The sequence below is a fragment of the Pseudomonas sp. IPO3774 genome, assembly GCF_013386835.1.
GTDB lineage: Bacteria > Pseudomonadota > Gammaproteobacteria > Pseudomonadales > Pseudomonadaceae > Aquipseudomonas.
Genome location: NZ_JACAQY010000002.1, coordinates 1 through 111,784 on the forward strand (window position 1 = coordinate 1; position 111,784 = coordinate 111,784).

Annotated in this window: 108 protein-coding genes and 1 pseudogene (1 of these 109 cut by a window edge); 59 read left to right on the plus strand and 50 right to left on the minus strand. The window is 61.9% G+C overall.

What is annotated here, in order from left to right; translation table 11 throughout:
* Positions 1–220 precede the first annotated feature (220 nt).
* The 4 genes from HYE77_RS00410 to HYE77_RS00425 form a co-directional block, all read right to left on the minus strand.
* Positions 221–1,288 (minus strand): ABC transporter ATP-binding protein, encoded by a 1,068-nt coding sequence (locus tag HYE77_RS00410; RefSeq protein ID WP_008430152.1) that lies wholly within the window; start codon positions 1,286–1,288, stop codon positions 221–223.
* Between the two features lie 5 nt (positions 1,289–1,293).
* Positions 1,294–2,085 (minus strand): ABC transporter permease, encoded by a 792-nt coding sequence (locus tag HYE77_RS00415; RefSeq protein WP_008430153.1) that lies wholly within the window; start codon positions 2,083–2,085, stop codon positions 1,294–1,296.
* A gap of 28 nt (positions 2,086–2,113) precedes the next feature.
* Positions 2,114–3,049, minus strand: coding sequence for an ABC transporter permease (locus HYE77_RS00420; protein ID WP_008430156.1), 936 nt, complete (start codon positions 3,047–3,049; stop codon positions 2,114–2,116).
* Between the two features lie 109 nt (positions 3,050–3,158).
* Positions 3,159–4,319: a PotD/PotF family extracellular solute-binding protein gene (locus HYE77_RS00425; protein WP_008430158.1), complete on the minus strand. Its 1,161-nt coding sequence runs from the start codon at positions 4,317–4,319 to the stop codon at positions 3,159–3,161.
* A 759-nt stretch (positions 4,320–5,078) separates the two neighbouring features.
* Between HYE77_RS00425 and HYE77_RS00430 the strand changes: the two genes are divergently transcribed.
* Positions 5,079–6,170, plus strand: a complete 1,092-nt coding sequence (locus HYE77_RS00430; RefSeq protein ID WP_177068237.1) for a thiamine pyrophosphate-dependent enzyme — start codon at positions 5,079–5,081, stop codon at positions 6,168–6,170.
* Here the strand turns inward: HYE77_RS00430 and HYE77_RS00435 are convergent.
* Complete coding sequence (locus tag HYE77_RS00435; RefSeq protein ID WP_032899479.1) at positions 6,161–7,027, minus strand: helix-turn-helix transcriptional regulator; 867 nt, start codon at positions 7,025–7,027, stop codon at positions 6,161–6,163. The two genes, HYE77_RS00430 and HYE77_RS00435, sit on opposite strands and share 10 nt — an antisense overlap.
* A gap of 439 nt (positions 7,028–7,466) precedes the next feature.
* Between HYE77_RS00435 and HYE77_RS00440 the strand changes: the two genes are divergently transcribed.
* The 5 genes from HYE77_RS00440 (at position 7,467) to HYE77_RS00460 (ending at position 13,257) form a co-directional block, all read left to right on the plus strand.
* Positions 7,467–8,633, plus strand: coding sequence for a Gfo/Idh/MocA family protein (locus HYE77_RS00440; protein WP_177040046.1), 1,167 nt, complete (start codon positions 7,467–7,469; stop codon positions 8,631–8,633).
* Positions 8,634–8,697: 64 nt separating this feature from the next.
* Positions 8,698–9,729: a glycoside hydrolase family 3 N-terminal domain-containing protein gene (locus HYE77_RS00445; RefSeq protein ID WP_177009789.1), complete on the plus strand. Its 1,032-nt coding sequence runs from the start codon at positions 8,698–8,700 to the stop codon at positions 9,727–9,729.
* Positions 9,716–10,756 (plus strand): glycoside hydrolase family 3 N-terminal domain-containing protein, encoded by a 1,041-nt coding sequence (locus HYE77_RS00450; RefSeq protein WP_008436030.1) that lies wholly within the window; start codon positions 9,716–9,718, stop codon positions 10,754–10,756. The genes HYE77_RS00445 and HYE77_RS00450 overlap by 14 nt, the downstream gene beginning before the upstream one ends.
* A complete protein-coding gene (locus tag HYE77_RS00455) occupies positions 10,740–11,621 on the plus strand; it encodes a sugar phosphate isomerase/epimerase (protein WP_177050026.1) in 882 nt (293 codons plus the stop codon). Before HYE77_RS00450 ends, HYE77_RS00455 begins: the two co-directional genes overlap by 17 nt.
* Before the next feature lie 49 nt (positions 11,622–11,670).
* A complete protein-coding gene (locus HYE77_RS00460) occupies positions 11,671–13,257 on the plus strand; it encodes a GMC family oxidoreductase (protein WP_134326920.1) in 1,587 nt (528 codons plus the stop codon).
* Between the two features lie 312 nt (positions 13,258–13,569).
* On the opposite strand, the gene HYE77_RS00465 is transcribed toward HYE77_RS00460, so the two are convergent.
* The 4 genes from HYE77_RS00465 to xylA form a co-directional block, all read right to left on the minus strand.
* Positions 13,570–14,706: a sugar ABC transporter permease gene (locus HYE77_RS00465; RefSeq protein ID WP_003219656.1), complete on the minus strand. Its 1,137-nt coding sequence runs from the start codon at positions 14,704–14,706 to the stop codon at positions 13,570–13,572.
* The gene (gene xylG, locus HYE77_RS00470) at positions 14,707–16,266 is read right to left on the minus strand and encodes a D-xylose ABC transporter ATP-binding protein (RefSeq protein WP_177068238.1); all 1,560 of its coding nucleotides are present in this window, start codon (positions 16,264–16,266) and stop codon (positions 14,707–14,709) included.
* A gap of 68 nt (positions 16,267–16,334) precedes the next feature.
* The gene (xylF, locus tag HYE77_RS00475; protein ID WP_177068239.1) at positions 16,335–17,336 is read right to left on the minus strand and encodes a D-xylose ABC transporter substrate-binding protein; all 1,002 of its coding nucleotides are present in this window, start codon (positions 17,334–17,336) and stop codon (positions 16,335–16,337) included.
* A 57-nt stretch (positions 17,337–17,393) separates the two neighbouring features.
* Positions 17,394–18,710 (minus strand): xylose isomerase, encoded by a 1,317-nt coding sequence (gene xylA, locus HYE77_RS00480; RefSeq protein ID WP_003219661.1) that lies wholly within the window; start codon positions 18,708–18,710, stop codon positions 17,394–17,396.
* Between the two features lie 153 nt (positions 18,711–18,863).
* Here xylA and HYE77_RS00485 point away from each other — a divergent pair, with 153 nt between their 5' ends.
* From HYE77_RS00485 to HYE77_RS00495, 3 genes are all read left to right on the plus strand, one after another.
* Entirely contained in the window at positions 18,864–20,075 is a 1,212-nt protein-coding gene (locus HYE77_RS00485; protein ID WP_003219663.1) for a DNA-binding transcriptional regulator, read from the plus strand.
* 54 nt (positions 20,076–20,129) lie between these two features.
* The gene (locus HYE77_RS00490) at positions 20,130–22,280 is read left to right on the plus strand and encodes a phosphocholine-specific phospholipase C (RefSeq protein WP_177068240.1); all 2,151 of its coding nucleotides are present in this window, start codon (positions 20,130–20,132) and stop codon (positions 22,278–22,280) included.
* A gap of 139 nt (positions 22,281–22,419) precedes the next feature.
* Positions 22,420–22,695 carry a hypothetical protein gene (locus HYE77_RS00495; RefSeq protein WP_008436022.1) on the plus strand — a complete coding sequence of 92 codons (276 nt, stop codon included), beginning with the start codon at positions 22,420–22,422 and terminating at the stop codon, positions 22,693–22,695.
* On the opposite strand, the gene HYE77_RS00500 is transcribed toward HYE77_RS00495, so the two are convergent.
* Entirely contained in the window at positions 22,686–24,401 is a 1,716-nt protein-coding gene (locus HYE77_RS00500; protein ID WP_177068241.1) for an amidase, read from the minus strand. The genes HYE77_RS00495 and HYE77_RS00500 overlap by 10 nt on opposite strands.
* A 152-nt stretch (positions 24,402–24,553) precedes the next feature.
* Between HYE77_RS00500 and HYE77_RS00505 the strand changes: the two genes are divergently transcribed.
* Both HYE77_RS00505 and HYE77_RS00510 read left to right on the plus strand, forming a co-directional pair.
* On the plus strand, positions 24,554–24,859 hold the full coding sequence (locus HYE77_RS00505) for a putative quinol monooxygenase (RefSeq protein WP_003219672.1): 306 nt from the start codon (positions 24,554–24,556) through the stop codon (positions 24,857–24,859).
* Positions 24,860–24,945: 86 nt separating this feature from the next.
* Positions 24,946–25,200 (plus strand): hypothetical protein, encoded by a 255-nt coding sequence (locus HYE77_RS00510; RefSeq protein WP_003219674.1) that lies wholly within the window; start codon positions 24,946–24,948, stop codon positions 25,198–25,200.
* A gap of 14 nt (positions 25,201–25,214) precedes the next feature.
* Here the strand turns inward: HYE77_RS00510 and HYE77_RS00515 are convergent, their stop codons facing one another.
* Positions 25,215–26,015, minus strand: coding sequence for an SDR family oxidoreductase (locus tag HYE77_RS00515; protein WP_003219675.1), 801 nt, complete (start codon positions 26,013–26,015; stop codon positions 25,215–25,217).
* A 120-nt stretch (positions 26,016–26,135) separates the two neighbouring features.
* Here HYE77_RS00515 and HYE77_RS00520 point away from each other — a divergent pair, with 120 nt between their 5' ends.
* Both HYE77_RS00520 and HYE77_RS00525 read left to right on the plus strand, forming a co-directional pair.
* A complete protein-coding gene (locus HYE77_RS00520; RefSeq protein WP_003219677.1) occupies positions 26,136–26,660 on the plus strand; it encodes a MarR family winged helix-turn-helix transcriptional regulator in 525 nt (174 codons plus the stop codon).
* A 74-nt stretch (positions 26,661–26,734) separates the two neighbouring features.
* Entirely contained in the window at positions 26,735–28,063 is a 1,329-nt protein-coding gene (locus tag HYE77_RS00525) for an LLM class flavin-dependent oxidoreductase (protein WP_003219678.1), read from the plus strand.
* A 262-nt stretch (positions 28,064–28,325) separates the two neighbouring features.
* On the opposite strand, the gene HYE77_RS32865 is transcribed toward HYE77_RS00525, so the two are convergent.
* Genes HYE77_RS32865 through HYE77_RS00540 form a run of 3 tightly spaced genes read right to left on the minus strand, consistent with a single transcriptional unit; the run spans position 28,326 to position 29,709 of the window.
* Positions 28,326–28,847: a hypothetical protein gene (locus HYE77_RS32865; protein ID WP_177068276.1), complete on the minus strand. Its 522-nt coding sequence runs from the start codon at positions 28,845–28,847 to the stop codon at positions 28,326–28,328.
* 60 nt (positions 28,848–28,907) lie between these two features.
* Entirely contained in the window at positions 28,908–29,546 is a 639-nt protein-coding gene (locus tag HYE77_RS00535; protein WP_008436005.1) for a helix-turn-helix domain-containing protein, read from the minus strand.
* Between the two features lie 4 nt (positions 29,547–29,550).
* Positions 29,551–29,709 carry a hypothetical protein gene (locus tag HYE77_RS00540; protein ID WP_003219684.1) on the minus strand — a complete coding sequence of 53 codons (159 nt, stop codon included), beginning with the start codon at positions 29,707–29,709 and terminating at the stop codon, positions 29,551–29,553.
* 216 nt (positions 29,710–29,925) lie between these two features.
* On the opposite strand from HYE77_RS00540, the gene HYE77_RS00545 reads away from it, so the two are divergent.
* Positions 29,926–32,073, plus strand: coding sequence for a TonB-dependent receptor domain-containing protein (locus tag HYE77_RS00545; RefSeq protein WP_177068242.1), 2,148 nt, complete (start codon positions 29,926–29,928; stop codon positions 32,071–32,073).
* Positions 32,074–32,124: 51 nt separating this feature from the next.
* On the opposite strand, the gene HYE77_RS00550 is transcribed toward HYE77_RS00545, so the two are convergent.
* A complete protein-coding gene (locus HYE77_RS00550; RefSeq protein WP_102605590.1) occupies positions 32,125–32,436 on the minus strand; it encodes a hypothetical protein in 312 nt (103 codons plus the stop codon).
* Between the two features lie 174 nt (positions 32,437–32,610).
* Here HYE77_RS00550 and HYE77_RS00555 point away from each other — a divergent pair, with 174 nt between their 5' ends.
* The 3 genes from HYE77_RS00555 (at position 32,611) to HYE77_RS00565 (ending at position 36,676) form a co-directional block, all read left to right on the plus strand.
* The gene (locus tag HYE77_RS00555) at positions 32,611–33,156 is read left to right on the plus strand and encodes a sigma-70 family RNA polymerase sigma factor (protein WP_003219688.1); all 546 of its coding nucleotides are present in this window, start codon (positions 32,611–32,613) and stop codon (positions 33,154–33,156) included.
* Positions 33,153–34,097: a FecR family protein gene (locus HYE77_RS00560; RefSeq protein WP_008435992.1), complete on the plus strand. Its 945-nt coding sequence runs from the start codon at positions 33,153–33,155 to the stop codon at positions 34,095–34,097. Before HYE77_RS00555 ends, HYE77_RS00560 begins: the two co-directional genes overlap by 4 nt.
* 89 nt (positions 34,098–34,186) lie before the next feature.
* A complete protein-coding gene (locus HYE77_RS00565; RefSeq protein ID WP_177068243.1) occupies positions 34,187–36,676 on the plus strand; it encodes a TonB-dependent siderophore receptor in 2,490 nt (829 codons plus the stop codon).
* Between the two features lie 55 nt (positions 36,677–36,731).
* Here HYE77_RS00565 and HYE77_RS00570 read toward each other — a convergent pair whose 3' ends face one another.
* The 3 genes from HYE77_RS00570 to HYE77_RS00580 all read right to left on the minus strand — a co-directional run bounded on the left by HYE77_RS00570 (position 36,732) and on the right by HYE77_RS00580 (position 39,441).
* Entirely contained in the window at positions 36,732–37,331 is a 600-nt protein-coding gene (locus tag HYE77_RS00570) for a TIGR00730 family Rossman fold protein (RefSeq protein WP_177068244.1), read from the minus strand.
* A 77-nt stretch (positions 37,332–37,408) separates the two neighbouring features.
* A complete protein-coding gene (locus HYE77_RS00575) occupies positions 37,409–38,821 on the minus strand; it encodes a PLP-dependent aminotransferase family protein (RefSeq protein WP_177068245.1) in 1,413 nt (470 codons plus the stop codon).
* Positions 38,822–38,838: 17 nt separating this feature from the next.
* Positions 38,839–39,441 carry an FMN-dependent NADH-azoreductase gene (locus tag HYE77_RS00580; RefSeq protein ID WP_102369408.1) on the minus strand — a complete coding sequence of 201 codons (603 nt, stop codon included), beginning with the start codon at positions 39,439–39,441 and terminating at the stop codon, positions 38,839–38,841.
* A gap of 195 nt (positions 39,442–39,636) precedes the next feature.
* Here HYE77_RS00580 and HYE77_RS00585 point away from each other — a divergent pair, with 195 nt between their 5' ends.
* The 3 genes from HYE77_RS00585 to HYE77_RS00595 all read left to right on the plus strand — a co-directional run bounded on the left by HYE77_RS00585 (position 39,637) and on the right by HYE77_RS00595 (position 41,227).
* Complete coding sequence (locus tag HYE77_RS00585) at positions 39,637–40,083, plus strand: carboxymuconolactone decarboxylase family protein (protein WP_029615984.1); 447 nt, start codon at positions 39,637–39,639, stop codon at positions 40,081–40,083.
* A 67-nt stretch (positions 40,084–40,150) separates the two neighbouring features.
* Positions 40,151–40,471: a multidrug efflux SMR transporter gene (locus HYE77_RS00590; RefSeq protein WP_087693029.1), complete on the plus strand. Its 321-nt coding sequence runs from the start codon at positions 40,151–40,153 to the stop codon at positions 40,469–40,471.
* Positions 40,472–40,588: 117 nt separating this feature from the next.
* Positions 40,589–41,227 carry a hypothetical protein gene (locus HYE77_RS00595; protein WP_003219694.1) on the plus strand — a complete coding sequence of 213 codons (639 nt, stop codon included), beginning with the start codon at positions 40,589–40,591 and terminating at the stop codon, positions 41,225–41,227.
* Between the two features lie 62 nt (positions 41,228–41,289).
* On the opposite strand, the gene HYE77_RS00600 is transcribed toward HYE77_RS00595, so the two are convergent.
* On the minus strand, positions 41,290–41,835 hold the full coding sequence (locus HYE77_RS00600) for a hypothetical protein (protein WP_003219695.1): 546 nt from the start codon (positions 41,833–41,835) through the stop codon (positions 41,290–41,292).
* A 213-nt stretch (positions 41,836–42,048) separates the two neighbouring features.
* On the opposite strand from HYE77_RS00600, the gene HYE77_RS00605 reads away from it, so the two are divergent.
* On the plus strand, positions 42,049–42,378 hold the full coding sequence (locus tag HYE77_RS00605) for a hypothetical protein (protein ID WP_023658946.1): 330 nt from the start codon (positions 42,049–42,051) through the stop codon (positions 42,376–42,378).
* A gap of 3 nt (positions 42,379–42,381) precedes the next feature.
* Here the strand turns inward: HYE77_RS00605 and HYE77_RS00610 are convergent, their stop codons facing one another.
* A complete protein-coding gene (locus HYE77_RS00610) occupies positions 42,382–42,933 on the minus strand; it encodes a DUF4262 domain-containing protein (RefSeq protein ID WP_003219697.1) in 552 nt (183 codons plus the stop codon).
* A gap of 172 nt (positions 42,934–43,105) precedes the next feature.
* Between HYE77_RS00610 and HYE77_RS00615 the strand changes: the two genes are divergently transcribed.
* The 4 genes and pseudogenes from HYE77_RS00615 to HYE77_RS00630 all read left to right on the plus strand — a co-directional run bounded on the left by HYE77_RS00615 (position 43,106) and on the right by HYE77_RS00630 (position 45,540).
* A complete protein-coding gene (locus HYE77_RS00615; RefSeq protein ID WP_177068246.1) occupies positions 43,106–43,801 on the plus strand; it encodes a fumarylacetoacetate hydrolase family protein in 696 nt (231 codons plus the stop codon).
* A gap of 36 nt (positions 43,802–43,837) precedes the next feature.
* Positions 43,838–44,737: pseudogene (locus HYE77_RS00620) on the plus strand (helix-turn-helix transcriptional regulator).
* A 91-nt stretch (positions 44,738–44,828) separates the two neighbouring features.
* A complete protein-coding gene (locus tag HYE77_RS00625) occupies positions 44,829–45,275 on the plus strand; it encodes a GNAT family N-acetyltransferase (protein ID WP_003219700.1) in 447 nt (148 codons plus the stop codon).
* A gap of 4 nt (positions 45,276–45,279) precedes the next feature.
* Positions 45,280–45,540, plus strand: coding sequence for a hypothetical protein (locus HYE77_RS00630; RefSeq protein ID WP_134326909.1), 261 nt, complete (start codon positions 45,280–45,282; stop codon positions 45,538–45,540).
* Between the two features lie 287 nt (positions 45,541–45,827).
* Here the strand turns inward: HYE77_RS00630 and HYE77_RS00635 are convergent, their stop codons facing one another.
* Positions 45,828–46,772 (minus strand): sensor domain-containing diguanylate cyclase, encoded by a 945-nt coding sequence (locus HYE77_RS00635; protein ID WP_177068247.1) that lies wholly within the window; start codon positions 46,770–46,772, stop codon positions 45,828–45,830.
* A 244-nt stretch (positions 46,773–47,016) separates the two neighbouring features.
* Here HYE77_RS00635 and HYE77_RS00640 point away from each other — a divergent pair, with 244 nt between their 5' ends.
* Positions 47,017–47,265, plus strand: a complete 249-nt coding sequence (locus tag HYE77_RS00640; protein ID WP_008435982.1) for a DUF1652 domain-containing protein — start codon at positions 47,017–47,019, stop codon at positions 47,263–47,265.
* Positions 47,266–47,269: 4 nt separating this feature from the next.
* Here the strand turns inward: HYE77_RS00640 and HYE77_RS00645 are convergent, their stop codons facing one another.
* Positions 47,270–47,413 carry a hypothetical protein gene (locus HYE77_RS00645; protein ID WP_166742173.1) on the minus strand — a complete coding sequence of 48 codons (144 nt, stop codon included), beginning with the start codon at positions 47,411–47,413 and terminating at the stop codon, positions 47,270–47,272.
* Positions 47,414–47,683: 270 nt separating this feature from the next.
* Here HYE77_RS00645 and HYE77_RS00650 point away from each other — a divergent pair, with 270 nt between their 5' ends.
* The 5 genes from HYE77_RS00650 (at position 47,684) to HYE77_RS00670 (ending at position 49,994) form a co-directional block, all read left to right on the plus strand.
* Positions 47,684–48,004 carry a YXWGXW repeat-containing protein gene (locus HYE77_RS00650; protein WP_003219711.1) on the plus strand — a complete coding sequence of 107 codons (321 nt, stop codon included), beginning with the start codon at positions 47,684–47,686 and terminating at the stop codon, positions 48,002–48,004.
* 47 nt (positions 48,005–48,051) lie between these two features.
* Positions 48,052–48,633 carry an RNA polymerase sigma factor gene (locus tag HYE77_RS00655; RefSeq protein ID WP_008435980.1) on the plus strand — a complete coding sequence of 194 codons (582 nt, stop codon included), beginning with the start codon at positions 48,052–48,054 and terminating at the stop codon, positions 48,631–48,633.
* Positions 48,630–49,061 (plus strand): hypothetical protein, encoded by a 432-nt coding sequence (locus HYE77_RS00660; protein ID WP_003219715.1) that lies wholly within the window; start codon positions 48,630–48,632, stop codon positions 49,059–49,061. Before HYE77_RS00655 ends, HYE77_RS00660 begins: the two co-directional genes overlap by 4 nt.
* Positions 49,058–49,534 (plus strand): periplasmic heavy metal sensor, encoded by a 477-nt coding sequence (locus HYE77_RS00665; RefSeq protein ID WP_008435977.1) that lies wholly within the window; start codon positions 49,058–49,060, stop codon positions 49,532–49,534. The genes HYE77_RS00660 and HYE77_RS00665 overlap by 4 nt, the downstream gene beginning before the upstream one ends.
* 250 nt (positions 49,535–49,784) lie before the next feature.
* Positions 49,785–49,994 carry a YXWGXW repeat-containing protein gene (locus HYE77_RS00670; protein WP_080673247.1) on the plus strand — a complete coding sequence of 70 codons (210 nt, stop codon included), beginning with the start codon at positions 49,785–49,787 and terminating at the stop codon, positions 49,992–49,994.
* Between the two features lie 72 nt (positions 49,995–50,066).
* On the opposite strand, the gene HYE77_RS00675 is transcribed toward HYE77_RS00670, so the two are convergent.
* Complete coding sequence (locus HYE77_RS00675) at positions 50,067–51,008, minus strand: LysR substrate-binding domain-containing protein (RefSeq protein ID WP_177068248.1); 942 nt, start codon at positions 51,006–51,008, stop codon at positions 50,067–50,069.
* 118 nt (positions 51,009–51,126) lie between these two features.
* Here HYE77_RS00675 and HYE77_RS00680 point away from each other — a divergent pair, with 118 nt between their 5' ends.
* The 3 genes from HYE77_RS00680 to HYE77_RS00690 are packed head-to-tail and all read left to right on the plus strand — an operon-like array spanning position 51,127 to position 53,391.
* Entirely contained in the window at positions 51,127–52,131 is a 1,005-nt protein-coding gene (locus HYE77_RS00680) for an aldo/keto reductase (protein WP_177068249.1), read from the plus strand.
* A 16-nt stretch (positions 52,132–52,147) separates the two neighbouring features.
* Positions 52,148–52,945 (plus strand): SDR family NAD(P)-dependent oxidoreductase, encoded by a 798-nt coding sequence (locus HYE77_RS00685; protein WP_003219722.1) that lies wholly within the window; start codon positions 52,148–52,150, stop codon positions 52,943–52,945.
* Positions 52,946–52,974: 29 nt separating this feature from the next.
* Positions 52,975–53,391, plus strand: a complete 417-nt coding sequence (locus HYE77_RS00690; protein WP_177068250.1) for an SRPBCC family protein — start codon at positions 52,975–52,977, stop codon at positions 53,389–53,391.
* Positions 53,392–53,517: 126 nt separating this feature from the next.
* Here HYE77_RS00690 and HYE77_RS00695 read toward each other — a convergent pair whose 3' ends face one another.
* Together HYE77_RS00695 and HYE77_RS00700 are read right to left on the minus strand one after the other, a co-directional pair.
* Positions 53,518–54,915 carry a cell wall metabolism sensor histidine kinase WalK gene (locus HYE77_RS00695; protein WP_008435962.1) on the minus strand — a complete coding sequence of 466 codons (1,398 nt, stop codon included), beginning with the start codon at positions 54,913–54,915 and terminating at the stop codon, positions 53,518–53,520.
* Positions 54,893–55,576 carry a response regulator transcription factor gene (locus tag HYE77_RS00700; RefSeq protein ID WP_003219726.1) on the minus strand — a complete coding sequence of 228 codons (684 nt, stop codon included), beginning with the start codon at positions 55,574–55,576 and terminating at the stop codon, positions 54,893–54,895. Before HYE77_RS00700 ends, HYE77_RS00695 begins: the two co-directional genes overlap by 23 nt.
* A gap of 368 nt (positions 55,577–55,944) precedes the next feature.
* On the opposite strand from HYE77_RS00700, the gene HYE77_RS00705 reads away from it, so the two are divergent.
* The 5 genes from HYE77_RS00705 (at position 55,945) to HYE77_RS00725 (ending at position 63,201) form a co-directional block, all read left to right on the plus strand.
* Complete coding sequence (locus HYE77_RS00705) at positions 55,945–56,850, plus strand: hypothetical protein (RefSeq protein ID WP_177068251.1); 906 nt, start codon at positions 55,945–55,947, stop codon at positions 56,848–56,850.
* A gap of 297 nt (positions 56,851–57,147) precedes the next feature.
* Positions 57,148–57,492, plus strand: coding sequence for a hypothetical protein (locus HYE77_RS00710; RefSeq protein ID WP_087694115.1), 345 nt, complete (start codon positions 57,148–57,150; stop codon positions 57,490–57,492).
* 96 nt (positions 57,493–57,588) lie between these two features.
* Positions 57,589–58,827: a TolC family protein gene (locus HYE77_RS00715; RefSeq protein ID WP_177019749.1), complete on the plus strand. Its 1,239-nt coding sequence runs from the start codon at positions 57,589–57,591 to the stop codon at positions 58,825–58,827.
* Positions 58,820–60,091, plus strand: a complete 1,272-nt coding sequence (locus HYE77_RS00720) for an efflux RND transporter periplasmic adaptor subunit (protein WP_008435954.1) — start codon at positions 58,820–58,822, stop codon at positions 60,089–60,091. The genes HYE77_RS00715 and HYE77_RS00720 overlap by 8 nt, the downstream gene beginning before the upstream one ends.
* On the plus strand, positions 60,088–63,201 hold the full coding sequence (locus tag HYE77_RS00725; RefSeq protein WP_177068252.1) for an efflux RND transporter permease subunit: 3,114 nt from the start codon (positions 60,088–60,090) through the stop codon (positions 63,199–63,201). Before HYE77_RS00720 ends, HYE77_RS00725 begins: the two co-directional genes overlap by 4 nt.
* 102 nt (positions 63,202–63,303) lie before the next feature.
* Here HYE77_RS00725 and HYE77_RS00730 read toward each other — a convergent pair whose 3' ends face one another.
* Positions 63,304–64,419 (minus strand): Gfo/Idh/MocA family protein, encoded by a 1,116-nt coding sequence (locus HYE77_RS00730; protein WP_177068253.1) that lies wholly within the window; start codon positions 64,417–64,419, stop codon positions 63,304–63,306.
* Positions 64,420–64,847: 428 nt separating this feature from the next.
* On the opposite strand from HYE77_RS00730, the gene HYE77_RS00735 reads away from it, so the two are divergent.
* From HYE77_RS00735 to HYE77_RS00755, 5 genes are all read left to right on the plus strand, one after another.
* Positions 64,848–65,888: a YCF48-related protein gene (locus tag HYE77_RS00735; protein WP_256347082.1), complete on the plus strand. Its 1,041-nt coding sequence runs from the start codon at positions 64,848–64,850 to the stop codon at positions 65,886–65,888.
* A 15-nt stretch (positions 65,889–65,903) separates the two neighbouring features.
* Positions 65,904–68,279, plus strand: coding sequence for an RND family transporter (locus HYE77_RS00740; RefSeq protein ID WP_003211205.1), 2,376 nt, complete (start codon positions 65,904–65,906; stop codon positions 68,277–68,279).
* 118 nt (positions 68,280–68,397) lie between these two features.
* Entirely contained in the window at positions 68,398–68,694 is a 297-nt protein-coding gene (locus tag HYE77_RS00745) for a DUF5629 family protein (RefSeq protein WP_003211207.1), read from the plus strand.
* Positions 68,681–69,856 (plus strand): lactonase family protein, encoded by a 1,176-nt coding sequence (locus HYE77_RS00750; RefSeq protein WP_177068255.1) that lies wholly within the window; start codon positions 68,681–68,683, stop codon positions 69,854–69,856. The genes HYE77_RS00745 and HYE77_RS00750 overlap by 14 nt, the downstream gene beginning before the upstream one ends.
* A gap of 156 nt (positions 69,857–70,012) precedes the next feature.
* Entirely contained in the window at positions 70,013–70,192 is a 180-nt protein-coding gene (locus tag HYE77_RS00755) for a hypothetical protein (protein ID WP_003211212.1), read from the plus strand.
* A 131-nt stretch (positions 70,193–70,323) separates the two neighbouring features.
* Here HYE77_RS00755 and HYE77_RS00760 read toward each other — a convergent pair whose 3' ends face one another.
* From HYE77_RS00760 to yegQ, 4 genes are all read right to left on the minus strand, one after another.
* Positions 70,324–70,917 carry a glutathione S-transferase gene (locus tag HYE77_RS00760; protein ID WP_177068256.1) on the minus strand — a complete coding sequence of 198 codons (594 nt, stop codon included), beginning with the start codon at positions 70,915–70,917 and terminating at the stop codon, positions 70,324–70,326.
* On the minus strand, positions 70,914–74,552 hold the full coding sequence (locus tag HYE77_RS00765) for an AAA family ATPase (RefSeq protein ID WP_177068257.1): 3,639 nt from the start codon (positions 74,550–74,552) through the stop codon (positions 70,914–70,916). Before HYE77_RS00765 ends, HYE77_RS00760 begins: the two co-directional genes overlap by 4 nt.
* On the minus strand, positions 74,549–75,790 hold the full coding sequence (locus HYE77_RS00770; protein WP_177068258.1) for an exonuclease SbcCD subunit D C-terminal domain-containing protein: 1,242 nt from the start codon (positions 75,788–75,790) through the stop codon (positions 74,549–74,551). Before HYE77_RS00770 ends, HYE77_RS00765 begins: the two co-directional genes overlap by 4 nt.
* A gap of 191 nt (positions 75,791–75,981) precedes the next feature.
* Positions 75,982–77,301 carry a tRNA 5-hydroxyuridine modification protein YegQ gene (gene yegQ, locus HYE77_RS00775; protein ID WP_023658943.1) on the minus strand — a complete coding sequence of 440 codons (1,320 nt, stop codon included), beginning with the start codon at positions 77,299–77,301 and terminating at the stop codon, positions 75,982–75,984.
* A 149-nt stretch (positions 77,302–77,450) separates the two neighbouring features.
* On the opposite strand from yegQ, the gene HYE77_RS00780 reads away from it, so the two are divergent.
* Positions 77,451–78,512 carry an AI-2E family transporter gene (locus HYE77_RS00780; protein WP_003211223.1) on the plus strand — a complete coding sequence of 354 codons (1,062 nt, stop codon included), beginning with the start codon at positions 77,451–77,453 and terminating at the stop codon, positions 78,510–78,512.
* Here HYE77_RS00780 and HYE77_RS00785 read toward each other — a convergent pair.
* From HYE77_RS00785 to HYE77_RS00795, 3 genes are all read right to left on the minus strand, one after another.
* Positions 78,509–78,688, minus strand: a complete 180-nt coding sequence (locus HYE77_RS00785) for a hypothetical protein (RefSeq protein WP_003211225.1) — start codon at positions 78,686–78,688, stop codon at positions 78,509–78,511. The genes HYE77_RS00780 and HYE77_RS00785 overlap by 4 nt on opposite strands.
* A gap of 103 nt (positions 78,689–78,791) precedes the next feature.
* Complete coding sequence (locus HYE77_RS00790) at positions 78,792–78,986, minus strand: hypothetical protein (protein ID WP_003211226.1); 195 nt, start codon at positions 78,984–78,986, stop codon at positions 78,792–78,794.
* Between the two features lie 232 nt (positions 78,987–79,218).
* On the minus strand, positions 79,219–79,572 hold the full coding sequence (locus tag HYE77_RS00795; RefSeq protein ID WP_008435927.1) for a hypothetical protein: 354 nt from the start codon (positions 79,570–79,572) through the stop codon (positions 79,219–79,221).
* Between the two features lie 241 nt (positions 79,573–79,813).
* On the opposite strand from HYE77_RS00795, the gene HYE77_RS00800 reads away from it, so the two are divergent.
* Positions 79,814–80,632: a shikimate 5-dehydrogenase gene (locus HYE77_RS00800; RefSeq protein ID WP_003211230.1), complete on the plus strand. Its 819-nt coding sequence runs from the start codon at positions 79,814–79,816 to the stop codon at positions 80,630–80,632.
* A 273-nt stretch (positions 80,633–80,905) separates the two neighbouring features.
* On the opposite strand, the gene HYE77_RS00805 is transcribed toward HYE77_RS00800, so the two are convergent.
* Positions 80,906–81,553, minus strand: coding sequence for a YceH family protein (locus HYE77_RS00805; protein ID WP_003211232.1), 648 nt, complete (start codon positions 81,551–81,553; stop codon positions 80,906–80,908).
* A gap of 126 nt (positions 81,554–81,679) precedes the next feature.
* On the opposite strand from HYE77_RS00805, the gene HYE77_RS00810 reads away from it, so the two are divergent.
* The gene (locus tag HYE77_RS00810) at positions 81,680–82,189 is read left to right on the plus strand and encodes a DUF1993 family protein (protein ID WP_003211233.1); all 510 of its coding nucleotides are present in this window, start codon (positions 81,680–81,682) and stop codon (positions 82,187–82,189) included.
* A gap of 68 nt (positions 82,190–82,257) precedes the next feature.
* Here the strand turns inward: HYE77_RS00810 and sstT are convergent, their stop codons facing one another.
* The gene (gene sstT / locus HYE77_RS00815; protein ID WP_003211235.1) at positions 82,258–83,478 is read right to left on the minus strand and encodes a serine/threonine transporter SstT; all 1,221 of its coding nucleotides are present in this window, start codon (positions 83,476–83,478) and stop codon (positions 82,258–82,260) included.
* 214 nt (positions 83,479–83,692) lie between these two features.
* Here sstT and HYE77_RS00820 point away from each other — a divergent pair, with 214 nt between their 5' ends.
* Positions 83,693–84,847: an MFS transporter gene (locus tag HYE77_RS00820; RefSeq protein WP_177068259.1), complete on the plus strand. Its 1,155-nt coding sequence runs from the start codon at positions 83,693–83,695 to the stop codon at positions 84,845–84,847.
* A gap of 4 nt (positions 84,848–84,851) precedes the next feature.
* Here the strand turns inward: HYE77_RS00820 and nhaR are convergent, their stop codons facing one another.
* Positions 84,852–85,754 (minus strand): transcriptional activator NhaR, encoded by a 903-nt coding sequence (nhaR, locus tag HYE77_RS00825; protein WP_003211241.1) that lies wholly within the window; start codon positions 85,752–85,754, stop codon positions 84,852–84,854.
* Between the two features lie 134 nt (positions 85,755–85,888).
* Here nhaR and HYE77_RS00830 point away from each other — a divergent pair, with 134 nt between their 5' ends.
* The 4 genes from HYE77_RS00830 (at position 85,889) to mnmH (ending at position 89,149) form a co-directional block, all read left to right on the plus strand.
* Positions 85,889–86,152: a hypothetical protein gene (locus HYE77_RS00830; RefSeq protein WP_023658942.1), complete on the plus strand. Its 264-nt coding sequence runs from the start codon at positions 85,889–85,891 to the stop codon at positions 86,150–86,152.
* A 28-nt stretch (positions 86,153–86,180) separates the two neighbouring features.
* Complete coding sequence (locus HYE77_RS00835) at positions 86,181–86,927, plus strand: TerC family protein (RefSeq protein WP_003211245.1); 747 nt, start codon at positions 86,181–86,183, stop codon at positions 86,925–86,927.
* 84 nt (positions 86,928–87,011) lie between these two features.
* The gene (selD, locus tag HYE77_RS00840) at positions 87,012–88,046 is read left to right on the plus strand and encodes a selenide, water dikinase SelD (RefSeq protein WP_177068260.1); all 1,035 of its coding nucleotides are present in this window, start codon (positions 87,012–87,014) and stop codon (positions 88,044–88,046) included.
* Positions 88,046–89,149 (plus strand): tRNA 2-selenouridine(34) synthase MnmH, encoded by a 1,104-nt coding sequence (gene mnmH / locus HYE77_RS00845; RefSeq protein WP_177067207.1) that lies wholly within the window; start codon positions 88,046–88,048, stop codon positions 89,147–89,149. The genes selD and mnmH overlap by 1 nt, the downstream gene beginning before the upstream one ends.
* A gap of 129 nt (positions 89,150–89,278) precedes the next feature.
* Here the strand turns inward: mnmH and HYE77_RS00850 are convergent, their stop codons facing one another.
* Positions 89,279–90,334 (minus strand): permease, encoded by a 1,056-nt coding sequence (locus HYE77_RS00850; RefSeq protein WP_003211251.1) that lies wholly within the window; start codon positions 90,332–90,334, stop codon positions 89,279–89,281.
* Between the two features lie 211 nt (positions 90,335–90,545).
* On the minus strand, positions 90,546–91,247 hold the full coding sequence (locus HYE77_RS00855) for a hypothetical protein (RefSeq protein WP_003211641.1): 702 nt from the start codon (positions 91,245–91,247) through the stop codon (positions 90,546–90,548).
* Positions 91,248–91,464: 217 nt separating this feature from the next.
* Between HYE77_RS00855 and HYE77_RS00860 the strand changes: the two genes are divergently transcribed.
* The 3 genes from HYE77_RS00860 (at position 91,465) to hemB (ending at position 94,112) form a co-directional block, all read left to right on the plus strand.
* A complete protein-coding gene (locus HYE77_RS00860) occupies positions 91,465–92,163 on the plus strand; it encodes a glutathione S-transferase N-terminal domain-containing protein (protein ID WP_008435902.1) in 699 nt (232 codons plus the stop codon).
* Positions 92,164–92,171: 8 nt separating this feature from the next.
* Positions 92,172–93,014, plus strand: coding sequence for a PhzF family phenazine biosynthesis protein (locus HYE77_RS00865; RefSeq protein WP_177068261.1), 843 nt, complete (start codon positions 92,172–92,174; stop codon positions 93,012–93,014).
* 123 nt (positions 93,015–93,137) lie between these two features.
* Positions 93,138–94,112 (plus strand): porphobilinogen synthase, encoded by a 975-nt coding sequence (gene hemB / locus HYE77_RS00870; protein WP_003211635.1) that lies wholly within the window; start codon positions 93,138–93,140, stop codon positions 94,110–94,112.
* A 125-nt stretch (positions 94,113–94,237) separates the two neighbouring features.
* On the opposite strand, the gene HYE77_RS00875 is transcribed toward hemB, so the two are convergent.
* On the minus strand, positions 94,238–94,852 hold the full coding sequence (locus HYE77_RS00875) for a LysE family translocator (protein WP_177068262.1): 615 nt from the start codon (positions 94,850–94,852) through the stop codon (positions 94,238–94,240).
* A gap of 146 nt (positions 94,853–94,998) precedes the next feature.
* On the opposite strand from HYE77_RS00875, the gene HYE77_RS00880 reads away from it, so the two are divergent.
* Entirely contained in the window at positions 94,999–96,084 is a 1,086-nt protein-coding gene (locus HYE77_RS00880) for a DUF1615 domain-containing protein (protein WP_177068263.1), read from the plus strand.
* A 93-nt stretch (positions 96,085–96,177) separates the two neighbouring features.
* Complete coding sequence (locus tag HYE77_RS00885) at positions 96,178–96,597, plus strand: PaaI family thioesterase (protein WP_003211628.1); 420 nt, start codon at positions 96,178–96,180, stop codon at positions 96,595–96,597.
* A 60-nt stretch (positions 96,598–96,657) separates the two neighbouring features.
* Here the strand turns inward: HYE77_RS00885 and HYE77_RS00890 are convergent, their stop codons facing one another.
* Genes HYE77_RS00890 through HYE77_RS00900 form a run of 3 tightly spaced genes read right to left on the minus strand, consistent with a single transcriptional unit; the run spans position 96,658 to position 99,240 of the window.
* On the minus strand, positions 96,658–97,839 hold the full coding sequence (locus tag HYE77_RS00890) for an acetyl-CoA C-acetyltransferase (RefSeq protein WP_003211627.1): 1,182 nt from the start codon (positions 97,837–97,839) through the stop codon (positions 96,658–96,660).
* Between the two features lie 11 nt (positions 97,840–97,850).
* Entirely contained in the window at positions 97,851–98,510 is a 660-nt protein-coding gene (locus tag HYE77_RS00895; protein WP_003211625.1) for a CoA transferase subunit B, read from the minus strand.
* 31 nt (positions 98,511–98,541) lie between these two features.
* Positions 98,542–99,240: a CoA transferase subunit A gene (locus tag HYE77_RS00900; RefSeq protein WP_008435892.1), complete on the minus strand. Its 699-nt coding sequence runs from the start codon at positions 99,238–99,240 to the stop codon at positions 98,542–98,544.
* Positions 99,241–99,373: 133 nt separating this feature from the next.
* On the opposite strand from HYE77_RS00900, the gene HYE77_RS00905 reads away from it, so the two are divergent.
* Positions 99,374–100,282 (plus strand): LysR family transcriptional regulator, encoded by a 909-nt coding sequence (locus HYE77_RS00905; RefSeq protein ID WP_177068264.1) that lies wholly within the window; start codon positions 99,374–99,376, stop codon positions 100,280–100,282.
* A 64-nt stretch (positions 100,283–100,346) separates the two neighbouring features.
* Here HYE77_RS00905 and HYE77_RS00910 read toward each other — a convergent pair whose 3' ends face one another.
* The 6 genes from HYE77_RS00910 to HYE77_RS00935 form a co-directional block, all read right to left on the minus strand.
* Positions 100,347–100,676 (minus strand): hypothetical protein, encoded by a 330-nt coding sequence (locus HYE77_RS00910; protein ID WP_102369380.1) that lies wholly within the window; start codon positions 100,674–100,676, stop codon positions 100,347–100,349.
* 626 nt (positions 100,677–101,302) lie between these two features.
* On the minus strand, positions 101,303–102,151 hold the full coding sequence (locus tag HYE77_RS00915; protein ID WP_177049973.1) for an NAD-dependent protein deacetylase: 849 nt from the start codon (positions 102,149–102,151) through the stop codon (positions 101,303–101,305).
* A 14-nt stretch (positions 102,152–102,165) separates the two neighbouring features.
* Positions 102,166–102,606, minus strand: coding sequence for a CBS domain-containing protein (locus HYE77_RS00920; protein ID WP_177009754.1), 441 nt, complete (start codon positions 102,604–102,606; stop codon positions 102,166–102,168).
* A 135-nt stretch (positions 102,607–102,741) separates the two neighbouring features.
* Positions 102,742–104,691 (minus strand): DNA topoisomerase III, encoded by a 1,950-nt coding sequence (locus HYE77_RS00925; RefSeq protein WP_087694093.1) that lies wholly within the window; start codon positions 104,689–104,691, stop codon positions 102,742–102,744.
* Positions 104,692–104,926: 235 nt separating this feature from the next.
* Positions 104,927–106,549, minus strand: a complete 1,623-nt coding sequence (locus HYE77_RS00930; RefSeq protein ID WP_003211608.1) for an MFS transporter — start codon at positions 106,547–106,549, stop codon at positions 104,927–104,929.
* A 158-nt stretch (positions 106,550–106,707) separates the two neighbouring features.
* Complete coding sequence (locus tag HYE77_RS00935; protein ID WP_177068265.1) at positions 106,708–108,351, minus strand: GMC family oxidoreductase; 1,644 nt, start codon at positions 108,349–108,351, stop codon at positions 106,708–106,710.
* A 129-nt stretch (positions 108,352–108,480) separates the two neighbouring features.
* Between HYE77_RS00935 and HYE77_RS00940 the strand changes: the two genes are divergently transcribed.
* Positions 108,481–109,371, plus strand: coding sequence for a LysR family transcriptional regulator (locus tag HYE77_RS00940; RefSeq protein WP_003211603.1), 891 nt, complete (start codon positions 108,481–108,483; stop codon positions 109,369–109,371).
* On the opposite strand, the gene HYE77_RS00945 is transcribed toward HYE77_RS00940, so the two are convergent.
* Together HYE77_RS00945 and HYE77_RS00950 are read right to left on the minus strand one after the other, a co-directional pair.
* On the minus strand, positions 109,368–111,227 hold the full coding sequence (locus HYE77_RS00945; protein WP_177068266.1) for a DUF3857 domain-containing transglutaminase family protein: 1,860 nt from the start codon (positions 111,225–111,227) through the stop codon (positions 109,368–109,370). The genes HYE77_RS00940 and HYE77_RS00945 overlap by 4 nt on opposite strands.
* Before the next feature lie 150 nt (positions 111,228–111,377).
* Positions 111,378–111,784: the end of a DNA alkylation repair protein gene (locus HYE77_RS00950; protein ID WP_177040013.1), read on the minus strand. The gene runs 691 nt beyond the window's last position; 407 of the gene's 1,098 nt are visible here — the last part of the coding sequence; its start codon lies beyond the right edge, outside the window; the stop codon is at positions 111,378–111,380.

The following is a 111,784-nucleotide window of genomic DNA, read 5'->3' on the forward strand; positions in this document are numbered from 1 at the left end:
GCCGACAGGCGGGGCAGAGCCCTAATGAGATGGTCAGCCCGGCACGGGCCCCCGGTAAATCTAGACTTACCGGAGGGCCCACTTCCCGCTCAATAAAACCGACCATTACTCTCTTCCCCCCGGGCAAAAAAAACGCCAGACCAGCCTCCCGTGAAAGAGCGCATGATCCAGCGTAAAAATGAACCTCGGCTGCTTCAGCCAGGCCCCATGTTCAACCCCTTCAGACCGGAATCACCACAAAGCTTTCCGGTTTGCAGGTCAACGCCACGTTCGTCCCCGGCGGCAGTGCGTGGCTGCCGGGAGTCGGTAGTTGCTGGCATTTGAGATCAAGCGTGCCACCGGCCACCTCCACGCGGTAGATCACCCGATTGCCGATAAACGAAGTGTCCTTGACCTTCCCGGCGAACGCACCGTCGGCCAGTGCGGCGCCCAGCGCCGGCTCAAGGCCGATGGTTTCAGGCCGGATCGACACATTCACCGGCCCTGCACCCACGCCGCTTTTAGCGGTGTGGGCATAACGCCCAAACGGCAACTCGACCACGCCACCGAGCCCATACGTGCCGTTGACGATATTGGTATCGCCGAAAAACCTGGCGGCAAACAACGTGCGCGGCGACCAATACATCTCCTGCGGCCCGCCGATCTGCTCGATGCCACCCTTGTTCAGCAATACCACACGGTCCGACAAGATCATCGCTTCGTCCTGGTCGTGAGTCACATACACAAACGTGGTGGAAGTCTCTTCGTGGATGCGCTTGATCTCGTTAAGCATGTGATGGCGAATCTTCAGGTCCAGGGCCGCCAGCGGCTCGTCCAGCAGCAACACCGCCGGGCGATTCACCAGCGCGCGGGCCAGGGCCACACGTTGCGCCTGCCCGCCACTGAGCTCGGAGATCCAACGGCTCTTGAAGCTTTCCAGTTGCACCAGTTCCAGCGCCTTGTTCACTTCACGCTTGATCTCATCCTTGGGCTTCTTCTTCAAACGCAACCCGAAGGCAACGTTGTCGAACACGTCCAGGTGCGGGAACAGCGCGTACTTCTGGAACACCATATTCACCGGGCGGTGTTCAGGCGCCAGGGCGGTGGAGTCCTTGCCGTCGATCACCACTTTGCCGGTGGTGGGCTCTTCGAAGCCGGCAATGATCCGCATCAGGGTGGTCTTGCCGCAGCCACTGGGGCCGAGCAGGGTCAGGATCTCGTTGCGTTTTACCGTGAGGTCGACTTTGCCCAGGGCAGTGAGGTTGCCGTAGCTCTTGGAAATCCCGGTCAGTTCAATACTGTTGGTCATGGTGATTACTCTGCAGTTTCAGCACGTTCAAGTTCGAGGCGGCGACGACGCAAGGTCATGACCAGGCCGGCAATGGCGATGATGGCGATGGTCACCACCAGCATGAATACCGAGGCGGCATTGATGGTGGGGCTGACGGCGCGGCGCATCATCGAAAGAATCATGAGGGGCAGCGTGGTGTCGCTGCCGGTGACGAACACGGTGATCAGGAATTCATCCATCGACAGCGCCACCGCGAGGATCGCGGCGCCGGCAATGGTTGGCCCGATGATCGGCAGCGTCACCAGCCAGAACGCTTTGAGGGGCGAGGCGCCGAGGTCACGGGCGGCCTCCTCGAACGACAGGTCGAAATACTCCAGCCGTGAGCGCACCGACTCCACGAAGAACGGAAAGGTGAACAGGGTGTGGCCGATGATCACCGTCAGCAGCGAGCGGGGCAGGCCGACCAGTGAGAAGAAAATCACCAGTGCAATCCCCAAAAACAAACCGGGCAAGGCGATGGGGGCAAAGTTCATGAACGCGAACACCGCTTTTACCCGGCCTTTCATGCGCATCAGCGCCAGGGCCGAGAACGTGCCCAGCAGCGTGGTGAGAATCGCCGAACCGGCGGCGACGATCGCACTGTTGGTCAGGGCTGTCATGAAGTCCGAACTGCTGAACAGCGCCTCGTACCAGCGCGTGGAAAAACCCTCGAACGGGAACGACAGCGAGGCGGACGAGTGAAAGCTGAACAGCGCGATAATCGCGATGGGCGCGTAGAGGAACAACATGTAGACGTAAGTGAATAACCGGATCATGGCGAGTTACCTTTTTTATGAGCGGCAGTCAGTCGTGGTAACGCTTGCCGGGTGCCAGGTTGGCTGCGCGCAACACCCCCAGCAGCAACGCGTACACCAGCATGAACACGATCAACAGCAGATAAGCCATCGCCGCACCGAGTGGCCAGTTACCTACCGAGCGGAACTGGTTGGCGATCACCAGCCCGGTGGTCATCGCATCCCGGCCGCCCAGCAGTTGCGGGGTGACGTAGTCGCTGGCGGCCAGCACGAAGGTGAACATGAACGAGCTGACGATGCTCTTGTGAGCCATCGGCATGATCACCCGCCACAGAATGGTGACACCGCCGGCGCCCAGGTCGGCAGCGGCCTCCAGGTAGTCCTTCTTGATGTCCCGCAGGCCCGACACCAGCAGCAACAGGGTGAAGGGCAGCATGATGTGCACCAGGGTCAGCACCACGGCGAACTTGCTGAACACCAGCCACTCCAGCGGCTGGTCGATCAGGCCGAAGTGCAGCAGGGTGGAGTTGATCACGCCGTTGGTGCCCAGGATCGAGCGCCATGCGTAGACCCGTACCAGGTAACTGGAAAACCACGACACCAACGCCAGGTACAACACGGCGTTGGAGCGTGTGCGGTACACGATGTAATAGGCCACCGGCGCACTGATCACGGTGGAGAGCAGGGCGGTCCAGAAGCCGTTTTGCAGGGCGATCCACAGCGAGTCATAAAACCCGCTGGCGCTCAGGGCCTTGGCATAGTTGGCCAGGGTGGCGGCGGGCTCCATGCTGAAGGTCTTGGCGGTCCAGAAACTGGCAATCAGCAACAGTGCCGACGGAACCAGAAAGAACACCACCAGAAACAGCAACGGCGGCGACGCCAGCCAATACCCGCTGAGGGTTCTCTTATCCATCTTCACGTGTTTACCGACCCTTGAATCGCCGTCGTCCAGGGGCATGGACTCGGTGTTGTTGACTACGGTCATGATGAGGTTGCCTTTGCGTTTTTATTCGAGAGTCAGGGCGCGTTGACCCGTGGGGCGCGTGTTGATGAACACCCACCCCACGGTTGCCAGCGCCGGCGTGCCAAGCGCTCTAGAACGAGCCTTTGAAGTTCGCCCACTGATCGATCCATTCCGCATAGGTCACATACTTTTCGGAGCTCAGGGGCGGTTGGCCATAGAGTTTGGATTTCTCGAAGAAGCTGTCGAGGTTCGCGTAGTCAAAGGTGTTTCTCAGGTCCTCCGGCAGCAGCGGCACGGCCTTGGGGTTGACCACGCCGGAGAACATCGTGGTTGCCATCTTGGCCTGGGTATCGGGCTCCAGGGTCTTGTTGATGAACTCCAGGGCCAGGGGAATATCCTTGGCGGTTTTCGGGATGAACAACGCATCGCACCACAGCGCTGCGCCTTCGCTGGGCACCGACAGGGCAGTGGTCACGCCGCGCTTGATGGTTTCGCTCGGGGTGTTGGCGGAGGCCGAGAACACCGCGTCCACTTCACCCGATACCAGCAGCGATACCGCGTCACCCGACGAAGCCGCGAACACGCGGCATTGATCACGGTACGGCTTGAGTTTTTCAAAGGCGTCGTTGAACTCGGCGCGGGTCAGGTTGGGGTACTTGTCGCCGTAGCCGGCGATGGTCGCGATCAGCGACCAGTTCGAGGTGCCGTCATCGACAAAGGTCAACTTGCCCTTGAGCTTGGGGTCCAGCAGGTCGGTGTATTGGGTGGGCTTTTTGACGTTCTTGGGGTTGTAGATGATGGTGTTCATCCCCCACAGCAACGGGATGCCCCATTGCTTGCCGTCCCAGTACCAACGGCTGCCCTTGTAGAACAGCGCGAGGGTATTGTCGGCGGAATAGTTGGGGATCTTCGTGGTGTCGATGGCCTTGAGCAGGCCCATTTCCTGATAGATCTTTTCGTAGCCCAGGGCGTACATGGTCAGGTCGAGCTGCACTGGATCGGAGCCGGCCAGCCGGGCGGTGATGTCGTCCTGGTTGCTGGCATAACTGGAGCGCACGGTAACGTTGCGTTGCTTGCGCCAGTCGGCAAGTTCGGCGTCGCCGGTTTCGCCTTCCCAGCCGAGGATTTCCAGGTGCCCGGTGGTGGCGGCAAATGCGCTGGGCACGAACGAGCCGAGGTACAAGCCTGCGGCAGAGGCGGCAGCGCCCAGCAGGAACGAGCGTCGTTTCAAGCTGAGGGAATTGAAGTCAATGCCGGTCAAACCATAACCCGTCTCTATTTCTTTTTTCATTTCGAGTTCCTGCCTGGGTGGTGGGTGCAAATGTTGAGCGACTTGCAAGGCATGGGCCTGGTGTCGATGCCAGGTGCGTCCTTTTGTATGCAGTCAGTTGGATCGGCAGTGTTATGGCCAGCATTGATTCCATGCTGCTGGGGAGGGTGGTAAGGCCTCCACTGTTCCGATTGACTCTTCCTTGGCGGGGCGACGCACGCTTATTCCGGGCTGCAGGGTGTTGCGGGCCTGAAGCGGTGCGCCCAGCGCTTGATAGGCTCGGCTTGTTGTTTTCATGGGTTGAGTATTGAGCGGGGAGGCGGGGGGCTCAATTTCGCAGGGGGGTTAAAAGCGACGCACTCTGACGCATTGGAGTGACCTAAGCGGCGCACGTGGGGGGCCAGGGGTTTCTGGGGGGATCCGTAGCAAGAGCACGGCGGCCTGAAAGCCGACCTGCAGGTTAGAAACCAGAGCAGAAGCAGAGCGGCTTTTCTGTAGGCGCTGGCTTGCCTGCGATGCAGACAACTCGGTACATCAGACACACCTAGGCGATGCCATCGCTGGCAAGCCAGCTCCCACATTTGACCGTGCCCGCTTTAGCTTTTGATTTGGCTTCTAACACTCAAGCCGGCCTGCAGGCCACTGTGCTGTAGTGAGCCCCAATATCTGCGTCAATCTGCGTCTCTTTTACCCAAGGTGCGAAATTGAGCCCACCCCGCACCAGGCGAATACTCCAAGCCTGATCCCGGCCCAGACGCCGCGCATTCGCTGGAGTATCGAGTGAAATTCACAGGTGGCCAAATCATCGCCAAGGCACTCAAGGCCAACAGTGTCGACTACGTAGCCGGGCCCCCGGGCGACGGCGCCCGGGCCCTGGTGGAAGCGCTGCTGACCCCGGGCACCGACATCCCCTTTATCCACGTCATCCAGGCCCACAGCGCCGTGCACCTCGCCGACGGCTACTACCGTGCGTGCGGTCGCCCCATGGCCGTCGTACTTACGGGCCCCCTGGGCATCCCCTCAGCCCTGGGAGCCCTGGCCACCGCGCACCAGGACGCCTGCGCGCTGCTGGTCATCAGCAACGCCCAGCCCGACGCGATAGCCGCCAACGTCATGAAAGATCACGCGACGGTTTCGACACTACAACAGCTACCCCAAGCCCTGCGCCAAGCCTTCGACACCATGCTGAGCGCCCATCCCGGCCCCGTCAGCCTGTCCATTGACGACGCCCTCCAAGGCGCCTCCACCAACGCCAGCCTGCCACCCGCCACCCTGCGTGCAGAACCCCAACCCACCCCGCGTAAAATCAGCGTACTGCGCGAAGGCCGCGCCTCATCCTCCGTGCTGGAAAACGATGCCATCCTCGTCTTCGGTAGCGGCCCCACCCAGCCCATGGCCCGCAAGATGTTCCCGGTGCATTACCCCGGCAGGCACTTGTGCGCCGGCAACCCCGCCACCCTCGGCTGGGCCGTCCCGGCGGCTATCGGCGCCAAGCTCGCCATGCCCGCCCGCCAGGTGGTCTGTGCCGTGGGCAGCCGGGATTTCCTGCAGTCGATGCAAGAGATGGCCGTGTGCGTGATGCACAGCATTCCGGTGGTGTTCCTGGTCTTCAACAGCAACGGTGACGAAGCCCTGGGCGACGTACAGACGTCGCCCATCGAGCAGCACCGGGCCGGTGAATTCAACCTGCCGGATGGCAAACCCTATGCCCCGGACTTCGCCGGCATCGCCCGAAACTTCGGCCTTGAAGCCTGGCGCGTGGAACACGCGTCACAACTCAACGCGACCCTCGTCAAAGCCCTCAACAGCAAGGGCCCGTCGCTGGTTGAAATGATGACGGCACGCCAGCCCCTGCAGGTCCCTCAGTCCTGACCGCCCCAGACAATGGTGGCGTTGTCGCCGGTCATGTATTCACGTACGTCCAGCGGGATCGACTGGTCGCTGGGCAACAGCACCGTTGCATTGCGCAAGTGGTGCTTGCGGATCTTGCCCTTGTCCACCAGTCCCAGCGCCATGCGCGTGGAGAAAGGCTGGCGGAACGAGGACGACGCCACACCCGTCACCAACCCATAGAGAAAACGGATCGGCCGACGATGCTGCGGCGTCAGGATCGAGAACGTCATTTCGTTACGTTGCTTGCCTTCGAAATCCACCATGAACAGGCGATCGCCCAGCAGCAGGCAGAACCCGTGGTAGGTGAATGAATACCCGATCTTGCCGCTGCCATCGCGCAGCGGAAAGCGCTCGACGGTGACGTACTGCACCATCGAGTCGGCGCGGTACAGGCAGGTGACCGAACGCAGGATCCGGCCCTTGTAGATCGATGAATTGTGGTAGCGGTAATACACCCCCAGATAGTCTTCGAGCACGTCAGCCGACTGCTTGGCCAGCGGCAGGAAATGATTGAACTGCTCCGAAGCCCGCAAGCCGGTCGGCAGTTCGTTTTCATAGCCTTCATAGAACTTCTTGAACTCGGCGGGCGGGCGGAAGAGGTCTTCGGCTTCCATCATGAAATAGCGGCCGATCTTTTGCAGAATCTTCTGCGACGGCACGTGCTGGCCCACCAGGTACTTGTTGAACTGCTGGCGGTTCACATCAACTTTGCGGCACATGTCGGCCACCGACCGGCAGGACTCCACCAGCGTGCTCAGGTTCTTTTGCACATTGGCCTGCAAGTCGCTGCGCGCCTGCTGTCGCTCGGGGTGGGAGGTGGCGGCGGCTAATGACAGGGGCGATGAGTCCGGGCGGCTGGGCATTATTATCTCGATGTACTTGGCTGGGTTAAGGCGCCAGTTATTAAAGTTATAGCGCGGTTATCGAATAACCTTGGGCATAACCGTAATAACCGTTTAAGCGTTTGAAACTTCCGATCATTACCAAAGCATCTTTCATGCCGTTTGTTTAAGTTCAAACATGAAGTTTGAGCATAACTGAATGCGTCAGATTGTAAGCGCTTTTACTGAAGGTTCGGCGCCAGTGCGTTGTGGTTTTCACGGGTCAATCGTGACGGTGGCGGTCCGCCCAGTAACACATTCGATAGCGACGGGTAACACCCCGTGCTGCGCAGGAGTGCTTCAGTCCGCGTCAGGTATCGCCAAGGGTGCGAAATGGTGGAAACACCGGTCACCCCTGATACTCGGGCCAATGCTTTTTGCGGAGGATTGGGCGATGGCAAGGTTGACCGGCGACATTCCCGGAAAGAGGCGACTCAAGGTCGGCATGGTCGGCGGCGGGCAGGGCGCTTACTTCGCCAGTTACCACCGCGCCGCGATGCGCCTGTGTAATCGCTTCGATATCGTCGCCGGCGCATTCTCTGCCGACGCGGATAAATGCCGCGAGGCGGGCGCAGCGCTCACTATTGAACCCGAACGTATCTACTTGTCGTTCGAGGACATGGCGGCCGCCGAGTCTCGCCGCCCCGACCCGATCGAGGCGGTGGTTATCGTGACGCCCAACCACTTGCACTTCGAACCGTGCCGGTTGTTCCTGGAGGCGGGCATCCCGGTGATCTGCGACAAGCCCCTGGTCAACCACCCTGACGAAGCCCGTGAGTTGGCGAGCCTTGCCGAGCGCCATGGGACATTTTTTGCGCTGACCTACACCTACCAGGGCTACCCGATGGTCAGGGACGCCCGCAGTCGAATCCAGGCCGGCGAGCTGGGTGAGCTGCGCTTCCTGTACGTCGAATACCTGCTGGAGTGGCTGGCCCCCGGCGTGTCCGGCTTGAGCAATAGCCTGGCGTGGCGCGGTGACCCGCAAAAGGCCGGCCCCACCGGCGCGCTGGGAGACGTCGGCACCCACGCCTTCAACCTGTTGGAGTTTCTTTCCGGGCAGCGCTGCACCCAGCTCAACGCCAAGTTGACCAGCGTGGTGCCGGGTTGGGGCCTGGACGATACCTGCGTGGTGCAACTGGAATTCGACGGCGGCGTGGATGGATTGTTGTGGGCCAGTTTCGCCGCGCCCGGGCATCGCAACGGCTTGCGCTTCAAGGTCGTCGGCAGCCTGGCTTCGCTCGAGTGGTGCCAGGAGTCACCGGAAACCCTGTTGTTCACGCCCACTGACGGTGCAGACCGCATCTATCGGCGAGGCCAGTCCGACAACAGGCCGCAGACGCTGACGTTCACCAGCTTGCCGGCGGGCAATACCGAAGGTTATCTGGAAGCGCTGGCCGTGCTGTACGCCGACTTCGCCGAGGCCCTGGACGCCGGGGCGCAATGGCGCACAGCGACCAGCGTCCCGTTGCCGGATATTCACGAAGGCGTGCGCGGGGTGTTGTTGTCCCAGGCCAGCCTCGAATCCCACCAGCAGCGGGCCTGGGTGCCTTTCCCGCGGTAATTGATTTCATGCGTGGCACCGCTGCGCATCCAACGACTCACCCAAACGCTGTTGAGGAAAAACAATGTCAAGCGAACTGCATCGCGCCGCGTATTCGGTACTGCTTCCCGCATTCGGGGATTTGCACCTGGACGACAATGTGCGCCGTTACCTGAGCCGTGGTGGTGTGTCCCTGTTGCTTGGGGAAACCCGGGATGAATACGTGGGCCGAGGCATGAGCCCGGCGCGCAAGGCGGCCGAGTCCAAAGCCGATTTCATCAGTATCGTCAAGGAAGCCACGGCGCTGGCGGGCTCTGCGGTGCTGATCGCGGTAGACCAGGAACTCGGCGGAATCGAGCGCCTGCACCAACTGGTCCCGGCGGTCGCCACCCGGGCGCAGCTCCAGGACCTCGGCGCCGAGGACCTCGAGCAACGTTGCTTCGAGATGGCCGCCGCGGCCCGCGGGCTGGGCGTGAATCTGTTCCTGGCGCCCATCGTGGACGTGGTCACCGGCGTCAATCCATGGCTGCACAACCGGCACCTGGGCGCGGATCCAGTGGAAGTCAGCCGAGTGTCCTGCGCGTTTATCCGCGGGGTGCAGCGCGCGGGAGTGATCGCCACTGCCAAGCACTTCCCCGGGCACTACGTCACCGAGCACGATCCGGCGATTGCCGAAGCCACCGTGCCGGGGCCGCTGGAATTGCTGCATGACAATCTTGAAGTGTTCAAGCAGGTCATCGCCACCGGCGTAAAAGCCGTCATGCCTGGCCCGGCGGTGTTTCCTGCGATTGATGCGCAGCAGTCGGCGTCCACCTCGTCGAAGGTCATCGGCGTACTGCGTGACACCCTCGGCTTCGAAGGCCTGATCATTTCCGATGACCTGGACGCGGTGTCGATACTGCGCGGCAACACCATCCCCGACACCGCCGTAGCCTCCCTGGTGGCCGGTGCGCACCTGTTGCTGGTGTCCAGCGAGTCAGGTCTGGACAGCATCGCCGAGGCGATTGTCGCCGCCGTCCACGAAGGCACCCTGGACCGCCAGGTTCTGTTGGACGCCGCTGCCAAGGTTCGTCAACTGGCAATCGCCACCCAGGAAACCAGCCATGAGCGCGAATGACCGCAAGGCCTACGGCGTACTGTTCCCGGTATTGCTGGACGTGCAGATGACGGATGACGTGCGTCGGTTCCTCGGCAATGGCGGGCGCAGCCTGTTGTTTGGCGAGACGGGAGAGGAATACGTCAGCGGAAAAATGAGCGCCAGCCGCCTGCAAACCGAAACCCTGGACATCTGGCAGCGTTTTACCGGCACGGCCACCGAACTGGGTGGGCCGCTGCTGCTGGCAGCCGATGCCGACATCTCCGCCGTGCACCGCTTGCAAGGGGTGACCCCGGCGCTGCCGGAGCCCGATGTGGCCCGGGCGATGGATTGTGCGGCGCTGGAGCAGGCGTGCTTCAAGGTCGCCACCGCCGCGCGGGCGACCGGGGTCAACCTGCTGCTGTCGCCGACGGCGGATGTGGTCGGCGGCCGTAATGTGTGGCTGGCGGGGCGCACGCTGTCGGGCGATGTCCACCAGACGGCGGCGATGGTCGGGGCGTATGTGCGCGGCGTGCGGCGGGCCGGGATGGCCAGCACCCTGAAGCACTTCCCCGGGCACCCGGTGCTGTTTCAGCAGCCGTCGACTGAAACGGCGGTGGTCAGCGAATCCATGCAGCAACTGCGGGCCTTCTGGCCCGGGTTCCAGGCCGGGATCGACGCTGGCGCCGATGCGGTGATGATGGGCCCGGCGATATTCGCCGCATGCACACCGCCCACGGCAGCCTCGGTGTCGCCTGAATTGATCGGCGTGTTGCGCCAGGAGTTGGGCTTCAAGGGGCTGGTGATGACCATCGACCTCGATCACCGCTCAACCATCGGCCAGATGTCCCTCGGCGAGGTCGCAGTGGCCGCGCTGAATGCCGGGGCCGACTTATTACTGATTTCCGCAAAGGCTATGCCCCACGTGCCGCAGATCGTTCGGGCGATTGTCGCCGCCGTCGCCGAGGGCCTCTTGCCCCAAGCACGGCTGGACGCCGCGGCGTTGGCCGTTGGTGCCTTGGCTGATCGCTACTCAACCGTAGGAGCGCCATATGGCAACCCAAAATAACGTCCTCGCCCTGCATTCCACCGTTGCGAAACACTCGACCCTGGCGATGGATATCGACATCGCCCGGACGCTGGGTTTTGACGCGCTGGAGATCAACAGCGGCAAGCTGGAGGCGTATCTGCAGGCCGGCTATACCGAGTCAGAGCTTCAAGCACTGCTCAACGACGTGCCTGTCACCGGCATCGGCTACCTGCGGGACATCGAACGCCAGGGCGCCGAGCGCGATGACCTGTTCAAGGAAGCCCGGCGGCTATTTGAGCTGGCCAATCTGGTGGGCGCCAAAGGCGTGCAGGTCCTCACCGGTCCGATCAATGTACAGGCGGTGATTGATTTTCAGGCGATCGGCAAGAGCCTGCATTACTCAGGCTTGCTGGGCATGGATCAGGCCGAACAATACGCCCGCACGGCAAGCAACCTGGCGGAGTTGGCCGATGTGGCCAGGCAATACGGTCTGCTGCTCTACCTCGAAGCCTTGTCCTGGACGCCACTCAACACCCTGGATCACCAACTGCAGCTGATTGAACGCACCGGGCGCAGCAACGTGAAGATGGTGATCGACTATTGGCATTGCTTTACCAGCGGCGTGACCCCTGCGGACGTCGCCCGGCTCGACAAGGACGTGATCTACGGCGTGCATGTCTGCGACTCACTGGCCTTCGAAGGCGGTATCCCGAATGAGGAAGTGCTGCGCGATGTGCCCACCGGCAGCGGCGTGCTCGACCTGGTCGAGTGGACCGCCGCGGTAAAGGCCACCGGTTACGCCGGGTGGTGGAGTTGTGAGTTGTTCTGCAAAAAACAGCAGCAGCAAAACAGCTACGCCGTCGCCCAACAATTGAAGACGCTGTTAACCGGCCTGGTCGGTTGATAACGCGCGTTTCGACACTGGCTGAATACTAAAAAGATCTGAGGTTGTCATGGTGGATTTCATCGTAATCGGGGGCGGCTCCACGGGCTGCACAGTCGCATCGCGCCTGAGTGAGGATGCGGGAGCGTCGGTGGTGCTGTTCGAGGAAGGCCCGCGGGATCGCAGCCCTTACATCCATATTCCCGGCGCCTACTACAAGACCGCCCAGGGCCCGCTGCTCAAGCGTTATGCGTGGGAGCCGACCGAGGACCAGCACCGCAGCGAAACGCCGACCATGGTCCAGGCCAGCGTGCTCGGGGGCGGCAGCTCGGTGAATGCGATGATCTATATCCGTGGCGTGCCCGCCGACTACGACGGTTGGGCCGAACAGGGCGCCGCCGGGTGGTCGTATAAAGACGTGTTGCCGTACTTCAAAAAGGCCGAGGACAACGAGCGGTTCTGCAACGAGGTGCACGGTGTCGGCGGGCCGTTGGGGGTGTCGGACCCGATCAATATCCACCCCTTGACCAAAGTCTGGCTGCGGGCCTGCCAGCAGTTTGGATTGCCCTATAACGAAGATTTCAACTCGGGCCAGCCCGAGGGCTGCGGGCTGTACCAGATCACCGCCAAAAACGGCTTTCGCAGCAGTGCCGCCGTGGCCTACCTGGCGCCGGCCAAGTCGCGCAAGAACCTGACGGTGAAGACCGGCTGCCGGGTGCTGCGTATCCTGATGCAGGGCAACAAGGCCGTCGGCATCGAATACCTGGAGAAGGGCGTGCGCCAGGTGATGCACGCCGACAAGGAAATCATCCTGTCCTGCGGCGCCATCAACTCACCCCGGTTGCTGATGTTGTCGGGGATCGGGCCCGCTGAGCAGCTGGAAAAACACGGGATCAAAGTGGTTCAGGATTTGCCCGGTGTGGGGCAGAACCTGCAGGACCATATCGAAATTTCACTGGTGTATGAGCTGACCGGCCCCCACAGCTACGACAAGTACAAAAAACCGTGGTGGAAGCTTATGGCGGGGTTGCAGTACGCGTTGTTCCGGCAAGGCCCGGCGGCGTCCAACCTGATTGAAGGCGGGGCGTTCTGGTGGGGCGACAAGACGGCGGTGCACCCGGATATCCAGTATTTCATGGTGGTGGGCGCGGGCATCGAAGAGGGTGTGGATTCGGTGCCCGGCGGCAATGGCTGCACGTTGAACCTGGGGCAGATACGGCCAAGGTCCAGGGGCTATGTGGAGCTTTACTCCGCCGACCCGATGTCCCCGCCGCGCATCGTGCCCAACTACTTTTCCGATCCGTACGACATTGAAAGCCTGGTGGACGGTTGCCTGGTGGGCGAACAGATCATGGCCCAGGCGGCCTTCAAACCCTACGTGGCTCGTCGGCATGTACCGGAACCCACCGTGCGCTCGCGCGAAGCGATGAAGCAGTTCTGTCACGAGGAAGCCCACGCCGCACTGCATCCATCCGGCACCTGTCGCATGGGTGTGGATGAGCGGGCGGTGGTGGGGCCGGACCTCAAGGTGCATGGCATCGAAGGGCTGCGGGTGGCCGATGCGTCGATCATGCCGACCCTGATTTCAGGCAACCCCAACTCGGTGTGCATCATGATCGGCGAAAAAGCTGCCGACATGATCCGGACCGCCCGATAGGGTTGCCCGGGCGGTAACACCGGCCTCTTTTTGAAGCAGGCTCAGGCGCCGATCAACCACAGCGCGAAACAGCTGCCGAGGGCCAGCAGCCCAAGGGCGATGCCAAGCTTTGCCTGCAGTTCAAGGGGCATTGCCCTTGGGTCCTGATGTTTGTCCATGGAATCAACGGACTGTACGCGGCCGTTGATCATCTGAGCGGTTGCAAAGAACAAACTGTGCATGGCATGTGCCTCGTGGGTCGTTTCTGCTCAAGTCGAGGCCGATATCGGCCGCCTGCTGATCAAGAGCAAGCTCCATGCCATTGCCCCAACCTCAACGACGCCCCGTCCGCGTACTCACATCCACCCACACCGCCAGCACCAGGATGCTGCCCTTGACGATCATCTGCCAGTAGCTGTCCACGTCGAGCATCGACATGCCGTTGTCCAGGCTGCTGATCACCAGTGCGCCGAGCAGGGCGCCGTACACCGTGCCCGAACCGCCGCGCATCGATGTACCGCCGATAAAGCACGCCGCGATAGCATCCAGTTCGCCCATGTTGCCCGCCGAAGGTGAACCCGCCGCCAGGCGCGCGGTGTTGACCAGCCCGGCAAGGGCGCACATCACGCCCATGATCCCGAAGATCCACAGTTTGACCGCCTGCACGTTGATCCCCGACAGGCGTGTGGCTTCCATGTTGCTGCCCACCGAGTAGATGCGCCGGCCAAAGACGGTCTGGCTGGTGACGTAACTGAACACCCCCAGCAGCACCAGCAGAAGCAGCACCGGCACGGGAATGCCGTCGTAGCTGTTGAGGGTGTAGACGAAGCCGGCCAGCACGAAACCGATCAACACCACGCGCACGCTGTCGCGCAGCATCGACGGCAGCGCCAAGCCGTGCAGGGCGCGGTTGTGGCGTTGGCGCCAGGTCAGGAATATCGCCAGCCCGAACAGCAACACGCCGAGAATCACCCCGACCACCGTCGGCAGGTAACCCTGGCCGATGTACACCAGTTGTGGCGAAACCGGTGCAATCGTGGTGCCGCCGGTAATGCCCAGCAGCACCCCGCGAAACGCGAGCATGCCGCCCAGGCCGACGATGAAGGAGGGGATGCGCAGGTACGCGGTCATGTAGCCGTTGCCCAGGCCAATCAGCAAGCCACAGAGGGCGACGATGGCCAGGTTCAGCGGCAGGGGAATGTGATAAACCACATCCAGGATCGCCGCGACGCCGCCGAGCAAGCCGAGCATCGAGCCCACCGACAGGTCGATCTCGCCGCTGATGATCACCAGCACCATGCCGCAGGCCAGGATGCCGGTAATGGACATCTGCCGCAGCAGGTTCGACAGGTTGCGCGGGGTCAGGAAACCGCCTTCGGTCTGCCAGCTGAAAAACACCCAGATCAGCACCACGGCGATCAACAGGGCGAGCATTTTGTAGCGGGTGAAGAGCTGTTTGACCTGGTTCATTTACGCGGACTTCCGATCATTATTATTGTCATGCCCGTTCGGTTGGCTGAGGGCGGCGGCGAGCACCTGTTCCTGGGTCAGGCCCTGGTTGATAAAGTCGCCGCGCAACTGGCCCTCGCCGATCACCAGCACCCGGTCGGAGACCCCCAGCACCTCGGCCAGCTCCGAGGACACCATGATGATCGACACGCCTTCGGCCGCCAGCGCGCCCATCAATTTGTAGATCTCATATTTGGCGCCCACGTCCACGCCACGGGTCGGTTCGTCGAGGATCAGCACCCGGGGTTTGGTCAGGAGCATCTTGGCCAGTACGGCCTTCTGCTGGTTGCCGCCGGAGAGGCTGGTGATCGGCAGGAACGGGTTCGCCGTCTTCAGGTGCATGCGCTTGATTTCCTGCTCGATGCTGCCCAGTTCCGCCTCGGCATCGATGCGCGTCAGGTGCGAGAAACGGTCCAGCACCGCCAGGGTGATGTTTTGCCCAACGCCCAGGTCCGGGACGATGCCCTGGCGCTTGCGGTCTTCCGGGACCATGCACAGCCCGGCGCGAATCGACTTCAGCGGCGTGCGTGTATCAATCGGTTTGCCATCCAGCCATACCTCGCCTTGGTAGCGCCCGGGGTAGCTGCCGAACAGCGCCGACACCAGTTCCGTGCGGCCGGCGCCCACCAGCCCGGCGATGCCGAGGATTTCGCCACGGCGCACGCTGAACGAGACATTGTCCACCCGCTTGCGGCCCGGGTTGTCGACGTCGTAGCAGGTGACGTTGCGCGCCTCGAACAGCACCTCGCCTACCGCATGGGGTTCGGTGGGGTAGAGGTTGCTCATCTCACGGCCGACCATCTGCGTGATGATGCGCGACACGTCCATCTCGGCCATGGCCGTGGTCGCGATGTGTTTGCCGTCGCGGATCACCGCGATGGTGTCGCAGATGGCCGAGACCTCATCGAGCTTGTGGGAGATGTACACGCAGGCGACGCCCTTGGCCTTGAGCCCACGGATGATGTCCAGCAGCACCTCGATTTCCGAGCGGGTCAGCGCCGAGGAGGGTTCGTCGAGGATCAGCAGGCGCGCCTGCTTGTTCAGGGCCTTGGCGATTTCCACCAGTTGCTGGTAGCCGCCGCCGTATTGCGAAACGGGCAGGGCGACGTTCATGTCCGGCACTTTCAGCTCGCGCATCAGGGCTTCGGCACGGTGCATCATGGCGGGGTAGTTCATGCGCCCGCCGGGCAGTGTCAGCTCGTGGCCCATGAAGATGTTTTCGGCCACCGAGAGGTCGGGTACCAGGGTCAATTCCTGATGGATGATCACGATGCCGCAGGCTTCGGTTTCGGCGATGGAGTGGGCGCGCAACGGCTGGCCGTCCCAAAGGATTTCGCCGTCCCAGGTGCCATGGGGATACACCGCCGACAGCACTTTCATCAGGGTCGATTTGCCGGCGCCGTTCTCGCCGCACAACCCTACGCATTCCCCGGGTTTTACCTTGATGTCGATGCCATTCAGGGCTTTGACGCCGCCGAAGGTCTTGACGATGTTGTTCATTTCCAGCAGGTAGTCGGACATGGCGGGCACTCATTCCACAGCGAAAAGGCAGGAGCGGCCTCAAACCGCCCCTGCAGTGAGCCGTACGCTTACTGCCCGGCGATTTGCGCTTTGGTGTAGAACCCGTCTTCTTCCAGCACGTTGACGTTGTCCTTGGTCAACGCGGTCGGCTTGAGCAGGATGCTCGACACCTGTTTGCTGCCGTTGTCGTACTGCGAGTTGTAGTCCGGTTTCTCGTCACGCACCAGTTGTACCGAGAGCTTGGCCGCCTCGGACGCCAGCAGCTTCAGGGGCTTGTAGACGGTCATGGTCTGGGTGCCGGCGATCACGCGCTTGATCGCGGCCAGGTCGGCATCCTGGCCCGAGACCGGCACCTTGCCCGCGAGTTTTTGTGCCGCCAGGGCCTGGATCGCGCCGCCGGCGGTGGCGTCGTTGGAGGCGACGATGCCGTCGATCTTGTTGCTGTTGGCGGTCAGGGCGTTTTCGACAATGCTCAGGGCTTCGGTGGGGTTCCATTCCTTGACCCATTGCTGGCCGACAATCTTGATGTCGCCCTTGTCGATCGAAGGCTGCAGCACCTTCATCTGGCCCTGGCGCAGGATCTTCGCGTTGTTGTCGGTAGGTGCGCCGCCCAGCAGGAAGTAATTGCCTTTAGGCTGCGCGTTCAACACGCCCTGGGCCTGCATCTCGCCGACCTTTTCGTTATCGAAGGAGATGTAGGCGTCGATATCGGCATTCAAAATCAGCCGGTCGTAGGACAGCACTTTCACCCCGGCTTTCTTGGCCTCGGCCACCACGTTGTTCAGCACCGTGGCATTGAACGGCACGATCACAATCACGTCGACGCCCCGGGAGATCAGGTTTTCGATCTGCGAGATCTGCCGTTGCTCGTTGGCGTCCGCCGACTGCACGTAGACCTTGGCCCCCAGTTGCTCGGCGGCGGCGGTGAAATAATCGCGGTCGCGGGCCCAGCGTTCAAGGCGCAGGTCGTCGATGGAAAAGCCGATTTTCGGATGGGCCGCGTCGGCCATGACCGAATTGGAAAGCAGTGCCAGAACGCTGGTGAGCAAGACGGTTTTCAGGTGTTTCATGATGGTGAGTCCCTTTTATTGTTGTTTAGACGCACTGCTGGACCTGGAGCGTAGCGGTCATGGGTAGATAAAGCGATTCACTACGCCTTCGAGCATCTCCTGGCGGCCACTCACGGCTTGTGGGTTCAGTTGGTGGCTGAAGGCATGCTCGGCCAGCGACGCCAGGCTGAAGTCGCCGCCAAGCACGGCACGCCCGAAGGATTGGTCCCAGCCGGCATAACGCTGGGCCTTGAACTGTTCGAGGGCGTCGTTCTGCACCATGGCGGCGGCACGTTCCAGGGACAGCGCCAGCACGTCCATTGCGGCCACGTGGCCATGGAACAGGTCCACTTCGTCGAGGCTTTGGCGGCGTACCTTGGAGTCGAAGTTGTAGCCACCTCCCTTGAAGCCACCGGCCTTGAGTACCTCGTAGGTGACCAGGGTCAGCTCCTCGACGCTGTTGGGGAACTGGTCGGTGTCCCAGCCGTTCTGCGGGTCGCCACGGTTGGCGTCGATGCTGCCGAAAATGCCCAGGGACGCGGCGGTGGCGATCTCATGGTGAAAGCTGTGGCCGGCGAGGGTGGCATGGTTGGCCTCGATGTTGACCTTGATCTCTTTCTCCAGGCCGAACTGATGCAGGAAGCCAAACACGGTGGCGCTGTCGTAGTCGTATTGGTGCTTGGTGGGCTCCTGTGGCTTGGGCTCGATAAACAGCTCGCCGGTGAAGCCGATCTTGTATTTGTGCTCGACCACCATGCGCATGAACCGCCCGAGTTGCTCGCGCTCGCGCTTGAGGTCGGTATTGAGCAGGGTCTCGTAGCCTTCGCGGCCGCCCCACAACACATAGCTGGAGCCCTTGAGACGGTGGGTGGCATTCATCGCGCTGAACACCTGGGCCGCCGCATAGGCAAACACTTCCGGGTTCGGGTTACTGGCGGCGCCGGCGGCAAAGCGCGGGTTGCTGAAGCAGTTGGCAGTGCCCCACAGCAGCCGGATACCGGTCTGTTCCTGATGGCCTTCGAGCTGGTCGACCATTCGCGCAAAGTTGTCGCGGTACTCCGCCAGGCTTGCGCCTTCGGGAGCCACGTCGGTGTCGTGGAAGCTGTAGTAGTCGATGCCCAGCTTGGAGAAAAACTCGAACGCCGCTTCGGCCTTGCCGCGTGCCACTTGCAGGGCTTCCCCCGGTTGCTGCCAGGGCCGCTGGAAGGTGCCGGAGCCGAACATGTCACTGCCGGGCCAGACGAAGTTGTGCCAGTAACACGCGGCCATCCGCAGGTGCTCGCGCATCGGTTTGCCGAGGATCAGCTTGTTTGCATCGTAGTGCCGGAAGGCCAGGGGAGAGTCGCTATCGGGGCCTTCATAGAGGATTTTTTCGACCGCAGGAAAGTAGGGCATCGCCAGATCCTTGTTGTTATGAGTGCACGTTAACCTTGCCTCGATACTAGCAACGGCCCCCGGCCAACCGATTATGAAAATCACCAGAGCGGGGTTCGATTTTGAGTGGTTTTACGCGCATAGTGGCTCGACATATCGCATGGAGCCGCCCCTGTGAAAACTGTCCCGCCTGTGCACCGGATTGCCCTGCTGTTCAATGGCAACAAGATCTACGATCGCGGCATCATCACCGGGATCGGCAACTACCTGAGCAGTACGCGGGTGTCGTGGGATCTGTTCCTGGAAGAGGACTTCGTCTGCCGGCTCAAGGGTATCGAGCGCTGGCATGGCGACGGGATCATTGCCGACTTCGACGACCCGGCGATGGGCCCCGCGTTGGCGGGTGTGCATGTGCCGGTGGTGGCGGTGGGCGGGTCTTATGAGGATGAGCGGGCTTACCCACGGCATACTCCGTATGTGGCCACTGACAATTTTGCTTTGATCAAGCTGGCCTATGAACACCTGATCGAAGCCGGGCTGACGCGCTTTGCCTGTTTCAGCCTGCCTGAAGCCGATATCAACCGTTGGGCCCAGGAGCGCGAAAAAGCCTTCCGCCGCCTGCTGGAGCGCGATGGCTTGCCGGTGGAGGTGTATCGCGGGCTCGGCACCAGCGCGCCGCTGTGGGACTCGGCGGTGGAGCAACAAATTGCCTGGTTGCACAGCCTGCCCAAACCCATCGGCATCATCGCGGTCAGCGACGCCCGAGCCCGCCAGTTGCTGCAGGCCTGCCTCACCGCCGGCATCCCGGTGCCGGAGCAAGTGGCACTGATCGGCATCGACAACGACCCCTTGACCCGCACCCTGACCCGCGTGCCGCTGAGCTCGGTGATCCAGGGCACTGAAAAAATGGGCCGCACCGCCGCGCGCCTGCTGCACCAGATGCTGCACGGCATGCCTTCGGCAGGCAGCCAGATCCTGGTGCCGCCGGAAGCGGTCAATGTGCAGACCTCAAGCCTGCACCAACCCCTCGGCCATCCCTACGTGATGCAAGCGCTGCATTTCATTCGCCAGTACGCCTGCCAGGGCATCAAGACCGCCCAGGTCGCCAACTACGTCGGCGTGTCGCGGTCGTCCCTGGAAGCGCATTTTCGCAGTGAACTGAACCGCAGCGTCCACGATGAAATCCTGCGCTTCAAACTCGCGGCTGCGGTTTCCAGCCTGGAAAATACCAGGGCCGCGATTGCGGATATTGCCTATGACTGCGGGTTCAAATCCGCCCAGTACCTGCACACGGTGTTCAAGCGCGAGTTCGGGTGTACGCCGAGGGAGTACCAGGTGGGGCAGGTCGAGCGCGATTCGAGCGATGTCATTTCTTTGTCGCCTTGAGTCCCTATTTTGTCCTGAGCTTCGCTCCAGAACTTCAAGGGATTGAATCGTCTTATGCCGACTCTTACACGCAGAACGTTGTTGCAAGCAGCTGCCATCGGATCCGCCTACACCCTGTTGCCCGACTCCATTCGCCAGGCCCTGGCGATCCCCGCCAACAACCGCACCGGCACCCTCATGGACGTCGAACATGTGGTGATCCTGATGCAGGAAAACCGCTCCTTCGATCACTACTTCGGCACCTTGCCGGGTGTGCGCGGGTTCAGTGACCGCTTCACCATTCCACTGCCGGGCGGGCACCGGGTGTGGGAGCAGCAGGGCGTTGGACGGCGGATCCTGCCCTATCACCTGGACAGCTCCCGTGGCAACGCGCAGCGGGTCAGCGGCACGCCGCATTCCTGGGTCGATGAGCACGCCGCCTGGAGCAGCGGCCGGATGAACGCCTGGCCAACGTTCAAGACACCCACCTCGATGGGTTACTACCGTGAGCAGGAAGTGCCGTTCCAGTTCGCCCTGGCCAACACCTTTACCCTGTGCGACGCCTACCACTGTTCGGTACACGCAGGTACCAATCCCAATCGGCTGTTCCACTGGACCGGCACCAACGGCCCGACCGGTGCGAATGTGGCGGCGGTGGTCAACGAATGGGACGGCCCCGGCGCGGTGGGCGTGGGCTACACCTGGAAAACCTATCCCGAGCGCCTGGAAGAAGCGGGTGTGAGCTGGAAGGTTTACCAGTACCTGCCGGATAACTTTGGCGACAACCCCTTGGCCGGGTTTCGCCAGTTTCGTGCGGCCAGCGTCGCGGCCGGCAACCCCGCCGTGCCACCGAAAGACTTCAAGGATTTTGTGCCCTACAGCGATCAACTGAACGCCCGCGTGCCGTTGTACAAAGGCAACGGCAACACCCTGCCGGCGGTCAGCGGCAGCGACCTGGAATCGATCATCCAGGGCTTTCGCAAGGACGTGAACGACGGGCGCCTGCCACAGGTGAGCTGGCTGGTGGCGCCGGCCGATTACTCCGAACACCCCGGGCCTTCGAGCCCGGTGCAGGGTGGCTGGTTCACCCAGGAAATCCTCAAGGCACTGACCGCCAACCCGGACGTGTGGAGCAAGACCGTGCTGCTGGTCAACTACGATGAAAACGACGGTTTCTTCGACCACGTGCCGTCGCCGTCAGCCCCGTCCAAGCGCCTGGATGGCAGCTTTGCCGGAAAGTCCACGGTGAAGTTCGACAGCGAGATCTTCACCCACCCGGCACCGCCCGGCTCTAGCCAGCAACCCGCGCCGGACGGCGGGGTGTACGGGCCCGGGCCGCGAGTGCCGATGCTGGTGCTGTCGCCGTGGAGCCGTGGTGGCTGGGTCAATTCCCAGGCGTTTGATCACACCTCCGTGCTGCAATTTCTGGAGAAGCGTTTCCACGTGCGCGAACCCAATATCAGCGCCTGGCGCCGGGCGGTGTGCGGCGACCTCACCTCGGCCTTCAACTTCGTCAACCCCAACACCGAGACCCTGCCGCCGCTGCACACTATCAGCCGCCAGGCCGCCGACTCCCTGCGTCAACGCCAGGAGCAACTGCCCCAGGTCGCCCTGCCGACGGTGGGCCAGCAACAGGCGCCGTTCCAGGCGCGAATGGCGCGGCCATCCCGGGCGCTGCCGTACCAGTTGAACGTTGAAGGCTCGGTTGACCGTCGCGCCAGTTCGGTGAGCCTGGACTTCTTCAACAATGGCGAACAGGGCGTGGTCTTCCACGTCTACGACCGCCTGCACCTGGACGAGGTACCGCGCCGCTACACGGTGGAAGCCGGCAAACACCTCAGTGACACCTGGCAAGTCGCGGGCGCCTACAAGCTCTGGCTGTTGGGGCCGAATGGGTTCCACCGTTCGTTCAAGGGGCACCTGCAGCGTCGCGAGCCGGAGTTATCCCTGGCGTATCACGGCGACACCTTGCTGCTGACCCTGGTCAACCCCGGCAAGCGTGCGGCCTCAATCACCATCGAGCGTTGCCCTTACACCAAGCAGGGGCCGTGGCTGCTCGAGATTGCGGGCGGCGGTCGTGTGCAGCGCACGTTCTCCTGCCAGCCCAATGGAGGCTGGTATGACTTCAAGCTACGCGACGAGCATGGTTGGGTGCGGCGGGTGGCGGGGCGAATCGAGACGGGGGCGCATAGCATCAGTGATCCGTTGATGGGCAAGCGTGTGTGAAAGGCTGTTGATCTGCGGGGTGATTTCGTGAGCTTTTTCCCTGTTTTGTGTAGGAGCAGGGCTTTCTCCCCATGCAGCGCTTGAAACGCCACCCCTCTGGGCCATAGCCTCACGCTTTTCCTGACACTGAGGCCCGGCATTGGGTAAGCGAAAAACGGTTTGGCCCACGGAGCGGGAAGTTCGACTGCGCTTTATCCTGCTGGCAATCATTGAAACGGCCTGTATTCGAGGCGTTCCCATCGAACGCCTGCTGCTTTCATACATACTGTTGCGCAACAAGCCGACCCAGGAGCAACTTTGGGAGGCCATCAGCGATTGCCTGCTCCTCGATGAGATGCGTGGCTTTCGATTTGAACCCGGGTCGGAAGCCGATCGGTTGATGCGCAAGATCAGCAGCGAAATCAATCAGTCCTGACGAGCCACCAGCGCCGGCGTGCGCGGCGGCACCAGGCGCTTGCTGCCCGTCGACTCATAGGCCGATGCCAATCGCAGCAGCGCCGAATCGTCATACGCCCGGCCGGCAAATGTCAGCCCCACCGGCATGCCGATGTCGGCCATGACGCCCATGGGCACCGTCACTGTCGGCACGCCCAAATGGCGGATGGCGAGGTTGCCGTTGGCGACCCACACTCCGTTGCTCCAGGCGATATCCGCCGACGCGGGATTCACATCCGCATCCGCCGGACCTACGTCGGCAACTGTCGGAAAAATCACCGCATCCAGCCCCAGGTTATCCATCCAGTCTTCAAGGTCGATGCGTCGTGTCTGTTCCAGGCCGCGCAGGCCGTCGGGCACGGTGCTGATCCTGTCCCACGGCGTGATGCCGCGCTCGGCCATGCGCACGTATTCGTCCATGCCGGCGGCCAGGTCGTCTTCGCGGTTGGGCAGGGTGCCGGGGTCGTGGGGGAAGATCTTCGGGCCGTCGACATCCGCCAGGCGGTTCAGCGCAGGGTCGCCGTTGGCCCGCAGGAAATCATCGAACGCCCAGGCCGACAGTTCCCACAATTCATCGTGGAGGAATTCCTTGGACACCAGGCCTCGGGTAAACACTTTCGGTGCGCCCGGGCGATCGCCTTCGCAATTGGAGACCAGCGGGAAATCCACCTCGACCACTTCTGCGCCGGCGGCTTCAAGTGCCTTGCGCGCAGCTTCCCAGAGCTCGATCACCGAGGCCCGGGTTTTGATTTGCTGGCCAGTAGGGCCGCCGATTCCCGGGGCGTCGCTGGTGCCTGCCTCGGGGTCGGCGTTGATGTACATGCGCGGCACGCCGAAGCGTTTGCCGGCGAGTGCATCGCCGGTCGCGGCCAGGTCTGCGTAGGACTGCGGGCGTACCGAGGCGACGCCGGGGATTGGCACCCAGGGTTGCATCCGCCACAGGTCGCCGCGTGTGTCGGGGTCTTCTGCGACCACGACGTCGAGCACTTCAAGCAGGTCGGCCATGGTCCGGGCGTAAGGCACGACCACGTCCATGGTCGGGGTCAGCGGCCAGTTGCCGCGCACCGAGATCACGCCACGGGACGGGGTGTAGGCACACAGGCCATTGTTGGACGCCGGGCCGCGCCCGCTGGACCAGGTTTCTTCCGCCAGGCCAAACGCCGCGAAGCTCGCCGCAGTCGCCGTGCCGGCGCCGTTGGAGGAGCCCGAGGCGAACGGTGCGGTGAGGTAGTCGGCGTTGTACGGGCTCTCGGCCCGGCCATATACGCCGCGCTGCATGCCGCCGTTGGCCATCGGCGGCATGTTGGTCTTGCCCAGGCAAATGGCGCCTGTTGCCCGCAGTCGCTCGATGGTGAACGCATCGCGGTAGGCAACCAGGTTCGCGAAAGCCGGGCTGCCGGAAGCGGCGGTGAGGCCCTTGACCAGGTAGCTGTCTTTGGCCGTGTAGGGAATGCCGTCGAGCGGGCCCAGGGTTGTGCCGCTGGTCCGGCGTGCGTCGGATGCCCGGGCTTCCTCCAGCGCTTGCGGGTTGCGCACCACCACCGCGTTGAGCGCGGTGGCAGTCGTGGGGGCGTCGTAGGCGTCGATCCTGGCGAGGTAAGCCTCGACCAGTTCAACCGCCGTGGTCTGGCCGGATTCGAGCGCAGTGCGCAGCTGGGCAATGGAAACTTCGGTTACTTCGATCACGTGGTTATCGCCGGGTGCAGAAAAGGGGGAGGGCTTGAGTGCTGACTCAATCCAATCAGTGAAAGTAGCTTACTGATAGATTTTTCATAGCGCCAGAGAATGGCATCCCTTACTGTGGCGCCTCAATTTCCTTATCGATAACGGTGCTGTTTATGTCCGATGAAGTGCGGCTTGTCGTCATCATCAATACCCAGCCTGGCCGGGGTGCGGACCAGTTGGCGGCCTTTGCCGGGCTCGCTCCGCTGGTCCGGGCCGAAGCCGGTTGCATCCAGTACGACCTGCATCCGGTCGAGGGCAACAGCGACAGTTTTGTGTTGATCGAGACGTGGGCTTCAAAGGCGGCGCTCAAGGATCACCACGCAGCGCCGCACATGCTGGAAGCCGCGAAGCACAACCCGACATTCCGTGCGGGCCCCTCCAACGTATTGGTGCTGGAACCTGCCGTCCAGGCACGTTGACTTCAACCCGGCAGCTCAAGGGGTTATCATTGCCCCTTCATTTTTTGCTGCCCGGAAAGATTTCGATGTTGTTTACAAGGACTGTCATGGCGAGCGCACTGCTCGCCGTTCTGGCCACCCAGGCCCACGCGTCCAGCCTGGACCTGACCTACGAGGCACCTGTCCTCAGCGCTGTACCGCTCACGCCGCAGGCTGAGCCCAAGCCGCGCTTTCCGGTCAAAAGCCTTGCGCCGGTGACCGTGGAAAACAGCTGCACCGGCCGCGAGTGCACCTACGAAGGCGACATCAGCCTGCCCCGTGAGGAGCAGACTGTGCGGCGCATTTCCATCGGTATTCAATAAAACCGGCTGGCGCCTCAGACAATCCCATACCGGGGCGCCGGCTTGCCTGTTTGCGTGGCCGCAAACAACGCACCACGCGCCGCATCATAGGTCTCCCACAACGAACCATCGGCCACCGACGGCCAGGTGATCGTCTCACCCTGATCCAGCCCGGCCAGTGCCGCGTCCACCAGGTTTTCGGTGGTCATGACCGACTCCTGTTCCAGGGCGGAAAGCGGAATGCCCGACGCGTCCCAGATCTCGGTAGCGGTGGCTGCCGGCAACACGATCTGCACCTTCACCCCGGTTTCCGCCAGTTCCGATTGCAAGCCACGGCTGAATGCCAGGACATAGCTCTTGGTGCCGCTGTACACCGAGCTGACCGGCAGCGAGTGCACGCCCAACACCGATGCCACGTTGATGATCAAGCCTTCATTGCGCACCAGCATGCCCGGCAGCGCCGCGTGGGTCAGGCGGGTGAGGGCGGTGATGTTCAGGGCGATCTGGGTCGTGGAATCCTCGACCGAGGATTGAGCCAGCGGATGCAGGCGGGCCAGGCCGGCGTTATTCACCAGCACCTGGATCGCCGGGTTGCCGGCGAGCAGGCTTTCAACACGGGCCAGGTCCGCGGGGTTTACCAAGTCGGCGCCGATGGTCTGGACCTGGCGCCCGTAGGCTTGAGTGATCTTCGCCGCCAGGGCTTCGAGGCGGTCTTCACGACGGGCGACCAGGATCAAGTCGTAGCCACGGGCTGCCAATCGGTCGGCATACACAGCGCCAATACCTGAAGAAGCACCCGTGATCAGGGCAATTTTTGTGGAAGCAGGGGTCGACATGAACGGCTCCAATAGATGAGTACTCAACCAATATTGTTGAGGGCTCAAGTTATAGGCTTGGCGTTTGTCCTTGTCAATGGTTTAGTACTCAATCATTCTACCGGCATGGAGGATCTGAAAATGCCAACACACAAGACTGACAAGCCTGATGCCCGCGCCGACCTTTTGAGCCTGCTGGGTGACGTGGCATGCACCAACAACGCACTGCGCCGTGCCGCCCGACGGCTGGGCCAACTGTATGACGAAGCGCTGGCGCCGATTGGCCTGAAGGCTACGCAGGTCGGCTTGCTGGGTGAAATCGCCCGGTGGGCGGCGGTGGATGAGCAGGCAGGGCCGACGTTGCAGGAGCTGGCCGGACGCCTGGCGATCCTGATGTCGGCGCTGACCCATGCGATGAAGCCGCTGGTGCGCGACGGGATTGTCGAGCTGCGCCCGGATGCCCTGGACAAGCGCACCAAACGCTGCGTGCTCACGCCCAAGGGCGAAGCGCTGTTCAGTGAGGCGCTGGTGTATTGGGCGGCGGCCAATAACCGGGTAGAGGAGGTGCTGGGGCATGATTCGGCCGCGCAGCTGCGGGGCATGGCAGACCATGTCGCCTCGGAAGAATTTCTGGCGGACTACAACAGCCGATCCGCGCAGGCATAAGTCAGATCCTTTGGTTATTAGACAGACGCCGTTCGCCCATCCGATGCTGGGCCCCTCTCGATCAGGGGCTTTCCATGACCACTCAACGCCAACTGAAGCTGGGCGCGTTCATGCGTCCGGTCAGCATCCACACCGGCGCCTGGCGCTATCCCGGCGCTTACCGTGACGCCAACTTCAACTTCACGCACCTCAAGCAGTTTGCCCAGACCCTGGAGAAAGCGCGTTTCGATGCGTTCTTCATGGCCGACCACCTGGCCCTGCTCAACATGCCCATCGACGCGTTGAAGCGCAGCCACACCGCCACCTCCTTCGAACCGTTCACCTTATTGTCGGCCCTGAGCCAGGCCACCGAGCACATCGGCCTGGTAGCCACGGCCTCGACCACCTACGACGAGCCGTTCCACATTGCCCGGCGCTTTGCGTCCCTGGATCATTTGAGCAACGGCCGCGCCGGCTGGAATATCGTCACCACTGCCAACCCGGATGCGGCGCAGAATTTCGGCCTGGAGCAGGCCTATGCCCACGACGAGCGCTACGCCCGTGCGCGTGAGTTCTACGATGTGGTCACCGGGCTCTGGGACAGTTGGGCCGATGATGCCTTCATCCGCGATGCCGACAGCGGTGTGTACTTCGACCCCGACAAGCTGCACACCCTCAATCACCAGGGCCGCTACCTCAATGTGCGCGGCCCGCTGCACATTGCCCGCCCGGTGCAGGGCTGGCCGGTGATCGTGCAGGCCGGCGCCTCGGAGCCCGGCCGGCAATTGGCGGCAGAAACCGCCGAGGTGATCTTCGTGGCGCCCGGCACGCTCGAGGAAGGGCGTAAATTCTATGCCGATATCAAGCGCCGGATGCTGGCGGTGGGGCGGCATCCCGACCATCTGAAGATCTTGCCCGGGGCGTTTGTGGTGGTCGGCGATACGCTGGAAGATGCGCGGCGGATTCGTGCGCATCTCGACAGCCTGGTGCATTACGAAAGTGCGATTGCCTCGCTGTCGATCGCGCTGGGTACCGACGCGACGAAGTTTGATCCCGACCAATACCTCCCGGCGATTCCCCAAACCAACGCCAGCCAGAGCTCCCGCGAACGGGTACTGGCGCTGGCTGATCGCGAACAGTTGACGGTGCGCCAATTGGCCCAGCGTCTTGGCGGTTATGCAGGTCTCTCGTTTGTCGGCACCGCCCATAGTATTGCCGATGAGATGCAGCAGTGGCTGGAAGAAGAGGGCAGCGATGGCTTCAACATCATGTTCCCGTGGCTGCCGGGCGGGCTCGATGACTTTGTGGCCAGGGTGGTGCCCGAGTTGCAGGGGCGCGGGATCTTCCGGCGCGAGTACGAAGGCTCTACCCTGCGGGAAAACCTCGGGCTGCCGCGTCCGGCGAACCGCTTCTTCGCCGAATGAGCGGGTATTTCTACCGTGGTTAGATCGTTTATTTCCTTCTGATTGGGGGCCATTCCCCAATCGCATATCCTTCGCGCCGGTTTGGCCCGGATAGCGGAGCCGGCCGGCGTGATCACGCCAAAGCATCTGTCATCGCGGAATTATCCGCTGCCGCGCCCCGGGAAATCCCCATGCAGCGTCTATTCCTGCTGCTGGGCCAGCGTCTTGCGCCGTTGTGCGGCCTCTCTAGAATCGGCCCCAGAACTTACTCATTTCCTGTCGATTACGGAGTTTCGAAGATGATGAACGCCATGCAGATGCCAATGAACAACGCGATGCCGATGATGCCGATGATGGGCATGCCGATGATGATGGCAACCATGACCTGCAAGATGACCGACGAGGCCATGATGTGCACCATGAAGCCGGCCGCTGGCATGGACATGGCGATGTTCAAGAACAACGCCGAAATGATGGCGATGATGATGAACTGCGGCATGCCGATGATGATGCAGTGCGCCAACATGTCGATGATGTGCATGTCTGAAGACGGCATGGCGATGATGAACAGCATGTCGACCATGAACATGCCGATGATGATGCCGATGGGCATGCCTATGCCGATGATGAAGTGCGTCATGGAATGCAAGATGGAAGCCGACTGCATGATCTGCAAGATGATGCCGATGCCTGGCATGAGCATGGACATGATGAACAACTGCTGCATGCTGATGATGAAGATGATGAACGACTGCGCCATGCCGATGATGATGAGCTGCAACGGCATGCCGATGATGTGCTGCACCTGCTGATTGGTTTGGCGTGAAATCAAAAAGCCCCGGCGTGTGCCGGGGCTTTTTGCGTTTCAGTCCAGGCGTTCCGGGTAGGTGATCACCAGGAACGCCACCGCCTCACTGTCTGCGGGGTTGCGGTAGCGGTGGGGCTGGTCGGCGTAGAACAGGATCGAATCACCGGTGGACAGCAGGTAGCGTTCCTCGTTGACGCTGACTTCCAGCACGCCCTGGGCCACCACCAGGTTTTCCTGGATCCCGGGCCCGTGACCTTCTGAAATCTCCTCGCCGAGGGCCTTCAGGCGTATCTCGTAGAACTCCGACTGGCGCGCCATATCGTAGGGAAACAGCGCCCGGCTGATGAAGCTGCCATCGGCGCTCACCAGGCGTTTGCTCTGTTGCGCCGGCAGCAGCTCAACCCCTTCGAACGCTCGATTTTCCAGGAACGCCGCCACCGACACTTTCAAGCCTTTGGCGATCTTGCACAGCACCTTGATCGACGGCACGCTGCGCCCGGACTCGATCTGCGCGAGCATCGCCCGGCTTACGCCGCAGTTGCGCGCCAGGGCATCCAGCGACAGGTAGCGTTTACTGCGCAGGCGCTGCAAGTTCTGCGCGACGCACTGGCCGATGGCGTCATCGTCGCCGCTGTTGCAGTCCTTGGGTTTGGTGGGGAGGTCGGGCACTTCGGGTATCGCGTGCAGGAAATTCATCGCCTCACGCCCGGCGGGTATCGCTGGACGTGGTGACGTGTGCGGTAAACAGCGCGACCCCGGCCCGTGCCGCATACATCGCCCACATCAGTTCAGCCGCTGCGCGAGCCTGGCGGCGTTTGCGGTGGAGGGTGAAATCGATGACGGTGGCGGATGTTTGCATGACGTAAATCTCTGGGGACTCAATGGCTCTACAGTAATCGGTGCCGCTTATTTCCATAAATACTGAGTTTGCATTTGGTAATTCTATTTTGGACTTAACGCCGATGGGGGCCTGTGCGTTCATCAATGGTGACCCGCCGCGCTTCACGGGCTTCCCACCACAGACCTTGTGCCGGACCGAGCCCGTCGCAAAAACGAATTCCAAGGATTTACCCCCATGCCCCCCGCGTTTCCGTTCACCTCCCGAAAAGCCTGGCCCTTGCTGGGCTTTGGCGCCGCCCTGAGCTTCAGCCCGGTTTCCCAGGCTGACGACACATTGCAACTGGCACCCGTCGAAGTCAGCAGCGCCGAACTCAGCGCCGACGAACTGGCCGAGGTCCAGCTCAAGAGCGTGCCCGGCGCTACCAACTACATCGACATGGGCAGCGTCGATCAGGGGCGGGTGAGCACCAACGAGGACGTATTCAAGTACCAGGCCGGTGTTTATGCCAAGGCGGCAAACAACGAAGGGGTGAAGCTTTCGATCCGTGGCTCGGGTATCAACCGGGGCCCAGGCGCCCACGCTTCCGGCCTGTATGAAACCTTCGACGGCCTGCCACTGACCGGCCCGGGTGGCACGCCCTACGAACTCAAGGACCCGTTGTGGCTCAGCCGCGTTGAAGTGCTGCGTGGCGCCAACGGTTTTGACCAGGGCGCATTGGCCCTGGGTGGGGCAGTCAATTACGTGACCCACACCGGCTACGACGCGCCCAGGCTGCAAGTACGCTACGAAGCCGGCAGCCATGGCTACGGCCAGCGGGAGATCAGCTCGGGCCAGGTGCTGGGGGATGCCGACTACTACATCAGCCTCACCGACTCGCAATACGACGGTTTCCAGGACCACAGCGCCGGCAGCGGCAAGGGCATCGCGGCCAACTTCGGCTACCGCTTCAACCCCGACCTGGAAACCCGCTTCTACTTTCGCTACCGCGAAACCGACAACGATTCCCCCGGCAAACTGACCCGCGACCAGATCAGCCACGACCCGCGCGCCGCCGCCAGCCTCAACGTGGCGCGAGACTCGAAACGCACGCAACCGGGCTCGACCTGGATCGCCAACAAAACCACCCTGCACCTGGACGACAACGCCCGGGTCGAGGTCGGGCTGGCGTATCACGATTACCCGATGGACCTGCGCGAGGGCACCAACCGTCTCAAGGTTGCCTACACCGACGTCAGCGGCACCCTGAATTACATCCGCCAGGACACATTGTTCGGGCGTGACAGCAAGACCACCCTCGGCCTGCGCACCACCCAGGCGATGCCGAACAACGGTGGCTCGGAATTCGTGCGGATCCCCACCGGCAATACGGCGGGCTACACACCCGGCACCAAGACCCGCGACTACAGCTACCTGGGTTCGGACACCGTGCTGCATATCGGCAACGACCTGGAACTGCTGCCGGACCTTTGGCTGACCACCGGGCTGGCGGCGATCTATACCCGTCGTGAAACCGAAGTCAGCTACCCGCAGACCCACACACCCGTCAGCCAGCACGATTGGGATTACGCGCCCAGGGTTGGCCTGCGCTACGACTTCAGCCCCCAATTGCAGGTGTACGGCAACCTGAGTCGCTCGGTGGAACCGCCCCATGCGTGGTCGATGATCTGGGGTTCCAACAAGTACTTCCCCGTGGGCAGCGGCCCGGCCAGCGGTTTGCAACGTGAAGGGGTGAAGCTGAAAAACCAGACCGCCACCACCCTGGAAGTCGGCGGTCGCGGTGAAGCGTGGTTCGGTCAGTGGGACCTGGCGCTGTACCGCTCCGAGGTGCGCCACGAACTGCTCAGCGTCGAAACCCAGGCCGCGACGTCCACCACGTCCGCAATAATCGCCGAATCCAACGCCAGCCCAACCGTGCACCAAGGCCTGGAGCTGAGCCTGATCAGCCCGCTGTGGGACGGTGGCCGCACGGGCCAGCTCGCCCTGCGCCAGGCCTACACCTACAGCGACTTCCACTACCGCAACGACGACCGCTTCAGCGACAACACCTTGCCCGGCATCCCCAGGCACTACTACCAGGCGCAATTGCGCTACAGCCACCCTAGCGGTTTCTACACCAGCCTCAATGGCGAACATTCATCGCGGGTCGCGGTGGACTACGCCAACTCCTACTACGCGGCGGCCTACACACTGCTCGGCGCGACGCTCGGGTACGACGCGCCGAAGCACGACTGGCAAGCCTGGGTCGACCTGCGCAACCTGACCAACCGGCGTTACGCGAACACGGTCACGCCGGGTTATGACGACAAGGGGCTGGATGTGGCGCGGTCGACGCCGGGGGATGGCATGGGGGTTTACACCGGGGTTTCCTGGAGCTGGCGTTAATCCGTAAAGTGTTTGATGTTCGCAGTGGGTGATTGCGGGCAAAGGGCACGTTCAGCGAACGAAGGCTGCATGCACCAGGCGCTGCAGCTGCGTTCGCTCCCACAGGCTCATCAGATCGAGCGGATTGGTGCCGTAACGTTGCCAGGTGTCCAGTGAACCTTGCCTGTTATCCGGTGCAATACAGCGCAGGCAGCACTCCAGAGCCGTCCCGCAGGTTGACAGCGTGACCTGCCAGCCGTCGATGTCGACAACCATTTGCTCGTCGCTGGAGCTGACGGGTTTCAGCGTTCGAACCTCTAATGCCACGTCCTTGAGCAGTTGATAGGCCTCGCGGGTAGAGACCGTGTTGGCGAAGGTTGTCATGGGTGATGTCCTTGTATGAGTCGCAGAAGTGTCGCGTGCGCACTGGTCGCTTTCAAGGTGGGCACAGCAAGTCGCAGATTCATTGCAACCCATCACTCCATCCTTGCTCCCCCTTCGTTTTACTGTCATCGTTCGCGCAATTGGTAATCTTTCTTGTTTGAGAAATTTTTGCGCATGCATGACTTTCCTGTAGCTGATGGTGATATAGCCCGTCGCCAGCAGACCATCACCACCCTCTACAGCGACCATCATTCCTGGTTGCACGGTTGGCTGCGCAAGAAACTCGGCTGCTCGCAACATGCCGCCGACCTGGCCCACGACGCGTTTATCCGCATCCTGCTGCTGGCCGACCCCCATACCATCAAGGAACCCCGCGCCTTCCTGGCCACCACGGCGGGGCGCTTGATGATCGATGGCGCGCGTCGGCGGCGCATCGAAAAGGCCTACATGGAAGCCCTGGCGATCCAGAGCGAAGATGCCGGCATGCCGGACCCGGCGGCGATTCATGTGGCACTGCAGGCCCTGGAACGCATTGCCGAAATGCTCATCGGCCTGCCCGCCAAGGCCCGTGAGGCATTCCTGCTCAGTCGCCTCGACGGGCTGACCTACAGCGAAATCGCCGAACAACTGCAGGTGTCTTCCAGCACCGTGAAGAACTACATCTCCAGTGCGTTGGTGCATTGCTATCACACCCTGCACGGGGCGGACCCGCTGTCGTGAGTTCCGAGCAGATCATCAGTGAAGCCGCCCGCTGGCTGACGTTGTTGCACGACGACCACGTGACCGAGGCCGACCGCGCAGCCTTCGAGAAATGGTGCCAGGCCGATCCACGGCATGCCGTCGCCATCGAGCGCATGCGCAGCCTGTGGGGCAGCCTCGACGAGTTGCCCGCCGCCCCGGCGCGCATGGCCCTGAACCGTGCATTTGCCCCACAGAAAACAAGGTTTGCCGCCCGCAGCACCCAGGCCGTCGCGCTGTTGGGTGTGTTGCTGTGCGGCTGGGCCGGGATTGAGCGCCTGCCGGTGTGGATGGCCGACCAACGCACCAGCGTGGGCGAACGGCGCCAGGTGGCACTGACCGACGGCAGCCAGGTGCAGCTCAACAGCAACTCGGCACTGGACGTGAAGTTTGACGGCCACCAACGGGTGATCGAACTGTTGCAGGGCGAGATGTGGGTCGAGGTGGCCAAGGACGCGCAACGGCCGTTCGTGGTGCACACCGACCAGGGCACGGCCACGGCGCTGGGCACGCGGTTCCTGGTGCGCAAGGCCGAGGATGGCGCGACGGTGGTCACCGTGATCGAGTCCACCGTGGCCGTCAAAGGCACCGTTGCGGGCGACGTGAAAGTGCCGGCGGGGCAGAAGTCCACGCTCCAGGACGGCCGTGCCGGCACCCCACAACCCATCGGCAACGCCGACCCGGACGCCTGGACCCGTGGTTTGCTCAAGGTCGACGACCAACCCCTGAGCGAGGTCCTGCAAACCCTCGCCGGTTACCGCCATGGGCTGGTGCGCTTTGATCCGCAGGCGCTGCAAGGGATGCGCGTGTCCGGGGTATTCAAGCTCGACGACACCGGCGCGGCATTGGCGTCACTGGCCGATAACCTGCCGATCAAGGTGGAGTACTTCACGGATTTGGTGGTGGTGATCAAGCCGCTGTAAAAAGTCTGAATAAAAACTGCTCTCATTCATACCCGATTTTCCGACATGGCCGTCATGACTAATAGAACCCCCATTTCCCAGGACTTCTCATGTCGCGCCTTGCTCGTCCTTTACAGCCATTGACCCTTTCAGTGGCGATGGCGTTTGCCGCCGTACCCCTGCTGACCGTTCAAGCGTCCTACGCGGCTGAAAGCGCTGCGTTCTCCATTCCCGCCGGTGACCTGAGCCAGGCCCTCAACAGCCTCGCCGAACAGGCGGGCCTGGTATTGGCCTTTGATTCGAGCCTGACCCGCGGCAAACGCAGCAATGGCCTGAACGGGCAATACAATACCGACGCCGCCCTGGCCCAAGTGTTGGCCGGCAGCGGCCTGCAAGCCCTGAAGATCGCCGACGACCGCTACCGTCTCGAAGCCATCCCGCACACCGATGGCGCCATGGAGTTGCAGGCCACCACCATCAGCGGCGCGTACCCGTCGGAAAGCCCCACCGGCCCGGTGTCTGGCTACGTGGCCACCCGCAGCCTGTCGGGCACCAAGACCGACACCGCACTGATCGAAACCCCGCAGTCGATCTCCGTGGTCACCAAGGACCAGATGCGCGCGCAGAACGCCGAGAGCCTCAACCAGATCCTGCGCTACAGCGCTGCCGTGATCCCGGAAACCCGTGGCTCCACCGCCTCGCGTCTCGACCAGTTGACCATCCGTGGCTTCACCCCGGCGACCTACCTCGACGGCCTGCGCATGCCGTCGAGCCGGGATGCCCTGCCGCAAAAAGACGCCTTCGACCTGGAGCGCGTCGAAGTGCTGCGCGGGCCGGCGTCGGTGCTGTACGGGCAGGGCACCCCCAGCGGCGTGATCAACATGGTCAGCAAACGCCCGCTCGACACGCCGTTCCATGAAGTCGGCGTCGAGTACGGGACCTTCAACAAGAAGCGCACGACCTTTGACTTGAGTGGCCCGCTGGACGACCAAGGCGTGTATTCCTACCGCGTTGCCGGCCTGTTCGACGATGCCGACGGGCAGATCGAGCACACCGAAACCCGGCGTCAATCCCTGTCCAGCGCCTTCACCTGGCGCCCGGACGAGAATACCTCGCTGACCTTGCTCGGGCACTTCCAGAAGGACCCCAAGGGCGCGTCCTACGGCTCGATGCCAGCCTGGGGCTCGGTGCTGCACAGCCCGACGGGGCGCAAGATCGACGTGGATTTCTACGACGGCGAGAAAAACTTCGAGAAGAGCGACCGCGAGTATTACTCCATCGGCTACGCCTTCGAACATCACTTCAACGATGTCTGGACCGTGCGCCAGAATGCGCGCTACCTGCGCAGCGAAGGGCAATACCGCAGCCTCTACAGCAACTACCTGGAGAGCGATTACCGCACCATCCGCCGCTCGACCATCGCCAGCGACGTGAACATCGACGCCTATGCCCTCGACAACCAGTTGCAGGCCAAATTCGACACCGGGCCGTTGCAGCACACCGTGCTGATGGGCGCCGACTACCAGAACACCAGCACCGACACCAAGTCGGGCAGCGGCGTGTACACGGCAGGGCCTACGCTGGATATTTTCGACCCGGTCTACGGCGCGGCCGTGCCGGTGCCGGCGTACACCAGCGACGCCACCTCGCGCAGCGAGCAAACGGGGGTGTACCTGCAAGAGCAGATGAAGTGGGACAAATGGGTGCTGTTGATGGGCGGGCGTTATGACTGGGCCAGCACCGACAACAGTACCCTGGCGATGACCACCCAGAAAAAGACCAAGTCGTCCCAGGACAGCAAGGCCTTCACCGGCCGCCTGGGCCTGGTCTACCTGTTCGATAACGGCCTGGCGCCGTATGTCAGCTACTCGGAATCCTTCCAGCCGCAATCCGGCACGGGCTACGGCGGTTCGACGTTCCAGCCGACCGAGGGCAAGCAGACGGAAATCGGCATCAAGTACCAGCCGCCGGGCAGCAACAGCTTCATCACGGCTGCCATTTTCGACCTGCGCCAGACCAACGTACCGACGCTGGACCCGGACGCTTCCCACCTGTGCAACGGCTCCCGCTGCCAGATTCAGGACGGTGAAGTGCAATCCCGCGGGTTTGAACTGGAAGGCAAGGCCAGCCTGAACGACAACCTGGATATCACTGCGGCCTATGCCTACCTGGATAACCGCATCAGCAAATCCAACAACACCGTGCGTTATGCGCCCATCAGCGACATCGGTGTCGGCCCGGCGGTGGCTGCCGAAGGCACTACTACCTACGCCGTACCACGTCATACCGCGTCGGCCTGGGCGGATTACACCCTGCACGACGGCACGCTGAAGGGCTTCGGCGTAGGCGCCGGTGCGCGCTATGTCGGTTCTTCCTGGGGCGATACCGCCAACACCCTGAAGGTGCCGGGCTACACCTTGTTCGATGCAGCGGTGCACTACGACATCCCGCACATCAATCGTCAGGGTGACAACCTGCGCCTGGCAGTGAACGCCACCAACCTGGCGAATAAAGAGTACGTCGCGTCCTGCTATTCCTACTCGTGGTGCTGGTATGGCTCACAGCGTACCGTGCAGGCCAGCGCGACCTATCAGTGGTAAATAAAAAGGCCTTGGCGAAAGGATTCGGGAGCAGCATCGCCAAGGCCGAAAAACGTTAGTTCGCCATCGGTTCAATCAGCTTGGAAACCACCGGCGCCTGCCACTGCTCCAGGGCATCAATCAGGGCGCCGGGGTCTTCGTTGAACATCAGCATCCGGCTGTGTTCGACCTTCATGAAGCCTTCCTGCACAGCGTGATCGAGCAGGGCGCGCAGCGGGTTGAAGAACCCCGCCGTATTCAGGCACGCCACGCCCTTGTGGTGTTCGCCGACCTGGGTCAGCGTGGCCGCCTCGAACAACTCCTCCAGGGTTCCCAGCCCGCCGGGCAAGGCAATGAAACCGTCGGCGCAGTCGCTCATGCGTGTCTTGCGGCTGCGCATGTCTTGAGTCACTTCATGGTGGGTAAGCCCGGCGTGGGAATGGCCGCGTTCATGCAGTAACTGGGTGATCACGCCGATGACTTCGCCACCTTCAGCCAGCGCAGCATCCGCCACCACGCCCATCAAGCCCTTGTGGGTGCCGCCGTAGACCAGGCGTATGCCGCGCCGGGCGATTTCCCGGCCGAGGGCCTGGGCGCCATCCGCATAGCGCGGGTTGAAGCCGAAATTGGTACCGCAGAAAACTGCAAGGCTGCGCAGGGGAGTGGGCATGGGCATTCCAGGCGGGTGAGGACAGGCTGTCCAGCATGGCGCCACTCGCCGGTGGGCAAAAGAGCCAAGAACCGGCTGGCGGATCAGGCCATGAGTGCGTCCAGGATGCGTTTTCCAAGGGCTTCGGCGATGGCCTCGGACTCGATATTGGCAAAGCCCAGCAGCAGGCCGGGGCCGGTCTGGCCTTGAATGTTCCAGTCGCTCAAGGCTTCGGCATAAATGCCGGCCTGCGTCAGTCGTTCCACGCACAGGCGGTCTGACTGTTGTGCATTGAGGCGCAGGATCAAGTGCATCCCGCCCGGCTGGGCGTCAATCGAAATATGCTCGCCCAAGGCCTTGCGCAAGCCCCTGGCGGTGGCCTCCCGACGCTCACCGTAGAGCTTGCGCATGCGCTGGATATGCCGCGCAAAATGCCCCTCGGTCATAAACGTTGCGACGATCGCCTGGGTCAACTCCGGGCAGCCCCCGAGGAAGGTCTGGCTGACATGTTCGAAGCGTTCCACTTGAGCTGCCGGCACCACCAGATAGGCCAGGCGGATGCCGGGGAACAACACCTTGCTGAAGGTTCCGGCGTACAGCACTCGGCCGTCGCGGTCCAGGCTCTTGAGGGCCGGCAGCGGGCGGCTCACGTAGCGGTATTCGCCGTCGTAGTCGTCCTCGATGATCCAGGCCTGCTGGCGACTCGCCCAATCCAGCAGTTCCAGGCGCCTGGGCAAGGACAGCGAGACACACAGCGGGCTTTGATGGGCCGGCGTGACCACTACGGCGCGGGCGCCTTTGCCCTGTTGCACGGCCCGGGATACCTGCATGCCATCCGGGTCCACCGGCACCGGTATGGCCTTGATATTCAGGTAATCCAGCAACGGCCGGGTGAACAGGTAGCCCGGGTCTTCCACCAGCACCCGATCGCCCGGTTCCAGCAGTGCATGGGCGATCAGCCCCAGCGTATTGCGATAGCCCGAGGTGACGAAGACCTGCGCCGGCGAACAGTGGATGCCCCGGGCGACCTGCAAGTAGCTGGCAATCGCCGTGCGCAGCGAGTGCAGGCCGAACACGCACGGGTTGGCCATGTCGGCGACCTGGGTGGCCCGCACGCAGCGGGCGGCGATTTTCGACCAGATCTTGCGAGGGAACGCATCCAGTGCGGGCAGCCCCATTTGAAACGGCAACACGGCGGCCTTGTGCCGCACGGCATTGTGGTCGCTGGCCGTCATGGGGCGCTCCGGCAGGCTGGCCTTGATCCCTTCAGCCACCACCGTGCCGGCCTGGCCTCGGGCCTGGATATAGCCCTCGGCTGCCAGCAGCGAATACGCCGTGTCGATGGTGCCCCTGGCCAACCCCAACTCCTTGGCCAGGGCCCGGGCTGCGGGTATGCGTTCGCCCGGTTTGAGCAAACCGTCGGCAATCGCGCTGCGGAACCGCCAGTAAAGTTGCCGGTAAATCGGCTCCGCGGCGCCGGCGTCCAGCGGTGAAAAGGCCTTGATCGAAGTGCTCATCCGGCGGCGGGTCCTGTTCAGGTGGCGAAATAATCGTGCAGCGCCTGGTCGGTCTGGCGGCGCGTCTGGGCCAGAGTTTCCGGGCGGGAAGCGGTGCCTTCGACGGTGAAGAAGGTCACGTCATGCAGGCCGATCATGCCCAGTATGGTTTTCAGGTACGGCGTCAGGAAGTCCGGCTGGTGCGCGCGCTCCCCGGAAAACCGCCCGCCTGAGGCGATGGCGACGAACACTGGCCGGTCCTGCAACAGGCCGATCTTGCCCTGGGCCGAGATATCGAAGGTGCGGCGCACCCGTGCGATGTGATCGAGCCATAGCTTGAGGGCCGCGGGCACCGAGTAGTTATGCATAGGGGTGGCGATCACCACAATGTCGGCCAGCTCCAGTTCCTGAACAAGCCGCTCGGACTGGGCCATCGACCCCTCGGACGAGACGTCCACGAGGGACTGCTGGGACGTTGCATAAGGCTCGTCCACCGGTGCCAGGGCATTTGCGGCAATGCCGCGCTGGATCACCTCGGCGTCTGGATGCCGCTGGCGCAGGCATTCAATGATCTTGAGGGAGAGGGCGTTGCTTTCTGACGCTGGCCCGCGAGGGCTGGCACTGACATGGAGGATATTCATGGTGCGCTGCTTCCTGGATGGATGGCCTTCAGTCTACGAACCTCATGACCCAGGCCAAAGAGCCAAGAATCAAGATTCAGAGTAGGCCATGTCCGCGCATTCATGGTCTGGTGTTCAAGCCAGATCATGGATCTTTTGGGGTAGGCCATGGCGCCGCAAGATGGCGGCTTCATCCAACCGCTACAGGATTTCACCATGACAACGCGTCTCGACTACTCCAAAGCTTCCCCTGAAGGTTACAAGGCGTTCGGCGGGGTTTACGTCTACCTGCAAAACAGCGGCCTGTCCAAGGAGCTGATCGACCTGGTCTACCTGCGGGTTTCGCAAGTCAACGGCTGCGCCTTTTGCATCGACATGCACTCGCGGGACCTGCTCAAGCAAGGCCTGGCCGTGGACAAGCTGGTGCTGGTGCCAGTGTGGCACGACGCTGGCGCAGTCTTCACCCAGCGTGAGCGCGTGGCGCTGGCCTTTGCCGAAGCCGTGACCGCCAGTGATGTTTCGGACGCCGACTATGCGGCAGCGGCCGCCGAGTTCAGCGACAAGGAACTGGCTGACCTGACCTACGGCATCGCCTTGATGAATGCCTTCAACCGACTGGGCATCACCTTCCGTACCACGCCAGCGGCGGCTGCCAAGGCATAGCCAACGCTGATTCGGTGTGGCGGGGCTGCTCGCCACACACTCACTGTATTTCCTGAGGGCTCATCCCATGGCATGGCTACTGCTCGGCTTGGCCGGCATCCTTGAAATCGCCTTCGCGTTCGCGATGAAGGCCTCGGACGGTTTCACCCGATTCACCCCCGGATTGCTCACCGTCGTGACCGGCGTTTCCAGCGTGATCCTGCTGTCGATGGCACTGCGCACCCTGCCGGTGGGCAGCGCCTACGCGGTCTGGACTGGAATCGGCGCAGCGGGCACCGCGATCCTCGGCATGGCATTGCTGGGCGATTCCACCGCGCCATTGCGGGTTTTGTGCATCGTGCTGATCCTGGCCGGCGTGATCGGCCTGAAACTGGTCTCCGCCAACTAGTGCTGCCTGCGAGCGGGTATTTCTCGGAGATGGCCTTTTAACATTCCCACCCACTCTTTATCATCCGCCCCCAGCAACTCCGGCCATGGAGACGCTCCATTCACTAAGGAAGTCGTAATGCACATTGGAAAAATGCTGGGGTTGGCCCTGATCACGTTGTCGATGGGCGGCTGCGCCAGCTTCACGAAGGACGAAGTCGCACCTGTCACGCTGCCGTCGAAGGCCAGCTACGCCAACAAACCGAACGTCTACGTAGACTTCAAGTTCTACCAGGGCGAGCCGACAAATGCCGCCGCGGCCGAAGTCCCACAAGCGCGTGAGATGCTCAAGCCACAGCTGCAGAAAGTCCTGACTGACTCCGGCCTGTTTGGTCGCGTGACCCTGGATGAATTCCAGAAGCAGCCAGGCGATTACAGCCTGCGCCTGAAGGTCTACAACCATCCACCGGGTGGCGGCCAACTGGTACTGGCCTTTATCAGCGGCTTTACCTTCACCATCATTCCGGCGCTGGGGACTGATCAGTACACCATGAAGCTGGAATCGGTGGACGCACAAGGCCAGGCACTGAGCACCGGCTCCAACCACGACTCGATCAATACCTGGATGGGCATCTGGTTCATCCCGTTGATGGCCAACACGCCGAAAGACGCGGTGACCGATACCTTCACCCGCCAGGTCAATGCCCTGCTCAAGCAAATGGTCGACGGTAATAACCTGAAGTATTCGGCGCTGGATGCCGGCGTGCCACGGGCGTGACACGTAACTGAACGTTTGAAACAGCTGCGAGGGCAGGGTGGCCGATCCTCGCAGCCCAGGCCTTACTTAAGCGCCTTGATGAACAACGGGTCGCTGTACAGCGACTTGAGCAAATCCCGCACCATCGGGTTGTAGGCGTTGGCGGCATTCGGGATCGCAATGAACCCGAAGAACGAACTGGGCCAGGTGTGATTCACTTCCTTGGTCGCGTCGTACACCACGTCATTGCCCTTGAGCAGGGTAAACCGCGCGGCCAGGGTGCCGTTGCCGGAGCCCATGCCTGCCGACAGCGAATTCTTCACCACCAGCACTTGCAGATGACGTTCTGCTTGCGGGTTCAGCAGGCCTGCCAGTTGCAGTTCCTGGGTGATCGCAGCCTGGATATGCGCCGGGATGCTGCCACTGGGCGAGCGGATCGGGTTGGCACGTACAGACAACGAGCCTTCGCCCGACGCGGCCGTCACCTGGGCATTGCTGACGGGTTGCAGCGGCGCTGCCTGCTTGAGGACCTGGACGTTATCGAAGTTCGGCTCGTATTGCGTCATGGTGACGCCGCAGCCTTGCAACAGCAGCGCGAGCAATGGGGTCAACAGTAGAAGCTTTTTCACGGCGTTTCCTTGCGTGAGTGTGGGAGAGCGCCGCGATTATCGTCAGGCAATGGGCCATCGGCAACCAATAGTGGCAAAATGCCTGAATGGCAACGCTGTTACTCGGTTCGGTTTCAGGTCGGAAAATTCACCGATAAGGCAATTTGCTGGCCCCTTTGTAACAAAATTCTCGCCAAAATCACTTTTATTTTCAGGTGGTTAGGCGGGATGCAAATGCGCAATGTTGGAATCATGCTGATCGCCTGTTCCCTGGCGGGTGGGGCGGTTTCGGTTGAGGCACGGGAGCTGCGGGACAACGACAAGTACATGTGCAGCTGGGGTGCAGGCACCGCCGCCCGGGCCCAGGAATTGAAGCTGTCGGGCGTCTCGCTGTACGCCGCGCGGCAGAAGCTGAAGACCTACCAGTTCAAGAAACCCTGGATGCACATGATGGCCATGGGCATCACCGAGCAGACCTACGACAGCCGTTCGCGGGTCAAGCCCGAAGTGATTCGCCAGAGTTTTTATCAGGACTGTTTGCGCTACAAGCTGGCGCGTAAATAACCCTTATTTATCCAGCAGCAATTGGAGCCTTGAGAACGACTGGTCGTAGTTGGGCTCCCACGGAAAGCGCCCTTGTTTGTCCGGCCAGACCATTTGCAACGCAGGGAAATCAGCTTTGATCGAGGCGTAGAACCAGCCGGCATAACCGAGGTACTCGCGGTAGTGCCTGCGGTCTACAGGAATGAAGGCGATGCGCATGCCTTCGGCAATATCGTCATAGGGCTTGTAGGTTTCATAGGCGGCTTTTGCACCGGCAAAGCGGATCGCGGCGATGTTCAGCAACTGCTGGGCAATCTGCGGGGGCAGCCCGAATACGATGATTTCCGGTTGGCCGAAGTTGGCGTAGAACCCCAGGGAGTAGGCGAACGAAGGCTCACCGTCTTCAGCCCGCACATGCACATGGTGCCAGCCGATCTTCTTGATATCCGCCAACACCTTCTCGTCATATTCCGAATCTGCCTTGGGCAACTGGAATCCCGGAAGCGGGGCCTTGGCTGAAGTGTTCATCGAGAACAATGAGGCGGCGAAGAGGGCGACGGCGCGAATGATGTTCATCAGAGTCCTTTCTGCGGGATCAGGGGTTGAAAGCGCGATGAGGCTAGCAGTGTTGGGTTCGCTCGGCAAAGTGACCGATGCACCGCCCAGTACAAAATCTGCGTAAGCCTGTCCAACTTCGCCCCGGAGCCAGTCCTCATACTGGCCCCAGGTAACCGAAGAGGCACATGCCATGACCCGCTACGTCATCACTCCCAACGAAACCCCGTCCCTCGCCATCCACGGCGACGACGCCCGCTTCCCGCTGCGCCGGGTGTTCTGTGTCGGGCGCAACTACAGCGAACATGCCCGCGAAATGGGCCACGACCCCGACCGCGAGCCGCCGTTCTTTTTCATGAAGCCGGCTGATGCCGTGGTGCCCGCCGAGGGCGTGATCGCCTATCCGCCGCTGACCGCCGATCTGCACCATGAAGTCGAGTTGGTGGTGGCCATCGGCAAGGGCGGGGTGGACATTGCCCCGGAAGATGCCCTCGCGCATATCTGGGGTTACGGCCTGGGCATCGACCTGACCCGCCGCGACCTCCAGGCCCAGGCGAAAAAGCTGTCGCGGCCGTGGGAATGGGCCAAGGCCTTCGATGAGTCGGCACCCTGCACGGCGTTGCAGCCGGTGAGTGCCGTCGGCCACCCGGGCACTGGGCGAATCTGGCTCAAGGTGAATGGCGAGCAACGTCAAGTGGGCGATCTGGCAGACCAGATCTGGTCGGTCAGTGAGGTGATCAGCCACGCGTCCAAATCCGTGGCGCTGAAAGCCGGCGACTTGATCTTTACCGGCACCCCGGCGGGCGTCGGCGCCTTGCAACCGGGCGATGTGGTGACCGCCGGGATCGACGGCCTGGCCGAACTGAGCTTCACCCTCGGCCAGGGTTGACGCTACAGTGGTGCCCAGGCCCCCCGAGAAACGTGTATGCCCGGCACCCGCATCACCACCTATGGCATGGAACAACGCAGCGACCGCTCCGACTTCTACATCCGCGACAAGCGGGGCAGGGCGGCGCTGACCAGTCCCCATCGCCACGAATACTTCCAGATTCAGATCAACCTGGGCGGCGACACCGTGCAGCACATCGGCGGTGCGGTGCGCCCGTTCCCGAAAAAGGCCCTGGCCTTTATCCTGCCCCATCGCCTGCATGTGATTCCCCATCCCGAAGACGGCGACTTCATGCTGATCAATTTCAGCCAGGGCTTTTTCCTGCCGCAACTGACCTGCGACCCGCTGGATCTGGAAGACATCCCCATCGGCCAGGCGCCGGAGCTGTCGCCGTTCCGCTTCCAGGAGCAGTTGGACTTCATCCTCGACGACGCGGCCTTCGAAGAAGTCAAAACCTGGCTGGAACACATGCGTAGCCTGGACGCCCACCGCAGCTTCGGCGCCCGGGAGCGGCTCAAGGGTTACCTGTTCCAGTTGATCGGGCTGGTGTGCCAACAGTACGCCGAACCGCTCTAGGCGTTCGCCGCCAACAACGCCACCCGGCGTGGGCGCAAGGATGCCCTGGCCCGGGTGCAAGGCTACATCCGCGAGCATTTGCACGAGCCGTCGCTGAACCTGACGGATGCCGCGGCGGCGGCGTTCCTGTCGCCCAACTACCTGACCCACCTGTTGCGCAAGGAAACCGGCAAACCCTTCTCCCAGTTGGTGCTCGACCGGCGCATGCAACTGGCGCGCACGCTGCTGCTCAACAGCCCGCAGATGATCGGCGCGATTGCGCACCGTTGCGGGTTTACCGACGAGGCGTATTTTTCCCGGTGTTTCCGCAAGGCCCACGGGCTGGCGCCGGGGCAGTTCAGGCGGCGTGAGCAGGATTAACGCGCAATCCGGCTGACTGTTTTACAAATCCACCACAACCGATGTGTTTCAATTTACATACAATTGAGCGTCTCATCGGGAGGCGGTGCACATGGGTTCGGTTATACGGTTGGCAACTCCGGGCGATATCAATGCCATTTTCGACATTCGCACCGCCGTGGTGCAGAACCACTTAAGCCGCGAGCAGATGGCTGAGCTGGGTATTACCCCGCAAGTCGTCGCCGACAGCATGCGCGAGGCGCCTTGCGTATGGCTTGCCGAACTGGACGGCAGGCCTGTCGCGTTTGCAATGGTTGATCTTGCCGAAGGCGAGGTGTTCGCCCTGTTTGTATTGCCGTCTCACGAGAACCTTGGGTTGGGCCGCCAATTGATGGCAGTGGCCGAGGCCGCGCTGTTCGAGCACCACGACACGCTCTTCCTGATCACGGATGGGCGGGATCAGATCCGTGCCAACGGTTTTTACCAGCGGCTTGGCTGGGCAGTGGTCGACACGGCCGAGGGCGACGATGTTCGCTATCAGAAACACAAGGTGCAATGAGTGTATGAGTGAGCTGGAACCCCCTCAATCCAACGCCTTGCGCTATTTTGGCGTCGGCGTTCTATGTGTCGCGGTGTTGTTGGGGACTTATTTCGTTCGGCTCAATGCCCAGGTCGACCGGCAGCGGGAAGAGGCGGCGGAGCGCCTGGCGTTATGCCGCCAGGCGGCGAGTGTTTCGCGCGCCACGCCCCAGGACGAACTTGTATTGGTGGATCCGTGCAAACACCTGTATCAGCACGACTTGAAGAAGCCCACGCACTTTTAATCAATAACCTTATTTTTATCACGGAATTAAACAGCGAAGTTTGTTTAACGATGCGCTGTTATTGCACCAAAAAGTGGCATTTCCAATAATCGGATCCATTAAAAAAGTGTGGTTATTGAATGACTTAGCGCTGTTTTAATCCGACGAAAGGTTGAAAATTATCTTGTTACAAGTTTTCCCGCTGGGTAATATAGCCGGGCGTTCACCTCCCACGGTTTATGCATTTTTAAATCCCAAGTTTCCATCAGCTACTTGGGATTTTTTTTGCCCGCGATTTGAGCGTTGTATCAATCCTCTACGTCGGCAAACTCTGCACGCATCCGGCCATTGCGCTTGGCCTGGTACAGCAACTTGTCGACGGCTTCGACAAAGGCCAGCGCCGCGCTGCCCGGCGTTACCGTGCAAGTGCCTACGCCCAGGCTCAGTGTCAGCAGGTCCGACACCGCCGAGTGCTCATGCGCGATCTGCTGCTGGCGGATCAAGTGCAGGCAGCGTTCGGCCACGCGCCGTGCCGACTCGGCATCGGTTTCCGGCAGCAACCACACAAATTCCTCACCGCCGATGCGCGCAATGAAGTCCCGTGGCCGGTTGGCCGCCTGCGACAGCGTGCGTGCCACCTGGCGCAGGCATTCGTCGCCCTTGATATGCCCGTAGAGGTCGTTGTACTGCTTGAAATAGTCGATATCCAACAGGATCAACGACAGCGGCAATTGGCTGCGCTGGGCGCTGGTCCATTCCCGCGCCAGCACATTGTCGAACATGCGCCGGTTGGCGATGCCGGTGAGGCCGTCCTGGAACGAATACTCCTCCAGCTGTTTTTGCAGGCGAATCAGGTGTTCTTCGGTCTTCTTGCGCTCGCTGATGTCGAACATGAAGCCGATCAGCGCCTGCACCTCGCCGTCCTTGCGCTCCACGTGCACCACGTCGCGAATCCACACGTACTCGCCGCTGGCGGTCAGCGCCCGGTAATCGGCTTCGTGGTCGACCCCGGCCCGGGACTGGGAGACGCAGAAGTTGACCACATACTCGCGGTCGTCCGGGTGCATGCGTTCCACCCAGTCATCGACGGTGGCCCAGCTCTGCGGCGTCCAGCCCAGCAGCGCCTCGATCTGCGGGCCGATGTAGCTGAAAGTCATGGTTGCCCAGTCGATACGCCAGGGGATGGCCTTGGTCGATTCCAGCAACGTCTTGTACACAGCACTGTCGGGTTCGATCAAAGGTTCGATGCTCATGCGGAGTGCTCTCGGTGTCGGAAAAAAACCAGAGCATCTGGCCATCATCGCCAGGAAGCAAGCCCTTCGCGCGGCATCGGATAAGAGGGTGTCGGTGTGGTTTTTTTGGCGTCAGCCGGCCAGCGGTTTTGGCCGAAATGCGCACCAAGTATCACTTTTGCATTAATTCCCGGGCAGTTTGAAAAAGCTCATCTACCCTAGACGGATCACGTCCTCCGAGCCCCGTACAGGGAAGGGTGCCCGCATGATTTCGATCGCCGAGTTTCGCCACATCATGGAGTCGGGCTTCCTGCCCCTCGCCTGTGACTGCTCATTGAACAGCGACGGTTCGCTGCGCATCAACATCTTCGACCCGGCCTCCGGGCGCGTCGACCTGCTGCTGCCCCGTGTGTCGCCCCAGGGTCTGGACAGCATCCGTTCCATCTCAAACCTGATTGGCGAACTGCGCACCGAGATCAAGGCCGGGCGCAGGGGGTTTGCAGCGGTCAGTTAGCGGATCAGGAGATCGCTTGTGCCGTCGGGGTAGTCACTACCCCGTAACCGCGCCAGCAGCAATGCTCGCGGTGCCCCGGCAGGAACACGCAGCCGCCAAGGTTCATGAGCAGGACGGCGGCAACCAGCAGTGAAATTCGACGAGACATGGTGATTTCCTCAAGGTGATGGGCGTCGCCAACCAACAGAACGCGCCTGTCGATTACCAACGGTTAACCCTTGAACGCGGCCATATGGATAAATCCGTCGCGACCTTTCAACAATTTCATCAACTCCCCGCAAACCCTGGGCAATACTGGCCCTGCCTGCCGTCCTGAGCGGTCGCGATAAAAAGTTCTTTTTGTTGCGACGGATTTTCGGACACCTGCCGTTCAACCCTACAACTGCGATCACTGGCGATCGCCGATGAAGGAGTTGTCATGAGACTTGCACGACCGCTGGCCAAATTACGTTATGCCCTGTTGATCCCGCTGGCACTGGCCGCCCTGGTCAGCACGCCGACCTTTGCCCAGACCGAAGTGATCATCCGCGAAGCGCCACCGCCGATGCGCGTCGAGGCCGTTCCCGTCGAACGCCCTGGCTATGTGTGGGATCGCGGGCACTGGCGCTACGAAGGGCGCGGTTATGCCTGGGTACCGGGCCACTGGCAGCCGGTGATGCGCAACGCCCGTTGGGAACCTGGCCACTGGGAATCGCGCGGCCCCAACTGGTACTGGAGAGAAGGGCACTGGATCCGCTGAGCATTCCGTCAACCTGACCCTTAGCCACCGGACCGAGACTTGCCCTATTGAAAGACACTGATCCGGACGTTGAGCTGTTGGCCCGCATCGGTAACAACGAACCGGCGGCCATCAACGAAATGGTGACGCGCAAACTGCCGCGTTTGCTCGCGCTCGCCAGTCGGATCCTCGGGGATGCCGACGAGGCCAGGGACGTGGCCCAGGAAAGCTTCCTGCGTATCTGGCGCCAGGCTGCAAGCTGGCGCAGTGGCGAAGCGCGTTTCGACACCTGGCTGCACCGCGTGGCACTCAACCTGTGCCACGACCATTTGCGTCGGCGCAAGGAGCGCCCGTTGCGCGATGAGGAGGCGATGAGCGAGGTGGTCGACACAGCGCCTGCGCCCGATGAACAGCTGGAAGCGGCCGCCCGCAGTGAGCGCATGGCGGCGGCGTTAGCGTCGCTGCCTGATCGCCAGCGTGAGGCGATTGTGTTGCAGTATTACCAAGAGCTGTCGAATATCGACGCCGCGGCGCTGATGAACATCAGCGTCGAGGCACTGGAGAGCTTGCTGTCACGGGCCCGGCGCAACCTGCGCAGTTACCTTGACGACACACCCGGGCCCGCCCGCCCAGGAAGGGGAAAACCATGACGCCTGAACGATTTGCCCAATTGGCCGAGGCTTACGGCGGCCACTTGCACCGTTGGCCGCGCGCCGAACAGGCCGAGGCCCAGGCCCTGCTGGATGCAGGCGATGCCAGCCTCCTTGAGGTGCTGCATCAGGCGCGATGGCTCGACGGCCAGCTGGACGGCTATCAACTGGCACCCGTCGACCCGGCGCTGGCGCGGCAGATTCGCCAATCGTTTCCCCAGCGCCAGTCCTTCTGGGCGCGCTACGCCGGCTGGCTGTCGCCGGCCGGTTTTGTTGGCGTGGGCATCGCCGGGGTCGCCGCCGGAATCCTGGTGGCGTCGTTGAGCGTGCCGTTGCCCATGCTTGGCCCTGAAGTACTGCCGAGTGTCTTCGACCAGGGCGACGCCGAAGTCGTCTTCACCGTCAACGCCGAGGAAAGCGAGCAATGACCCCGTCACCCAAGTACCTGAAGCCGCTGCTGGTTGTGTCGGTGTTGTTCAACGTGTTTTTGATCGGCGGTGTCGGCGGTGGCTTGTACCATTGGTTGGCGAACACCAAGCCCGCCGAGGCGGTGGTTAACCAGCATGGCCTGCGCCAGGCGATGGTCAAGCTGCCGCCGGAACGGCGCAAGGAACTGCGCCAGTTGTTGCGCCAGAACCGCGCCGACAGCCAGCCGCTGGTACTTGCCGGGCGCGAGGCGCGGCTGGACGTGATCAAGCAACTGGAGGCGCCGACTCTCGACCGTGAGGCGTTGGTGACGGATTTGGGCAAGGCCCGGGAGGCGGACATGGCGCTCAGGGCGCTGGTGGACAACACCCTGGCGCAGTTCGCCAGCACCTTGCCCCGGGATGAGCGCCAGCGGTTGGTGGAGGCGTTGTATATGAAGGGGCAGGCGAAGGGCAAGGTCGCCAGAAGTAACTGAGACGAGCGACGGATGATCGTTCCCACGCTCTGCGTGGGAATGCCGCCCCGGACGCTCTGCGTCCAGTTGGCGATGCAAGGTTCAAGTCTTGCGCAGTGGTGACGCGGAGCGTCACGGGATGCGTTCCCACGCAGAGCGTGGGAACGAGCATTAATCACCGAGACGGGCGACGGATTTTCCCGGTTGGCGGCGTTTAACCCGGGTAGGCCCGCCACTCAGGCGAAGGCCAGTCTCATTGGGGAACCGTGCCATGTCCCGCCTATTCAAAGCTACGCTGGCCGCCACGTTGATGGCGGCTGCGTTGTCCGGTTGTATTGTCGAACCTGTTCATCCGCGGCGTCCGCCGCCTTTGGTCGAGGTGGTGCCGGTGGCGCCGGCGCCAGGCTATCAGTGGGTGCGGGGGCACTATCGCTGGGGGAACGGGCAGTGGTTATGGGTGCCGGGGCATTGGCGGTACTGATCCACCACACGTTCAACTGCGACACCGAAACCCTGTGGGCGCTGGCTTGCCTGCGATGGCGTCACCGCGGTCTTACTGACAGACCGAGGTGCCTGCATCGCGGGCAAGCCCGGCTCCCACAGGTGATAGGGGCTCTGTCAGGACTTTCCTGAATGTCTCCACCAGCGGCCGCAAGTTGATCCGATGCCACGCCGCCCACAGCGGCGTGGTGTAGGTCAGCCACGGCAGTTCTCGCAGCACAACGCCCGGCGGTGCATTGCGGCTCAAGCCCTTTTGCACCATCGCGACACCTAGCCCCGACGCCACCAACCCCAACGCGGTAAACGGCTCGCTGGCTTCCATCGGAATCTGCGGGGTAAACCCTGCCCGAATGCACGCCGCAACAAAGTCATCCGCCGGGTTTGCACCCGCTTTGCGCTGCACGCCAATCCATTGCTGCTCGGCCAGATGCTCAGGCAGCAACTCGCTGACGCTGGCCAGCGGATGCTGCTCGGGCAGCGCCAGCAGCATCGGATCGTCCAGCACTTGCAATGCCATCAGGTCCGTGTCATCCGCCGCCGGTGGTTCACCCACCAGAGCGATATCCAGGCTGCGTTGGCGCAGGCCTTCCAGTTGCTCGATGGAGGGCAGGTTGTACAGGGCGATATGCACGCTGGGCCGCGCGTCACGCAGTACCTTCAGGGCGTTGGGCAGCACCCCCGCGTGCATGGCGTTTTCGATGTAGCCGATGCACAGTCCGCCTTCTTCGCCTTTACCCAATCGCCGGCCCAATGACTCCAGGCGGTTGGCGTGGGTCAGCAGCGCCTTGGTTTCGGCGAGGAACGTCTGGCCGTCGCGGGTCAGGCGGATGCGCTGTTGGCTGCGCTCGAACAGGGTCAGGCCCAGGCGCTCTTCCAATTGGGCAATCTGCCGGCTCAGGGGCGATTGGGAGATGTGCAACCGTTCGGCAGCACGCCCCACGTGTTCTTCTTCAGCGACTACAACGAAGTAGCGCAATTGGCGGAAGTCGATCATGTCAGACCTTAAAGGACTCAAGTTTGTCGCAGTATGTCTTGGACGGTCCGATCTCTGCAATCTACGATCTGCTCAACGGTCAACACAGCGACCTTGAACAATATTGAGGATTTACCCCATGAGCTTGAAAGACAAACTGCCCGGCGTGCTGGGTTTTGGCACCGCCCCCTTGGGCAACATGTTCCGTGCGATTCCTGAAGAGGAGGCGCAAGCCACCGTTGAAGCAGCCTGGAACCAGGGCGTGCGTTACTTCGACACCGCACCGTTCTACGGCTCGGGCCTCTCGGAAATCCGCCTGGGCCAGGCCCTGTCCAAGTACAACCGTGACGACTATGTGCTCAGCACCAAGGTCGGCCGGGTGATCCTGGATGAAGTGGAAGAAAGCGCCCGCGACCTTGGCGAGAAAAGCGGCGTGTTTGAACATGGCCGGCCGAATAAGATGGTCAACGACTACAGCGCCGATGCCACCCTGCGCTCCATCGAAGACAGCCTCAACCGCCTCCAAACCGACCGCCTCGACATCGTGTGGATTCACGACATCGCCCAGGACTTCTACGGTGATCAATGGCTGGACTACTTCAATCAGGCGCGCACCGGTGCTTTCAAAGTACTGACCCGCCTGCGTGAAGAAGGCGTGATCAAGGCCTGGGGCCTGGGCGTCAATCGGGTCGAGCCTTGCGAGTTGACCCTGGACCTGACCGAAGCCCAGCCCGACGGTTTCCTGCTTGCCGGTCGCTACACCTTGCTCGACCATGAACGCGCCTTGCAGCGCTTGATGGATGCAGCCCAGGCGCAGAACGTCGAGATCGTGGTCGGTGGCCCTTACAGCTCCGGGATCCTGGCGGGCGGCGCACATTTTGAGTACCAGAAAGCCAGCCCGGCGATCATCAGCAAGGTCGAGCAGGTCAAGGCGATTGCCGCGGCCCATGGCGTGAGTGTGAAAGCCGCTGCACTGCAATTCTCCCTGGCCCACCCGGCAGTGGCGGCAGTGATTCCGGGTGCCAGTCGTCCGGGGCGCATTGCTGAAGACGTCGCGGCGTTGTCAGAGAAGATTCCCGCAGCCTTTTGGCAGGCCCTGCGCGAGGCACGATTGATTTCGGCCCGTGCACCGCTGCCGCTCTAACCACAGGAACGCGAACATGAAAATTGATATCAGTGGCAAAGTCGCAATCGTCAGTGGCAGCACCGCCGGCATAGGCCTGGGCATCAGCCAGGCGCTGGCGCAATCCGGCGCTACGGTGGTGGTGATCGGGCGTGAATCGGGCAAGGTCGACGAGGCGCTGGCGACCATTCGCCAGGCCGTGCCCGGCGCGGATCTGCGTGGGCTGGTGGCGGACCTCGGTACGGCCGAGGGCGCTGAAAAGCTGTTCGCCGCCGAGCCGCGGGCCGACATCCTGGTGAACAACCTCGGGATCTTCAACGACGTCGATTTCTTTGACGCTCCCGACAGCGAGTGGACGCGTTTCTACGAGGTCAACGTGATCTCCGGTGTGCGTTTGTCGCGGCATTACACGCCGGGCATGGTCGAGCAGGGCTGGGGCCGTGTGATCTTTGTGTCGTCGGAATCCGGGGTGGCAACGCCGGCTGACATGATCAATTACGGCGTGACCAAAAGCGCCAACCTGGCGGTGTCCCATGGCTTGGCCAAACGCCTGGCGGGCACCGGGGTGACGGTCAATGCGATCCTGCCGGGGCCGACCTTTACCGATGGCCTGGAGCACATGCTCAAGGACGCCGTGGCCAAGTCCGGGCGCAGTGCGCGGGACGAGGCGGATGTGTTTGTGCGCAATGCGCGGCCGACGTCGATCATCCAGCGCGCAGCGAATGTGGATGAAGTGGCGAATCTGGTGGCGTACATTGCTTCACCGTTGTCCTCTGCCACCACCGGTGCCGCGTTGCGGGTCGACGGCGGTGTTGTCGACAGCATGGCGATCTGATTTTTCTTGAATGGTTTGGAGTGTTAATCGTGGCAAAAGCATCTGCTGTTATTGAAATCCCGGTTTCGGCCGAACAGGTTTGGCAATTGGTCGGCGGCTTCAATTCGCTGCCGGACTGGCTGCCCTTTATCGTCAAGAGCGAGCCGAGTGAAGGCGGGCGCGTGCGCCACCTGCAAACGGCGGATGGCGGGGTGGTGGTGGAACGGTTGCAACGCTTTGATGATGCGGCGCGTACTTACAGTTATTCGATCAGCGAGTCGCCGTTTCCGGTGAGTGAGTATCTGGCGACGTTGAAGGTTGAGGCGCTGGGTGACACCTCTGCGAAGGTGACCTGGTCGGGCGTGTTTACTCCGGTGGCCGGTGTGACGGATGCGGCGGTGGAGGAGTTGTTCAGCGGTGTCTACAGCGGCGGGCTGGATGCGTTGCGGGGTAATTTTCCGGGCTGAATGAAGATCAAATGTGGGAGCGGGCTTGCTCGCGAATGCGGTGGATCAGTGCCAGATGGGTTGACTGACACTCCGCATTCGCGAGCAAGCCCGCTCCCACATTGGTTTTGTGGTGTTCTTCAGGCTTCAGGCTTCGGGCATCAGTTGTTGGCGGCATTCGAGGATCAGCTTTGCGCCGCCTCGTTCGCTGCTGCCGACTTCCAGTTTGAAACCGTGCAGGTTGATGATCGCGGCCACAATCGACAGCCCCAACCCAAACCCGCCTTGTTGCTGATTGCCTTCGTCCACCCGGTAAAACCGCTGGAACACCGCGGCACGTTCAGCTGCGGGAATCCCGGGGCCGGAGTCGAGGACTTCAATGCGGGTGCTGCCGGCATCGTTCACGCCGCGCAAAATCACTTCGCCGCCCGGCGGGGTGAACTTGATCGAGTTGCTCAGCAGGTTGGCCAGGGCTTCGAACAGCAGCGCGCGGTCACCGGTGATCCAGGGCAATGAGTCCGGCACTTGCAGCAGCAATTCCATCTCGCCTTCTTCTGCCAGGGGCAGGTAGAAGTCGTGGAGTTCCTGCAGCAAGGGCAGGGGATCAAGCACCAGGAAGCCCGAGCGGCGCTGGTGGTCTTCCAGTTCGGAAATCCGCAGCAGGCCGCGAAAACGCGCCATCAAGGTGTCGGTCTCGGCGATGGCCGCGTCCAGTTGCAGGGCGTGGGGCGCGTCTTCATCAGCCTGTTGCTGGATTCGGTACAGCTGCGCCCGCAGGCGTGTGAGCGGGGTGCGCAAGTCGTGGGCGATGTTGTCGCACACGCCCTTGACCTCGTTCATCAGCTTCTCGATGCGGTCGAGCATCGCGTTGACGATGGCCGCCAGCATGTCCAGTTCGTCGCGTCGGTCGGACAATGGCAAACGGTGGGTCAGGTCGCCGGCCACGATGGCTTCGGCACTCGCCTGGATCCCGCGAATCCGCCGCAACGGGCGCCGCCTGAGCAGGTGCCAGCCGGCCGCGCCGGGAATGATCGTCAGGGTGATTCCCCACAGCAAGGCGTGCAGGATGATCCGCGTCACGCCGAACAGCGAGCCGTTGGCGCGCACCAGGATCAGCCAGCGGCCGTCTTCGGTGTGGGTGGCCACGGCGTCGCAGCTGTCGCGCGGCAGTTTCGGGTCGTCGGAGTCGATGCAGTTGGCCAGGGCGTGGATGTGCCCGTCCATTGGCAGGTCGGGCGGTATCACGCGGATCGGGCCGCTGATGGGGTTGAACTGATTGTCGAACAGGCCGTAGGCGTCAACGCCCTTCATGTCGAAGGTCATGCTGGTGGTCAGGGCTTCCACCAGCTCTTCGCCGTCAAACCGCTGGAACAGGTGCTGGCGCTGCATCAGGGAGTGGCGCGAGAGGTCGCCCAGGTAACCGGACACCTCGTAGTACAGCACGCCCATGAGGATGCAGCTCCAGGCCACGAACAACGAACTGTAGAGCGCCAGCAGCCGGCTGCTGGAAGAGCGCCAGCCTTTAGAGGGGTTCAGCAATGACATACCCGGAACCTCGTACCGTGCGGATCAGCGGCGTGAGGCCCGGCGGGTCGATTTTTTTGCGCAGGCGACCGATGTGCACGTCGATCAGGTTGGTGCCCGGGTCGAAGTGATAACCCCAGACTTCCTCGAAGATCATCATCCGCGAGAGAATTTGCCCGGTGTTGCGCATCAGGAATTCCAGCAGTTTGTATTCGGTCGGCAACAGGCTCAGGGGCTGTTCTGCACGGCTGGCTTCACGGCTGATCAGATTCAGTTCCAGATCCGCCACGCGCAAGGCAGTTTCAAACTCCTTGACCGTGCTTTTGCGCCGCAGCAGCACTTCGACGCGGGCGGCCATTTCGTCGGAGGCGAACGGTTTGGTCAGGTAGTCATCACCACCGGCCCGCAGGCCACGTACCCGTTCATCCACATCGGAGAGGGCGCTGATCATCAGGATCGGCGTGGATACGCCGATGGTGCGCAGGGTGGTGACGATGGCCAGGCCATCCAGTTCCGGGAGCATGCGGTCGAGGGTGATCAGGTCGTAATCACCGCTGACGGCACGGACCAGGCCTTCGCGGCCATTGTCTACCCAGTCTACGTCCAGTCCATGGCTACTCAGCTCGGCAACGATCTCGCGGGCCGTTACGGCGTCGTCCTCGATGGTCAAAATGCGGGTCATAAGGATTACCTGGTGAGCGATTCACACTGAAGTGCGGGCATTTTGCCAAGAAATGATAGCCCGCTTCCTAAATAAAAATTTATGTAGGCACAAACGACACAATTCACCATAACCCGCTGAATCTGAACGAACGCTGTGTGTGTAGGATTTTTTGCATGCCATGGGGGGCGTACGGGTTATTTCCTACGAGGAATGCAATACGCCCGCCGCTCCGGGCCATTTCTTGCAAGTTGCATGGTTCAAATTAGTTCAACTTAATTAAGTTGTTGAAATATATGAAGTTTTAATTTTCGAGCTTCTGGCACGTCGCCTGCACTGTCCCTTTTGAGACTTGTAACACTATTTTTCATGCCTGGAGCAAAACAACAATGATTACATCCTCATCCACGCTGCAAGAGTCGAGCACGCTCTCCGGGGTTTCCTGGGGCGCGATCTTTGCCGGGGCCGCTGCCGCGGCTGCGCTGTCCTTGATTCTGGTACTGCTGGGCTTCGGCCTGGGCTTTTCGGCGGTGTCGCCGTGGGCCGACAGTGGCATCAGCGCCAAAGGGCTTGGCATTTCTACCATTGTCTGGCTGGCGGTTACGCAAATCATCGCGTCGGGGATGGGCGGTTACATCGCCGGTCGCCTGCGGGTGAAATGGGCCAATATGCACGGCGATGAGGTGTACTTTCGCGACACCGCCCATGGCTTCCTGGCCTGGGCCGTGGCGACACTGGTGACGGCGGTGCTGATCGTCGGTTCGGTCAGCAGTGTGGTCAGCGGTGGTGTGAAGGCCGGTGCCAGTGTGGCCTCGGGTGCCGTCAGTGGCATGAGCCAGGTGGCTGGCGCTGCCTCCAAGGGCGAAGACTTTGGCTACTACGTCGACAGCCTGTTCCGTGATGATCGCCCGGCCGCCGTCAGTGATGACGCGGTGCATGGTGTGGTCGCTCGCATCTTCGCTCGTACCGTGAGCAACAATGGTCAGCTGGCACCTGAAGACCGTGCGTACCTTGCACAGTTGATCAGCCAGCGGACCAACCTCAGCCAGCCCGATGCCGAGGCGCGTGTTGACCAGGTCTATGGCCAGGCTCAAAAAGCCCTGGATGACGCCAAGTTGAAAGCCAAGCAGGCTGCCGACACGGCTGCAAAAGTGGCTGCCTACACGTCGCTGTGGACCTTCGTGGCGCTGTTGATCGGTGCGTTTTTTGCCAGCCTCGCTGCAACCTTTGGTGGTCGTCGCCGGGATGCCGTGGTGTATCTGGAAACCACTCCCCACACCACTTCCGTTCGTTAATTCAAGGAGAACGTCATGCGCTCATTACTGCTGTTTTTCCTCGGTGTGCCTATCCCGGTCATTATCCTGATCGCGATCTTCATGCACTGATCCTCAGGCTTGCTCGGTCCCCATGTGGGAGCGGGCTTGCTCGCGAAAGCGGTGTATCAGTCACATATGGATTGGCTGATACACCGCTTTCGCGAGCAAGCCCGCTCCCACATTTTGTTTTGTGTCGTTGCTGCATTCCGGGCGAAGGCGAAATCTCCGGATTTTGTTAATTGTTGCTTAACCGCCTTTTGGCTAAGCTCCCGTCCCATGAGCCGCTATCTGCGTTTTTTCCTGGTCCTGCTGTTGAGTCTTGCGCTTCCCCTGACCGGGATGGCGGGTGTGCCGTCGAGCACCGAGCCGTGCCCGATGCAGATGTCCGACATGCAGATGATGAGCGACATGGCCCCTGACTGTTGCCAGGACGGCGCAGCCGCCGATCACAGCAAAAGCTGCAAGCCCGGCCAGGAGTGCAAGACCGGCGGCATGCTGCAATTGTCGATGCCGGTGCTCAAGGCCCCGGTAACTGCCTCCAATGCGCTGGTCGTCAGCGTCTCTTCCGACTTCATTCCCGACCGCACGCCGTCCGGCGTCTGGCGCCCGCCCCGTCGCTGAATCCTGTTGCACCTGAAGACTCGTCCCTGAACCGGGACGGCCTTGCTGTGGGCCGCGTAAAGCGGTGCACAGCGCAACAGAACAGGACACTTCAAGATGAATTTCCTATGCGTGCGTGCCCTGGTGATGGGCGTGCTGGCGTGGCCGACGCTGGCGTCTGCGCTGACCCTGGATGAGGCCTTGCGCCTGGCGCAAAACAACGCGCCGTCGCTGACGGCTGAATCCTCCAAATTGCAGGCCGCGACCCAGGCGGCGATTCCGGCCGGCGAACTGCCGGACCCGAAACTGGTAGTAGGCCTGCAAAATTTCCCCGTCGGCGGGCCCAATCGCGGCACGTTGTATGGCGATGACATGACCGAGCAAATGATCGGCATCCAGCAACAAGTGCCCAGCCGCGACAAGCGCAAGGCACGGGTTGAGTTGGCGTCGGCCAGCGTGGACACGGCTGCCGCCGAAGGCCGGATCGAGCGCTTGAATGTGCGTCAGGCCACCGCCCAGGCGTGGATTCGCGCCTATGCGGTGGAGCGTAAAGAGGCGCTGTTCAAGGACTTCTATCAGCAAAATCGCCTGCTGCAAGACACCGTGCGTGCGCAACTGGCCGGCGGTCGCGGGCAGCCTTCCGACGTCGTGATCCCGAAGCAGGAAGCGGCTGACCTGGCCGAGCGCGAGGATGAGCTGATCCAGCAACGCGCCCAGGCCCGGGCGGCCCTCAAGCGCTGGATCGGCTCGGCCGCCAGTGAAGCCCCCAGCGGGCAATTGCCGAACTGGAAAATCGACACCACCGGCTTCACCCACAACCTGCACCAGCACCCGGTTCTGCAAGCCTTTGCACCGCGCACCCGCGAGGCCGAAGCCCGGCTGAACGAGGCCAAGGCGCAAAAGACCTCGGACTGGAGTTGGGAAGTGGACTACCAGCACCGAGGCCGTGAGTACGGCGACATGGTCAGCCTGCAATTCACCTTCGATTTGCCGATCTTCCCCGGTCGCCGACAAAACCCCGGTATCGCCGCCAAGCAGGCCGAACTCGACCAACTGGACGCCGAACGCGAAGCCAAGACCCGTGAGCATACCCAGGAACTCGAAGACGACCTGGCCAACTACCAGCGCCTGGACCGCGCCGTGCAGCGCAGCCAGGACAGCCTGGTGCCGCTGGCCGAGGAGAAATTGTCGCTGAGCCTGGCGGGGTATCGCGCGGGCAAGGGCGACCTGATGAGCGTGGTCAGCGCCCGCCGCGAGTGGGTCGAGGCGCGCTTCAAACAGATTGATGCCATTGAACAGCGCGCCCTGACCGGCGCCCAGCTGTATTTTGCTTACGGGGAACCCGCCAATGAATAACCGAATCGTGAATATGGCCCTGTTGGGCGGCGTCCTGCTGCTGGGTCTGGGTGGCGGCTATTGGCTGGCGCAGACACGCGAGGCACAGCCGGCCATGGTCGGGACGATGCGGGCGCCGGACGAGAAAAAGGCGCTGTACTGGTACGACCCGATGTACCCGCAGCAAAAATTCGACAAGCCGGGCAAGTCGCCCTTCATGGACATGCAACTGGTGCCGCGCTACGCCGGTGGCGCCGAGGAGAGTGCGGCGATTCATATCGATTCGAGCCTGACCCAGAACATCGGTGTGCGTCTTGCGAGCGTCAGCCGTGGGGTGCTGGCGTCGAGTCTTGAGCTGTCGGGAATCCTTGCGTTCAACGACCGCGATGTGGCGGTGGTGCAGGCGCGGGCTGCGGGATTTGTCGAGCGGGTTTACGCCCGCGCGCCGGGGGATATGCTCAAGGCCCAGGCGCCCCTGGCGGACATTCTGGTGCCCGAATGGGCCGCCGCTCAGGAAGAGTTCCTTGCTCTGCGACACAGCGATCCAGGTTTGTTGGCTGCCGCCCGCCAGCGTCTGCGCTTGAGCGGAATGCCTGCCGGGTTGATCACGCAGATGGAGCGCAGCGGCCGGGTGCAATCGGTGATGACCATCACCACCCCGCTGGGCGGCGCGTTGCAAACCCTCGACGTACGCGAAGGCATGACCGTCGCGGCGGGTCAAACCCTGGCGCGGGTCAATGGCCTGGGCACCGTGTGGCTGCAGGTCGCCGTGCCTGAAGCCCAGGGCGCCGCGCTGGCCGTTGGGCAAACGGTCGAGAGCCGTTTTGTCGGGTTGCCGGGACAGGTCGTCAAAGGCACCGTCGCCGCGATTCTGCCGGCAACTGCCATGGACAGCCGCACCGTGCAGGTTCGGGTCGAACTGCCCAACCCTGACGGTATGTTGCGCCCCGGTATGACCGCCCAGGTGCGCCTGGCCCAATCCAGCGGCCAATCGGTGCTGTTGCTGCCGAGCGAGGCGTTGATTCGCACCGGCAAACGCGTGCTGGTGATGGTGGCCGAGGAGGGCGGGCGATATCGCCCGGTAGAAGTCCAGGTAGGTGCAGAAAACCAGGACAACACCGTCATCCTCGCCGGCCTGCAGGAAGGCCAGCAGGTGGTGGCCTCCGGTCAATTTCTGCTGGACTCCGAAGCAAGTTTGAAGGGAATTACCACTCAATCGTCCGGCGGTTTTTCAGATGAGGGGGCCATGGACGGCATGAGCATGCAACCGGGAGCCCGGCCATGATCGCCCTGTTGATTCGCTGGTCGGTGGCCAACCGCTTTTTGGTGTTGTTGGCGACTTTATTCGTGACGGCCTGGGGTTTGTGGGCGATCCAGAACACCCCGGTGGACGCCTTGCCGGACCTGTCGGATGTGCAGGTGATCATCCGCACGCCGTACCCGGGCCAGGCCCCGCAGATTGTCGAGAACCAGGTCACTTACCCGATGACCACCACCATGCTCTCGGTGCCGGGGGCGAAGACCGTGCGTGGCTTTTCGTTCTTCGGCGACAGCTACGTCTACGTGCTGTTCGACGAGGGCACCGACCTGTATTGGGCGCGCTCGCGGGTGCTGGAATACCTGAGCCAGTTGCAGGCGCGTTTGCCGGCGTCGGCCAAGCCGGCGCTGGGCCCGGATGCCACCGGTGTCGGCTGGATCTACCAGTACGCGCTGGTGGACCGCACCGGCAAACACGACCTGGCGCAACTGCGCTCGTTGCAGGACTGGTTCCTCAAGTTCGAGCTCAAGACCCTGACCAATGTCGCCGAAGTGGCGACCATCGGCGGCCAGGTCAAGCAGTACCAGGTGCAGATCGACCCGCTGGCCCTGGCCAGTCGCGGCATCACCCAGGCCCAGGTGGTGGAAGCCATCGGCAAGGCCAACCAGGAAACCGGCGGTTCGGTGCTGAACATGGGTGAGTCGGAATACATGGTGCGTGCGTCCGGCTACCTGAAAACCCTGGAGGACTTTCGCGGCATTCCCCTGCGGCTCGACACCCACAACGTGCCGGTGACCCTTGGGGATGTGGCGACGATCCAGCTGGGCCCGGACATGCGCCGGGGCATCAGTGAACTGGATGGCGAAGGCGAGGCGGTGGGCGGCGTGGTGATCCTGCGCAGCGGCAAGAACGCCCGCGAGGCCATCGCGGCGGTCAAGACCAAGCTGGAGCAACTGCAAACCAGCCTGCCGCCCGGGGTGGAAATCGTCACCACCTACGATCGCAGCAAACTCATCGATCGCGCCGTGGACAACCTCAGCCACAAGCTGCTCGAAGAGTTCCTGGTGGTGGCGCTGGTGTGCGGGATCTTCCTGTGGCACCTGCGCTCCTCGCTGGTGGCGATCATTTCGTTGCCGGTGGGGGTGTTGATTGCCTTTATCGTCATGCGCTTCCAGGGCATCAACGCGAACATCATGTCCCTGGGCGGGATTGCGATTGCCATCGGCGCGATGGTCGATGGCGCGGTGGTGATGATCGAGAATGCCCACAAGAAAATCGAAGCCTGGCACCACGCGCATCCGAACCAGGAATTGAAGGGGGAGGCGCATTGGAAGGTCATCACCGATGCGGCAGTGGAGGTGGGGCCGGCGTTGTTTTTCTGCCTGCTGATCATCACTTTGTCGTTTATCCCGGTGTTCACCCTGCAAGCCCAGGAAGGCCGCTTGTTCGGGCCGCTGGCCTACACCAAGACCTATGCCATGGCCGCTGCAGCGGGGTTGTCGGTGACCCTGATCCCGGTGCTGATGGGCTACTGGATTCGCGGGCGTATTCCCGATGAGCAACGCAACCCGCTGAATCGCGGCCTGATCAAACTCTACCAACCGGCCCTCGACGCGGTGTTGCGCTGGCCGCGCATGACCTTGCTGGTCGCGCTGCTGATGGTCGCCAGTGCGCTATGGCCAGTGTCGCACCTGGGCGGTGAATTCCTGCCGCCGCTGGATGAGGGTGACCTGTTGTATATGCCGTCGGCGTTGCCTGGTTTGTCGACGCAAACTGCCGGCGCATTGCTGCAACGTACCGACCGCTTGATCAAGAGCGTGCCGGAAGTCGCCCACGTGTTCGGCAAGGCCGGCCGCGCCGAAACCGCCACCGACCCGGCGCCGCTGGAAATGTTCGAAACCACCATCGAGTTCAAGCCGCGAGACCAATGGCGGCCGGGCATGACCCCGGAAAAACTGGTGAAGGAACTCGACCGGGTGGTGCAGGTGCCGGGGCTGACCAACATCTGGATTCCGCCGATCCGCAACCGCATCGACATGCTCGCCACCGGGGTCAAAAGCCCGATCGGCGTGAAGGTCGCGGGTTCCAGCCTGATGGACATCGACGCCGTGACCCAGGCCGTGGAAAAGGTCGCCAAGACGGTGCCCGGCGTCAGCTCGGCGCTGGCGGAACGCCTGACGGGCGGGCGCTACATCGACGTGGATATCGACCGCCCGGCCGCCGCGCGTTATGGCCTGAACATCACCGATGTGCAGTCCATTGTCTCCGGGGCGATTGGCGGGGAAAACATCGGCGAGACCGTCGAAGGCTTGGCGCGGTTTCCCATCAACCTGCGCTACCCGAAAGAATGGCGCGACTCGGTGAGCGCGATGAGCAACCTGCCGATCTATACGCCGTCAGGCAGCCAGATCACCCTGGGCACCGTGGCCAGGATCAAGGTCAGCGAAGGCCCGCCGATGCTCAAGAGCGAAAACGCCCGGCCTTCAGGCTGGGTGTACATTGACGTGCGTGATCGCGACCTGGCGTCGGTGGTGAAGGACTTGCGCGAGGCGATCAACCAGAAGGTGCAACTGCAACCGGGCATGAGCCTCAGCTACTCGGGGCAGTTCGAGTTCCTGGAGCGGGCCAATGCGCGCCTGAAACTGGTGGTGCCGGCGACCTTGCTGATCATCTTCGTGCTGCTGTACCTGACGTTCCGGCGGGTGGATGAGGCGCTGCTGATCCTCGCCACGTTGCCGTTCGCGCTGACGGGAGGGGTGTGGTTGCTGTACTGGCTGGGCTTCAACCTGTCGGTGGCGACGGGTGTTGGATTTATCGCGTTGGCGGGGGTGTCGGCGGAGTTTGGCGTGATCATGCTGCTGTATTTGAAAAACGCCTGGGCCGAACGCCAGGGAGGAGGGGACCAGGCCCTGCTGGAAGCCATCACCGAAGGTGCCGTATTACGCGTGCGGCCCAAGGCGATGACCGTGGCCGTAATCATCGCCGGCTTGCTGCCGATCCTTTTAGGCGGCGGCACCGGCAGCGAAGTCATGAGCCGGATTGCCGCCCCCATGATTGGCGGCATGCTCACAGCGCCCTTGCTCTCCCTCTTCGTCATCCCGGCGGCATATAGGCTAATGCGCAAATCCAAAAGCTAACGACAATCAAATGTGGGAGCGGGCTTGCTCGCGAAAGCGGTGTGTCAGTCGCCAGATGCCGTGGCTGACCCACCGCGTTCGCGAGCAAGCCCGCTCCCACATTTAGACCTCATTCAGCCTGACCCACCGCTCCTCCTTGGCCGCCACCCGAATCGCCGCCGCCAACCGCTCAACCTCCCAAGCCGCCGCAAAATCCGTCCCGTCACTGCCCTTGCCGGCCAACGCCATCACCAACTCATGCACCTCCAGCGTCTTCAACTCGTTGTACCCCAACTGATGCCCCGGCGCCGGACTGAACGCCGCATACCCTGGCAACGAAGGCCCCGCCAACACCCGCTGAAACCCCTCCTGCCCAACCCGAAACAGCTGCAATTCATTCAGCCGTTCCTGATCAAACAACAACGTGCCTCGGGTGCCACTGATCTCAAAGCTCAGGTGATTCTTATACCCATGCTTCAGCCAGCTACTGCTCACCGTCCCCCGTGCCCCATTGGCAAACCGCAACAACGCATGCACCTGGTCATCCACCGCAATCTCCCGCAGCGTCTCACTCCCGGCGGTGGCAGGCCGCTGCCCGTGCACCGTTTGCGTATCGGCACACACACTCACCACATCCCCCACCAAATACCGCGCCATGGACAGTAAATGGCTGCCCAGATCCGCCAACGCACCGCCGGCATGTCCCATCTCACAGCGCCACGACCACGGCGACGCCGAATCCGCCATGAAATCCTCGCTGAACTCCCCCTGAAAACTGATGATCTCCCCCAACTCACCGCGGGCGATCAACTGCCGGGCCAAGCCAATCATCGGGTTGTGCTGATAGTTGTAACCCACCCGCGTCACCACCCCGGCCTTGCTCGCCGCATCACGCATCGCGGCCGCTTGCTCCAGGCTCACCGCCAGCGGCTTCTCGCAATACACCGCCTTGCCTGCCGCCAGTGCAGCCATGGCCATGGGGTAGTGCAAATGGTTGGGAGTAGTGATGGCGACAACATCCACCTTGGGATCGTCAATCAACTGCTGCCAGTCGCCATGGGCCTGGGCAAACCCCCAGTCATTGGCGCAGCGTATTGCGCGCTCGGTATCGGCATCGGCCAGGGCGGCCAGCGTGAGCTTCACCGGCAGTTCAAACACCGCCCGCGCATTATTGAACGCCAAGGCGTGGGCACGCCCCATAAAGCCTGTACCAATCAGGCCGATTCCGAGTTCGCGCATAGCCGGGTTCCTTCGAATTATTGTATTGAGAAGCCTATTTATGGAATAAATATTCCCAAAACTCAACACGTAGAATAAAAATTCATTCCAAGACCCACACCTCACCCCGTGGCGAGGGAGCTTGCTCCCGCTGGGCTGCGCAGCGGCCCCAAAAAGCGTAGGAGCGCTGCGCACTCCAGCGGAAGCAAGCCCCCTCACCCCAACAGCCCCCCTCCACGGATCACCGCCGCTGATAGCACTACATTCAGCACCGACCCAAACCCCTCCAGTTAACAAAACATAACGTAGCGCCGATTGTCAGACGATTCCAAAGCCCGCTAGGATGGCCCAGCTTGCCCAAGGCGCTCTAGATTGCAGGTTTCAGGGCTCCCCACGGCAAGACGACCTAACAATAATAAATGGGAGAAAGGTCTATGAGTGAGCCTGTCATGGGTGTGGTGTTTTTCCGCCCGAAGGCCACGCGCAGGGTCGCATTGCTGGCCACAGCGCTCTCGTTGCTGGGGGTTGTCGCGTTGTCGGCACCGGCCCATGCCGCCACAGAAACCACCGCCGCCGCGGTGTTCGCCATTGACTCCCCCAAGGCCGCCAAAAGCCTGATGATCGACGTGGTCCACGCAGGCAAGCGCCTGGTCGCGGTCGGTGATCGCGGGCACATCCTCTATTCCGACGACCAGGGTGTCACCTGGACCCAAGCCAAAGTCCCCACCCGGCAACTGCTGACCGCCGTGTTTTTCGCCGACGACCAACACGGCTGGGCGGTGGGCCATGACGCACAGATCCTCGCCACCACCGACGGCGGCGTGACCTGGACCCAACAATTCCAGGACCTCAAGCGCGAAGCACCGCTGCTCGACGTCTGGTTCAAGGACGCCAGCAACGGCTTTGCCGTGGGTGCCTACGGTGCGCTGATCGAAACCACCGACGGGGGCAAGACCTGGGACGACGTCAGCGACCGCCTCGACAACGAAGACCAATACCACCTCAACGCCATCGCCCAGGTGAAAGATGCCGGGCTGTTTATCGTCGGTGAGCAGGGCAGCATGTTCCGCTCCCATGACGAGGGGCAAACCTGGGAAAAACTCGAAGGCCCCTACGAGGGCTCGCTGTTCGGCGTGATCGGCACCGCCCAGGCGCAGACGCTGTTGGCCTACGGCCTGCGTGGCAACCTGTTCCGCTCCACGGATTTTGGCAGCACCTGGGAGCCGGTGGAGCTGAACGCCACTCGTGGCGCGCTGGAATTCGGTTTGTCGGGGGCGACCCTGCTGGACGACGGTTCCATCGTGGTGGTGGGCAACGGTGGCAGCGTGGTGGTCAGCCACGACGACGGCCTGACCTTCAGCGTATTCAATCGCCCGGACCGCATTTCGCTGTCGGCGGTCACCGCGGCGGGCAACGGCAACTTGATTCTGGCGGGGCAGGGCGGCGTTCGCGTGGCCAGTCCAACCGGCGCCGAGCCGACAAAACAATAAGAAGGCGGGGACACAATGAGCAGTCATCACAACGACAAGGCCACGTTTCTCGAGCGCCTGATTTTCAATAACCGCCCGGCAGTCATCACGATCTGCCTGCTGGTGAGTATTTTCCTGTTCTGGCAGGCGACGTTGATTCGCCCGTCCACCAGCTTCGAAAAAATGATCCCCCTCCAGCACCCCTTCATCGAGAGGATGATGGAGCACCGCAATGACCTGGCGAACCTGGGCAACACGGTGCGCATTTCGGTGGAGGCCAAGGACGGTGACATCTTCACGAAGGAGTACATGGAGACCCTGCGCCAGATCAACGACGAGGTGTTCTACATCTCCGGCGTCGACCGCTCCGGCCTCAAGTCCCTGTGGAGCCCCAGCGTGCGCTGGACCGAAGTTACCGAAGAAGGCTTTGCCGGCGGTGAAGTGATCCCGCAGAGCTACAACGGCTCGCCGGAAAGCCTCGACCAGTTGCGCAACAACGTGCTGAAGTCCGGGCAGGTCGGGCGGTTGGTGGCCAACGATTTCAAGTCGAGCATCGTCGACATTCCGCTGCTGGAGTCCTATCCGGACCCACAGGACCAGGGCAAGCTGCTGGCCCTGGACTACCGTAAGTTCTCCCATGAGCTCGAAGACAAGATCCGCGACAAGTTCGAAGCGCAGAACCCCAACGTCAAGATCCACATTGTCGGTTTTGCCAAGAAGGTCGGCGACCTGATCGACGGCCTGGTGATGGTGGTGATGTTCTTCGGTATCGCCTTCGTCATCACCCTGGTGCTGCTGCTGTGGTTTACCAACTGCCTGCGCAGTACCGTCGCGGTGTTGAGCACCACGCTGGTGGCGGTGATCTGGCAGCTCGGGCTGATGCATGCGCTGGGTTTCGGGCTGGATCCCTACTCGATGCTCGTGCCGTTCCTGATCTTCGCCATCGGTATTTCCCACGGCGTACAGAAGATCAACGGCATCGCCCTGCAATCCAGTGATGCCGACAACGCCCTGACCGCGGCCCGGCGTACCTTCCGCCAGCTGTTCCTGCCGGGCATGATCGCGATCCTCGCCGATGCGGTCGGTTTTATCACCCTGCTGATCATCGACATCGGTGTGATCCGCGAGCTGGCAATCGGTGCTTCGGTGGGGGTGGCGGTCATCGTGTTCACCAACCTGATCCTGCTGCCGGTGGCGATCTCCTATGTCGGCATCAGCAAGCGCGCCATCGCCAAGAGCAAGAAGGATGCGCACCGCGAACACCCGTTCTGGCGCCTGCTGTCGAAGTTCGCCAGCCCCAAGGTCGCGCCGGTGTCGATAGCCCTGGCGCTGATCGCCTTCGGTGGCGGCCTCTGGTACAGCCAGAACCTGAAGATCGGTGACCTCGACCAGGGTGCACCGGAACTGCGCCCGGACTCGCGATACAACAAGGACAACAATTTCATCATCAACAACTACTCCACCAGCTCCGACGTGCTGGTGGTGATGGTCAAGACTCCGCCCGAAGGCTGCTCGCGGTATGAAGCCATGGCGCCCATCGACCAGTTGATGTGGAAGATGCAGAACACCGAAGGCGTGCAGTCGGCCATCTCGCTGGTGACCGTGTCCAAGCAGATGATCAAGGGCATGAACGAGGGCAACCTGAAATGGGAAACCCTGTCGCGCAACCCGGACGTGCTGAACAACTCCATTGCCCGTGCCGATGGCCTGTATAACAACAACTGTTCGCTGGCGCCGGTGCTGGTGTTCCTCAACGACCACAAGGCCGAAACCCTCGACCGCGCGGTGCATGCAGTGCAGGACTTCGCGAAAGAGAACAACAAGGACGGCCTGGAATTCATCCTCGCCGCCGGTAACGCCGGGATCGAGGCGGCCACCAACGAGGTGATCAAGGAGTCCGAGCTGACCATCCTGATCCTGGTGTACCTGTGCGTGGCCACCATGTGCATGATCACCTTCCGCTCGTGGGCGGCGACCCTGTGCATCGTGCTGCCGCTGGTGCTGACCTCGGTGCTGGGCAACGCGCTGATGGCGTTCATGGGCATCGGTGTCAAGGTCGCGACCTTGCCGGTGGTGGCGCTGGGGGTGGGGATCGGCGTGGACTACGGCATCTACATCTACAGCCGCCTGGAGAGTTTCCTGCGGGCCGGCCTGCCGTTGCAGGAAGCCTATTACCAGACGCTCAAGTCCACCGGTAAAGCCGTGCTGTTCACCGGCCTGTGCCTGGCAATCGGCGTATGCACCTGGATCTTCTCGGCCATCAAGTTCCAGGCCGACATGGGTCTGATGCTGACCTTCATGCTGCTGTGGAACATGTTCGGCGCGCTGTGGCTGCTGCCGGCGCTGGCACGCTTCCTGATCAAGCCCGAGAAGCTGGCGGGGCAGAAGGGCAATTCGCTGTTCGCCCACTGATCCAACGCTGTTTGCCAAAACGCCGTGGCCTGTGCCACGGCGTTTTGCATTGCGCGGGCTTAGGCCGATGCAACGATTTGACCTATCATGAGGTCTTTCCTCTTGATGATTGATGGTTATGACTGCCGACACCGCTACCTTGCCCGACGCTTTTGAAGACTGCCAGATGGTCGAAATCGATGGCCTGCACAGCTTCGATTTCAGCCTGGATGACCAGACGTTATCGATCATCTGCATGGACGGTCGCGTCGAGAAGCGCTGGAGTTTCACCCTGGAGCAAGTCAAGGCGGCGACCTTTGATCAAACCCTGCAAAGCTGGACACTTACCGATGACAAGGGCGAACACCGCCTGGTCTGCATGAGCGGCGTCACCGGCAACAATAATGACGAGGATGAAGCGGATGATGATGCGTAAATTCTGGCCCCTGCTGATGGCCGGCAGCGTAGGCGCAATGTCGGTCCAGGCCGCGCCGGTGGACACCTATGAATTGCTCGTTGGCAGCTACACCGCCGGCACCAGCGAAGGTATCTACCGTTTGCAGTTCGACAGCCGTACCGGGCAGTTCAGCGGCCAGCCGGTGCTCGCCGCCAAGGCGGCCAACCCGTCTTGGCTGACCCTGTCCAAAGACCAGAAGCACCTGTTTGTGGTCAACGAAAACGGCCCGGGCCAAAAAGACCCGGTGGGGCGCGTCAGCAGCTACAGCATCGACCCGAAGAACCATCAACTGACCCTGATCAACCAGGTGCAGAGCCTGGGCAACGAGCCGACCCATTCCAGCCTGGCCAGTGACGGGCGCTACCTGTTCGTGGCCAACTATTCGGTGCTGGAAGATCCGGGCGGCAGCCTCGCGGTGCTGCCGCTAGACACCGAAGGCAAGCTGTCGCCGCCGGTGCAGTTGAGCGGGCACCCGGCCAGCCGGGTCAACCCGGAGCGCCAGGCGTCCAACCACGTGCATTCGGTGGTGTCTTCGCCGGACGGCAAATACGTGTTTGTCCAGGACCTGGGGGCGGACAAGATCTTTGCCTACCACTACGACCCCAAGGCCAACCATGAACTGCCGCTGACCCCGGCCGACCCTGCGTTTGTGCAATTGCCACCGGGCAGCGGCCCGCGGCACCTGCTGTTCACCGCAGACGGCAAGCACGCCTGGCTGACCACCGAGATGAGCGCGCAAGTGGCGGTGTTCGACTACAACGATGGCAAGCTGACCCAGAAGCAACTGGTCAACTTCGCGGATGGCCAGCCGGTGTCCGACAAGGCCGGTGCTGCACTGCACACCTCAAGCGACGGCAAGTTCCTCTACGTGAGCAACCGTGGCACCGCCAACCAGATGCTGGTGTTTGCCATCGATTCGGCCACTGCGCAGCTCAAAGAGATCCAGCGCCGATCGGTGGAAGGTGACCATCCCCGGGAGTTCGCCCTGGACCCCAGCGGCAAGTTCCTGCTGATCGCCAACCAGAAGAGCAACGAGATTGTGGTCGTCGAGCGCGATCCCAAGACCGGTCTTTTGGGCAAAACCGTGCAGAAACTGGCGATTGATGCCCCCAGCGACCTCAAGTTCCTGGTGCGGCAATAAGCCACAGGCCCCGCAGTGCGGGGCCTGACTTGTTGTATTAATACTATTAATAGCGGCTAGTGTTTCAATGAATTTCTAAGGCTATCCCCTCGGGCGTAAGTTTGGTTCCAAGGCCAACACAGGCCACCAAGCCAACCGAACACAAGGGTTACCGACATGAACTTCAATCTTTTCTCGATCATCGCCGCTTCCGCTGTTTCCGCCACCGTAGCGTTGCCAGCCAGCGCCAGTGTTGAAATCAGCAGCAAAAAAACCAGCACCAGCGCCTACACCCAGAAATACCTGCAACAAAGCGCCAACTTCTACGCAGCGCTGGACCACAAAATCCAGAACTGATCTTGAAGCTGATGAAGATCAAATGTGGGAGCGGGCTTGCTCGCGAAAGCGCCGGGTCAGTCTATACATGGGCTGACTGATACACCGCCTTCGCGAGCAAGCCCGCTCCCACATTTTGTCCTGCGACAGTCTCAGGTTTTTGCCATCACGGCGATGAACAACGGCGATTCCAGGAAGCGTTGCAACCAGCCCTGCAATCGCGGATAGGGCGCCTGGCCAAACCACTCCCGATCCACATGGGCAAACTGCCGCACAAACGGCGCAAGTGCCACATCCGCCAGGCTCAAATGCCCGGCCAGCAAATACTCCCGCTCCGCCAGCAACCCCTCCAGCCTCATCAAAAACACCTCACCCTCGGCCCGATAATGCTCCGTCGGATACTCCGGATAGCGCTCGGCATACTTGTATCGATTCAATTGATGTTTGAAGCCCTGATCATTCTCTTCAATCAGCGCCTGCGTCGCCCGATCATCCCCAAGCAACCAACCCTCAGGATCGTTCTGTGCCAGTGCCCAGCGCATGATCGCCAGGCTTTCATCGATCACCCGGCCATCCACACTCAGCACCGGCACCGTGCCTTTGGGTGACAACGCGAGCATCTCAGCCGGCTTGGCCTTGAGGCTGACCTCGATGATCTGCACCGCCACCCCTGAATACCGCAAGGCCATCCGCGCCCGCATCGCATAGGGGCAACGGCGGAACGAATACAACACGGCGTCGCTCACTTGACCTCCAGGGTGCTCAAGCCATTGCCCTGGCGCTTGACCTGAATCTGCACCGGAATCCGCTCGTGCATTTCCTGCACATGGGAAATCACCGCGACCTTGCGGCCCTGGGCCTGCAAGCCGTCGAGGGCGTCCATCGCCAGTTGCAGCGACTCGGGGTCGAGACTGCCGAAGCCTTCGTCGATAAACAGCGACTCGATCTTCAACGTGCTCGACGCCATCGACGCCAGGCCCAAGGCCAGTGCCAGCGACACCAGGAACGTCTCGCCGCCGGACAACGAGTGCACCGAACGCAGTTCGTCGCCCATCTCCGTGTCGAGTACCAGCAGGCCGAGCATGCTGCCGCCGCGCTTGAGGCGGTAGCGGCGCACCAGTTGGCGCAGTTGGACGTTGGCGTGGTGCACCAGCAGGTCGAGGTTGTAGGCCTGGGCGATCTTGCGGAAGGTATCGCCGGTGGCCGAGCCGATCAGCGCATTCAGGCGTGCCCAGCGTTGCCATTCTTCGTAGGCCTTGGCGATCTCGGCCGCCAAGGCCTGGTTGGCATCCTGGCGGCGCTGGTCGTCGGCCTGTTGGGCGCGCAGTTCGGCGCAGTGTTTTTCGCCAATGATCAGCGCGGCATTGAGTTCGGCCAGGGCGCTGTCCAGTTGCTCGGCGTCGAGGTTGCCGTTGTGCAGCGCCTGGTGATCCTTGAGCCGCTGTTCGCGCTCTTGCAGCAACACCTTGGCCTGCTCGATGGCTTTTTCGCTGTGTTGCAGCTGCTGGCGTAGCTCGGCCACCTGCGGCTCATCGAAGGCCACCAGGCGCGCCAGGCCTTCGTCATCGAGTTCCGGGTGCAACGCGCGCCAGTCGTTCAGGCGCGTGCTGAGGGCCAGGTGCTCGGTGTCCAGGGATTGTTGGCGCTCTTGCAGCGACTTGAGGTCGGCGGCCAGTTGGATCAACTGGTTGCGGGTGTCCTGCAACTGCTGGTTGGCCTCGCTCTCATGCTGGCGAGCCTGCTCGACGGCCTGGTCCAGCTGCTGTTGCCAGTGTTCGGCGCTGGAGTTTTCGCCCAGTAGGCCGGCGAGTTTTTCCTTGGCGGCGTGTTGCAGGGCGCTCTGTTCGGCGAGCTGTTTGTGCAAAGTCTCCAGCTGCTGCTGGCGGTGTTGCTGGCGGTCCTGCTCTTTCTCGATGGCTTGCTGGCGCTGTAGCTGCTCGGCCAATTCTTCCTTTTGGTTGTCGAGCTGTTCCAGGCGCTGGCTGACCTGCTGGTCGAGCAACATGAAGGTCGCCGCCGGCTCGCTGCGCAGGCCTTCGAGGGTCTCGGTGGGCAGCAGGCTGGCGAAGGCGTTGAGTTCTTCGTCCAGGCGTTCGCGGTCGTTGGACAGTTCCCGTTGCTGGTCGATCAGTAACTGGCGCGCCTGTTGGCTGGCGTCCTGGGCGGCTTGCAGTTGTTGCTGCAAACGCCCGGCGTTCTGTTGCAGGTTGAGCAGGGCGCCCTGGCGTTGCTCGTCCTGGGTGAGGCTTTGGCTGAGCTGGCTCAGTTGCTGGGTGAGCCAGGCATCACGCTTGGCCGCGTCCTGGTTGAACAGCGAGGCCGACAGCGGATGGGCTTCAAGGCTTGGCAGCAAGGCCTGCAACTGGCTGGCGAGTTGCTCCTGTTGTTGCAGGAATTCCTTTTGCTGGGCGATCAGGCCGCCCACTTCGCCACGCAGGTCAGTGAGTTTTTCCTTGAGCACATCCACGGCTTGCTGCGCGTTGGCTTCTTCGCTTTCGTCGTGGCGGGTCAGGCTTTGCAGCATAGCTTCGGGCTGGTGATACGGGTGCTCGACGCTGCCGCACACCGGGCACGGCTGCTCATCCTGAAGCTGGCCGCGCAATTCCTCGACGCTGGCACTGCGGGCCAGGCGCTGGCGCTCCAGCAGTTGCTTGGTGACGGTCAGGGTCTGTTCGGCGACGGCCAGCTCGGCCTTGGCCTGCAAGCCGCTCTGGTTCAACAGTTCGCGTTGTTGCTGGGCGAGGGTCTGCTTTTGCGTCAGGGCCTGGCTCTGGCTGTCGAGTTGCTGATGGCTGTTCCACAGCCGCGCCAGGTCCTCAAACGCGCGATGTTGCTTGCGGTTGTCCTGGAGCAGGCTGCCGAGCAACTGGATCTGTTCGGCCACTGCATGGGGTTCGGCGCCGGCTTCGTGGTACAGCAGGTCAAGGGCTTCGCGTTGCTCGGTCCATTTTTCACCGAGACGAGTGGCGCGCTCTTCCAGTTGTGGCAGTTCGGCCTGGCCTTTATTGAGGCGATTGCCGATCAGCATCAGCTGTTGCAAGCGGTCGCGGTAGGCGCTCCAGGCCTCACTCAACGGCGCGAGGGCGGCGCTGCGTTCAAGCTCTGCGGCCAGCCGGTGCAGGCGCTCGGCGACAACTTTCTGCTTGTCGAGCAAGCCGGTCAACGTCGCCTGGCCTTCCACGCAGGCAGCTTCACCCAGCTGCTTCTCTTCGCTGCGTTTGGCCAGCTCACGGGTCAAGTGGGCGAGGGTGGTTTGCTCCTCGAAGGCCTGGCGCAGCAAGGGCACAGCGTCGGCTTGCTGCTTGAGGGCCTGGGCGAGGGCGGCTTGCACGTCGGCCTGTTGCTGTTGCAGTTGGGTCTGGCGGGTGTGCAACGCGGTTTGTTGCTCAAGGTGCTGCTGGATTTGCGCGGCAAGGGGCTGCAACTGCGTGGTCAGTTCGGCCTGGCGGGCGAAGTGGTGACGTTGCGGCGCCAGTTGTTCCAGGCGGCTGAGCTCCAGGCGCTGCGGGCCCTGGCTTGCCCAGTGTTGCTGGGCCTGTTGCAGTTGCTCGACCGCGCCTTGTTGACGCTCCTGCCATTCCCGCAGTTCCTTCAGCCAGGTGTGCTGCAACTCGAGTTGCTTGAGTTGCGCCTGCTGGGTCTTGAGCTGTTGCTGTGCGGCGGCCAGCTGTTCGTCGAGTTCGGCGCGGGCCTCGGGGGCCAGCGGGGTGACGCCGGTAGCCTGGTCCTGCAGGTGTTTGTGGGCGTCCCGGGCGTCCTTGGCCTTGTCGAAGGCGCGGCGACCGAGTTGGGTGTAGAGCGCCGTGTCGGTGAGCTTTTCCAGCAGTTCGCTGCGCTCGTTGTCGTTGGCCTTGAGGAACGCGCTGAACTCACTTTGCGCGAGCAATACAGCGCGGGTGAACTGCTCGAAGTTCAGGCCCAGGGCCAATTCCAGCTGGGTCTTGTATTCGGTTTTCTGGCTGGCCAGCAGTTGCTCGCTGTCCAGGTCGATCAGGCTTTGCCGGCTGGCTTGCAGCTTGCCGCTGGCCTTGTCCCGGGCGCGGTTGGCTTCCCAGCGGGCGCGGTAGCGACGGCCACTGACGCCGACAAAATCCACTTCGGCATAACCGCCGCCAGTGCCCCGGCGAATCAGGGTGCGTGGGTCACCGATGGAAATATCGGTGTCGGCATCCGGCATTTTTGCCTGGCCGGTATCGCCCAGGCGCGGCACGGCGCCAAATAGCGCCAGGCACAGCGCATCGAGCAAGGTACTTTTGCCGGCGCCGGTGGGCCCGGTAATCGCGAACAGCCCGGCGCTGGCCAGGGGCTCGGCGGTAAAGTCGATTTCAAACGGACCCGCCAAAGAGGCGAGGTTTTTCAGGCGAATGGCGAGGATCTTCATGGCTGTTCGCCCTCCTGTTGCACTTCCTGGAGCAGCACGGCGAAGTCCTTCAGGGTCTGTTCGTCCACTTCACTGCCGTAGCTTTCCTGCCAGGCGCGGCTGAACAATTCCTGGGGCGTGAGCTGGTCGAGTTCGATCAGGCGGTCTTCCTGGCTGTCTTCACGGCCTCCGTTGCCTGCGTATTCAGCGGCGATGCGCACCAGGCGCACGGCCTTGCCTTGCAGGGCGTTTTCCACCTGCTGGCGCAGGTCGGGTTGCGGTTCGTCGAGGCGCACCCGCACTTCCAGCCACGGTTGGCGCTGGGTTTCGGCCAGCAGGTCGATGTCGGGCAGGTCGGCCAGTTGCTTGAGGATGTCGGCCAGGGGCGCGGCTTCCAGGCGTTGCAGGTTGACCGAGCGCGGGATCAGGCGGGATTCGACGCTGACCAGGATTTCGCCGTCCAGTTGCACGTCGAGGATCTGGTGCTGGTAGCCGATTTCCGAGAATGACAGCGGAATCGGTGAGCCGCAGTAGCGAATCCGCTCCTCGCCATTCACCCGCTGGGGTTTATGCAAATGGCCGAGGGCCACATAGCTGACGCTGGCATCGAACAGGCTGGCGGGCAGCGCTTCGGCATTGCCGATGATCAGGCTGCGCTCGGAGTCTTCCGACACCGAGCCGCCGGCCATGTGCGCATGGCTGATGGCAACCAGTGCCTGGCCCGGCTGGCGCTTGGCATTGGCGGCAGCAATCAGCCACTCGTGAACCTGGCCGATGCCCCGCAGGTAATCGTCCCCCAGTTGGGCGCCGGTCACTTCGGCCGGGCGCAGGAACGGCAATGCCAGGCACCAGCCGGCAATTTCACCGTCGGCACCGGGCAATGGAATCAGCAGGCGTTCGACATCCAGTTGTCCGTCATCCAGCCACAGCACCCGGCCCAGGGCGTGGGTGCGCAGGCGGCGCATCAACGGCGCCGGCAGTTCGATGCGCGAGCCGGAGTCGTGGTTGCCGGCGATCATCACGATGGTCAGTGCAGGGTTTTGCTCATGGGCGCTGATGATGAAGTCGTACAGCCGCTCCTGGGCCTTGAGTGGCGGGTTGACCGTGTCGAAAATATCGCCGGCGATCAACAGCACGTCAGGGCGATGCAGGCCCAACTGGCCCAGCAGCCAGTCGAGGAAGCAGGTGTGTTCGAAGTCGCGTTCCTGGCCGTGCAGGTTTTGCCCAAGGTGCCAGTCGGAGGTATGAAACAGACGCAAGGCGATCTCCGTAAAAAAGAGGGTGACCGCTCAAGACAAGGTGGCGGTACGCAGAACCGCCAATTCTACTTTGCAAATGAACCTATTGCGCGTACGCCCTGCTTTTTGTGGTGGGGGAGCTTGCTGTGGTGAGGGAGCAAGCTCCCTCACCACAGCAAGCTGTCTCACACTCATTGAGGTGTCTGGCGAAGTTAAACGTCGCGCATCAAAAGGCCGAAACGCAGGTCCATCTCCGCCGGGATCGGCAAATACACCGTATGCCCGTCACCCGGCGCCACCGCGATGGCCTCGCCCTTGGCGTTGTGCAATGAGCCCAGGTCAAAGTGGAAATTCCCCGCCGGGGTCATCAGTTCCAGGTGATTGCCCACGGCAAAACGGTTCTTGACCTTGACCTCGGCCAGTTCGCCGCGCCGTTCACCGGTCAGTTCGCCGACGAACTGCTGGCGTTCGGACACCGAGCTGCCGTTCTGATAGTTCTGATACTCATCGTGCACGTGCCGGCGCAGGAAACCCTCGGTGTAGCCGCGCTGGGCCAGGGATTCGAGGTTGGTCATCAAGCCCCGGTCAAAGTCGCGCCCGGCCACCGCGTCATCAATCGCCTGGCGATATACCTGGGTGGTTCGGGCGCAGTAAAAGTGGGATTTGGTGCGGCCTTCGATCTTCAACGAGTGCACGCCCATGCGCGTCAGCCGCTCGACGTGCTGCACCGCCCGCAGGTCCTTGGCGTTCATGATGTAGGTGCCGTGTTCATCTTCGAAGGCGGGCATCTGTTCGTCGGGGCGATTGGCCTCCTGCAGCAGGAACACCTGGTCGGTGGGCGCACCGAGGCCCAGGGTCGGCTCGGGCGCATAGTGCTGCACGATGTCGCCGACCGCGTTTTCCACCGCCGGCGTCGCCTGGTATTTCCAGCGGCAGGCGTTGGTGCAGGTGCCCTGGTTGGCATCCCGCTTGTTCATGTAGCCCGACAGCAGGCAGCGCCCGGAATAGGCCATGCACAGCGCACCGTGCACAAACACTTCCAGCTCCATGGCGGGGACTTGCTGGCGAATCTCGTCGATTTCCTCCAGCGACAACTCCCGCGACAGGATGATCCGGCAGATGCCCTGCGCCTGCCAGAATTCGACGCTGGCCCAGTTCACCGTATTGGCCTGCACCGACAGGTGGATCGGCATGTGCGGGAAGTGCCGGCGCACCAGCATGATCAGGCCCGGGTCGGACATGATCAGCGCATCCGGGCCCATGGCGATCACCGGGGCAAGGTCCTTGAGGAAGGTTTTCAGCTTGGCGTTGTGAGGCGCTATGTTGACCACCACATAGAACCGCTTGCCCTGGGCCTGGGCTTCCTGGATGCCGAGGGCGAGGTTGGCGTGGTCGAACTCGTTATTGCGCACCCGCAGGCTGTAGCGCGGTTGCCCGGCGTAGACGGCATCGGCACCGTAGGCAAAGGCATAACGCATGTTTTTCAGGGTGCCGGCGGGGGCGAGCAGTTCGGGGGCGATAACGGGAGGCATGGGTTCGGGTCGCAAAAGGGCGGCAGGGTAGCCGGGCCGGGTGCGCAGTTTATTGATCCAGGTCTAATAAGTAGGGCACTCGCGGGATTTGCAGTGGACTAAACATCAAGGCGCACATGAGCGCCTGGTGTTTTAGACATGGACCGAACATGAACCAAACCAACCTGCAATTCAAAACCCTGCTGTTACTGCTCGCCCTGGTGACCATCGCGTTTATCTGGATTTTGCTGCCGTTCTACGGCGCGGTGTTCTGGGCGGTGATCCTGGGGATCATCTTTGCGCCGATGCAACGGCGCTTCCAGCAACGTTTTGGCTGGAACCGCAATCTCACATCCCTGGCAACCCTGACGGTGTGCCTGATAATCGCGATTCTGCCGGTGATCATCACCAGTGCCTTGCTGGTGCAGGAGGGCGCGACGCTTTACAAGAACGTCGAGAGCGGCAAGCTCGACGTTGCCGGGTATATCGAGCAGTTCAAGAACTTCCTGCCACCGTATTTCCAGCATCTGCTGGACCGCTTCGGCATGGGCAACCTGGAAGGCCTGCGGGAGAAGATCGTCAAGAGTGCGATGCAGGGCAGCCAGTTTTTTGCGACCCAGGCGTTCAGCTTCGGCCAGGGCACGTTTGATTTCCTGGTGAGTTTTTTCATCATGCTGTACTTGCTGTACTTCCTGCTGCGCGATGGCCCCGAGCTGGTGCGCAAGGTGCGCACCGCGGTGCCGCTGGCCGAACCGCAGAAGCGTCGCCTGCAATTGAAGTTCAACCGGGTGGTGCGTGCCACGGTGAAAGGCAACGTGCTGGTAGCGGTCACGCAAGGCGCGTTGGGTGGCTTGATCTTCTGGTTCCTGGACATTCCCAGCGCGTTGCTCTGGGCGGTGTTGATGGCGTTTCTGTCGCTGCTGCCGGCGGTGGGCGCGGGGATTGTGTGGGGGCCGGTGGCGGCGTACTTCCTGCTGAGCGGGTCGATCTGGCAGGGCGTGGTGCTCGGGTTGTTCGGGGTATTTGTGATCGGGCTGGTGGACAATGTGCTAAGGCCCATCCTGGTGGGCAAGGACACCCGCATGCCGGATTACCTGATCCTTATCTCAACCTTGGGCGGCCTGTCGATCTTTGGCTTGAACGGCTTTGTCATCGGGCCACTGATTGCTGCGTTGTTCATGTCCAGCTGGGCGCTGTTTGTGGAAACCAAACCGCGGGTGCAACTGCCTTAGGCATGAAAGCAATGCGCCATTTTGACCGACAGGGCCTGGGCGGCCGGTAGTGAAGTGAGTGGGCCGCTGATGGCTTCGCCATCGCGTACCAGGTACCAGCAGGCGAGTAGACCCAGCTCCCGGAGAGAGGCGGGAACGGCACTGCCGATGACAGACATGATTTGAATAGTGGGCATGATGACCTCCGATACGCTATGGAGGTGACATTACGGTGCGTGGGCCTTCAGGGAAAATCAACCTGCTCGATAGTCGACATCACTGTTATCGAGCGACCCTCAGTCAGTCGACCACCTGGTCGAGCATATGCACCACTTCCTGTTCACTGAGCAGGCCCTTGCGCACCAGGTTTTCCGTCAGCAAGGACAGGAACTTGGCGTTGCGATGGCCTTCCAGGGCCTTGAGCTCCGTCAGTACGCTATAGACCTTGCTCGAGGTGCAGAGGCCGGCGGTGCGATGTGGGTTTTGCGTGGGCATGGGCAATCGTCCTTGTTGTTATTGGTCGGACAGTGTTGATAGTGGAAGCCTTTTGAGACACAAACATGACAGCGCAGGCCCCGTTCGGGCAAGCGCCTATTGAGATCAATGATGTGGGATTTGGCCACAGCCATTGTCCTTATAACGACCTTGGCGAGATTTATTCAGACCTGCAGGCCAAAAAAAGGCCCCGCTTTTAGGGCGGAGCCTGTTCAGGTGTATCAGTTGAGGCTTACCAGCCGCGACCGTAATAGCCGTGTGGAGGGCCGTAGTAGCCGCGCGGTGGGCCGTAGTAGACCGGCGCCGGGCGGTAATAAACCTGTTGTTGCACATACACAGGCGGTGGCGGTGCGTAGTAGACCGGCGGCGGAGCGGCATACACCGGCTGCGGCTGGACATACACCGGTTGTTGCACGTAGACCGGCCGCGATTGGCTGGCGACGATCGAGCCGCCTACCACTGCACCAACAACGGCTCCCAGTGCGAGCGGAGCACCCCAACCACCACCGTGGGCGGAGGCCTGTCCTGCCATAGCGAGTGCGCCGATCAGCAAGGCGATCTTGGGGAGTTTACGAATCATGGTCATTCCTCGGTTAGCCCCTGCGCTCATGGTCTGCAATCAATCGACTCAAGGATTGTCGCGGGGATACTTTTAAGACAGCGTATTTCTAAAAAACAGCACAGCCGATAGGTAAAGGTTGTGTAAGGTCTGTATCGGTTGGCTTACACAAGTGGCCGGGCACAGTGCGTATGATCCATGACAACCCGCCGGCGCGGGTATTCCGTCTATCCGAAACCGCCTCTGGAATGGCTTCAAGGAGTTACCGATGCAGATGAACCCCAACAAGGACACCCAACTGTGCATGTCACTGTCGGCGCGCCCCGGGAACTTTGGCCTGCGCTTTCATAACCACCTGTACGAGCAGTTGGGGTTGAATTTCTACTACAAGGCCTTCAGTAGCCAGGACCTGCCTGGCGCCGTCGGTGGCATTCGGGCCTTGGGCATTCGGGGTTGTGGCGTGTCGATGCCGTTCAAGGAAGCCTGTATTGCCCTGGTGGATGAGCTGGACGATTCGGCGCGGGCCATTGCGTCAATCAATACCATCGTCAACACCGACGGGCATTTGAAGGCCTACAACACCGATTACATTGCCATCGAGCAACTGCTGCACAAGCACCAGGTGCCCAAGGACTCGACCTTCGCCCTGCGCGGCAGCGGCGGCATGGCCAAGGCGGTGGCCAGTGCCTTGCGCGATGGCGGCTACGCCAAGGGCGTGATCGTGGCGCGCAATGAAGAAGCGGGCCGGGCGCTGGCCCAGAGCCTGGGGTATGAGTGGCAGGCGCAGTTGGGTGCCTTGCGCCCGCAGATGCTGGTCAACGTGACGCCGATTGGCATGACCGGAGGGGCGGAAGCGGATCAGTTGGCGTTTGAAGCTGACGCGGTTGATGCGGCCGAGACGGTCTTCGATGTGGTGGCGATTCCCTCGGAAACCCCGCTGATCCTGCGTGGACGGGCCCAGGGCAAACGAGTGATCACCGGTTTGGAAGTGATCGCCATCCAGGCGTTGGAGCAGTTTGTGCTGTACACCGGCGTGCGGCCGACGGATGAACAGTTTCAGGCGGCGGTGGCATTTGCCCGGAGCTGAGCATCACCGCTGGCGGTGTGGAGAGTGAGCTTGCTGTGGCGAGGGAGCTTGCTGTGGAGGGTGAGCTTGCTGTGGAGAGTGAGCTTGCTGTGGAGGGTGAGCCTGCTGTGGCGAGGGAGCTTGCTTTGGAGAGTGAGCTTTTGTGGCGAGGGAGCTTGCTCCCGCTGGGTTGCGCAGCAGCCCCAAGAAAATGGGAGCGCTACGCACTCCAGCGGGAGCAAGCTCCCTCGCCACAAAAGCTCCATCACCACAGAAGCCCACTCACCACAAACATTACTCGAGCCGCGAAAGGCGCTCTTCCAGCGCCGCAATCCGCGCTTCCAGCTCTTCGATACGCTCCAGGGAAACCCCACTTCCCGCACCACGCTCCACCGGATTCCCACGCGCCGCCAGGATCGCTTCAATGTCCGCCGGGTCGCCCAGGGCGTGCATGTACCGATCTTCCCGCTGCCCCGACTGACGCGGCACCAACAACGCCAGCCCACGGGCAATCAGGCGTTCCAGTTGATGCACCACCTGCTCGGCATCTTCAAAGTCATGCATGCGCCCGCTGCGGGTCAGCAGTTCGTTGACCGTCTGCGGCCCCCGCAGGAACAGCAACCCGCTGAGAATCACCTGGGCCGGCACCAGCTCCAGCGCCTTGTCCACCCGATGCTCCCAGCGGTCGGCGCGGCTGCCCATCACCAGCCGGGTAAACCCGCGGCCTTCCAGGGCCCGCAGGCTCTGGCCAACCTGGCCCTGGCTGAGGTTCATCACCGGTTCGCGGCTGGTTTTCTGGTTACAGGCGATCACCAGCGCGTTGAGGGTCAACGGGTAGGTTTCGGGGCTGGTGGCCTGTTTTTCGATCAGGCAGCCAAGGATGCGGATTTCCGTGCTGTTCAGGCGCGGTTCTTCGGAAGTGGTGTCGTGCTCGGTGGTCATCGCGCTTTCCCTAATGCAGTGAGCTCACTAGCCTAATCCTGAAAAAATAAAAGACAAGCGGCGCCGGTGGCCGGCATGTCTATAATCGCGGCTGTTTCAAACCCTGCCACAACTGTCGAGACTGTCATGACTATTTCCCTGTACGCCGCTTCCCTCCCGGTCTTCAAGCAAATGCTCAACGCCCTGAGCGATGTGCTGAACAAGGCCGAGGCCCACGCCACCGCCAAGAACATCGACCCGAACGCCTTCCTGCAGGCACGCCTGTACCCGGACATGTTCCCGCTGGTGCGCCAGGTGCAGATCGCCGTCGACTTCGCCAAAGGCGTTTCTGCCCGCCTGGCTGAAATCGAAGTTCCGAAATACGACGATACAGAAGTCACCTTCGCCGACCTGCAAGCGCTGATCGCCAAGGTCCTGGCGTTTATCGACACCATCACCCCGGCCCAGGTCGACGGTAAAGAAGGCATCGAGATCATCACTCGCCCTGGCACCCCGAAAGAGAAGCGCTTCAGCGGCCAGTCGTACCTGCTGAGCTACGGCCTGCCGCAGTTCTTCTTCCACGTCACCACCGCTTACGCCTTGCTGCGTCACAACGGCGTGGAAGTGGGCAAGCGCGACTACATGGGCGCGTTCTAAGCCTTGTAATAAAAAGCCCGGGGCGGTTCATTCACGAACCGCCCCGGGCTTTTTTGTGCGCGCAAGGTCTACGCGGCTTGTTCTTCCTTGCCCAGGCACGCGGCAGCGGTGAACAACACATCGGTGGACGAGTTCAGTGCGGTCTCCGCCGAGTCCTGCAACACGCCGATGATGAAGCCCACGGCCACCACCTGCATGGCGATTTCGCTGGGAATGCCGAACAGGCTGCACGCCAGCGGGATCAACAGCAGCGAGCCCCCGGCAACCCCCGACGCGCCGCAGGCACACACCGCCGCGACCACGCTGAGCAGCACGGCGGTGGGGATGTCCACGGCAATGCCCAGGGTGTGCACGGCGGCCAGGGTCAGCACGGTGATGGTGATGGCAGCGCCGGCCATATTGATGGTGGCGCCCAGCGGGATCGACACCGAGTACGTGTCTTCATGCAGGCCCAGGCGCTTGCTCAACGCCAGGTTGACCGGAATGTTGGCCGCCGAACTGCGGGTGAAAAACGCGGTGATCCCGCTTTCCCGCAGGCACATCAGCACCAGCGGGTAAGGGTTGCGGCGCAGCTTCCAGAACACGATGGCCGGGTTGATCACCAGCGCGACGAACAGCATGCAGCCGATCAACACCAGCAGCAGGTGTGCGTAGCCCAGCAGGGCGCCGAAGCCGGACGTGGCGAGGGTCGAGGCCACCAGGCCGAAAATCCCCAGGGGCGCGAAGCGGATCACCATGCGCACGATCAGCGTGACGCCGTTGGACAGGTCCCCCAGTACGGTGCGGGTGGTGTCGCTGGCATGGCGAATGGCGATGCCCATGCCGATGGCCCACGCCAGGATACCGATGAAATTGGCGTTCATCAGCGCGCTGACCGGGTTGTCCACCACGCTCAGCAACAGGCTTTGCAACACATCACCGATACCGCCGGGAGGGCTGACGGCCACATCGTGGGTGGCCAGCACCAGCGAGGAGGGGAACAGCGTGCTGGCGATCACCGCGACCACGGCGGCAGCGAACGTGCCCAGCAGGTACAGGAACAGGATCGGGCGGATATGGGTTTCCTGGCCGTGCTTGTGGCTGGCAATCGAGGCCATCACCAGCACAAATACCAGGATGGGCGCGACGGCCTTGAGCGCCGAGACAAAGACCTTGCCAATAAACCCGGTGGCTTGTGCGACGTCGGGCAACAGCAGGGCCAACAGGATACCGGCGATCAGGCCGATGACAATTTGGGTGACCAGGCTGATAGACATCAGGCGTTGAAAGAGGGAAGGGGCAGCAGTCATAAAAAGGTTGTCTCTGGTTTTTTTAATAGATGCAGCTAGGCAGCATGAATCTGGCAGGAGCGAAGTCTAACATCTGTAGGAAACGTCTAATCCGGGTGCGGCGTTCCGTCACCACGATGGGACACATTCTGTTAACATTGCCCATCCTCTTATTTCTTCTCTATCAGCGGGCCCTCCGGGCTGTCGTTGATGTCGCTGTTTTCTGGAGTTTTTGATGTTGTTTCCGATCCTGCTGTTGTCGGCAGCCGGTTTTACCGTGCTGACCACAGAGTTCATCATCGTCGGCCTGTTGCCTTCCATCGCCCGGGACCTCGATGTAAGCGTGTCCCAGGCCGGGTTGCTGGTGACGTTGTTCGCCTTCACCGTGGCGGCGTTTGGCCCGTTCCTCACCGCATATTTCGCCCGGTTCGAGCGCAAGCGGCTGTTTATCACGATCCTGATCATGTTCGGCCTGGCCAACACTCTGGCGGCGATGGCCTCGAATATCTGGGTCATGTCCCTGGCCCGGTTGATCCCGGCACTGGGGCTGCCGGTGTTCTGGGCCCTGGCCAGCGAAACAGCGGTGGACATTGTCGGGCCGGACTTCGCCGGCCGCGCGATTGAAAAAATCGGCTTCGGCATCGTGTGTGCCACGGTCTTCGGGATCCCGGTGGGCACGCTAATTTCCGATATGTTCGGCTGGCGCACCGCCTTTGGCATTCTTGCGGTGGTGGCGTTTGCCAAGGCCCTGCTGCTGTTTATCTACCTGCCGAAGACCCAGGCAAAGCACGACCAGGTCAGCCTGCGCTCGCAGTTCAAGATCTTGCGCAGCCCGCTGATGCAGGGCCATATCCTGCTGTCGATCCTGGTGTTCAGCGGGATGTTCACCGCCTACACCTACCTGGCAGACATTCTCGAACGCCTGGCGGGTTTTGACGGCACGGTAGTGGGCTGGTGCCTCATGGGCTTTGGCGCGGTCGGCCTGATCGGCAACTCTTTGGGCGGGCGCATGGTCGACCGTCATCCGCTGATTGCGTCGATGGTGTTCTGCGGTTTCATGATCGCCGGCATGGTGGCGCTGGTGCCCGCCATCCATTCCACGATCGGGTTGGCGGCGGCGATGGCGGTATGGGGCGTGACCCAGGCGGCATTGTTTCTGGTCAGCCATGTGCGACTGATGAAGGCCGCACCCCATGCGCCGGCGTTTGCCGCCTCGTTGAACATTGCCGGGGCCAACCTGGGTATTGGCCTGGGGGCGCTGGTGGGCGGGTACGTGATCGACACCCTGGGCCTGGGCAGCCTCGGGTTTGCCGCGGCGGGCTTTATCCTGTTGTCGATCCTGCTGGCGCTGTGGCTGATGACCGCCAAGACCCGCGCCGTCTGCGCCTGAGCCTTCAGGGCAGGGAAGTGAACAGCTCCCGTCTGGCACCTTCGGTAATCGCCACGATGCCGGGGTGCTTGACCTTGCGCTCCACCGAGATTGCATAAAACGATTCGGTCACCGCATCCGTCTGGCCGATCAGCGCCACGCCATACTGGCGTTCCACCTCGTCGGCAATCACGCTCGGCGCGATGAAAATCCCGCTGCCGGATTGGCCAAAGGCCTGCATCAACGCGCTGTCGTCAAATTCCCCGACAATCCGTGGCTGGATCTGCTGCTCGGCAAACCAGCGCAGCAAACGGCTGCGCACCACCGTCTCCGCCCCCGGAATCAACAGCGGCGCACCCTGCAGGCATTGTGGGAAATCGCCGCGATGCTGGTCAGCCAATGCCTGGGTTGCGAAGAAACTGATGCCGCATTCCCCCAGCTTCTGGCTGTAGCCTTTGATGTCCAGGTGCGGCGGCATCGGGCTGTCGGAGATCACCAGGTCCAGGCGCTGGATCGCCAGGTCCGCCAGCAAGCGTTCGAGTTTGTCTTCACGGCAGGTGATGCGGATAGGCTCGCTCAACTCCATGGTTGGCGCAATCAGCCGATAGACGATGGACTTGGGCACCACATCCGCGACGCCAACCCGGAACAGGATCTGCTGCTCATTGGGCTGGGTGCGCAACATCGCTTCAAGCTCATTGCCCAGCTGGAACATCTGCTCGGCATAGGGCAGCGCCTGGCGCCCGGCTTCGGTCAGCTCCAGCTGGCGCCCGACCTTCTGGAACAATGCCACGCCAAAGGTCTGTTCCAGCAGGCTGATCTGCCCGCTGATGGTCTGCGGCGTGAGGTTCAGTTGCTCGCAGGCGCGCACGATGCTGCCGGTCTTGGCGACGACCCAGAAGTAGTGCAGTTGTCGGTAATTGAGCATGGCGACCAATACTTCGTGAAAACCGAAGTATAAACGAAAAAAATACGAATTTTCCTGAAGTGTTCTCCTGCATAGAATGCGTCGCTATCGAGGGGCCACTACTTGGACCCGAAGGTTCTAACGAGGAACGCATCATGAAACTCAATTCCCTGGGCGCAACGGCGTTACTTGGGCTTTCATTAGTCATGCTCAGTGGCTGTGACCAAGCGGAAAAAAGCGCGCAACAACTGCTGGGCAAGGCCACCGAGTCGGCCAAGCAAGTGATTGACGACACCCACCAGGCCGCCGAACAGGCGTTGAGTGACGCGACCAAGGGCTTGATCGCACCGCCGCAAGGCAAGCCGGACAAGCCGGAACAGGAAGACAGCAAGCCTGAGTCCACCTCCCAAGAAACCTGATACCCGCACACAACACCAGGAATGACCTATGGAATACCTTTTACAACTGGCCGCCAGCCCGACCGCGTGGATCGCACTGGCCACCCTGATCGTCATGGAGATCGTGCTGGGGATCGATAACCTGATCTTTATCTCGATTCTCACCAACAAGTTGCCGGTGAAGCACCGGGCCAAGGCCCGCCGCATCGGCATCAGCATGGCATTGATCCTGCGTCTGGGCCTGTTGAGCACCATCGCCTTTATCGTGCAGCTGACCGAGCCGGTCATCGACATCCTGGGGCAGTCGTTCTCCTGGAAAGACATGATCCTGATCGCCGGTGGCCTGTTCCTGGTGTGGAAGGCCACCACCGAGATCCATCACAGCATGGACCCCGAGAAGGAGCATGTGGACACCGGCGCGCCGAGCGTGACCCTGGGCTTCGCCTCGGCGATTGGCCAGATCCTGCTGCTGGACATGGTGTTTTCCATCGACAGCATCATCACCGCCGTGGGCATGACCGAGCACTTGCCGATCATGATCATTGCCGTGGTGGTCTCGGTGATCGTGATGCTGGTGGCGGCCGAGCCGCTGGCCAAGTTCATCAACGACAACCCGACCATTGTGATGTTGGCCCTGGGCTTCCTCATCATGATCGGTATGACGCTGATCGCCGAAGGTTTCGGCGCCCATGTGCCAAAAGGCTATGTGTATGCGGCCATGGCGTTCTCGGCGGCTATCGAATGCCTGAACATGATGCGACGCAACCGGCATAAACGGCTTGCTGCCAAACACTAAGGGCTGAACATAAAGGCCGACTGCATGCAGTCGGCCTTTTGCTGTCTGCTAGAATCCGCCCACTTGACGCCTTGAGGGATACCCATGAACGAGCCGATTCGCCTGACCCAATACAGCCACGGTGCTGGTTGCGGTTGCAAGATCTCACCTCAGGTACTGGAAGTGATCCTCGCCGGCAGTGGCGCACAGAACCTCGACCCCAACCTCTGGGTAGGCAACGCTTCGCGCGATGACGCGGCGGTGTACGCCATCGACGAGGAGCGCGGCGTGGTGTCCACCACCGACTTTTTCATGCCGATCGTCGATGACCCCTTCGACTTCGGCCGCATTGCCGCCACCAACGCCATCAGCGATATCTATGCGATGGGCGGCGATCCGTTGATGGCCATCGCGATTCTCGGCTGGCCGGTCAACGTGCTGGCTCCGGAGATTGCCCGGGAAGTGATTCGCGGCGGCCGTTCCGTGTGTGACGCTGCCGGGATTCCCCTGGCCGGCGGCCACTCCATCGACGCCCCCGAGCCGATCTTCGGCCTGGCCGTCACCGGGCTGGTGGAAAAGCGCCACATGAAGCGCAACGACACCGCCACCGCCGGTTGCCAACTGTACCTGACCAAACCCCTGGGCATCGGCATCCTCACCACGGCCGAGAAGAAGGGCAAGCTGCGCGAGGCCGACGTGGGCCTGGCCCGTGACTGGATGTGCACCCTCAACAAACCCGGCAGCCGTTTTGGCAAGCTGGCCGGTGTCACGGCCATGACCGACGTCACCGGTTTCGGCCTGTTGGGCCACCTGGTGGAAATGGCCGACGGCAGCCAATTAACTGCCCGCATCGAATACGAAAAAGTCCCACGCCTGCCCGGGGTTGAGTACTACCTGGAACAGGGCTGCGTCCCCGGCGGCACCTTGCGCAATTTCGACAGCTACGCCAGCAAGCTGGGGCGCCTGAACGAACTGCACAAGCGCGTGCTGTGCGACCCGCAAACCAGCGGCGGGCTGCTGGTGGCGGTCACCCCCGAAGGCAATGCCGAATTCCTCGCCGTGGCGGCGGAGCTGGGCCTGAACCTTGAGCCGATCGGCGAACTGGTTGAGCGACAGACCAACGCGGTAGAGGTGTTCTGATGCCCATCGACATCACCGATTACCGCGACATCTTTCTCAACGACCGGCCGATGATGGATACCCGCGCGCCGATCGAGTTCATCAAGGGCGCGTTTCCCGGGGTGGTCAACCTGCCGTTGATGACCGACGACGAGCGCGAACGGGTGGGCACCTGTTACAAGCAGCAAGGCCAGCAGGCGGCCATTGTTCTCGGGCACGAACTGGTGTCCGGGGCGATCAAGGCCGAACGTATCGAACACTGGGCGCGTTTTGCCCAGGCCAATCCGGATGGTCTGCTGTACTGCTTTCGCGGCGGGATGCGTTCGCAGATTGCCCAGCAATGGTTGAAAACCGAGGCGGGTATCGACTATCCGCGAGTGGGCGGTGGCTACAAGGCCATGCGGACTTTCCTGCTCGACACGGTTGAAAGCGCCACCGCGCAATGCGACTTCGTACTGTTGGGTGGCATGACCGGTACCGGCAAGACCGAAGTGCTCGGCCAGTTGAACAACGCCCTGGACCTGGAAGGCCACGCCAACCATCGCGGTTCCAGCTTCGGCAAACGCGCTACGGCGCAACCTTCCAACATCGACTTCGAAAACCGCCTGGCGGTGGACCTGCTGAAAAAGCGCGCCGCCGGTATCGAGCAGTTTGTGGTCGAGGATGAGAGCCGCATGATCGGCAGCTGCGCGCTGCCGTTGCCCTTGCACAAGGGCATGCAGGGCTTCCCGATGGTCTGGCTGGAAGACAGCGTTGAAGGCCGGGTGGAGCGCATCCTGAAGGATTATGTGGTGGACCTCTGCGCCGAGTTTGTCGCGGTGTTTGGCGACACTGGCCAGGAACTGTTTGCCGAGCGCCTGACCCAGAGCCTGGGCAATATCCACAAGCGCCTGGGCGGCGAGCGGTTTGCGCGGTTGCACGCGATCATGCAGGAAGCATTGGCAGAACAAGCCAGCAGCGGCGCGGTGGATTTGCACCGCGGCTGGATTGAAGGGCTGTTGCGTGAGTACTACGACCCGATGTATGCGTTCCAGCGGGAAAGCAAAGGCGCGCGTATCGAGTTTGCGGGAGAGCAAGCGGCGGTGGTGGAGTATTTCCGGGACAGGCTCGCTCGGCGTACGTGATTGATTGAGTTTGCCGGCCCCTTCGCGAGCAAGCCCGCTCCCACATTCGACCGCATTTATCCTGTAGGAATGCAGGCAAAATGTGGGAGCGGGCTTGCCCGCGAAGAGGCCCTCGAATTCACTCGATCACTACAGGATAAACGCCCCGATCAGCCCACACACCACCCCCATCAGCATCGTCAGCCCGGCCACGGTCACCAGTACCCGCGCATCGAAATCCTTGCGCAGCATCAGCAGCGACGGCAGGCTCACGCTCGGCAGCGTCATCAGCAAGGCCACGGCCGGGCCGGTGCCCATGCCGAGGGTCATCATGGTCTGCACGATGGGGATTTCGGCGGCGGTCGGGATCACGAACAACGTGCCGACAATCGCCAGAGGCACCAGCCACACCAGGCTGTTGGCCATGGCGCCGTCAACGTGGGGAAACAGCCAGACCCGCGCCGCGCCAAGGATCAGCACCGCCAGGATGTACACCGGAATCGTGCTCCAGAACAGCTGCCACAGGGTGCGCAGCCAACGGGTCAGGAACGGTTCGGTTTCGGCATGGCTGGCCTGGGCCACGGCGTCGAGCGCGGCTTCCGGTACCTGCTCCGGCCGCGCGATGCGTTGCGCCACCAGCGAAACACCCACCACCAGCACGATCCCGGCCACCAACCGCAGCGCGGTAAAGCCCCAGCCCAGCACAAAGCCCATGAACACCAGTGTCGCCGGGTTCAGCACCGGGTTGGCAATCCAGAACGCCAGCGCCGCGCCGACCGAGACTTTCTGCCGACGCATACCGGCCGCCACCGGAGCGGCGCAGCAACTGCACATCATCCCCGGCAGGGCGAACAGCCCGCCACGCAGGGTAGATCCCAGCCCGGCACGGCCAAACAGGCGCAGCAGCCAGTCCCGTGGGATCAGCACTTGCAGCAATGAGCCGAGAATGACCGCCAGCACCGCAGCCTTCCAGATCGCCAGGAAATACACCTGGGCATAGGCCAACGCCGCGGCCAGTGGCGCGCTTTGCTGGTCGTTGAGAATCGAGGCGCCGATACTGTGGTTGTCTGCCGCGATAAACGCCTTGGCGTAGTAGGGCGACCATTTCACGTAGTAGAGGCCGACGCAGGCCACCAGCAGGAACAGCGCTGGTTTCCACCAGAAGGACCAGCCCCGGGCAGGCTGGGTGGAGGAGAGGTTGGACATGTAGATGATCCGCAGGTGAGTCAATAGCGCAACATCATACGCTGTACAAGGCCGCCTCCGAAGCACTGTGGCGAGGGAGCTTGCTGTGGCGAGGGAGCTTGCTCCCGCTGGAGTGCGAAGCGCTCCCAGAATTTTGGGGCCGCTTCGCGGCCCAGCGGGAGCAAGCTCCCTCGCCACAGCAAGCTCCCTCGCAACGGGTCTTCAGGGGCGGTCAGATATCGGCGCTGACTTGCGTTGCGTCCGGGCAAGTCTGCTGGCCATTATCCAGGCCTTGCTTGTAGTTGCGGCTGAGCAGCGAGGCCTTGCCGTTGTGCCAGGTCAGGGTCAACACATACAAGCTATCGAAATCGCTGCCGGACCAATCGTCGGTAATCACATGTTTTTCACCGACGGCCTCGCTTGCCACCTTGTTGATCAAGTCCGGCAGATACCCATGGGACCAGGCAGTGTAGATGACGGCGTTGTGGTATTTGTCTTCCACCAGTTCGTCAGCGAGGGCGCTGGTGTCATTGGCCGAGAACTTGATGTTGACCGGCAACCCGAGCTTGATCGCGCTGGGGCTGATGGTCATCAACGGGCGGATGTAGCTGTAGGAGTTGTCTTTCTCGCCTTCCTCGACATTGCGGGTCGGGTTGGGTGCGAACACGTAGTTGGCCTTGCCGAATTTTTCCGGCAGCACGGTGGCCAGGTTCATCGCACGGTTAAGCCCCTGGCAGTTGAGTTGGCCGAGGCCCCCGGCAGGTTTCTCGCCATGGCGCAGGAACACCAGGGTTTGCACGCCGTCGACCGGCTGGGCGCGGCTGACCCGCGATTCCAGGCTAAGGCCGACCGCGGCGCTCACCAGCAATACCGGCAGCAGGATGTAAGAGTAGCGTTTGAAGCGTTTCGCAAGGCACAGAGGCTTGATGGTCATGATGGTTCTAAGTCTCGGTGCAGGGATTCAGGGCAAGCAAGCCCAGCCATCGGGCGCTCTTTAAGAGTTCCCCAAGGCAGTTTGGTTCGTTTCGCGGGGGAGATGGGGCGGCATCCTTGCCGTGTGCAGGAGATTAACCCGCCGATGTTGCTGAATTAAGACGGATGCACGATAGGCACTGAACCACTACTCTCCTACTTTTATCAGGAGTCCCATGATGAACTCACTTTCAGACTTCCCCATCACCGCCAAATGGCCGGCCCGGCATCCCGAGCGTCTGCAGCTGTATTCGTTGCCCACGCCCAACGGGGTCAAGGTGTCGATCATGCTCGAGGAAATCGGCCTGCCCTACGAGGCGCACAAGGTCAGTTTCGAGACCCAGGACCAGCTTTCCAGCGAGTTCCTGTCGCTGAACCCCAACAACAAGATTCCGGCGATCATCGACCCCAATGGCCCGAGCGGCCAGGCGCTGGGGCTGTTCGAGTCGGGCGCGATCCTGATCTACCTCGCCGAGAAGAGCGGTGAATTGCTTCCCGAAGACCCGGCGATGCGTTACGAGACGATCCAGTGGCTGATGTTCCAGATGGCCGGTATCGGACCGATGTTCGGCCAGGTGGGGTTCTTCAACAAATTCGCCGGCGCGGCCTATGAAGACAAGCGCCCGCGCGATCGCTACGTCGCCGAGTCGCGCCGCTTGCTGGAGGTGCTGGAAAAGCGCCTGTTGGGCCGCACCTGGATCATGGGTGACGAGTACAGCATCGCCGATATCGCCACCTTCCCGTGGGTTCGCAACCTGATCGGCTTCTATGAGTCTGGCGACCTGGTGGGTATTACCGACTTCCCGAACGTACTGCGGGCCCTGGACGGGTTCGTCGCCCGGCCGGCGGTGATCCGTGGCTTGAACATCCCAGCATAAGGACCGGCATGGCTTCTTTCGACTTCAAACAACTGGACGTTTTCAGCAGTGTGGCCGTCAAGGGCAACCCGTTGGCCGTGGTGCTGGGCGCCGACAGCCTGAGCGACCAGCAGATGGCGGATTTCGCCAACTGGACCAACCTCAGCGAAACCACCTTCCTGCTCAAGCCCCGTGATCCACGAGCGGACTACCGCGTAAGGATCTTCACGACCCTCAATGAATTGCCGTTTGCCGGCCATCCGACCCTGGGCAGTTGCCATGCCTGGTTGCTGGCCGGTGGCCAACCCGCTGGGGCGGAGATCATCCAGGAGTGTGAGATCGGCCTGGTGCGCATCCGCCGCCAGGGCGATGAACTGGCGTTTATCGCGCCACCGTTGCTGCGTTCCGGCCCGCTGGAAGCTGAATTGGTCGAGCGCGTGCGTCGGGCCCTGGCCCTTGAACCCGGTGCGATTTTGCGCAGCCAGTGGGTGGATAACGGCGCGGGCTGGCTGGCGGTGATGCTGGCGGATCGCGAGCAGGTACTGGCACTGCGGCCGGACTATTCGCAGTTGCAGGGCTTGGCCGTGGGCGTGATCGCCCCGTGGAACCCCGAGCGGGATGGCGATGAGGCGCAGTTTGAGGTGCGGGCCTTTATTGCCGGCGACGGCGCTCCGGAAGATCCGGCCACCGGCAGCCTGAACGCCGGTGTCGCCCAGTGGTTGCTGGGCGAGGGTTTGGCGCCCAGTTGCTATGTGGTCAGCCAGGGCACCGCCATGGGCCGCGCCGGGCGAATCCGCGTTGAACACAGCGGCGAGGAAATCTGGGTCGGCGGCGCGGTTGCCGTTTGCATTGAAGGCCGTCTACAGCTCTAGATCAATGCAATTGTTACCAAGCCTGCAATAAACTGTTCCGCACTTGGCGTTTGTGCTCTGCGGTGCACGAGGCATAAGCTTTCGCCCCAAAGATTTTTGGCCTGCCTTTTTTCAGGAGCATCAATGTCCAGCCAGTTCCCCGAAGCCCGTCCACGCCGCCTGCGCCGCTCCCCGGAGTTGCGTGGCCTGTTCCAGGAAAGCGAATTCACCCTCAATGACCTGGTGCTGCCGATCTTCGTTGAAGAAGAAATCGACGACTTCGTGCCGATCACCAGCATGCCCGGGGTGCAGCGCATTCCCGAGTCGAAGCTGGCCGGCGAGATCGAACGCTATGCGAAAGCCGGGATCAAGTCGGTGATGACCTTCGGCGTGTCCCACCACCTGGACGCCTCGGGCAGTGACACCTGGCAAGAGCGTGGCCTGGTGTCGCGCATGTCCTCGATCATCAAGGATGCGGTGCCGGAAATGATCGTGATGTCCGATACCTGTTTCTGCGAATACACCGACCACGGCCATTGCGGCGTGATGCACGGCGCCGAAGTCGACAACGACCGCACCCTGGTCAACCTTGGCAAGCAAGCTGTGGCTGCCGCTCGTGCCGGTGCCGATGTGATCGCGCCGTCTGCCGCGATGGACGGGCAGGTCCAGGCCATTCGCCGGGCCCTGGATGAAGCAGGCTTCAGCCATATCCCGATCATGGCCTATTCCACCAAGTTCGCCTCGGCCCTCTACGGCCCGTTCCGCGAAGCCGGCGGCAGCGCGCTGAAGGGCGATCGCAAGAGCTACCAGATGAACCCGATGAACCGCCGCGAAGCGGTGCGCGAATCGTTGCTGGATGAGCAGGAAGGTGCGGACGCGCTGATGGTCAAGCCGGCCGGCGCGTACCTGGACATCATCCGCGACATCCGCGAAGCCTCGCGTTTGCCGGTGGCGGCGTACCAGGTCAGCGGCGAGTACGCGATGATCAAGTTCGGCGCCCAGGCGGGCGCGATCGACGAAGCCCGCGTAGTGCGGGAAACCCTGGGCTCGATCAAGCGCGCCGGTGCGGACTTGATCTTCACCTACTTCGCGATGGACCTGGCACTCGCCGGGATCTAATTAACCTGTGGCGAGGGAGCTTGCTCCCGCTGGGGCGCGCAGCGGTCCTGAAAATGGGCCTGCTGCGCAGTCCAGCGGGAGCAAGCTCCCTCGCCACAAGAAGGCTGTTCGCGGCTGCTTGCAACTTAGCGCTGGGCAAACGCCAGGTTCAGCCCCAACCCCGCAAACGCCGCTGCAAAACTGCGGCGCAGCCAGTTCTGTATACGTGGCGATTCGATCACCGCGCGGCGGAACACATTGGCCAGCAGGCCATAAATCACAAACACCGCAAACGTCATCGCCATGAATACACTGCTCAGCAACAGCATTTGCAGGGCCGGTGCGCCCGCGCCCGGGGTGACGAATTGCGGCAGGAACGCCAGGAAAAAAATCGTCAGCTTGGGGTTCAGAATATTCAGCAACAGGCCTCGCACCATCAGGCTGTGGGCGCTGGAAATCGTCGGTGCGTCGTTCATGGCAAAGGCCGAGCGGTCCCGCCAGGTGGCATAGGCGAGGTACAGCAAGTAGGCGGCGCCGGCATACTTGAGGGCTTCGAACGCCAGGGCGCTGGTATGCAGCAGGGCGGACAGCCCAAGCACGGAGGCCAACAAGTGCGGGACGATCCCGGCGGTGCAGCCCAGCGCGGCGAACACACTGGCGCGCTTGCCGGCGGTCAGTCCGGTGGACACGGTGAAGATCACGCCGGTGCCGGGAATGAGCACGACGATCAGGCAGGTGATCAGGAAGTTCAGGCTAAGCATGGCATTCAAACTCCTTGTAGGAACGACGGGAGCCTGATCCTTTCACGTTGCGGTTTTTTTGGCGAGTGCGGCAGGTCGGCGAACCCCGGTTAGACTTACCGGTCGATATCTGCCAAGACTGGCCCATTGTCGCCCAAGGAAGCCCCATGCGTTCATCTCGCCTCATCCTGTGCCTTACCACCTTATTGGTACTGGCCGGCTGCTCCAGCCCGCGCACCCAGCAACTGCCGGAGCGCAGCGAAGCCGAGGTGAAAGCGCAGATCGTGCGGCTGATGCCGGCCAGCGTGCCGGATCGTGGCGGCTGGGCCCAGGACATCTACACCGCCTTCAACACGCAGAAAATCTACCCCGGTACGGAAAACATCTGCGCGGTATTGGCCGTGACCGAGCAGGAGTCCACCTATCAGGTTGACCCGCCGGTACCGAACATGGGCAAGATCGCCCAGGACGAAATCCTGCGCCGCGCCGCTAAAGTCCACGTGCCGGCGGTGCTGGTGCGCACGGCGCTGCAACTGCGCTCGCCCACGGGCAAGTCCTACGCGGAGCGCTTGAGTGCTGCGCGTACCGAGCGGGATTTGAGTGGGATCTTTGACGACTTCATCAGCGTCGTGCCCTTGGGCAATACCCTGTTTGGCGGCTTCAACCCGGTGCATACCGCAGGCCCGATGCAGGTCAGCATCGACTTCGCACAGAAGCAGGCCCGGGATTATCCCTACACCGTGGATGGCAGCATCCGCCGGGAAGTGTTTACCCGCCGAGGCGGCATGTACTTTGGCATCCTCCATCTGCTGGGCTACCCGGTGAATTACGACCAGATGCTGTACCGCTTCGCCGATTTCAACGCCGGTTGGTACGCCAGCCGCAACGCGGCATTCCAGGCAGCGGTCAGCCGGGTCTCGGGGACCACGCTGGCGCTGGACGGCGACTTGATCAACTACGGCTCGTTCCTGCCAGGCACCACCGAGCTGGCAGTGCGCTCACTGGGCAAGGCGCTGGACATGCGCAACCCGAGCATCCGCAGCCAGCTGGAACAGGGCGAGCGCCTGGATTTTGAAGACACCACCCTGTACCAGCGTGTGTTCGCCCTGGCCGACAAGGCCGCCGGCAAACCGGTGCCGCGGGCGATCCTGCCGGGCATCGTGCTGAAAAGCCCGAAGATCACCCGCAACCTCACCACGGCCTGGTTTGCCAAGCGCGTGGATGAGCGTTATCAGCGCTGCATGAAGCGTTAGGCTTATCACCGGGGATTTACCGGGCTGATGTTGATGGTCCGGATGGCTGCGGTGGGATACACCTCCAGCCTTGTCCCCAAGGAAGAACCTGACATGACTGCCCATGCCATCCCCGAAGGCTTTACCCCGCTGCGTCGAAGCAGCCCACTCCTGGACCTGCTTGGCCCGGTGTATAGCCGAGGTGAAGGCTTGCAGCTGGAAATCGGCCTGCGCGCCGACAACCGCCACGCCAACGGACGCGGCACCGTGCACGGTGGCGTGCTGGCCACCCTGGCGGATGTGGGCATGGGCTACGCCATGGCGTTTTCCAGCGAGCCGCCGCTGCCGTTGATCACGGCGAGCATGACCCTGGACTATCTCGGCGCGGTGCAGGTAGGGGAGTGGGTCGAGGTGCGTCTGGAGCATCACAAGCGCGGGCGGCAGATGGCGTTTGCCACGGTCAGCGTGCAGGTCGGGGAGAAGGTGGTGGTGCGGGCAAATGCGGTGTTTGCGGTGCCCCAGGCGCGGGACTGACCGATAAAGAAAAGGCCCGGTTTTCGTGGAACCGGGCCTTTTCCATGTTGCTCTTTGAAATCAGCTGCGTTCAAGGGCCAGGGCTACACCTTGCCCGCCACCGATGCACAGGGTGGCCAGGCCTTTCTTGGCGTCACGCTTGATCATTTCATGCAGCAGGGTCACCAGCACACGGCAGCCTGACGCGCCAATCGGGTGGCCGATGGCAATCGCGCCGCCGTTGACGTTGACCTTGGCCGCGTCCCATTCCAGCTCTTTGCCCACCGCCAGTGACTGCGCGGCAAAGGCTTCGTTGGCTTCGATCAGGTCCAGGTCGCCCAGGCTCCAGCCGGCCTTGTCCAGGCAGCGGCGGGTGGCCGATACCGGGCCAATGCCCATGATCGCGGGATCGACGCCGGCGTTGGCGTAGCTGGCGATGCGTGCCAGTACCGGCAGGCCCAGGGCCTTGGCTTTGTCCGCGCTCATCAGCAGCACGGCAGCCGCGCCGTCGTTGAGGCTGGATGCGTTGCCGGCGGTGACGGTGCCGTCTTTCTTGAAGGCCGGCTTGAGCTTGGCCAGGGATTCGGCGGTGGTGCCCGCCCGTGGCTGTTCGTCCACGGCGAAGGCCACCGGGTCGCCCTTGCGCTGGGGAATCAGGATCGGCGTGATCTCATCGCTGAAACGCCCGGCTTCAATGGCCGCCGTGGCTTTTTGCTGGGAGGCGGCGGCGAAGGCGTCCTGGGCTTCACGGCTGATGCCGTACTTGTCCACCAGGTTCTCGGCGGTGATGCCCATGTGGTAGTCGTTGAACGCATCCCACAGACCGTCGGTGATCATGCTGTCGATCATCTTCGCATGGCCCATGCGCAGGCCGGTGCGGGCGGCCGGCAATACGTACGGGGCCAGGCTCATGTTCTCCATGCCGCCGGCGATGATTACCTCGGCATCGCCGCAACGGATCGCTTGTGCGCCCAGGTGCAGGGCCTTGAGCCCCGAGCCGCAGACCTTGTTCAGGGTCAGCGCCGGCACGGCGTGGGGCAGGCCGGCGAGGATCGAGGCCTGGCGGGCCGGGTTCTGGCCGCTGCCGGCGGTGAGCACCTGGCCAAGGATCACTTCATCCACGAGTGCCGGGTCGATGCCGGTCTGCTCCAGCAGGCGACGAATCACCGCAGCCCCCAGCTCCGGGGCCGGGATGCTTGCCAGCGAACCTTGGAAGCTGCCCACGGCGGTGCGGGTGGCAGCAACAATCACGACGTCTTGCATGGAATCTGTCCTCACTGGAAGTGCATTTCTGGAACGTGGTCCGGGACGATCAGTTTACCGGCTGTCTTGCTGACGATCTCTTCAACACTGACGCCAGGTGCGCGTTCCTTGAGGACAAAAGCGCCATTTTCGATTTCCAGGTAGGCCAGGTCCGTCAGCACGCGCTTGATGCAGTTGGCGCCGGTCAGCGGCAGGCTGCATTGGCTCAGCAACTTGGACTCACCGTCCTTGGACGCGTGGGTCATGATCACGATGATGTTCTCGGCACCGGCCACCAGGTCCATCGCGCCGCCCATGCCCTTGACCAGCTTGCCGGGGATCATCCACGAGGCGATGTTGCCTTGTACATCGACCTCAAACGCGCCGAGCACGGTCAGGTCGACGTGGCCGCCGCGAATCATCGCGAAGGATTCGGCCGAGGAGAAGATCGACGCGCCAATGCGCGCGGTGACGGTCTGTTTGCCGGCGTTGATCATGTCGGCATCGATGGTTTCTTCAGTAGGAAACGGACCCATGCCCAGCAGGCCGTTTTCCGACTGCAGCATGACCTCCATGCCTTCTGGGATGTAGTTGGCCACCAGGGTCGGAATGCCGATGCCGAGGTTGACGTAGAAACCGTCCTGCATTTCGCGGGCGACGCGTTGAGCCATTTGTTCGCGGGTAAGAGCCATTTTTTGTCTCCTTATTATTTGGGCTGGTGGATTATTTGCGGAGGGTGCGCTGTTCGATGCGCTTCTCGAAGGTGCCGCAAATGATCCGGTCGACGTAGATCCCTGGGGTGTGGATATGCGCCGGGTCCAGCTCGCCCGGTTCGACGATTTCTTCGACTTCGACCACGGTGATCCTGCCGGCGGTGGCGGCCAGCGGGTTGAAGTTCTGGGCGGTATGGCGATAGATCACATTGCCGAAGTGGTCGGCTTTCCAGCCTTTGACGATGGCGAAGTCGCCGGTGATGGATTCTTCCATCAGGTACGGGCGACCGTTGAACTCGCGGGTTTCCTTGCCTTCGGCGACTGGCGTGCCGACACCGGTGGCGGTGAAGAAGGCCGGGATGCCGGCACCGCCTGCGCGCAGTTTTTCGGCGAGGGTGCCTTGGGGCGTCAGGACCACTTCGATTTCGCCGCTGAGCAGTTGCTTCTCGAACAGGGCGTTTTCACCGACGTAGGACGCGAAGACCTTGCTGATCTGCTTGCCTTCCAGCAGCAGGCCCAGGCCGAAGCCGTCGACGCCGCAGTTGTTGGAGACCACGGTCAGGTTGCGGGTGCCCTTGCGCTTGATTTCGGCAATGAGGTTTTCCGGGATGCCGCACAGGCCAAAACCACCGGCAAGAACCGTCATGCCATCTTCCAGGCCTGCCAGCGCCTCTTCATAGGACGCTACGCGTTTATCAAAACCTGCCATATGCACCTCTTTTATTGTTTGTGGGCCAGCCATATGAACCGAGTGTTGCGCCGACGGATTGATTTGTTAAGTTGTTTTTTAAGGTTGATTGATTTAAAAAACAGCATAGTCCTCAGCCATCGGGAGAAGCTTCATGACAGTTAAACAGATGCGCGCCTTTCTTGCCGTGGCCCAGACCTTGAGCTTTGCGGCCGCCTGTGAGCGTTTGCATCTTTCCCAGTCGGCCTTGAGCTTGACCATCAAAGGCCTGGAAGAAGGCCTGGGCGGGCGGCTGTTCAGCCGCAATACGCGCAATGTCGCGCTGACTCCCGAAGGGGAATCGCTACTGCCCCTGGCCCGGCGCCTGATCGCCGATTGGGACAATGCCGAGGATGAGTTGCGCCAGCGTTTCACCCTGCAGCGCGGGCGGGTAACGGTGGCGGCGATGCCGTCGTTTGCCGGAAACCTGCTGCCACCGATCCTGAAGATTTTTCGCGCGCGCTATCCTCAGGTCAACGTAACGGTGAATGACGTGATCAACGAGCAGGTGCTGGAAATGGTCCGCGATCGCCAAGTGGAGTTGGGCGTGGCGTTTGAACCGTCGGAAAGCTCATCGCTGGTCTTCACCCCGCTGTATGTGGACCGCTTTGTGGCGGTGGTGCCCGGTGACTCGCCATTGGCACGCCGCTCCGATATCGCCTGGCACACCCTGCTGGAACAACCCTTCATCACCTTGCAGCGCCCGTCCACGGTACGAGTGATGCTTGAAGAACACCTGAAGGCGCTGGACCTGAAGCTGCCCGTAGCCCTGGAGAGCCATCAACTGGCGACGGTGGGCAAGATGGTTGCCAGTGGCTTGGGCGTGAGTGCAGTGCCGGCGTTGTGTGCACGCCAAATGCAGGAAGCAGGCGCCCATTGCATCACCTTGAGCGATCCGGTGATCGAACGGCCGATTGGTGTACTGACCAAGCCCGGCCACGAACTTTCAGCGGCGGCCCAGGCCATGTTTGATATTTTTTGCGATGAAGCGGGGAAGGGGCGTTTTCCGGTGTTGTTGCGATAACCGTCGGCCATAAAAAAGCCTGCTCGTTTTAAGCGAGCAGGCTTAAGTGATAAGTGCGTAGTTATCAGCAGTATCTGTCGATCACCTTAACGTGCGAATGGCCTTTAAGGTTCTGCCACTCGGTATTAAGTGTATGGAAGACCTGCTCGATAAAGTTGCGATCGGCGGCGGCTTTCTTGCCGACATAACCCTGGCCGCGGCGGTACATCTTCAGGCGCGCTGCCAGTTCACGGTTATTCCTGTCGAACTCTTCTTCCACGGTGTGGGGCGCCAGGCAGTCAATATGGACCTGGCCCGATTTACCAATCCAGAGGATATGGTCGTCGAGCGTGTCTTTCTGCGCTGCGAACATCTCAGCCAATTCATCGATAGTTGGTTGGTTGTTCAGATTCATGTGTAAGCCCCTTGACCAGTTGGCGATCTCTAGTTGATCCGTTAAAACTACTAAGTTGTCTCCGGCTCAGAAAACCGGGCGTCAGCGACTGTCTGCCGAATACGGGCAGGGTCTTGAACCGATGCATGTAGTCTTGCTGATGACCTGCTACGCAATGGTTTCATAACGAAGACAAGCAGCGTTTGAGCTCCTTGTACCGATCCTTTCGGGCCGGTCAGCTTCATCAATCTGCCTTGTGGGCAGTGCACATCCGGAAAAAACAGCTCGGCGGTCAGACGAGCTTGTTCAAAACGCGTGTTACCAACGCTCCCGATCCGGGAGACGCTTGAATCATGCAATTACAAAACGGTTACGTCAACGATTATGTAGTGATTATTTTTGAGCACTACATAAATCCTTGCAGGGCGGGGGTGTGAGCGGAAAACATGACTTGGGCGTCACTTTTCGTGCGGGCAGGTCGCGGGATCCGGGGGCTTTTTGTGGCGAGGGAGCTTGCTCCCGCTGGGGTGCGAAGCGCCCCCACCAGGCTGACTGCGGTTCTGCAGGAATCATTCGGTTGTCGGTTTTGGGGCCGCTGCGCAGCCCAGCGGGAGCAAGCTCCCTCGCCACAGAAAAGCAGGATTGGGCTATCCCAGGCGTTCTGCCAGCAACGGCAACAAACGTTCGCAGGAGGCTTCGATCTTGAGTTGCAGCAACTCATCGCCCCGTGTCTTGCCCAGATTGATGGCAATCACGGGCTTGCCTTGCTCGACCATCGCCTTGCACAACCGAAACGCTGAATACGCCATCAGCGACGAACCCACCACCAGCAATCCTTCTGCGTCATCCACCGCCGCCATCGCCTTGGCTGCCGTGCCCTGGGCGACGTTCTCACCGAAAAACACCACGTCCGGTTTCAACCGTTGCCCGCCGCAGTGGGGGCAGCGGGGCACCTGAAAACGTCCTTCAAAGGCCGGGTCCAGCAGGGTGTCACCGTCGGGGGCTTGAACGGCATCCACACCCGCCAGGTACGGATTCTCCGCTTCCATTTGGCGCTGGATCAGGTTCCGGTCGCTGGTCTGCTGGCAATCCAGACATAGCACCCGGTGAAGGCTGCCGTGGAGTTCGATCACATCATGGCTGCCAGCCTGATCGTGCAGGGTGTCGACGTTCTGGGTGATCAGCCCGGCAATGCGCTGACGTTGCTGCAGAGTGGCCAGGGCGATATGCGCCGCGTTCGGCTGCGCGACACGCACCCTCGGCCAGCCGAGCATCGCCCGCGCCCAGTAGCGGCGGCGCGCCTGCGGGGTTGCCAGGAACTCCTGGTACATCATCGGCGCCTTGCCCCGGCGCACGCCTTCGCTGTCGCGATAATCGGGAATCCCCGAAGAGGTGCTGATACCCGCACCGGTCAGCACCAGGAAGCGCCGTTCGGCCATGGCCCGGTGCAGGTTGTCGAGCTGGTTATCGACTTGATGTTGCAGGGTATCGAGCATGGGTTCCCCAATGATTATTCGCCGCGAATGTACTGCTCCAGCTGTTTGATCAGGTCTGCCTGTTCGGCAATCGCTTCCTTGACCAGGTCGCCGATGGACAGCAAGCCAAGCAGTTCGCCATTCTCCACCACAGGCAGGTGCCGCAGATGTCGGTCGGTCATGATCGTCATGCACGTCTCGACAGTCTGGTGAGTGTCGACGGTGATCACCGGTGAATTCATGATCTCGTGGGCTTTGGTCTTCACCGAAGACAATCCATGGAGGATGACCTTGCGGGCATAGTCTCGTTCACTGATGATGCCCACCACCTTGCCGTCCTGGAGCACTGGCAAGGCCCCGACGTTTTTCGAAGCCATCACGATCAAGGCCTCAAATACCGTATGGTCGTGGGGGATGGTGTGGACTTGATGGTTATGCTGGTCTTTGGACTTCAGCACTTGGGCAACGGTTTTCATGGAGGCCACTCCGGTGTTGTTATTGTTGGGAGGTTAGCAGGCCCTACAGAATCCTGGATGGCCTGCAGCAGGGCAAGGTCCAAAGCGGCATACATCCCGTCGAAAAACGTCATTGTCGCGATTTCTTAGTGCTTCTCAGCCCTTGTTTGCCGGTTTCGCCGCCCGCTTCGGGCTGGTGGCCGTCTTGCGCTTGGCCGGTTTGCGTTTGTTTTTCCACGGTGTGGCGCCACGTCCGGCCGGGCTGGCCGGGCCGCTGATGGTCAGGCGCATGCCAGTGCAGCGGGTCACCTGTTTGCTCATCCATGCCGCCTGTTTGGCGACGAACTCTTCCAGGCTCATCTCGCCGCTTTGTACCATGTCCAGTGCCTGCTCCCAGATAGCGGTGGTACCGGGGTCGGCAATTGCCCGTGGTACTGCATCAATCAGGCTGAACGCGGCGGGTGTTGCCGACAACGCCTTGCCGTTTTTCACCAGGTAGCCGCGGTCCAGCAGGCCCTGGATGATCCCGGCGCGGGTGGCTTCGGTGCCGATCCCGGTGGTGTCCTTGAGCTTTTGCTTGAGCAGCGGGTCTTCCACCAGCTTGGCGACGTTTTTCATCGCCTTGATCAGGTCGCCTTCGGTGAAGGGTTTGGGTGGCTGGGTCCACAGGTCCTTGAGGTTGACCTTGGCCACGGCGTAATCCTGACCTTGAACCAGTTTTGGCAAGGACTGCGGCGCAGGTGCTTCACGGCCCTTGGCCGGCGCCAATGCTTCCGGCAATGCGCGTTTCCAGCCAGGCTCGACGATGACTTTGCCAACTGCCCGCAGGGCTTCCCCGGCGCAGTCGAAGTCTGCCTGGGTGCGGTCGTATTCGTGATTGGGCAGGAACTGCGCGAGATAGCGGGCGCGAATCAGGGTGTATACCGCGCGATGCTTGCCGGTCAGTTGCCCGACATCCTTGCCGGCGCCGGTAGGGATGATGCCGTGGTGAGCGCTGACCTTGGCGTCGTTCCAGGCTCGGGAGCGCCGCTTCGGATCGATGTGTGGCATCAATTCATTCACCGCCGGATCGGCCCGCCCCAGCGCCGCGAGGATTTTCGGCGCGTCGCCGTGCTGGCTCAGGGGCAGGTAGCCGCAATCGCTGCGTGGGTAAGTGATGACCTTGTGGGTTTCGTAGAGTGACTGGGCAACATCCAGGGTTTCCTGGGCGCCGAGGCCAAGCTTTTTCGAGCAGATTTCCTGCAGGGTGCCGAGGTCGAAGGGCAGGGGCGCGACGTCGCGCATGCGCTCGGTACGCAGTTTGACCAGCCGGGCGCTGGCGGCGTTGCTCATGGCATTGGCGGCGTCCCGGGCAAGCTGCGGATTGAGGCAGCGGCCCTGATCGTCACAGGCGTCTTCGGTCGCGCGCCATTGCGCAGTAAAGGTGATGTCGTCGTGGAGCAGATCCACATCGATGGCCCAATAAGCGACGGGTACAAAGTCGGCAATGCTGCGGTCCCGGTCCACTACCAGGCGCAAGGTCGGGGTTTGCACACGGCCGACCGGCAACACGCCCTGGTAGCCGGACTGTTGGCCCAGCAGGGTAAACAGGCGGCTCATGTTCATCCCGATCAGCCAGTCGGCACGGGAGCGGCCAAGGGCCGAATGGTAGAGGCTGAAGGTTTCAGCACCGGGCTTCAACGAGGCCAGGGCCTTGCGGATCGACGCGTCGTCGAGCGCCGAGAGCCATAGCCGCTGGATGGGGCCGCGATAACGGCAATGCTCCACCAGCTCACGGGCGATCATCTCGCCCTCACGGTCGGCATCGGTGGCGATCACCAGTTCCTGGGCTTCCCCCAGCAGACGCTTGACCGCCTTGAACTGGCTGGCAGTCTTGGGCTTGACCAGCATCTTCCACTTTTCGGGGATGATCGGCAGGTCGGCCAGCACCCAGCGCTTGTACTTGGCGTCGTAGCTGTCGGGCGGGGCGGTTTCCAGCAGGTGGCCGATGCACCAGGTCACCGTCACGCCTGAACCCAGCCAGCAACCGTCGCCACGCCGGGTCGCGCCGAGCACGGCGGCGATATCCTTGGCCTGGGACGGTTTTTCACAGAGGAACAGCCGCATGGTCACCACATTCGCTACGCAATTGAATGGGGAGCAGGATGAGCAATAAATCAGAATTGGGCAACTTTTATCTGGATGGATATACAGCAATTTGTGTGTCTGGTGCTAAACCCAATGTGGGAGCGGGCTTGCTCGCGAATGCGGTGTATCAGTCAACCTATCCGGCGACTGACCCCCCGCTTTCGCGAGCAAGCCCGCTCCCACACTGAAACTCCAGCGCCGGCCGGATCGACGTTTAGTTATTGTCGATATCGACGTTCTTGGTTTCTTTCAGGCAAATCAGCCCCACGATCAGGCTCACCCCGGTAATGACCACCGGGTACCACAGCCCATAGAAAATATCCCCGGTGTACACCACCAGCGCAAACGACACCGTCGGCAGGAACCCACCAAACCAGCCATTCCCGATGTGGTATGGCAGCGACAGCGAGGTGTAGCGGATGCGTGTCGGGAACAGCTCCACCATCAGCGCTGCCAGCGGGCCGTAGCACATGGCGGCGATCAGGATCAGCGCGACGATCAGCACCACCACCATGGTTTTGTTGACCTGGGCCACATCAGCCGATTGCGGATAACCCGCCAGGGTCACCGCGCCTTTCAGGGCGGCTTCGTCGTAACCGTCGATACGCACATCACCCACGCTCACCTGCACCGCGCTGCCCGCCGGGGCGGCCGCGCTTTCGTACGGCAGGCCCTGTTTCACCAGGAAGGTCTTGACCTTGTCGCAGGGGCTGTCAAAACGCGCCTTGCCCACCGGGTCGAACTGGAAGGTGCAGGTGGCCGGGTCTGCCAATACGGTGATCGGCGACTGGCGGCTGGCGTGGTCCATCGCCGGGTTGGTGTAGTGCGCCAGGCCCTTGAAGATCGGGAAGTACAGTGCGGTGGCCAGCAGCAGGCCGACCATCAACACCGGCTTGCGCCCCAGCTTGTCCGAAAGCCAGCCGAAGAAGATGAAGAACGGTGCACCAATCACCACGCTGATGATCAGCAGCATGTTGGCCAGTGCCGGATCCATCTTCAAAAACTGTGTGAGGAAGAACAGCACATAAAACTGCGCGGCATAGAACGTCACTGCCTGGCCGGCGTTGATGCTGAACAGCGCAATCAGCACGATCTTGAGGTTTTCCCATTTGCCGAACGACTCGCGGATCGGCGCCTTGCTGGCCTTGCCTTCCTCTTTCATTTTCAGGAACGCCGGCGACTCGTGCAGGCTCAGGCGGATCCAGGTGGAGATGCCCAACAGCACGATCGACAGCAGGAACGGCAGGCGCCAGCCCCACACTTCGAATTGGTCGCCGGTGAAGTAACGGCACGCCAGCACCACCAGCAGCGACAGCAACAGGCCGAGGGTCGCGGTGGATTGAATCCAGCTGGTGTGGAAGCCGCGTTTGCCCGCCGGGGCGTGCTCGGCCACATAGGTGGCTGCGCCGCCGTACTCGCCGCCCAGCGCCAGGCCCTGGAGCATGCGCAGCGCGACTAGGATGATCGGTGCGGCAATGCCGATGCTCGAATAGGTCGGCAGCAGGCCGACGCAGAAAGTCGCCAGGCCCATCAGGATGATGGTGGCGAGGAAGGTGTACTTGCGCCCGATCATGTCACCCAGCCGACCGAACACCAGCGCGCCGAACGGGCGCACCACAAAGCCGGCGGCGAAGGCCATCAGGGCAAAGATAAACGCCGTGGTGTCGTTGACCCCGGCAAAGAACTGCTTGCTGATCACCGCCGCGAGGGCGCCGTAGAGGAAGAAGTCATACCACTCGAACACCGTCCCGAGGGAGGAGGCGAAGATGACTTTCTGTGTGTCGTTGCTGTCTCGCGCCTTGGTGGCGGAGCCCAGGGGTTGAGCGTGTTCTGACATTTGGGTAGCCCTCACAGTGATTATTTATTGTTGTTCCACTGTCGGCGCCACATCGGCGCCGCTATTCCCCTGTAGGCGCCCGGCTTGCCGGCGATGGCGCTCTCAAGCTGTGCACAACACTTGAAAACGCCATCGCCGGCAAGCCGGGCTCCCGCAGGTCAAGCCGGTAAGGTCAGTTCTTTCTCCGGGGCGAGGCTCCTTGTGTTCGGCGAAAGGATAAGCTGCGCGGCTTTTTCCGCGATCATCAGCGTCGGTGAGCAGGTGTTGCCTGAAGTGATGCGGGGCATGACCGACGCGTCGGCAATGCGCAGGCCGGGAACCCCGTGCACTCGCAGTTGGGCGTCGACCACCGCGTCCTTGTCGCTGCCCATGCGGCAGGTGCCCACTGGATGGAAAATCGTGGTGCCAATGCGGGCGGCGGCTTCCTGCAGTTGTTCGTCCGTCTGCAGTTCTGCGCCGGGCAGGTACTCCACCGGGTTGAATTGCTTCAGGGCCGGCGCCGAGACGATGCGTCGGGTCAGGCGAATGGCGTCGGCGGCCACCCGCAGGTCTTCCGGATGGCTGAGGTAGTTGGGGCGGATCAGCGGTGCGTCTGCCGGGTTGGCCGAGCGAATGTCGATGCGGCCACGGCTTTGCGGGCGCAAGTCGCACACCGAAGCGGTGAAGGCCGGGAACCCGTGCAGTGGTTCGCCAAAGCGCTCCAGGGACAGCGGTTGCACGTGGTATTCGAGGTTGGCCGACGTCTGCTCCGGCCCGGAGCGGGCAAACGCGCCAAGCTGGCTGGGGGCCATGGACAACGGGCCGCTGCGGTCGTACAGGTAGCGCAGGCCCATGCCCATCTTGCCCCACACGGTGCCGGCGATCTGGTTCAGGGTGCGGGCGTTTTCCAGCTTGTAGATCAGGCGCAGTTGCAGGTGATCCTGCAGGTTGCCGCCCACGCCGGGTAACTCGTGCAGCACATCGATGCCCAAAGGCTTGAGCACGCTGGAGGGGCCGATACCGGAGCGTTGCAGGATGCCGGGCGAACCGACGGAGCCGGCGCACAGGATGATTTCCTTGCGCGCCCGCCACGTGACTGGCTGGCCATTCTGGCGAGCAACCACCGCCGCCGCACGGCCGTTCTCCAGGAGTACGCGGTCGACTTCAACCTCGGTCATCACCGTCAGGTTGGGCCGCTGGCGGATCGGTTTGAGAAACGCCTTGGCCGCATTCCAGCGCACGCCGGATTTCTGATTGACCTGGAAATAGCCACAGCCTTCGTTGTCGCCCTGGTTGAAGTCGCTGATGCTGTCGATACCGCTTTGCTGCGCCGCCTCACGAAACGCATCGAGGATCGGCCAGTGCAGGCGCTGTTGCTCAACCCGCCATTCACCGCCGTCACTGTGAAATTGCGAGGCACCGGCAAAATGGTTTTCGCTCTGCTTGAACAGCGGCAGCACATCCTTCCAGGCCCAGCCGGGATTGTCCTCGGCCCAGCCGTCGTAATCCCGGGCCTGGCCGCGCATGTAGATCATGCCGTTGATGGACGAGCACCCGCCCAGCACCTTGCCGCGCGGGTAGCTCAGCGCACGGCCTTGCAGGCCTTCCTGGGCTTCGGTCTTGAAGCACCAGTCGGTGCGCGGGTTGCCGATGCAGAACAGGTAGCCGACGGGAATATGGATCCAGGGGTAGTTATCGCGACCGCCTGCTTCAAGCAGCAACACGCGATGGGCAGGGTTGGCAGACAGTCGATTGGCCAGCAGGCAGCCCGCCGGGCCGGCGCCTACCACCACGTAATCGTATTCAGCAGCTGCAGAATGCATCTGTGACCTCGCTTGTTTTTCTTATTGGTCCCATCCTAGTTGTTAGTTTTCGTCTTAAAAATGTTAGTTTTTACCCAGCTGCTGTGCGTTTTTAGACAACGCTGCTGTTCAAGGGAAGAAGGGGAAGGCATGTTCGACTGGAATGATCTGCGGTTCTTTCTTGAGTTACAGCGTAGCGGACGCTTGCTCACGGCGGCGCAACGCCTGAAAACCACCCACGCCACCGTGGCCCGGCACATCGAGGCCATCGAGAAAAGCCTGGGCACTGCGCTGTTCGTGCAGCACGCCCAGGGTTACGAACTCACGCCCTCCGGCGAAGCCCTGCTCAAACATGCCGAAGCCATGGAAAACGTGGCGCTGCTGGCCGAAGAAGAACTGACTCATTCCGCCGCGCCCCTGGGCAAGATCCGCCTGGGGGTGGCCGAGGGTTTGGGCGTGATGTTCCTGGCCAGTCGCATGGGCGGCCTGTTCGAACGCTACCCGGGCCTGGAAGTGGAACTGCTGGCAGTGCCACGGTTTGTCAGCATCCTCAACCGCGAAGCGGAAATCAGCATCCACCTCGAACGCCCCAGCGTCGACCAACTGGTGACCCGCAAACTCACCGACTACCGCCTGGCGCTCTACGCCAGCCGCAGCTACCTGGACCGCACACCGCCGATTGAAAAACGCGAGGACCTGGCGGTGCACGCCTGGATCGATTACGTCGACGATTTACTGTTCAGCCAGGAACTGAAATTCCTCAGCAGTTTCTGCCGCAACCCCAAAGTGGTGTTCCACAGCACCAGCGTGATCGCCCAGCACCAGGCGGCGCGCTCGGGGTTGGGAATTGCCGTATTGCCGTGCTTCATGGCGGCGAGCGACCCGGACCTGGTGCCGCTGCTGCCGGCGGAGAGCATCCAGCGCAGCTATTGGATCAGTTCCCGGCGCGAGTTGCACAAGTCGGTAAGGTTGCGGGTGTTGTGGGATTACCTGGTGGAACTCTGCGCGCGGGAGCAAGGGGTTTTGCTGGGGGAGGGTTAGAGCTTCACCACCTGATGCACCTGCTCACCACAGGCACGGATCTCCTTGATCATTTTTTCAAACGGCGCGCTGACAATTTCATCGTGGGTCAGCCAGCGTATTTTCTGCGTCAGGACGTAGTGATAACGCCAGTCGCCCTTGACGCGCTCACCCGTCAGGTCCAGGTCGTACCACGGCGAGCGTACCTGGCAAGCCTTGATGTCCTTGTCGATCTGCCCACCCGACAGTGTGATGGTGTAATCCAGCGTCTCGGGGTTGCCTATGTACAAGTCGGCCAGTTGCCCATTGCGGCGGTAGTTGAGCAGACCGTCCCATTTCTCTTGCAGCAAGGCATCGTTGTAGACGTGGTCGTTGCCCAGCGGTTCCAGGGGCCGCATGTCCGTCAGGGTGGCGCTGACCTTGTAGCTGGCCGGGATCAAGAAGGCGGTGGCGGGGCGCTCGACCTGGCAGTCGGTGATCTGTTTGCCGAAGTTGTCGCAGATGTTCTGGTCGCTGGCGGTGGCGCCTTGCTGGCGGTCGGCGACGCTCAGTTGCATCAGCGGCATGCCGCGAAAATCAACGGTGGCCGAGACCCGGGCGGTGCCCTGGGCGTCGAAGCGCTCCTGTTTGTCGAGGATCAACGTGGGGGCGGCGGGTTGCAGCGGGATGTGTTCTTCACGTACCTGGCCCTCGGCGTTGGTCACCAGCACCCAGCGGTCCTGGATGTCGGGCAGGGTCTGGCCGGGGGCGAAGATCGGGTTGGTCGGGTCCAGCCACCACACCTGGCCATCGACTTCGGCGCGGACGATGGCGTGGTTCGGTGCGCCGGTGCCGGGAATCAGCAGCGGGTTAACCACATCGCCACGGCTGACCCAGGCGGGCTCGGCCTTGATTCCGCTGGCCTTGAGCATGGCCGCCAGCAGCGTCGAAAGGTCTTTGCAGTCGCCGTAGCCGTGCTGTTCGATCTCCGCCAGGCTGAAGGGTACATAGCCGCGATCCGAGGCGCGCCAGTCGCCCAGGTAACGGTAGTGGTCGTTGATGTGCTGCATCAGGCCGGCCACCTGTTGTGCCGGTGGCAAGCCGCGAACGGCGGCCACGGCGGCGGCGCCCTGGGGCGGCAGCTTGGCGCCGAGGATCTGGTTGTAGCGTTCGGCAAAGCCGCCGAAGTACTGCTGGCGATCCAGGGAGCTGCCGACTTCGATACGCGGGGCGTGGCGTATGTAGGCGTTGGCGGATTCGTTGATATAGCTGAGGTAGGTCGGGGCCTTTTGCACCACGTCCAGGGTCTTGCGATTGGCTGATGGCGTAATGCTGAAATCCTCCATCAATTCGCTGCGCCACTCGATCGGCCGCTCGGCGGTGAAGCGTGCCTTGAAGTGGTCGCGCCGTGCGGCGTTGGGGCCGAACTGCAAGGCGTAGTAGAACTCGGTCATCAGCGGTTTGGCCGGGTGATGTTCGCGCACCGTGTAGCGGATTTGCGTGCCGACCCGCAGGTTGGGAAACGCCAGCGAGGTCTGTTTTTCCCGGGAGAAACCCTGGTCCGGGTTGGGGGCGGTGCGGGTGTCGATTTGCGTCGGGTCCAGGGGCACAGGTTTGCCGCCGGGCTGGGTGGACTCGGCCTTGATCAGTTCGAAGCCGTCTTCTTCCTGGTAGCTGAAGTCGATCCGCGAGAGCATTTCGCGGCCGCTTGGCTTGAGGATGGTGTAGTGAAAGCGGGTAGTGCAGTCGACGCTGGCGTCGCGGTTGAAGTGGCAATGCAGCTCGGTGTCGCTGGACAGCGGGGCTTCGGCCATTGGTTGCAGGGCGGCAAACGCGCTGTGGCTGGCAAGCCCCCAACTGATGCAGATCAGGGGACGGTAAAACGAAAAACGGAGCATGGGCGCCTCAGGTGGAACATTGACACAAGTACCCTAGGGGTACCGAGAAGGCGCCGGATGATAATGGATCGCAACACGAATGCCTAGCATTGTCCGACAATTAATTTCGCTGTAAGGCCCGATCTAGAGCCTTCGTTAATGTTTTAAGGATTATTTTTCGAGTTGAAACTCGACGCTGCCCAGCCGCTCACCGTTCACCAGCACGTGAACCGCATGCTTGCCGGGATAGTGCTTGCGCGTGGTCAATTCACGGATATGTTGGCCACGGCTGATGGCGTGATGTTCTCCGGCACCCAGGGTAAATGCCTTGAGCTTGAACACCTTGGACGCGCTGTGACCGGCGCTTTTCACATAGTCGATGGCGTAGTCGACCACCAGCTTTTGCGACGAATCGGCAGTGGACTCCAGGCTGAAGGACAGGTTGATCCGCTCCCCCAACTTGATCGCCGCCGGCTCGACCTTGAGTTGATGGATCTTCACTTCGGCCCTGGCCCCGGCGCCCATGATCGTCAGCGCCCGGGTGTTGCCTTGCTTGATCAGGCTGCGCAGCGCGTGGC

Excerpts from the sequence above, each read along its gene's own strand:
- HYE77_RS00675 (WP_177068248.1), bottom strand. The coding sequence starts at position 51,008 with ATGATCGACTTCCGCCAATTGCGCTACTTCGTTGTAGTCGCTGAAGAA.
- HYE77_RS00410 (WP_008430152.1), bottom strand. The coding sequence starts at position 1,288 with ATGACCAACAGTATTGAACTGACCGGGATTTCCAAGAGCTACGGCAAC.
- HYE77_RS00805 (WP_003211232.1), bottom strand. The coding sequence starts at position 81,553 with ATGACCACCGAGCACGACACCACTTCCGAAGAACCGCGCCTGAACAGC.
- HYE77_RS00920 (WP_177009754.1), bottom strand. The coding sequence starts at position 102,606 with ATGAAAACCGTTGCCCAAGTGCTGAAGTCCAAAGACCAGCATAACCAT.
- HYE77_RS00915 (WP_177049973.1), bottom strand. The coding sequence starts at position 102,151 with ATGCTCGATACCCTGCAACATCAAGTCGATAACCAGCTCGACAACCTG.
- HYE77_RS00540 (WP_003219684.1), bottom strand. The coding sequence starts at position 29,709 with ATGCAAACATCCGCCACCGTCATCGATTTCACCCTCCACCGCAAACGC.
- HYE77_RS00630 (WP_134326909.1), top strand. The coding sequence starts at position 45,280 with ATGAGTGAGCTGGAACCCCCTCAATCCAACGCCTTGCGCTATTTTGGC.
- HYE77_RS00745 (WP_003211207.1), top strand. The coding sequence starts at position 68,398 with ATGACTGCCGACACCGCTACCTTGCCCGACGCTTTTGAAGACTGCCAG.
- HYE77_RS00580 (WP_102369408.1), bottom strand. The coding sequence starts at position 39,441 with ATGAATATCCTCCATGTCAGTGCCAGCCCTCGCGGGCCAGCGTCAGAA.
- HYE77_RS00665 (WP_008435977.1), top strand. The coding sequence starts at position 49,058 with ATGACCCCGTCACCCAAGTACCTGAAGCCGCTGCTGGTTGTGTCGGTG.
- HYE77_RS00945 (WP_177068266.1), bottom strand. The coding sequence starts at position 111,227 with ATGCTCCGTTTTTCGTTTTACCGTCCCCTGATCTGCATCAGTTGGGGG.
- HYE77_RS00855 (WP_003211641.1), bottom strand. The coding sequence starts at position 91,247 with ATGACCATCAAGCCTCTGTGCCTTGCGAAACGCTTCAAACGCTACTCT.
- HYE77_RS00555 (WP_003219688.1), top strand. The coding sequence starts at position 32,611 with ATGCATGACTTTCCTGTAGCTGATGGTGATATAGCCCGTCGCCAGCAG.
- HYE77_RS00715 (WP_177019749.1), top strand. The coding sequence starts at position 57,589 with ATGAATTTCCTATGCGTGCGTGCCCTGGTGATGGGCGTGCTGGCGTGG.
- HYE77_RS00695 (WP_008435962.1), bottom strand. The coding sequence starts at position 54,915 with ATGTCATTGCTGAACCCCTCTAAAGGCTGGCGCTCTTCCAGCAGCCGG.
- HYE77_RS00565 (WP_177068243.1), top strand. The coding sequence starts at position 34,187 with ATGTCGCGCCTTGCTCGTCCTTTACAGCCATTGACCCTTTCAGTGGCG.
- HYE77_RS00730 (WP_177068253.1), bottom strand. The coding sequence starts at position 64,419 with ATGCGCGAACTCGGAATCGGCCTGATTGGTACAGGCTTTATGGGGCGT.
- HYE77_RS00670 (WP_080673247.1), top strand. The coding sequence starts at position 49,785 with ATGTCCCGCCTATTCAAAGCTACGCTGGCCGCCACGTTGATGGCGGCT.
- HYE77_RS00550 (WP_102605590.1), bottom strand. The coding sequence starts at position 32,436 with ATGACAACCTTCGCCAACACGGTCTCTACCCGCGAGGCCTATCAACTG.
- HYE77_RS00445 (WP_177009789.1), top strand. The coding sequence starts at position 8,698 with ATGTCAAGCGAACTGCATCGCGCCGCGTATTCGGTACTGCTTCCCGCA.
- HYE77_RS00885 (WP_003211628.1), top strand. The coding sequence starts at position 96,178 with ATGACTGCCCATGCCATCCCCGAAGGCTTTACCCCGCTGCGTCGAAGC.
- HYE77_RS00795 (WP_008435927.1), bottom strand. The coding sequence starts at position 79,572 with ATGACCATGATTCGTAAACTCCCCAAGATCGCCTTGCTGATCGGCGCA.
- HYE77_RS00575 (WP_177068245.1), bottom strand. The coding sequence starts at position 38,821 with ATGAGCACTTCGATCAAGGCCTTTTCACCGCTGGACGCCGGCGCCGCG.
- HYE77_RS00440 (WP_177040046.1), top strand. The coding sequence starts at position 7,467 with ATGGCAAGGTTGACCGGCGACATTCCCGGAAAGAGGCGACTCAAGGTC.
- HYE77_RS00685 (WP_003219722.1), top strand. The coding sequence starts at position 52,148 with ATGAAAATTGATATCAGTGGCAAAGTCGCAATCGTCAGTGGCAGCACC.
- HYE77_RS00545 (WP_177068242.1), top strand. The coding sequence starts at position 29,926 with ATGCCCCCCGCGTTTCCGTTCACCTCCCGAAAAGCCTGGCCCTTGCTG.
- HYE77_RS00810 (WP_003211233.1), top strand. The coding sequence starts at position 81,680 with ATGACTATTTCCCTGTACGCCGCTTCCCTCCCGGTCTTCAAGCAAATG.
- HYE77_RS00460 (WP_134326920.1), top strand. The coding sequence starts at position 11,671 with ATGGTGGATTTCATCGTAATCGGGGGCGGCTCCACGGGCTGCACAGTC.
- HYE77_RS00660 (WP_003219715.1), top strand. The coding sequence starts at position 48,630 with ATGACGCCTGAACGATTTGCCCAATTGGCCGAGGCTTACGGCGGCCAC.
- selD (WP_177068260.1), top strand. The coding sequence starts at position 87,012 with ATGAACGAGCCGATTCGCCTGACCCAATACAGCCACGGTGCTGGTTGC.
- HYE77_RS00570 (WP_177068244.1), bottom strand. The coding sequence starts at position 37,331 with ATGCCCATGCCCACTCCCCTGCGCAGCCTTGCAGTTTTCTGCGGTACC.
- HYE77_RS00590 (WP_087693029.1), top strand. The coding sequence starts at position 40,151 with ATGGCATGGCTACTGCTCGGCTTGGCCGGCATCCTTGAAATCGCCTTC.
- HYE77_RS00525 (WP_003219678.1), top strand. The coding sequence starts at position 26,735 with ATGACCACTCAACGCCAACTGAAGCTGGGCGCGTTCATGCGTCCGGTC.
- HYE77_RS00625 (WP_003219700.1), top strand. The coding sequence starts at position 44,829 with ATGGGTTCGGTTATACGGTTGGCAACTCCGGGCGATATCAATGCCATT.
- HYE77_RS00635 (WP_177068247.1), bottom strand. The coding sequence starts at position 46,772 with ATGAGCATCGAACCTTTGATCGAACCCGACAGTGCTGTGTACAAGACG.
- HYE77_RS00880 (WP_177068263.1), top strand. The coding sequence starts at position 94,999 with ATGCGTTCATCTCGCCTCATCCTGTGCCTTACCACCTTATTGGTACTG.
- HYE77_RS00785 (WP_003211225.1), bottom strand. The coding sequence starts at position 78,688 with ATGCCCACTATTCAAATCATGTCTGTCATCGGCAGTGCCGTTCCCGCC.
- HYE77_RS00415 (WP_008430153.1), bottom strand. The coding sequence starts at position 2,085 with ATGATCCGGTTATTCACTTACGTCTACATGTTGTTCCTCTACGCGCCC.
- HYE77_RS00720 (WP_008435954.1), top strand. The coding sequence starts at position 58,820 with ATGAATAACCGAATCGTGAATATGGCCCTGTTGGGCGGCGTCCTGCTG.
- HYE77_RS00455 (WP_177050026.1), top strand. The coding sequence starts at position 10,740 with ATGGCAACCCAAAATAACGTCCTCGCCCTGCATTCCACCGTTGCGAAA.
- HYE77_RS00465 (WP_003219656.1), bottom strand. The coding sequence starts at position 14,706 with ATGAACCAGGTCAAACAGCTCTTCACCCGCTACAAAATGCTCGCCCTG.
- HYE77_RS00930 (WP_003211608.1), bottom strand. The coding sequence starts at position 106,549 with ATGTCAGAACACGCTCAACCCCTGGGCTCCGCCACCAAGGCGCGAGAC.
- xylG (WP_177068238.1), bottom strand. The coding sequence starts at position 16,266 with ATGTCCGACTACCTGCTGGAAATGAACAACATCGTCAAGACCTTCGGC.
- HYE77_RS00875 (WP_177068262.1), bottom strand. The coding sequence starts at position 94,852 with ATGCTTAGCCTGAACTTCCTGATCACCTGCCTGATCGTCGTGCTCATT.
- HYE77_RS00490 (WP_177068240.1), top strand. The coding sequence starts at position 20,130 with ATGCCGACTCTTACACGCAGAACGTTGTTGCAAGCAGCTGCCATCGGA.
- HYE77_RS00890 (WP_003211627.1), bottom strand. The coding sequence starts at position 97,839 with ATGCAAGACGTCGTGATTGTTGCTGCCACCCGCACCGCCGTGGGCAGC.
- HYE77_RS00735 (WP_256347082.1), top strand. The coding sequence starts at position 64,848 with ATGGGTGTGGTGTTTTTCCGCCCGAAGGCCACGCGCAGGGTCGCATTG.
- HYE77_RS00520 (WP_003219677.1), top strand. The coding sequence starts at position 26,136 with ATGCCAACACACAAGACTGACAAGCCTGATGCCCGCGCCGACCTTTTG.
- HYE77_RS00640 (WP_008435982.1), top strand. The coding sequence starts at position 47,017 with ATGATTTCGATCGCCGAGTTTCGCCACATCATGGAGTCGGGCTTCCTG.
- xylA (WP_003219661.1), bottom strand. The coding sequence starts at position 18,710 with ATGCCCTACTTTCCTGCGGTCGAAAAAATCCTCTATGAAGGCCCCGAT.
- HYE77_RS00835 (WP_003211245.1), top strand. The coding sequence starts at position 86,181 with ATGGAATACCTTTTACAACTGGCCGCCAGCCCGACCGCGTGGATCGCA.
- HYE77_RS00750 (WP_177068255.1), top strand. The coding sequence starts at position 68,681 with ATGATGATGCGTAAATTCTGGCCCCTGCTGATGGCCGGCAGCGTAGGC.
- HYE77_RS00895 (WP_003211625.1), bottom strand. The coding sequence starts at position 98,510 with ATGGCTCTTACCCGCGAACAAATGGCTCAACGCGTCGCCCGCGAAATG.
- HYE77_RS00780 (WP_003211223.1), top strand. The coding sequence starts at position 77,451 with ATGAACCAAACCAACCTGCAATTCAAAACCCTGCTGTTACTGCTCGCC.
- HYE77_RS00830 (WP_023658942.1), top strand. The coding sequence starts at position 85,889 with ATGAAACTCAATTCCCTGGGCGCAACGGCGTTACTTGGGCTTTCATTA.
- HYE77_RS00650 (WP_003219711.1), top strand. The coding sequence starts at position 47,684 with ATGAGACTTGCACGACCGCTGGCCAAATTACGTTATGCCCTGTTGATC.
- HYE77_RS00425 (WP_008430158.1), bottom strand. The coding sequence starts at position 4,319 with ATGAAAAAAGAAATAGAGACGGGTTATGGTTTGACCGGCATTGACTTC.
- HYE77_RS00705 (WP_177068251.1), top strand. The coding sequence starts at position 55,945 with ATGATTACATCCTCATCCACGCTGCAAGAGTCGAGCACGCTCTCCGGG.
- HYE77_RS00905 (WP_177068264.1), top strand. The coding sequence starts at position 99,374 with ATGACAGTTAAACAGATGCGCGCCTTTCTTGCCGTGGCCCAGACCTTG.
- mnmH (WP_177067207.1), top strand. The coding sequence starts at position 88,046 with ATGCCCATCGACATCACCGATTACCGCGACATCTTTCTCAACGACCGG.
- HYE77_RS00900 (WP_008435892.1), bottom strand. The coding sequence starts at position 99,240 with ATGGCAGGTTTTGATAAACGCGTAGCGTCCTATGAAGAGGCGCTGGCA.
- HYE77_RS00910 (WP_102369380.1), bottom strand. The coding sequence starts at position 100,676 with ATGAATCTGAACAACCAACCAACTATCGATGAATTGGCTGAGATGTTC.
- HYE77_RS00820 (WP_177068259.1), top strand. The coding sequence starts at position 83,693 with ATGTTGTTTCCGATCCTGCTGTTGTCGGCAGCCGGTTTTACCGTGCTG.
- HYE77_RS00595 (WP_003219694.1), top strand. The coding sequence starts at position 40,589 with ATGCACATTGGAAAAATGCTGGGGTTGGCCCTGATCACGTTGTCGATG.
- HYE77_RS00765 (WP_177068257.1), bottom strand. The coding sequence starts at position 74,552 with ATGAAGATCCTCGCCATTCGCCTGAAAAACCTCGCCTCTTTGGCGGGT.
- nhaR (WP_003211241.1), bottom strand. The coding sequence starts at position 85,754 with ATGCTCAATTACCGACAACTGCACTACTTCTGGGTCGTCGCCAAGACC.
- xylF (WP_177068239.1), bottom strand. The coding sequence starts at position 17,336 with ATGAAACACCTGAAAACCGTCTTGCTCACCAGCGTTCTGGCACTGCTT.
- HYE77_RS00860 (WP_008435902.1), top strand. The coding sequence starts at position 91,465 with ATGAACTCACTTTCAGACTTCCCCATCACCGCCAAATGGCCGGCCCGG.
- HYE77_RS00700 (WP_003219726.1), bottom strand. The coding sequence starts at position 55,576 with ATGACCCGCATTTTGACCATCGAGGACGACGCCGTAACGGCCCGCGAG.
- HYE77_RS00740 (WP_003211205.1), top strand. The coding sequence starts at position 65,904 with ATGAGCAGTCATCACAACGACAAGGCCACGTTTCTCGAGCGCCTGATT.
- HYE77_RS00725 (WP_177068252.1), top strand. The coding sequence starts at position 60,088 with ATGATCGCCCTGTTGATTCGCTGGTCGGTGGCCAACCGCTTTTTGGTG.
- HYE77_RS00605 (WP_023658946.1), top strand. The coding sequence starts at position 42,049 with ATGCGCAATGTTGGAATCATGCTGATCGCCTGTTCCCTGGCGGGTGGG.
- HYE77_RS00710 (WP_087694115.1), top strand. The coding sequence starts at position 57,148 with ATGAGCCGCTATCTGCGTTTTTTCCTGGTCCTGCTGTTGAGTCTTGCG.
- HYE77_RS00610 (WP_003219697.1), bottom strand. The coding sequence starts at position 42,933 with ATGAACATCATTCGCGCCGTCGCCCTCTTCGCCGCCTCATTGTTCTCG.
- sstT (WP_003211235.1), bottom strand. The coding sequence starts at position 83,478 with ATGACTGCTGCCCCTTCCCTCTTTCAACGCCTGATGTCTATCAGCCTG.
- HYE77_RS00865 (WP_177068261.1), top strand. The coding sequence starts at position 92,172 with ATGGCTTCTTTCGACTTCAAACAACTGGACGTTTTCAGCAGTGTGGCC.
- HYE77_RS00510 (WP_003219674.1), top strand. The coding sequence starts at position 24,946 with ATGGCGAGCGCACTGCTCGCCGTTCTGGCCACCCAGGCCCACGCGTCC.
- HYE77_RS00925 (WP_087694093.1), bottom strand. The coding sequence starts at position 104,691 with ATGCGGCTGTTCCTCTGTGAAAAACCGTCCCAGGCCAAGGATATCGCC.
- HYE77_RS00420 (WP_008430156.1), bottom strand. The coding sequence starts at position 3,049 with ATGACCGTAGTCAACAACACCGAGTCCATGCCCCTGGACGACGGCGAT.
- HYE77_RS00585 (WP_029615984.1), top strand. The coding sequence starts at position 39,637 with ATGACAACGCGTCTCGACTACTCCAAAGCTTCCCCTGAAGGTTACAAG.
- HYE77_RS00850 (WP_003211251.1), bottom strand. The coding sequence starts at position 90,334 with ATGTCCAACCTCTCCTCCACCCAGCCTGCCCGGGGCTGGTCCTTCTGG.
- HYE77_RS00450 (WP_008436030.1), top strand. The coding sequence starts at position 9,716 with ATGAGCGCGAATGACCGCAAGGCCTACGGCGTACTGTTCCCGGTATTG.
- HYE77_RS00515 (WP_003219675.1), bottom strand. The coding sequence starts at position 26,015 with ATGTCGACCCCTGCTTCCACAAAAATTGCCCTGATCACGGGTGCTTCT.
- HYE77_RS00935 (WP_177068265.1), bottom strand. The coding sequence starts at position 108,351 with ATGCATTCTGCAGCTGCTGAATACGATTACGTGGTGGTAGGCGCCGGC.
- hemB (WP_003211635.1), top strand. The coding sequence starts at position 93,138 with ATGTCCAGCCAGTTCCCCGAAGCCCGTCCACGCCGCCTGCGCCGCTCC.
- HYE77_RS00645 (WP_166742173.1), bottom strand. The coding sequence starts at position 47,413 with ATGTCTCGTCGAATTTCACTGCTGGTTGCCGCCGTCCTGCTCATGAAC.
- HYE77_RS00535 (WP_008436005.1), bottom strand. The coding sequence starts at position 29,546 with ATGAATTTCCTGCACGCGATACCCGAAGTGCCCGACCTCCCCACCAAA.
- HYE77_RS00505 (WP_003219672.1), top strand. The coding sequence starts at position 24,554 with ATGTCCGATGAAGTGCGGCTTGTCGTCATCATCAATACCCAGCCTGGC.
- HYE77_RS00680 (WP_177068249.1), top strand. The coding sequence starts at position 51,127 with ATGAGCTTGAAAGACAAACTGCCCGGCGTGCTGGGTTTTGGCACCGCC.
- HYE77_RS00940 (WP_003211603.1), top strand. The coding sequence starts at position 108,481 with ATGTTCGACTGGAATGATCTGCGGTTCTTTCTTGAGTTACAGCGTAGC.
- HYE77_RS00800 (WP_003211230.1), top strand. The coding sequence starts at position 79,814 with ATGCAGATGAACCCCAACAAGGACACCCAACTGTGCATGTCACTGTCG.
- HYE77_RS00615 (WP_177068246.1), top strand. The coding sequence starts at position 43,106 with ATGACCCGCTACGTCATCACTCCCAACGAAACCCCGTCCCTCGCCATC.
- HYE77_RS00790 (WP_003211226.1), bottom strand. The coding sequence starts at position 78,986 with ATGCCCACGCAAAACCCACATCGCACCGCCGGCCTCTGCACCTCGAGC.
- HYE77_RS00755 (WP_003211212.1), top strand. The coding sequence starts at position 70,013 with ATGAACTTCAATCTTTTCTCGATCATCGCCGCTTCCGCTGTTTCCGCC.
- yegQ (WP_023658943.1), bottom strand. The coding sequence starts at position 77,301 with ATGCCTCCCGTTATCGCCCCCGAACTGCTCGCCCCCGCCGGCACCCTG.